This window comes from Lutibacter maritimus (assembly GCF_900116115.1).
In the GTDB taxonomy this organism is placed as follows: Bacteria; Bacteroidota; Bacteroidia; order Flavobacteriales; family Flavobacteriaceae; genus Lutibacter; species Lutibacter maritimus.
On the sequence record NZ_FOZP01000005.1, the window covers coordinates 57,672 to 173,014 of the forward strand.

The 115,343-nt window shown below is 29.4% G+C and carries 99 protein-coding genes and 2 tRNA genes (2 of these 101 cut by a window edge); 53 read left to right on the forward strand and 48 right to left on the reverse strand.

Annotated elements, in window-relative coordinates; genetic code table 11:
- The 3 genes from BM335_RS09055 to BM335_RS09065 form a co-directional block, all read left to right on the forward strand.
- Positions 1–2,353, forward strand: the 3' portion of a protein-coding gene (locus tag BM335_RS09055) for a DUF5686 family protein (protein ID WP_090225739.1). Its footprint begins 143 nt before the window's first position; the window shows 2,353 of its 2,496 coding nt (coding positions 144–2,496); its start codon lies off the left edge, out of view; it ends in the stop codon at positions 2,351–2,353.
- Between the two features lie 67 nt (positions 2,354–2,420).
- Positions 2,421–2,957, forward strand: coding sequence for an inorganic diphosphatase (locus BM335_RS09060; protein WP_090225742.1), 537 nt, complete (start codon positions 2,421–2,423; stop codon positions 2,955–2,957).
- A gap of 130 nt (positions 2,958–3,087) precedes the next feature.
- Entirely contained in the window at positions 3,088–5,514 is a 2,427-nt protein-coding gene (locus BM335_RS09065; protein ID WP_090225745.1) for a sodium-translocating pyrophosphatase, read from the forward strand.
- A gap of 57 nt (positions 5,515–5,571) precedes the next feature.
- On the opposite strand, the gene BM335_RS09070 is transcribed toward BM335_RS09065, so the two are convergent.
- From BM335_RS09070 to BM335_RS09080, 3 genes are all read right to left on the reverse strand, one after another.
- On the reverse strand, positions 5,572–6,186 hold the full coding sequence (locus BM335_RS09070) for a deoxynucleoside kinase (RefSeq protein ID WP_090225747.1): 615 nt from the start codon (positions 6,184–6,186) through the stop codon (positions 5,572–5,574).
- A 75-nt stretch (positions 6,187–6,261) separates the two neighbouring features.
- The gene (locus BM335_RS09075) at positions 6,262–6,942 is read right to left on the reverse strand and encodes a response regulator transcription factor (RefSeq protein WP_090225750.1); all 681 of its coding nucleotides are present in this window, start codon (positions 6,940–6,942) and stop codon (positions 6,262–6,264) included.
- Positions 6,935–8,407: a sensor histidine kinase gene (locus BM335_RS09080; protein WP_090225755.1), complete on the reverse strand. Its 1,473-nt coding sequence runs from the start codon at positions 8,405–8,407 to the stop codon at positions 6,935–6,937. The genes BM335_RS09075 and BM335_RS09080 overlap by 8 nt, the downstream gene beginning before the upstream one ends.
- 123 nt (positions 8,408–8,530) lie before the next feature.
- Between BM335_RS09080 and BM335_RS09085 the strand changes: the two genes are divergently transcribed.
- The 6 genes from BM335_RS09085 to BM335_RS09110 all read left to right on the forward strand — a co-directional run bounded on the left by BM335_RS09085 (position 8,531) and on the right by BM335_RS09110 (position 16,124).
- Entirely contained in the window at positions 8,531–9,394 is an 864-nt protein-coding gene (locus BM335_RS09085; protein WP_090225759.1) for a GLPGLI family protein, read from the forward strand.
- Positions 9,395–9,421: 27 nt separating this feature from the next.
- Positions 9,422–12,097, forward strand: a complete 2,676-nt coding sequence (locus BM335_RS09090) for a TonB-dependent receptor (protein WP_090225764.1) — start codon at positions 9,422–9,424, stop codon at positions 12,095–12,097.
- Between the two features lie 19 nt (positions 12,098–12,116).
- Positions 12,117–12,632: a PepSY domain-containing protein gene (locus BM335_RS09095; protein ID WP_090225767.1), complete on the forward strand. Its 516-nt coding sequence runs from the start codon at positions 12,117–12,119 to the stop codon at positions 12,630–12,632.
- Between the two features lie 126 nt (positions 12,633–12,758).
- Positions 12,759–13,229, forward strand: a complete 471-nt coding sequence (locus tag BM335_RS09100; protein ID WP_090225770.1) for a hypothetical protein — start codon at positions 12,759–12,761, stop codon at positions 13,227–13,229.
- 96 nt (positions 13,230–13,325) lie between these two features.
- Entirely contained in the window at positions 13,326–14,456 is a 1,131-nt protein-coding gene (gene galK, locus BM335_RS09105) for a galactokinase (RefSeq protein ID WP_090225773.1), read from the forward strand.
- Between the two features lie 15 nt (positions 14,457–14,471).
- Entirely contained in the window at positions 14,472–16,124 is a 1,653-nt protein-coding gene (locus BM335_RS09110; RefSeq protein ID WP_090225776.1) for a sodium/sugar symporter, read from the forward strand.
- A gap of 48 nt (positions 16,125–16,172) precedes the next feature.
- On the opposite strand, the gene BM335_RS09115 is transcribed toward BM335_RS09110, so the two are convergent.
- From BM335_RS09115 to BM335_RS09140, 6 genes are all read right to left on the reverse strand, one after another.
- On the reverse strand, positions 16,173–16,979 hold the full coding sequence (locus BM335_RS09115; RefSeq protein WP_090225778.1) for a DNA/RNA non-specific endonuclease: 807 nt from the start codon (positions 16,977–16,979) through the stop codon (positions 16,173–16,175).
- Positions 16,969–17,418, reverse strand: coding sequence for an acyl-CoA thioesterase (locus BM335_RS09120; protein WP_090225780.1), 450 nt, complete (start codon positions 17,416–17,418; stop codon positions 16,969–16,971). The genes BM335_RS09115 and BM335_RS09120 overlap by 11 nt, the downstream gene beginning before the upstream one ends.
- A 98-nt stretch (positions 17,419–17,516) precedes the next feature.
- Positions 17,517–21,038 (reverse strand): DUF11 domain-containing protein, encoded by a 3,522-nt coding sequence (locus BM335_RS09125; protein ID WP_090225783.1) that lies wholly within the window; start codon positions 21,036–21,038, stop codon positions 17,517–17,519.
- Entirely contained in the window at positions 20,977–23,103 is a 2,127-nt protein-coding gene (locus BM335_RS09130) for a hypothetical protein (RefSeq protein ID WP_090225791.1), read from the reverse strand. Before BM335_RS09130 ends, BM335_RS09125 begins: the two co-directional genes overlap by 62 nt.
- Before the next feature lie 235 nt (positions 23,104–23,338).
- A complete protein-coding gene (locus BM335_RS09135) occupies positions 23,339–24,433 on the reverse strand; it encodes an ABC transporter permease (RefSeq protein ID WP_090225794.1) in 1,095 nt (364 codons plus the stop codon).
- A 23-nt stretch (positions 24,434–24,456) separates the two neighbouring features.
- Complete coding sequence (locus tag BM335_RS09140; RefSeq protein ID WP_245780651.1) at positions 24,457–26,574, reverse strand: carboxy terminal-processing peptidase; 2,118 nt, start codon at positions 26,572–26,574, stop codon at positions 24,457–24,459.
- 325 nt (positions 26,575–26,899) lie between these two features.
- On the opposite strand from BM335_RS09140, the gene surE reads away from it, so the two are divergent.
- From surE to lpxB, 3 genes are read left to right on the forward strand one after another with little or no spacing between them, the layout of a single operon-like run.
- Positions 26,900–27,664 carry a 5'/3'-nucleotidase SurE gene (gene surE, locus BM335_RS09145; RefSeq protein WP_090225804.1) on the forward strand — a complete coding sequence of 255 codons (765 nt, stop codon included), beginning with the start codon at positions 26,900–26,902 and terminating at the stop codon, positions 27,662–27,664.
- A 3-nt stretch (positions 27,665–27,667) separates the two neighbouring features.
- Positions 27,668–27,952: a hypothetical protein gene (locus BM335_RS09150; RefSeq protein WP_090225807.1), complete on the forward strand. Its 285-nt coding sequence runs from the start codon at positions 27,668–27,670 to the stop codon at positions 27,950–27,952.
- Positions 27,953–27,960: 8 nt separating this feature from the next.
- A complete protein-coding gene (gene lpxB / locus BM335_RS09155; protein WP_090225811.1) occupies positions 27,961–29,064 on the forward strand; it encodes a lipid-A-disaccharide synthase in 1,104 nt (367 codons plus the stop codon).
- Between the two features lie 62 nt (positions 29,065–29,126).
- Here lpxB and BM335_RS09160 read toward each other — a convergent pair whose 3' ends face one another.
- Entirely contained in the window at positions 29,127–30,014 is an 888-nt protein-coding gene (locus BM335_RS09160) for a hypothetical protein (protein WP_090225815.1), read from the reverse strand.
- A 241-nt stretch (positions 30,015–30,255) separates the two neighbouring features.
- Here BM335_RS09160 and BM335_RS09165 point away from each other — a divergent pair, with 241 nt between their 5' ends.
- Entirely contained in the window at positions 30,256–32,283 is a 2,028-nt protein-coding gene (locus tag BM335_RS09165) for a ComEC/Rec2 family competence protein (RefSeq protein ID WP_090225818.1), read from the forward strand.
- Positions 32,284–32,290: 7 nt separating this feature from the next.
- On the opposite strand, the gene BM335_RS09170 is transcribed toward BM335_RS09165, so the two are convergent.
- The 5 genes from BM335_RS09170 to BM335_RS09190 all read right to left on the reverse strand — a co-directional run bounded on the left by BM335_RS09170 (position 32,291) and on the right by BM335_RS09190 (position 40,219).
- A complete protein-coding gene (locus BM335_RS09170; protein WP_090225822.1) occupies positions 32,291–32,830 on the reverse strand; it encodes a thioredoxin family protein in 540 nt (179 codons plus the stop codon).
- 69 nt (positions 32,831–32,899) lie between these two features.
- Entirely contained in the window at positions 32,900–34,912 is a 2,013-nt protein-coding gene (locus tag BM335_RS09175; RefSeq protein WP_090225825.1) for a peptide MFS transporter, read from the reverse strand.
- Positions 34,913–34,927: 15 nt separating this feature from the next.
- Complete coding sequence (locus tag BM335_RS09180; protein ID WP_090225829.1) at positions 34,928–36,412, reverse strand: MFS transporter; 1,485 nt, start codon at positions 36,410–36,412, stop codon at positions 34,928–34,930.
- A gap of 94 nt (positions 36,413–36,506) precedes the next feature.
- Positions 36,507–37,997, reverse strand: coding sequence for a peptide MFS transporter (locus BM335_RS09185; protein ID WP_245780652.1), 1,491 nt, complete (start codon positions 37,995–37,997; stop codon positions 36,507–36,509).
- Between the two features lie 62 nt (positions 37,998–38,059).
- A complete protein-coding gene (locus BM335_RS09190; protein WP_090226698.1) occupies positions 38,060–40,219 on the reverse strand; it encodes a S9 family peptidase in 2,160 nt (719 codons plus the stop codon).
- Between the two features lie 149 nt (positions 40,220–40,368).
- Here BM335_RS09190 and BM335_RS09195 point away from each other — a divergent pair, with 149 nt between their 5' ends.
- Together BM335_RS09195 and BM335_RS09200 are read left to right on the forward strand one after the other, a co-directional pair.
- The gene (locus tag BM335_RS09195; RefSeq protein WP_090225834.1) at positions 40,369–41,646 is read left to right on the forward strand and encodes a hydroxymethylglutaryl-CoA reductase, degradative; all 1,278 of its coding nucleotides are present in this window, start codon (positions 40,369–40,371) and stop codon (positions 41,644–41,646) included.
- The gene (locus tag BM335_RS09200; RefSeq protein ID WP_090225839.1) at positions 41,646–42,575 is read left to right on the forward strand and encodes a GYDIA family GHMP kinase; all 930 of its coding nucleotides are present in this window, start codon (positions 41,646–41,648) and stop codon (positions 42,573–42,575) included. Before BM335_RS09195 ends, BM335_RS09200 begins: the two co-directional genes overlap by 1 nt.
- Here the strand turns inward: BM335_RS09200 and BM335_RS09205 are convergent.
- Both BM335_RS09205 and BM335_RS09210 read right to left on the reverse strand, forming a co-directional pair.
- On the reverse strand, positions 42,570–43,121 hold the full coding sequence (locus BM335_RS09205; protein ID WP_090225843.1) for a PepSY-associated TM helix domain-containing protein: 552 nt from the start codon (positions 43,119–43,121) through the stop codon (positions 42,570–42,572). The two genes, BM335_RS09200 and BM335_RS09205, sit on opposite strands and share 6 nt — an antisense overlap.
- A 20-nt stretch (positions 43,122–43,141) precedes the next feature.
- Positions 43,142–43,606: a DUF4920 domain-containing protein gene (locus BM335_RS09210; protein ID WP_090225846.1), complete on the reverse strand. Its 465-nt coding sequence runs from the start codon at positions 43,604–43,606 to the stop codon at positions 43,142–43,144.
- Positions 43,607–43,749: 143 nt separating this feature from the next.
- On the opposite strand from BM335_RS09210, the gene BM335_RS09215 reads away from it, so the two are divergent.
- A complete protein-coding gene (locus BM335_RS09215; protein ID WP_090225851.1) occupies positions 43,750–44,961 on the forward strand; it encodes a BaiN/RdsA family NAD(P)/FAD-dependent oxidoreductase in 1,212 nt (403 codons plus the stop codon).
- 57 nt (positions 44,962–45,018) lie between these two features.
- Here BM335_RS09215 and BM335_RS09220 read toward each other — a convergent pair whose 3' ends face one another.
- From BM335_RS09220 to BM335_RS09230, 3 genes are read right to left on the reverse strand one after another with little or no spacing between them, the layout of a single operon-like run.
- Positions 45,019–45,255, reverse strand: a complete 237-nt coding sequence (locus BM335_RS09220; protein WP_090225855.1) for a hypothetical protein — start codon at positions 45,253–45,255, stop codon at positions 45,019–45,021.
- 7 nt (positions 45,256–45,262) lie between these two features.
- Positions 45,263–45,871 carry a thiamine diphosphokinase gene (locus BM335_RS09225; RefSeq protein ID WP_090225859.1) on the reverse strand — a complete coding sequence of 203 codons (609 nt, stop codon included), beginning with the start codon at positions 45,869–45,871 and terminating at the stop codon, positions 45,263–45,265.
- Between the two features lie 49 nt (positions 45,872–45,920).
- Complete coding sequence (locus tag BM335_RS09230; protein ID WP_090225863.1) at positions 45,921–46,310, reverse strand: MotA/TolQ/ExbB proton channel family protein; 390 nt, start codon at positions 46,308–46,310, stop codon at positions 45,921–45,923.
- Positions 46,311–46,519: 209 nt separating this feature from the next.
- Between BM335_RS09230 and BM335_RS09235 the strand changes: the two genes are divergently transcribed.
- From BM335_RS09235 to BM335_RS09265, 7 genes are all read left to right on the forward strand, one after another.
- On the forward strand, positions 46,520–47,593 hold the full coding sequence (locus BM335_RS09235) for a sensor histidine kinase (RefSeq protein ID WP_090225867.1): 1,074 nt from the start codon (positions 46,520–46,522) through the stop codon (positions 47,591–47,593).
- Positions 47,586–48,302, forward strand: coding sequence for a LytR/AlgR family response regulator transcription factor (locus BM335_RS09240; RefSeq protein ID WP_090225872.1), 717 nt, complete (start codon positions 47,586–47,588; stop codon positions 48,300–48,302). Before BM335_RS09235 ends, BM335_RS09240 begins: the two co-directional genes overlap by 8 nt.
- A gap of 33 nt (positions 48,303–48,335) precedes the next feature.
- Entirely contained in the window at positions 48,336–49,484 is a 1,149-nt protein-coding gene (locus BM335_RS09245) for a diphosphomevalonate decarboxylase (protein WP_090225875.1), read from the forward strand.
- A gap of 4 nt (positions 49,485–49,488) precedes the next feature.
- A complete protein-coding gene (locus BM335_RS09250; RefSeq protein WP_090226702.1) occupies positions 49,489–50,418 on the forward strand; it encodes a mevalonate kinase family protein in 930 nt (309 codons plus the stop codon).
- Positions 50,419–50,473: 55 nt separating this feature from the next.
- Complete coding sequence (locus BM335_RS09255) at positions 50,474–51,409, forward strand: geranylgeranylglycerol-phosphate geranylgeranyltransferase (RefSeq protein ID WP_090225880.1); 936 nt, start codon at positions 50,474–50,476, stop codon at positions 51,407–51,409.
- Between the two features lie 59 nt (positions 51,410–51,468).
- On the forward strand, positions 51,469–52,434 hold the full coding sequence (locus tag BM335_RS09260) for a pseudouridine synthase (RefSeq protein WP_090225884.1): 966 nt from the start codon (positions 51,469–51,471) through the stop codon (positions 52,432–52,434).
- A 138-nt stretch (positions 52,435–52,572) separates the two neighbouring features.
- The gene (locus BM335_RS09265) at positions 52,573–52,956 is read left to right on the forward strand and encodes a DNA primase (RefSeq protein WP_090225886.1); all 384 of its coding nucleotides are present in this window, start codon (positions 52,573–52,575) and stop codon (positions 52,954–52,956) included.
- Between the two features lie 101 nt (positions 52,957–53,057).
- On the opposite strand, the gene BM335_RS09270 is transcribed toward BM335_RS09265, so the two are convergent.
- Positions 53,058–53,133 (reverse strand) — tRNA-Phe (locus tag BM335_RS09270).
- 97 nt (positions 53,134–53,230) lie between these two features.
- Here BM335_RS09270 and BM335_RS09275 point away from each other — a divergent pair.
- The 7 genes from BM335_RS09275 to BM335_RS09305 all read left to right on the forward strand — a co-directional run bounded on the left by BM335_RS09275 (position 53,231) and on the right by BM335_RS09305 (position 60,951).
- Positions 53,231–53,956 carry a type III pantothenate kinase gene (locus BM335_RS09275; RefSeq protein ID WP_090225891.1) on the forward strand — a complete coding sequence of 242 codons (726 nt, stop codon included), beginning with the start codon at positions 53,231–53,233 and terminating at the stop codon, positions 53,954–53,956.
- On the forward strand, positions 53,957–55,243 hold the full coding sequence (locus tag BM335_RS09280; protein ID WP_090225894.1) for a BamG family beta-barrel-assembly machinery protein: 1,287 nt from the start codon (positions 53,957–53,959) through the stop codon (positions 55,241–55,243).
- 24 nt (positions 55,244–55,267) lie between these two features.
- Positions 55,268–56,611 (forward strand): hypothetical protein, encoded by a 1,344-nt coding sequence (locus tag BM335_RS09285; protein WP_177219186.1) that lies wholly within the window; start codon positions 55,268–55,270, stop codon positions 56,609–56,611.
- 40 nt (positions 56,612–56,651) lie between these two features.
- Positions 56,652–57,212: an LPS export ABC transporter periplasmic protein LptC gene (gene lptC, locus BM335_RS09290; RefSeq protein ID WP_245780653.1), complete on the forward strand. Its 561-nt coding sequence runs from the start codon at positions 56,652–56,654 to the stop codon at positions 57,210–57,212.
- 3 nt (positions 57,213–57,215) lie between these two features.
- Positions 57,216–57,407: a hypothetical protein gene (locus BM335_RS09295; RefSeq protein WP_090225904.1), complete on the forward strand. Its 192-nt coding sequence runs from the start codon at positions 57,216–57,218 to the stop codon at positions 57,405–57,407.
- A 3-nt stretch (positions 57,408–57,410) separates the two neighbouring features.
- Complete coding sequence (locus tag BM335_RS09300) at positions 57,411–58,676, forward strand: hemolysin family protein (protein ID WP_090225908.1); 1,266 nt, start codon at positions 57,411–57,413, stop codon at positions 58,674–58,676.
- 112 nt (positions 58,677–58,788) lie between these two features.
- On the forward strand, positions 58,789–60,951 hold the full coding sequence (locus tag BM335_RS09305; protein ID WP_090225912.1) for a peptidylprolyl isomerase: 2,163 nt from the start codon (positions 58,789–58,791) through the stop codon (positions 60,949–60,951).
- A gap of 74 nt (positions 60,952–61,025) precedes the next feature.
- Here the strand turns inward: BM335_RS09305 and rho are convergent, their stop codons facing one another.
- On the reverse strand, positions 61,026–62,795 hold the full coding sequence (rho, locus tag BM335_RS09310) for a transcription termination factor Rho (RefSeq protein WP_090225916.1): 1,770 nt from the start codon (positions 62,793–62,795) through the stop codon (positions 61,026–61,028).
- A 218-nt stretch (positions 62,796–63,013) separates the two neighbouring features.
- Between rho and BM335_RS09315 the strand changes: the two genes are divergently transcribed.
- The 3 genes from BM335_RS09315 to BM335_RS09325 all read left to right on the forward strand — a co-directional run bounded on the left by BM335_RS09315 (position 63,014) and on the right by BM335_RS09325 (position 66,007).
- The gene (locus BM335_RS09315; RefSeq protein ID WP_090225921.1) at positions 63,014–63,448 is read left to right on the forward strand and encodes a DUF4293 domain-containing protein; all 435 of its coding nucleotides are present in this window, start codon (positions 63,014–63,016) and stop codon (positions 63,446–63,448) included.
- A gap of 154 nt (positions 63,449–63,602) precedes the next feature.
- Complete coding sequence (locus tag BM335_RS09320) at positions 63,603–64,265, forward strand: response regulator transcription factor (protein WP_317041030.1); 663 nt, start codon at positions 63,603–63,605, stop codon at positions 64,263–64,265.
- 23 nt (positions 64,266–64,288) lie between these two features.
- On the forward strand, positions 64,289–66,007 hold the full coding sequence (locus BM335_RS09325; RefSeq protein WP_090225924.1) for a tetratricopeptide repeat-containing sensor histidine kinase: 1,719 nt from the start codon (positions 64,289–64,291) through the stop codon (positions 66,005–66,007).
- On the opposite strand, the gene BM335_RS09330 is transcribed toward BM335_RS09325, so the two are convergent.
- A complete protein-coding gene (locus BM335_RS09330; protein ID WP_090225929.1) occupies positions 66,004–66,498 on the reverse strand; it encodes a metallophosphoesterase family protein in 495 nt (164 codons plus the stop codon). The genes BM335_RS09325 and BM335_RS09330 overlap by 4 nt on opposite strands.
- A 67-nt stretch (positions 66,499–66,565) precedes the next feature.
- On the opposite strand from BM335_RS09330, the gene truA reads away from it, so the two are divergent.
- Together truA and BM335_RS09340 are read left to right on the forward strand one after the other, a co-directional pair.
- The gene (gene truA, locus BM335_RS09335) at positions 66,566–67,318 is read left to right on the forward strand and encodes a tRNA pseudouridine(38-40) synthase TruA (protein ID WP_090226712.1); all 753 of its coding nucleotides are present in this window, start codon (positions 66,566–66,568) and stop codon (positions 67,316–67,318) included.
- Entirely contained in the window at positions 67,311–69,074 is a 1,764-nt protein-coding gene (locus BM335_RS09340; RefSeq protein ID WP_090225934.1) for an ABC transporter ATP-binding protein, read from the forward strand. Before truA ends, BM335_RS09340 begins: the two co-directional genes overlap by 8 nt.
- Before the next feature lie 24 nt (positions 69,075–69,098).
- Here the strand turns inward: BM335_RS09340 and cdaA are convergent, their stop codons facing one another.
- From cdaA to BM335_RS09360, 4 genes are read right to left on the reverse strand one after another with little or no spacing between them, the layout of a single operon-like run.
- On the reverse strand, positions 69,099–69,872 hold the full coding sequence (gene cdaA / locus BM335_RS09345) for a diadenylate cyclase CdaA (RefSeq protein ID WP_090225938.1): 774 nt from the start codon (positions 69,870–69,872) through the stop codon (positions 69,099–69,101).
- A gap of 40 nt (positions 69,873–69,912) precedes the next feature.
- Entirely contained in the window at positions 69,913–70,632 is a 720-nt protein-coding gene (locus tag BM335_RS09350; RefSeq protein WP_090225943.1) for a hypothetical protein, read from the reverse strand.
- Positions 70,633–71,463: a dihydropteroate synthase gene (folP, locus tag BM335_RS09355; protein WP_245780654.1), complete on the reverse strand. Its 831-nt coding sequence runs from the start codon at positions 71,461–71,463 to the stop codon at positions 70,633–70,635. It abuts the gene before it with no gap.
- Entirely contained in the window at positions 71,463–72,044 is a 582-nt protein-coding gene (locus tag BM335_RS09360; RefSeq protein WP_090225947.1) for an LOG family protein, read from the reverse strand. The genes folP and BM335_RS09360 overlap by 1 nt, the downstream gene beginning before the upstream one ends.
- Before the next feature lie 65 nt (positions 72,045–72,109).
- Between BM335_RS09360 and BM335_RS09365 the strand changes: the two genes are divergently transcribed.
- From BM335_RS09365 to BM335_RS09400, 8 genes are all read left to right on the forward strand, one after another.
- Positions 72,110–72,649: a DUF1599 domain-containing protein gene (locus BM335_RS09365; protein WP_090225953.1), complete on the forward strand. Its 540-nt coding sequence runs from the start codon at positions 72,110–72,112 to the stop codon at positions 72,647–72,649.
- Between the two features lie 3 nt (positions 72,650–72,652).
- Positions 72,653–73,618: a BT_3928 family protein gene (locus BM335_RS09370; RefSeq protein ID WP_090225956.1), complete on the forward strand. Its 966-nt coding sequence runs from the start codon at positions 72,653–72,655 to the stop codon at positions 73,616–73,618.
- A 14-nt stretch (positions 73,619–73,632) separates the two neighbouring features.
- Positions 73,633–74,004, forward strand: coding sequence for a fluoride efflux transporter CrcB (gene crcB, locus BM335_RS09375; protein WP_090225960.1), 372 nt, complete (start codon positions 73,633–73,635; stop codon positions 74,002–74,004).
- Positions 74,005–74,214: 210 nt separating this feature from the next.
- Positions 74,215–74,553, forward strand: coding sequence for a P-II family nitrogen regulator (locus BM335_RS09380; RefSeq protein ID WP_090225963.1), 339 nt, complete (start codon positions 74,215–74,217; stop codon positions 74,551–74,553).
- Positions 74,554–74,589: 36 nt separating this feature from the next.
- The gene (locus BM335_RS09385; protein ID WP_090225967.1) at positions 74,590–75,789 is read left to right on the forward strand and encodes an ammonium transporter; all 1,200 of its coding nucleotides are present in this window, start codon (positions 74,590–74,592) and stop codon (positions 75,787–75,789) included.
- Positions 75,790–75,847: 58 nt separating this feature from the next.
- The gene (locus BM335_RS09390) at positions 75,848–76,558 is read left to right on the forward strand and encodes a TorF family putative porin (protein WP_090225972.1); all 711 of its coding nucleotides are present in this window, start codon (positions 75,848–75,850) and stop codon (positions 76,556–76,558) included.
- Between the two features lie 223 nt (positions 76,559–76,781).
- Positions 76,782–77,120: a P-II family nitrogen regulator gene (locus BM335_RS09395; RefSeq protein ID WP_090225976.1), complete on the forward strand. Its 339-nt coding sequence runs from the start codon at positions 76,782–76,784 to the stop codon at positions 77,118–77,120.
- Between the two features lie 18 nt (positions 77,121–77,138).
- Complete coding sequence (locus tag BM335_RS09400; protein ID WP_090225979.1) at positions 77,139–78,380, forward strand: ammonium transporter; 1,242 nt, start codon at positions 77,139–77,141, stop codon at positions 78,378–78,380.
- 151 nt (positions 78,381–78,531) lie between these two features.
- Here BM335_RS09400 and BM335_RS09405 read toward each other — a convergent pair whose 3' ends face one another.
- Complete coding sequence (locus BM335_RS09405) at positions 78,532–79,146, reverse strand: DUF1684 domain-containing protein (protein WP_090225983.1); 615 nt, start codon at positions 79,144–79,146, stop codon at positions 78,532–78,534.
- Positions 79,147–79,582: 436 nt separating this feature from the next.
- On the opposite strand from BM335_RS09405, the gene BM335_RS09410 reads away from it, so the two are divergent.
- Complete coding sequence (locus BM335_RS09410) at positions 79,583–80,794, forward strand: MDR family MFS transporter (protein WP_090225987.1); 1,212 nt, start codon at positions 79,583–79,585, stop codon at positions 80,792–80,794.
- Positions 80,795–80,997: 203 nt separating this feature from the next.
- Here BM335_RS09410 and BM335_RS09415 read toward each other — a convergent pair whose 3' ends face one another.
- From BM335_RS09415 to BM335_RS09425, 3 genes are all read right to left on the reverse strand, one after another.
- On the reverse strand, positions 80,998–81,558 hold the full coding sequence (locus BM335_RS09415) for a peroxiredoxin (protein WP_090225990.1): 561 nt from the start codon (positions 81,556–81,558) through the stop codon (positions 80,998–81,000).
- Between the two features lie 51 nt (positions 81,559–81,609).
- Positions 81,610–81,894 (reverse strand): hypothetical protein, encoded by a 285-nt coding sequence (locus BM335_RS09420; protein ID WP_090225995.1) that lies wholly within the window; start codon positions 81,892–81,894, stop codon positions 81,610–81,612.
- A 117-nt stretch (positions 81,895–82,011) separates the two neighbouring features.
- The gene (locus BM335_RS09425) at positions 82,012–85,263 is read right to left on the reverse strand and encodes a type ISP restriction/modification enzyme (RefSeq protein ID WP_090225998.1); all 3,252 of its coding nucleotides are present in this window, start codon (positions 85,261–85,263) and stop codon (positions 82,012–82,014) included.
- Between the two features lie 601 nt (positions 85,264–85,864).
- On the opposite strand from BM335_RS09425, the gene BM335_RS09430 reads away from it, so the two are divergent.
- Positions 85,865–86,269 (forward strand): HU family DNA-binding protein, encoded by a 405-nt coding sequence (locus BM335_RS09430; protein ID WP_090226001.1) that lies wholly within the window; start codon positions 85,865–85,867, stop codon positions 86,267–86,269.
- Between the two features lie 226 nt (positions 86,270–86,495).
- Here the strand turns inward: BM335_RS09430 and BM335_RS09435 are convergent, their stop codons facing one another.
- Positions 86,496–87,263, reverse strand: coding sequence for a DeoR/GlpR family DNA-binding transcription regulator (locus BM335_RS09435; protein WP_090226005.1), 768 nt, complete (start codon positions 87,261–87,263; stop codon positions 86,496–86,498).
- A gap of 297 nt (positions 87,264–87,560) precedes the next feature.
- On the opposite strand from BM335_RS09435, the gene BM335_RS09440 reads away from it, so the two are divergent.
- Genes BM335_RS09440 through BM335_RS09455 form a run of 4 tightly spaced genes read left to right on the forward strand, consistent with a single transcriptional unit; the run spans position 87,561 to position 92,219 of the window.
- Positions 87,561–89,117 carry a glycerol-3-phosphate dehydrogenase/oxidase gene (locus BM335_RS09440; protein WP_090226010.1) on the forward strand — a complete coding sequence of 519 codons (1,557 nt, stop codon included), beginning with the start codon at positions 87,561–87,563 and terminating at the stop codon, positions 89,115–89,117.
- Between the two features lie 27 nt (positions 89,118–89,144).
- Positions 89,145–90,641 carry a glycerol kinase GlpK gene (glpK, locus tag BM335_RS09445; RefSeq protein ID WP_090226014.1) on the forward strand — a complete coding sequence of 499 codons (1,497 nt, stop codon included), beginning with the start codon at positions 89,145–89,147 and terminating at the stop codon, positions 90,639–90,641.
- 32 nt (positions 90,642–90,673) lie between these two features.
- The gene (locus tag BM335_RS09450; RefSeq protein ID WP_090226017.1) at positions 90,674–91,414 is read left to right on the forward strand and encodes an MIP/aquaporin family protein; all 741 of its coding nucleotides are present in this window, start codon (positions 90,674–90,676) and stop codon (positions 91,412–91,414) included.
- A 34-nt stretch (positions 91,415–91,448) separates the two neighbouring features.
- Positions 91,449–92,219, forward strand: a complete 771-nt coding sequence (locus tag BM335_RS09455; RefSeq protein ID WP_090226019.1) for a hypothetical protein — start codon at positions 91,449–91,451, stop codon at positions 92,217–92,219.
- An 83-nt stretch (positions 92,220–92,302) separates the two neighbouring features.
- On the opposite strand, the gene BM335_RS09460 is transcribed toward BM335_RS09455, so the two are convergent.
- The 5 genes from BM335_RS09460 to BM335_RS09480 form a co-directional block, all read right to left on the reverse strand.
- A complete protein-coding gene (locus tag BM335_RS09460; protein WP_090226022.1) occupies positions 92,303–93,451 on the reverse strand; it encodes a methylmalonyl-CoA mutase family protein in 1,149 nt (382 codons plus the stop codon).
- Between the two features lie 8 nt (positions 93,452–93,459).
- Positions 93,460–94,764, reverse strand: a complete 1,305-nt coding sequence (locus BM335_RS09465) for a methylmalonyl-CoA mutase family protein (protein ID WP_090226028.1) — start codon at positions 94,762–94,764, stop codon at positions 93,460–93,462.
- Positions 94,765–94,801: 37 nt separating this feature from the next.
- Positions 94,802–95,122, reverse strand: a complete 321-nt coding sequence (locus tag BM335_RS09470; protein WP_090226033.1) for an FtsB family cell division protein — start codon at positions 95,120–95,122, stop codon at positions 94,802–94,804.
- 3 nt (positions 95,123–95,125) lie between these two features.
- Positions 95,126–95,731, reverse strand: coding sequence for a uridine kinase (gene udk, locus BM335_RS09475; RefSeq protein WP_090226038.1), 606 nt, complete (start codon positions 95,729–95,731; stop codon positions 95,126–95,128).
- Between the two features lie 105 nt (positions 95,732–95,836).
- Positions 95,837–95,910, reverse strand: a tRNA-Thr gene (locus BM335_RS09480).
- A gap of 185 nt (positions 95,911–96,095) precedes the next feature.
- Between BM335_RS09480 and BM335_RS09485 the strand changes: the two genes are divergently transcribed.
- Entirely contained in the window at positions 96,096–96,920 is an 825-nt protein-coding gene (locus tag BM335_RS09485) for a GIN domain-containing protein (protein ID WP_090226043.1), read from the forward strand.
- Between the two features lie 306 nt (positions 96,921–97,226).
- On the forward strand, positions 97,227–99,842 hold the full coding sequence (locus tag BM335_RS09490) for an AsmA-like C-terminal region-containing protein (protein ID WP_090226046.1): 2,616 nt from the start codon (positions 97,227–97,229) through the stop codon (positions 99,840–99,842).
- Positions 99,843–99,897: 55 nt separating this feature from the next.
- Here the strand turns inward: BM335_RS09490 and BM335_RS09495 are convergent, their stop codons facing one another.
- The 3 genes from BM335_RS09495 to BM335_RS09505 form a co-directional block, all read right to left on the reverse strand.
- Entirely contained in the window at positions 99,898–101,544 is a 1,647-nt protein-coding gene (locus tag BM335_RS09495; RefSeq protein ID WP_090226050.1) for a dipeptidyl-peptidase 3 family protein, read from the reverse strand.
- Positions 101,545–101,552: 8 nt separating this feature from the next.
- Positions 101,553–103,145: a mechanosensitive ion channel family protein gene (locus BM335_RS09500; RefSeq protein ID WP_090226053.1), complete on the reverse strand. Its 1,593-nt coding sequence runs from the start codon at positions 103,143–103,145 to the stop codon at positions 101,553–101,555.
- A gap of 75 nt (positions 103,146–103,220) precedes the next feature.
- A complete protein-coding gene (locus BM335_RS09505) occupies positions 103,221–105,158 on the reverse strand; it encodes a YgiQ family radical SAM protein (protein ID WP_090226056.1) in 1,938 nt (645 codons plus the stop codon).
- 152 nt (positions 105,159–105,310) lie between these two features.
- On the opposite strand from BM335_RS09505, the gene BM335_RS09510 reads away from it, so the two are divergent.
- A complete protein-coding gene (locus BM335_RS09510; RefSeq protein ID WP_090226060.1) occupies positions 105,311–105,766 on the forward strand; it encodes a hypothetical protein in 456 nt (151 codons plus the stop codon).
- 70 nt (positions 105,767–105,836) lie between these two features.
- Here BM335_RS09510 and BM335_RS09515 read toward each other — a convergent pair whose 3' ends face one another.
- The 3 genes from BM335_RS09515 to BM335_RS09525 are packed head-to-tail and all read right to left on the reverse strand — an operon-like array spanning position 105,837 to position 109,687.
- Positions 105,837–106,841, reverse strand: coding sequence for a glucosaminidase domain-containing protein (locus tag BM335_RS09515; protein WP_090226065.1), 1,005 nt, complete (start codon positions 106,839–106,841; stop codon positions 105,837–105,839).
- Between the two features lie 3 nt (positions 106,842–106,844).
- Positions 106,845–107,771, reverse strand: coding sequence for a 1-aminocyclopropane-1-carboxylate deaminase/D-cysteine desulfhydrase (locus tag BM335_RS09520; RefSeq protein WP_245780658.1), 927 nt, complete (start codon positions 107,769–107,771; stop codon positions 106,845–106,847).
- A complete protein-coding gene (locus BM335_RS09525; RefSeq protein WP_090226069.1) occupies positions 107,768–109,687 on the reverse strand; it encodes an ABC-F family ATP-binding cassette domain-containing protein in 1,920 nt (639 codons plus the stop codon). The genes BM335_RS09520 and BM335_RS09525 overlap by 4 nt, the downstream gene beginning before the upstream one ends.
- Positions 109,688–109,796: 109 nt before the next feature.
- Between BM335_RS09525 and BM335_RS09530 the strand changes: the two genes are divergently transcribed.
- Positions 109,797–110,195, forward strand: coding sequence for a DUF983 domain-containing protein (locus BM335_RS09530; RefSeq protein ID WP_090226073.1), 399 nt, complete (start codon positions 109,797–109,799; stop codon positions 110,193–110,195).
- Here the strand turns inward: BM335_RS09530 and BM335_RS09535 are convergent.
- The 5 genes from BM335_RS09535 to porK form a co-directional block, all read right to left on the reverse strand.
- A complete protein-coding gene (locus BM335_RS09535; RefSeq protein ID WP_090226076.1) occupies positions 110,179–111,216 on the reverse strand; it encodes an NAD(P)/FAD-dependent oxidoreductase in 1,038 nt (345 codons plus the stop codon). The genes BM335_RS09530 and BM335_RS09535 overlap by 17 nt on opposite strands.
- A 72-nt stretch (positions 111,217–111,288) precedes the next feature.
- Positions 111,289–112,191, reverse strand: a complete 903-nt coding sequence (gene porN / locus BM335_RS09540) for a type IX secretion system ring subunit PorN/GldN (protein ID WP_317041031.1) — start codon at positions 112,189–112,191, stop codon at positions 111,289–111,291.
- Positions 112,192–112,202: 11 nt separating this feature from the next.
- The gene (gene porM / locus BM335_RS09545) at positions 112,203–113,738 is read right to left on the reverse strand and encodes a type IX secretion system motor protein PorM/GldM (RefSeq protein ID WP_090226086.1); all 1,536 of its coding nucleotides are present in this window, start codon (positions 113,736–113,738) and stop codon (positions 112,203–112,205) included.
- Between the two features lie 46 nt (positions 113,739–113,784).
- Positions 113,785–114,432 carry a type IX secretion system motor protein PorL/GldL gene (gene porL, locus BM335_RS09550; protein WP_090226089.1) on the reverse strand — a complete coding sequence of 216 codons (648 nt, stop codon included), beginning with the start codon at positions 114,430–114,432 and terminating at the stop codon, positions 113,785–113,787.
- Positions 114,433–114,463: 31 nt separating this feature from the next.
- Positions 114,464–115,343: the 3' portion of a T9SS ring complex lipoprotein PorK/GldK gene (gene porK / locus BM335_RS09555; protein WP_090226093.1), read on the reverse strand. It continues 488 nt past the right edge of the window; 880 of the gene's 1,368 nt are visible here — the last part of the coding sequence; the start codon falls outside the window, past its right edge; the stop codon is at positions 114,464–114,466.

Below are 115,343 nucleotides of genomic sequence, written 5' to 3' on the forward strand. Positions count from 1 at the left end.
TATAGGAACAGTTTCTGATGAGAACGGAAAATTTTATTTAGAATCTGATAATAATTATACTCAAATAGAAGTTTCTTTTTTAGGGTTTCAAAACAAAAAACTACCAATAAAAAGCAGAGATTTTAACTTAACAATAGTATTAGTTGAAGAAGCGGCTCAACTTGGTGAAGTTTTTATTTATGCCGGAAAGGTTAAGAAAAAAGGAAATCCTGCAATTGCCATTTTAGAAAAAGTTTGGGCAAGAAAACGTCAAAATGGAATTTATTTATTCGACCAATATCAATATGAAAAGTATGAAAAACTTGAATTTGATATGAATAATGTAGATAGCACCTTTATGAAGAAAAAGCTTTTTAAAGGAATGGAATTCATTTTTGAAGAAATTGATACTTCTAATATTACTGGAAAAGCCTTTTTACCAATATTTATAAACGAATCTGTTTACAATTCTTATGGAAGAAATAAAGGTGGGAAAAAACTTCGTGAAGATTTAATTGCCAATAAAAACTCTGGCTTTAACTCAAACCAAAACGTAATTGCATTTATTAAAGATTTATATGTAGAATACAATGTGTATGATAGTTATATTAAAATTTTTGATAAAAGCTTTGTAAGCCCAATTTCAAAAACTGCAGGAGTTTCAACCTATAATTATGTGTTGTCAGACAGTGCTTTTATTGATAATAAATGGTGTTATAATATAATTTATTACCCAAGAAGAAAAGGAGAATTAACTTTTAAAGGAGATTTTTGGGTAAATGATACCACTTTTGCTATTAAAGATATTAATATGAAAGTGAATAAAAGTGCCAATATTAACTGGGTAAAAGATATTTATATTGAACAAGAATTTGATGTTTTAAATGACTCTATATTTTTATTGAAACGAGATTATATGATGTCCGATTTCAGTATCAATAAAAAAGAAAAATCAAAAGGTTTGTACGGAAAACGTACAACTATGTATAAAAATTATGAGTTTAATAAACCAAAAGAAGATAATTTTTATGCCAAAGAAAGCAATATTTACGAAGAAAGTATTTATAATAAAACCAATGATTATTGGAGTTTAAACAGGCAAGAGAAATTAAACGAAAATGAATTAGGCATTTATAAAATGCTAGATACTTTAACAACCGTTCCAAAATTTAAACGATTGTATAATTTGGTTTCCATTTTAGGTTCGGGTTATATTGAATTTAATAATTTTGATTACGGACCAATTTTTTCAACGTTCGGAAAAAATGATGTTGAAGGTTGGCGAATTAGAGTAGGAGGAAGAACCTTTTTAGGAGGGAATGAACCTTGGCGATTGCAAGCATATACAGCCTATGGTTTAAAAGATAATCAATTTAAATATGGTGTTTCAGGAAAATGGATGTTAGAGCCAAAAAGCAGATTAACTATTGGAGCAGGAAACCGTAGAGATATTGAACAAATTGGTGTTAGTTTAACTACAACTAATGATGTTTTAGGAAGAAGTTTTGCATCATCCTCATTATTTTCTTCAGGAGATAATAGTAAATTAACTTCCATAAATTTATCCAATGTATTTATGTCTGTGGAACCTAAACAAAATTTAGAATTAAGGTTAGGTGCATCATATAGAACTTTAAAATCTGCATCACCAGATACATTTAATTTAGATTATTGGGTTGATGAAGCGCAGACTATTAAAAAGTCTGATGTAGTTCAAAGTGAAATTGATTTTTCAATAAAATATACGCCCAACAGAAAAACAATTGGGTATGGCGTTGAAAGAAATGAAGTTTCAAGCACATATTCAACATTGTTTTTAAACTATTCTCGCGGAATTAAAGGCGTTATTGATAGTGATTTTAATTATGAAAAAATTCAGTTTTATTACAAACAACCTATTTTAATTGGTGGTTTTGGTAGAATGTTTACAACTTTTGAAGTTGGTAAAACGTTTGGTGAAGCACCATTAGGATTGTTAAATGTTGTGCCTGGAAATCAATCATATTTTACCATTGATAACACGTATTCTTTATTAGATTATTATGAATTTGTTACAGATACTTACGCATCTATCCATGTAGAACATAGTTTTAATGGTCGGTTTTTATCAAGAATTCCATTATTAAGAAAATTAAATTTACGAGAAATTGTAGGTGTAAAAAGTGTTTGGGGAGAAATTTCCGATAAAAACAGGGCTTTAAACGCATCAAATATTAATTACCTAGCCCCAAATAAACCATACATAGAATATAATGTTGGTATTGGAAATATTTTTAAAGTTTTTAGATTAGATTTTAGCTGGAGAGGAAATTATAGAGATGTTCCTAATGCAAATAACTTTGCTATAAAAGGCGCGTTTGGATTCCATTTTTAAAAATCAACCAAAATTACAATAATTACATAATGAATTTTGTATTTTTGCTAAAATTAAAAACAAGAAAATGAGTACGAAAACTAAAAAAAACAATGTAACTTTTGATGTATTAATTGAAATACCAAAAGGTAGTAGAAATAAATATGAGTACGATTTTGTTTTACACAAAATCCGTTTCGATAGAATGTTGTTTTCATCCATGATGTATCCTGGAGATTATGGTTTTATTCCTGAAACTCTTGCATTAGATAAAGATCCATTAGATGTTTTGGTTTTAGGTAGTGAACCAACATTTCCAATGTGTGTTATGGAAGTTAAGCCAATAGGTGTTTTCCATATGACAGATGAAAAAGGGCCAGATGAAAAAATTATTTGTGTACCAATATCAGATCCTGTTTGGAATCAATTAAATGATATTGCAGATATGAATCCACATCAAGTAAAGGAAATTGAACATTTCTTTCAAGTATATAAAGATTTAGAAGAAAAGAAAGTAGATGTTGGCGGTTGGGGAAATGTCAATGAAGCTATTGAATTGGTTAAAACAGCAGTAGAACGTTACGATTTAAGCGAACATAAAAAGAAAAGAACTTTTACTATATAGTATTAGTAATATATTATAGAATTTATTAAACCATCTTTAAAAATTAAAGGTGGTTTTTTTTATCACCCTTTTTTTTCTACATTTAGCCAACCAAAAAAATTATAATTAAAACAATCTTAACAATTTTCAAATGGAATTATTAGTGAATTATTTACCCTTATTTGGGGTTTTAGCGCTCATATTTGTTTTTTTAAAAAACAACTGGGTTTCTAAACAAGATGTAGGGAATGAAAAAATGGCGCGTATTGCAAAAAATATTGCAGATGGTGCTATGTCTTTTTTAAAAGCTGAATACAAAATTTTAGCAATTTTCGTTGTAGCTGTTTCAATATTACTATATTTAAAAGGAACGTATGATGTAGGTTCTCACGGTATGGTTGCCGTTTCATTTATAGTTGGAGCAATTTGTTCAGCTTTGGCTGGTTTTATAGGAATGCGCGTAGCAACTAAAGCCAATGTTAGAACCACACAAGCTGCAAGAACTTCATTAGGAAAAGCACTAGAAGTTGCTTTTGCAGGAGGCTCTGTTATGGGACTAGGAGTTGTCGGTCTAGGTGTTTTAGGATTGAGTAGTTTATTTATGCTTTATCAATATCTATGGCCAGGAGCTGAAAATATTCCAACAGTACTAAACGTACTTTCTGGTTTTTCGTTAGGCGCATCATCAATTGCATTGTTTGCACGTGTTGGTGGTGGTATTTATACAAAAGCTGCCGATGTTGGTGCCGATTTAGTTGGTAAAGTTGAAGCGGGTATACCTGAAGATCATCCTTTAAATCCTGCAACTATTGCAGATAATGTTGGAGATAATGTTGGAGATGTTGCTGGTATGGGAGCAGATTTATTTGAATCGTATGTAGGTTCAATTATTGGTACAATGGTATTAGGAGCATTAATTATTACTCCAAATTTTAATGGCTTAGGGGCTGTTTATTTACCTTTAGTACTTGCTGCTGTTGGAATTGTAATGTCTATTATAGGAACTTTATTTGTTAGAGTTAAAGATGGTGGAAGTCCTCATAAAGCATTAAATTTAGGTGAATTTGGTTCAGGTTCATTAATGATAATAGCCTCTTATTTTATAATTACAGCAATGATTCCTGAGACAGTTGAAGGATTACCTTCAGGAGCAATGGGAGTATTTTTTGCAACGCTTGCTGGATTAATTGCAGGTTTTGGAGTTGGAAAAATAACAGAATATTATACAGGAACAGGAACTAAACCAGTAACTTCAATAGTAAAACAATCTGAAACAGGATCAGCTACTAATATTATTGCAGGTTTAGGAGTTGGTATGATGTCAACAGCAATTCCAATAGTAATAATAGCTATAGCAATTATGGTTTCTCATCATTTTGCAGGACTTTATGGAATTGCTATTGCTGCTGTGGGTATGTTAGCAAATACAGGTATTCAATTGGCTGTTGATGCTTATGGGCCAATTTCAGATAATGCTGGAGGTATTGCTGAAATGGCAGAATTACCAAAAGAAGTGCGTGAGCGTACAGATAAATTAGATGCTGTTGGAAATACAACTGCAGCTATTGGAAAAGGATTTGCAATTGCTTCTGCTGCTTTAACAGCATTGGCTTTATTTGCTGCATTTATGAAAACAGCCAATGTAACTTCAATTGATGTTTCAAAGCCCGATATTATGGCTGGTTTATTAATAGGAGGTATGTTACCTTTTGTATTTTCTGCCTTATCTATGAATGCAGTTGGAAGAGCTGCCATGGCAATGATTGAAGAGGTTCGTCGTCAATTTAGAGATATTCCTCAACTAACGGCAGCTTTAAAAGTAATGCGTAAATATGATTCAGATATGTCAAAAGCAACTGATGAAGATAGAAAAATATTTGATGCTGCAGATGGTTATGCTGATTACAGTAAATGTGTTGAAATTTCTACACATGCATCAATTAAAGAAATGATTTTTCCAGGTTTATTAGCTTTAATTGTACCAGTAGTTGTTGGTTTTGGAGGTAAATTTATTGGAATTGGAGGTCCTCAAATGTTAGGTGGTTTATTGGCAGGTGTAACAACATCGGGAGTGTTAATGGCAATTTTTCAATCTAACGCTGGTGGAGCTTGGGATAATGCTAAAAAAATGATTGAAGAGCAAGGTAGAAAAGGTACGGATGCTCATAAAGCGGCTGTAGTTGGAGATACTGTTGGTGATCCGTTTAAAGATACTTCAGGACCATCGTTAAATATTTTATTAAAATTAATGTCGGTTGTAGCTTTAGTAATTGCGCCAAGTATTGCTTTAGAAAAAACGGATATTGATGAATATAGTAAAGAAAAAGTTGCTACAGAAGTTGTTACAAATCAAATTTCAAAAGCAGTAAATGTTGAAATGAAAACAAATGAAGATGGAACTGTAACTGCAACGGTAATTACTGAAACTACTGAAAATGGCGAAACAGTTATTGAAGAGAAAGTTTTTACAGGAACAGAAACTGAAGTAAGAGCACAAATTGATGCTTTAAAAAATGTAGAAGCTAAAACTGATGCTAAAAAAATTATAGTAAAAGAGGTTATTGAAGGAAATCAATAAAAAACCTTTACACATAAAAAAAGCCCACTAATTAGTGGGCTTTTTTATGCTTTTTTGCTAAAATAATCCGTTTATTTGGGCATCTATTTTATCAATAATTTTACCTAAATCCTCTTGATTTTCAACAAAATCTAAATTGTCAACTTCAATAATTAATAAATTACCTTTATCATATTTAGTAATCCAAGCTTCGTAGCGTTCATTTAATCTGCTTAAATAATCAATACTTATAGAGTTTTCATAATCTCTTCCTCTTTTATGAATTTGGCCAACTAAGGTAGAAATTGAGGCTCTTAAATAAATAAGTAAATCTGGTGGTGAAACCAATCGTTCCATTAATTCAAATAAAGATTCGTAATTTGTGTAATCTCTATTTGGCATTAAACCCATTGCATGTAAGTTTGGTGCAAAAATTCGGGCATCTTCATAAATAGTTCTATCTTGAATAATATTTTTACCACTTTCTCTGATTTCTAATATTTGGCGAAAGCGACTATTTAAAAAATATACTTGTAAATTAAATGACCAACGCTCCATTTCACTATAAAAGTCATCTAAATATGGATTACCTTCAACAGATTCATAATGTGGTTCCCATTTGTAATGTTTGGCTAAAAGTTTGGTTAAGGTGGTTTTACCTGCTCCAATATTGCCGGCAATAGCTACGTGCATATTTTAGATTTTAGTGATAATGAAAACGCTAAAATACTTATTTTTTTTGTGAATTAGCAATACAATTTTAACGGATTAATAAATCAGTTTGTATCCGAATCCTCGCACGTTTATAATTTGTATAGCAGGATCGCTTTTTAATTTTTTTCGAAGTTTAGTTATAAACACATCCATACTGCGTGCATTAAAAAAGTCGTCATCACCCCATAATTTTTTTAGTATAAAAGAACGCTCTAATACTTGATTTTTATTTTTTATTAAATAATAAAGTAAGTTAGCTTCTCTGTGCGTTAAATTTTCGGTGGTGTTATGGAAAGTTAATGTTTGTTTTTTTAAATTAAAAACATATTCGCCCAATGGAATAATTTCAGAAGATATTTCATTTTGACCGCGTTTTAACAAGGCATTAATACGTACAATTAACTCTTCCATGCTAAAAGGTTTCTTTAAATAATCATTACCGCCAAGATTAAAACCTTGAACTACATCTTCAGTTTGAGATTTAGCCGTTAAAAATATAATTGGAATAGTTGGATTTTCTTGCCGTATTTCTTTGGCTAATGTAAATCCATCTTTTTTTGGCATCATTACATCTAAAACAAGTAATAATGGATTTTCTTGTTTGTAAACTTTATAGGCTTCTTCACCATTTACACATAACAATACTTCAAAGTTTCGAGTTTCTAAACTTTCTTTAATAATTTGCCCCAATGAAGGTTCATCTTCGGCCAATAATATTTTTACAGTATTACTCATTTGGTAGTGTTATTTTAAATAGCGTATTATTATTTTTATCGTAAACTATTTGTACTTCACCGTTGTGTTTTTCAATTATTTTTTTGGTATAATATAAACCAATTCCAAAACCTTTTACATTGTGGGTATTACCAGTTGATATTCTGTAAAATTGTTCAAAAACTTTATCTTTTTGAGCTTTATGAATACCGTTACCATTATCTTTAATAAAAATGAAACATTTATTTTTTAACGTTTCCAATTCAACGGTAATTGTATTTCCACCATATTTAATTGCGTTATCAATTATATTTCCAATAGCATTTTCAAAATGAAAAACATCTAAATTTAAAACTAAATTTGTAGTGTTATTTACAAATTTGAAAGTTTTTTCATTATTTATTAATTTATATTTTTCAATAGTAGTTTCTATAATTTTAGTAACGTTGGTTGGCTCTTTTGTGAGCGTAAGTGATTCATGATTTAAAGCTGCTGTTTCTAAAATTTTTTCAACCATTAAGTTAAGCTTTCCAACTTGAGAATTTGCCATTCCAATATATTTCTCAGATTTTGTTTTATCATTTAAAGCATTAAAGTTTTTTAAAGCTTCTAATGCTGTTGATATAGTTGCAATTGGCGTTTTAAATTCGTGAGTAATATTGTTAATTAAATCGTTTTTCACTTCTGCCAATTGCTTTTGTTTGTAAATGGTTTTTAACAAATAAATTAGACTGGCGATAATACTTGCTGAAAGTAATAATGAAAGTAGAATGCTTATAAATGAGTTTCTTAGTAAAAGGGTGGTTTCATTTGTAAACAACAATTCTAAATTACTATGATGTGGTAAAAAAGTTGATTTTGAAGCTGTTATAAGGTGCTTTTTCGGAAAATGTTCTAAATTATAACCCGACGTTTTTTCAATTAAACTATCTTCAAAAACACGTTGTTTGTAAGTATACTTTAAAGCATAACTAACCTCAATTTTATTACGGTTAAACTCTTTGCTTATATAAGAATCGAGTTTACTTAAATTTAAAGTGTCTCTTGTGATAGAAATAAATACTTTTGAAATTAGACTGTCAATATTTTTAGGAATTGCACTTCTGTTATAGGTTACAAACGGAAAAGATCCATCATTTGGGCTTTTTATTAAAAGTGGTTTTTTATTTTCTTGTTTCGCAATATTTTGCAATGTGCTATCCACTTTTTTTCTTAAATCCCAACGCGAACTGTTTTTTACAACAATAGTGTCGGTAATTTCTTTTGATTTTCCAGCCTCTGTAGAGGTGTACGTTATAATACCAGACTTTGTTAAATTGGCAAAATAAGCTTCAACAGAATTGTCTAAACTAAGTTGTACTTTACTTATTAAATTTTGTTTATTTATTTCATATTCTCTGTAATTCCAATACACTTGCACCATAATTGTAATAATTATAGTGAGTGCAATAAAAAACACAACCAATTTATAATTTCCCTTATTCATATATCAAAGTTAAGTACATAATTTGTATTATTCTAACTGGTTAACAATAGTTAACACTCTTTAACTGATTGGTGTTGTTTTACATAATATATTTGTATTGAAAATAATTATAATAAATCAAAAATGAAAAATTACATTTTAAAATATTTCAGTGTATTTACAATACTTTTTGTAACAGCTATAAATGCTCAAAACTTTCAGGGAATGGCAGTTTATCAAACTAAAACTAAAATGTCTATGGATTTAGCTGGTTCTGGTATTCCTGCAGATAGAATTAAAATGATTGAAGAACGAATGAAAAGTATGTTAGAAAAAACCTATGTTTTAACTTTTGATAAAACCGCATCAATTTATAAAGAAGAACAAAAACTAGATCAAGCAGGTGGACCAGGAGGCGGAATGCGTTTTATGGTGATGGGTGGTGGAGCTACAGGCGATTATTATAAAAATACACAAACTAAAACATCTACTAAAGAAAATGAATTTAGCGGTAAAAACTTTTTAATTAAAGATAATTTGGTAACGTATGATTGGAAAATGGAACAAGAAACTAAAATGATTGGTCAAAATATGTGTTTTAAAGCTACAACTGTTGTTGAAATGCCAAAAAGAAATACGTCTTTTAATTTTAGAAGACCAGAAGATAGAAAAGAGGAAGAAAAAGAGCCAGAAGAGCCAAAAATGGAAGCAGTAATTGTAACAGCTTGGTATACATTAGATATTCCTGTTAGTCATGGGCCAGGAGAATATTGGGGTTTGCCAGGTTTAATTTTAGAAATTAGTTATGGCGAAACTAATATTTTGTGTACAAAAATAGTAATGAACCCAAAAGAAAAAAGCGAAATTAGTGAACCAACAAAAGGGAAAGTTGTAACGCAAGAAGAATATGATACCATTATAAAAGAAAAAATGCAAGAGATGCGTGAACGTATGCAAAATGAGCGTCAAAAAGGTGGAAACGAAGGTCATTTTAGAGTTAGAGGTTAATTTTTTAAAGAGATAAAGTTTAAATTAATGAAAAATATAGCAATATTATTAATTGCACTGTTACCTTTCTTTGTTATTTCTCAAAATGTAAAACTTGAAGGAATTGTAAAAGATTCAGACGGTAATCCTTTAGAAATGGCCAATGTAATTGCTTTTAAAAAAGGAACAAATTTTTTACAATCGTACTCAATTACAGATTCTAAAGGAAATTATAAATTAGCTCTTGAAGATGGAGAATCGTACACTTTAAAAGTAAGCTATTTGGGATATAACACAAAAAATGTAGAAATTTCAATTAGCCCACAATCTAAAGATAGAATAGAAAATATTACTTTAGAAGAAGCCAATGAATCTTTAAATCAGGTTGAAATAACCTATGAGATGCCTGTAAAAATTGTAGGTGATACCATTGTTTATAATTCCGATTCTTTTACTAACGGAACCGAAAAAAAATTAGAAGATGTGCTTAAAAAATTGCCGGGAGTAGAGATTGACGATAATGGTGAAGTAGAAGTTGAAGGAAAAAAAGTTCAGAAAGTTTTAGTTGAAGGAAAAGAATTTTTTGATGGCGATTCTAAAGTGGCAACACAAAATATTCCTGCAAGTGCTATTGATAAAATTCAGGTACTAAAAAACTATAACGAAGTTTCTGGAATGAAAGGCGTTACTAATAATGAGGATAATATTGCCATAAATATTAAATTAAAAGCTGGTAAAAAACGTTTTTGGTTCGGTGAAATAAATGCAGGTGTTGGCGATAATGAAAAGTATGCTGCAAAACCTAAATTATTCTATTACAGTCCAGAAAAAAGCATTAATATTTTAGCAGATGTTAATAATATTGGTGAAGCTCCTTTTACAATGCGCGACTATTTTAGATTTACAGGAGGTTTGCGTGGTGCAATGCAAGGTAGTGGAACAAGCTTTAATGTATCATCAGGTGGTTTAGGATTTATGACTGCACAAAATAATAAAGCGCAAGAAATAACTTCAAAATTTGGAGCAATTAATTTTGGTTTTGCTCCTAAAAAAACACTCGATTTTAATGGTTTTGCTATTGTAAACGATTCTAAAACAAATATGTTTACAGAATCTAATACTATTTATAATAAACTTAATTTAACAGAAGTGTCTGATAATAAGGGAGTTCAAGGAAGTAAATTAGGAATGCTAAAATTTAGTGCTACATACAAGCCAAACACGAATGTGCATATAGATTATGATATTTTTGGGAAAATTTCTGAACAAACTGAATGGCAAGATGTAACATCAACAAGTAGAAATGCAGATACCTATAAAGAAGAAAAACCATTTTCTTTAAATCAAAATTTTAATTTGTATTATACTATTGATGATAAAAATATTTTCTCGGCAGAAATGCAGCATTTATATCAAAAGGATAAGCCTTTGTACAACTCATTGGCAACAACACAACCTTTTGTTATTATTCCTACTTCAGATGCAGAAAGTATTTTTGATATTCTTCAAAATAAAAAAACAAGCACCAATAAGTTAGATGCTAAATTTGACTATTATTATTTGTTAACACCAAAAAGCAACATTAATATTTCTTTAGGAACCACATTAAGTAAGCAAAATCTAACTTCGCATATTTCTCAAAATTTAGATAATGAAACAGTATTAGATTTTAATGATGTTGCGCTAAATAATGATGTAGATTTTAATTTTTCAGATATATTTTTAGGAGTTCATTACAAAATGGTTTCAGGTATTTTCACTTTTAATCCTGGGGTAAGTATTCATCAATATGCAACAAAAGACACGCAATTAGGAACTGAAAATAAAAATAATTTTACCAAATTATTGCCAGATGTTTATGCCAATTTACAGTTTAAATCATCAGAAAGTTTACGTTTTAATTACGCAATGTCAACACAGTTTTCGGATGTAGATAATATTAATGAAGGTTACATTTTATCTAATTATAAATCGTTAACAAAAGGAAACAGAGAATTAGAAAATGCTTTGTATCATAAATATTCTTTAAGTTATTTTAGCTTTAGTATGTTTTCTTTTACCAATATAAATGCTTCTGTTAATTATACTAAAAAAGAAAATGGCGTAAAAAATAATACACAATTGGTTGGAATTGATAGAATTTCGTATCCAGTAAATTCTAATTTAGCCGATGAAACTATGTCTGCATACTTTAGATATGGAAAAACATACAGTCGATTAAAAACTAATTTAACGGCAAATGTTTCAAACTCTACGTTTAATAATATTGTGAATGATGAAGAAATTAAATCAAAATCAGTTTCACAAAGTTATCAAGGTAGTGTTGCAACAAAATTTAAGAATGCACCTAATTTTGAAATTGGTTACGAAAAATCGTTTAACAATTACACCAACTCTAATAGTGAAACAGACAGACCTTTTGCAAATATTGAAATCTCATTTTTAAAGAGCTTCATTTTTACGTCAGATTATAGTTATTACAATTACAAAAACACGTTTGAAAACTCCAATAGCAAAACCAAAAACACGTATTCGTTTTTAAATGCTAATTTATATTATCAGCAAAAAGATAGTAAATGGGAATTTAAATTATCTGCTAGTAACTTAACAAATAACAAATCAATAAATACCGATAGTTATAACGAAATTTCCGATAGCAACGCAACATCGGTGTATTTTGTACAACCACGTTTATATTTACTTTCGGTAAAATATAATTTATAAAACAGCCATATTATAATTTATGAAAAATAAAAAATCAACCCAATTTTATGTGAGAATTGTGCACAGATATTTGGGTTTTTTCCTTGCAGGAATAATGACAGTTTATGCATTAAGCGGAGTTTTACTCATTTTTAGAACAACAGATTTTTTAAAAACTGAGAATCTTGAAAATAAAAAGTTACAACCATCTTTAACCATAAATGAAGTTGGAAAAGCTTTAAAAATTAAAGATATTGAATTAGTAAAAGCAGAAAATAGTATTTATTATTTTAAAAATGGCAGCTATAATACGCAAACTGGTGCAGCAAAATTTACATCAAAAAAATTACCAGTTGTGTTGGATAAAATGACACGCTTACACAAAGCCACAACAAATGAACCATTGTATTGGTTAAATATTTTCTTTGGAGTTTCGCTGTTGTTTTTTGCAATTTCTTCGTTTTGGATGTTTTTACCAAAAACCAAAACTTTTAAAAAAGGGTTGTATTACACATTAGGCGGTATAATTTTAACACTGATTCTACTTTTCGTTTAAAGAGTAATTTACCCAAAAATAAATATTATTCATAATGTAAATAAATAAGCCAGCAATACTAAAAAAAATGCTGGTTTTTTATTTTTAAAAAGCGAAATCAATTATTTTTGATGGCAAATATTTACAATGCCAAAATTTCTAAAAAAGTTACTTTTATTTTTTTTAATTTTTAATTATATCATTTCATTTGGACAAAATAAAATTATAAAAAGTGATTCAGCAAATTCAGATATCTTTACTGTATTTAATTCTTTTTTCGATAAAGAAATTAAGCATCAAGGCATTAAAGGTGATTGGATTTTTAAATTAAATGAAATTACTGGCTTGCATAAGTTTGATTATAACGCAGATAATTTTATTGATGTTTTAATGGAGTTTAATGCAGTTCCTGTAGAAGGTGGTGGCGTTACATATTATTTTGCTGTGCTTTTTAATAATAACACTAATAATGGATATCAATTTGTAGATTATATTGATACTGATAATTTAACTTTTAAAGAATTCACAGAGCAACAATTTATTTTTAGCAATAAAAAGGCTACTAAAAATGATAAGAAATATAAGTTAGTAAATTTAAAATTTATTAAAACAGACTAAAATATCTTGTTTTACAATATACGTATGTTCAAAATATTTAGTAAGTTAGCTGCTTTAAAAATAAATGTAAAATTAACACTTAATAATTTAAAATAGATGAATTTTGAAAATGAAATTTACGATTTAGAAATTGACTCTCCAGGAAGAATTAATATTATAGGCGAACATACCGATTATAATAATGGATTTGTATTACCAACAGCTATTGATAAAAAAATTAGATTTAAATTCAGAAAAAATGATTCTTCAAATATATGTAATGTTTACAGTGCAAATTTTAAAACAAGTTTTTCGTTTGATTTAAAAAATGTAAAACCAAGCAACCAACAATGGGAAAACTACATTTTAGGAGTTATTTTCGAAATTCAACAACTATCAGATAAGTTAGAAGGCTTTGATTGTATTTTAGATAGCAATATTCCTGTTGGTTCAGGTATTAGTTCTTCTGCAGCGCTTGAATGCGGTTTAGCTTATGGCTTAAATGAACTTTTTAATTTAAAACTTTCAAAAATAACTTTAGTTAAAATTGGTCAACGTGCTGAACATAATTACGTAGGCACTAAATGTGGTATTATGGATCAGTTTGCTTCTGTTATGAGTAAAGCTGAACATGTTATTTTATTAGATTGCCAAAGCTTAGAATATAGTTATGTTCCTATGCAAATAGAGCCCTATAAAATATTGTTGTTAAATACAAATGTTTCGCATAATTTAGCATCTGGAGAATATAATGTTCGAAGAAAACAATGTGAACAAGGCGTTAAAATAATTCAGAAAAAATATCCAGAAGTAAATTCATTAAGAGATGTTTCTCCAGAAATGTTAGCAACGTTTAAAAATGATTTAGATTCAGTAACTTTTAACAGATGTTTGTACGTTGTTGATGAAAAAGATCGTGTTTTAAATACTGTTGAAGCTTTAAAAAACAATGAATTAACAGTTGTAGGAGAAAATATGTATAAAACACACGAAGGCTTATCTAAACTATATGAAGTTAGTTGTCCAGAGTTAGATTTCTTGGTAAACTTTTCTAAAAACTATAATAAAGTTATTGGAGCAAGAGTAATGGGAGGCGGATTTGGTGGTTGTACAATTAATATTGTACACAAAGATTTTATTGAAAAGTTCACAAAAGAAGCTTCAGAAGCTTATTTCAATAAGTTCAATATAAAATTAACAGCTTTCGAGGCAATGCCAAGCGAAGGCACAAGTATTGTAAATAACTAAACTAAATAATAAATTATGACAACACATTTTGAATTCTGGGATTACTTCATATTCATTGCCTATGCAGTGCTTATTTTAGGAGTAGGGTTATGGGTTTCCAGAGATAAAAAAGGACATGAAAAAAATGCAGAAGATTACTTTTTAGCAAGTAAATCTTTACCTTGGTGGGCGATTGGAGCAAGTTTAATAGCCGCAAACATTTCTGCAGAACAATTTATTGGAATGTCAGGATCAGGGTTTGCATTAGGGTTGGCAATTGCATCTTATGAATGGATGGCAGCTATTACCTTAATTATAGTTGGTAAGTACTTTTTACCAATTTTTATTGAAAAAGGATTATACACAATTCCTGAATTTGTTGAAAAACGGTTTTCAACAAATTTAAAAACCATTTTAGCAGTATTTTGGATTGGCTTGTATGTATTTGTAAACTTAGCTTCAGTATTATATTTAGGAAGTTTAGCTTTAGAAACCATTATGGGAATACCAATGATATACGGAATTATTGGTTTAGCATTATTTGCTGCAGCATATTCTTTATATGGAGGTCTTTCAGCAGTAGCTTGGACGGATGTAATTCAAGTAGTATTTTTAGTGCTAGGTGGTTTGGTAACAACGTATATTGCTTTAAATACAGTTTCAGGAGGAGAAGGAGTTGTTGAAGGAATAAAAACGGTTTATAACGCAACTCCAGAAAGATTTGCAATGATTTTTGATGGATCAAATGCTTATTATGATAAATTACCTGGAATAGGAGTTTTAATAGGAGGAATGTGGGTTGCTAACTTATATTATTGGGGATTCAACCAATATATTATTCAAAGAACATTAGCAGCAAAATCTTTAAAAGAATCACAAAAAGGTATTTTATTAGCTGCAGGTTTAAAATTAATCATACCAGTTATTGTTGTTATTCCTGGAATTGCAGCGTATGTAATGGTTAATGATCCTGAAATTATGGCTAGATTAGGCGATGCCGCTTTAAAAAATCTACCTTCATTAGAGCAAGCAGATAAAGCGTACCCTTGGTTGTTACAATTTTTACCTACAGGAATGAAAGGTGTTGCATTTGCAGCTTTAGCAGCAGCCATTGTATCATCTTTAGCTTCTATGTTAAATTCAACTTCTACAATTTTCACTATGGATATTTATAAGCAATATATCAATCCAACGGCTAGTGATAAAACTACAGTAAATGTTGGAAGAATTTCTGCCGGAGTTGCTTTATTAATAGGAAGTATTATGGCGCCATTATTAGGAGGTATTGATCAAGCGTTCCAGTTTATACAAGAATATACAGGAATTGTAAGCCCAGGAATTTTAGCAGTATTTATGTTAGGATTATTTTGGAAGAAAACTACCAATAAAGCTGCAATTGTTGGAGCTTTAACTTCAATTCCAATTGCAATGTATTTCAAAGTTGCACCAAACGGATGGTCAACAAGTGCATTATTTGTAAATATTCCATTTATGGATCAAATGGCGTATACTGTGTTGTTAACAATGATAGTTATAGGTGCAGTTAGTTTATTACAAAATAATGGGAAAGATGATGCAAAAGGAATTCCTATTACCAAACAATTATTTAAAACATCACCAACATTTAATATTGGTGCATTTGCTATTATGTTAATTTTAGTAGCATTGTATGCAATGTTTTGGAATTAATAATAACTATTTGTAAAAAAAGAGTTGATTAAAAATCAACTCTTTTTTTTATTTTAAACTCCAATTAAGGTAATTGCTAGATCTTTCTAATTCATTTTCTAATGTGTCAGGTAATTTTGGGAAAAAATCTATACCAGTTATTTCTTCAATAGTATCAATACTCGTTACAAATTGGTACAATCCTTTTTCCGAAACTTGATGTGGAATTAAAAAAGCAATGGCTTTAATTTCATGGTTTTCATAATCTAAAATTATTTTATAAAAATAATTAGGAACCGCAACTTTTTCATTACCAATAGTTTTTAAATCTTTTGATAAAATACCACCAGTTATTATATATAATTGATTATGCTTTTGTGCCCAGTAGCGTACTTTTTGCTCTAATCTATTCCAAATCCCACTATTAAACTCGTATAATTGAGGTGATATATTTGAAGTTAAAAAAGTTTCATTAAAAGCTTCTTCTGAAAACTTTCTGTCTCCGGCAGGGCATAAATGTCCTTTGTTATATCCAGAATTTTTAAAATTATTATAATGTGCACTTTTTGTAGCTACTTTAGGATCTAATTCAAAATAAGGTCTTTTAAAATTTTTATTTGAAATTTGATTTTTACTTAAAGCATAAGCTACCCATTCAGCTTGTTCATAAGTTTCATTATATGATAACGAATAATAATTGTGGTGTACAATTTGGTTTGTTGTTGAAGTTGGTAAAAAGTCAAAATCTGTTGCTTTTTCAACGCTAACTGGAATGTTGTCAGATGTTTTTAGTTTAGTAGTATAATTATCATAAATATAAAATCCTACTGCAAAAACTAGAGTTATAATTGTGTAAATTATTTTTCTATTTTTCACTTTTTAAAGGTATTTCAACAAAATTACTTGTTTTAGGTAAATCTTCAAAAATAGTTACAAATTGTTGAGGAGGTGAAGTTAATTTGCGTTTCACCAAATCAATCCAAGCACCATAAACTTTAATTTCTGCAGAAAGTATACCGTCTTTATTAAAAATTTGATGATTAAAACGCCAACGCTCAATACCTTTAGAAACACCTTCTAATTCCATTTTAACAGTTATATTTTCACCAATATGTATTTCTTTATAAAAAGAAGTTTCTTCTTTAAACAGAATAGGGCCAATATTTAGCTTGGCAAATTCGTTTATAGATAAACCATGTTCTTGAAAGAAACGGACTCTTACTTCCGCTGCGTAATCATTATATGCTGTGTGACGCATATGTCTGTTTGGGTCAAAATCTGACCATTTAGTTTTAAAGTTTACTTCGAAATTCATTTGAAATTTTTTTTGAAGTTGCAAATTTAAGATAAAACATAAAAAGAGCCGAGCAATTGCTCGACTCTTTTTAAAATTATGAACTTTAGAAGCCTTGGTTATTGATTAAATAACGGATTTTCTCCTTCTTTTATATCTACTTTAAAGAGTGGGTTGTCTTTATCTTTAAAAGTATCATAATTAGGTTCACCTTGGATTGAAGGTATATAAACTCTAAACTCACAAGGTTTACATCTTTTATTTCCACAAATTGGGGTAATTTTAAATGTATAATTTCCATACTGTGTAAAATTATAATTAAAAGTACTGCCAGTTCCATTCACAATAGTTCCGTTTGGCTCTATAACTTCCCAAGTATAATTTACGTCACAATCTTCTGGGTTACATATATAATTTGGCGCTGTAAATACATAATTGTATGTTGGTTTTAATTTAATTGATTTTTTACAACCAACTTTAGATTCCCAATTGCTTTGAAAATTAATTTTCAATTTTGGATCTTGTGGAATCTGTTTTAGATAGGCTTTAATACCTACTGCATTGCCACTCCAATCCCCACAATCACAAGCATCATTTTGTTGTTCACAACATTCAATAATAAATGGGTCACTTCTGTCTGAACATTCTTTTTTAGGATCTTCAACAATTATTACCCATGTTCTAGGTGGTTCACAAGGAAGCGATGCAGGAATTGTAAAAGTATAAGACCCTGTATTTGGAATATTGCTTGCTAAAACTTGATATATCACACTGTTTGTAACATCAAATAAAGAGACGTTTACCAAACCTGTAGGTGTTGTTCCAGACCAATTAACCGTAACAGTTTCTCCTGGGCATAATTTTTGATCTTGGTTAATTGGTTTGATATCAATTTCACAAGGATCTGGCTCCGTTTGTTGATCATCTGATGAGAAACAAATTATTTTTTCACAAACATTACAGTTTACATCTTTAACCTTTACTTTTAAGCAGAAATAGAAATCCACATCACAACAATCTAAGTTTAATACTTCTGGATATAGAATATCTAGATTTACAGACGAATTAATAATAGAAGGATCTCCAAGCAACCAAGATAAACTACTAGTTCCATTGTCACTGCCATTTAAAATTAAATTGCTAAGGTTTGTAGTTGAAGTAGTTAAGGTTCCAAAAATACCTAAATCATCTGGCTTACAATCTCTTTCAGAATATTCAATATGATAATCTACCATTGAAATTTCTACTTCTTGTAACGGAACACTTCCTCCATTAATGGTTACATTAAATGTGCCGTTATTTTCTTGCAGAGTTGCATCAAAATCTTCAATATCACAACATTCTGTTCCTGTAACACAGGCTGCAGGAGCTTCTGGACTACCATAATTTGCACTTAACCCAACACTTGAAGTGGTCATTTCTGCAGTGACCGAAATACTTTCATTACAACAGTTTCCGCCACCCGATTTCACCACAGGAATAGTAATCGTAAAATCATTTCCTGGAAATAGTTCAGTTGTTGTGTTGATATTAATTATCAAGCTTCCAGAAGTTGTAAATGGAATTGAAGTTGACATAGCATCTTCAATAGCTATTTGTCCTTGCACAGTAACACAATCAGGCAACATATCGGTAATTACAATGTTATCTAATGGTACACTTCCGTTATTTGAAACAGTAATTGTATAATTAAACGATTGTCCGTTTTCTACTATTTCTGCATCAGCTTCTTTAAAAATTCCTAATATTCCAACTTCATCAATAGTGTAGTTAACACTACTACTAATAGTTCCAGCCCCATAAGGTATGGTTGCTGTATTGGTTTTAGTACCTGAAAGTTGAGGTAATATTTCTGCTTCAAATTCAATTACTAAGAAATTAGCTCTATTGTAATCGCAAATTCCTGGCATATTTGTAACATTCCATTCAGGATTTTGTAAATCTGAAGTGTCTGCCAATACACTAAATGGCGGTGCTACTGGAGCAGTTGAAAAGCTTGGATTGCAATTATTTATTAAATATTTATTCTGATTTTCATAATATGCATAAGTTATTGAACCAGGATTTATTTGTAAATTTTGAGTAGGCATTCCTAAGGCATCATTAACAATATCGGTTAAATTTCCAGAACCAGAATTACTTACCATAACTCTAAACTTAATAATATCACCAATTTGATAAATAGGAGGTACTAATGGGTTAGGAGGATCTACAATACATTTTTTTATTTGAGGAATAGATTTTGGATTTTCAACAACAAAATCTACACTTGCTGTGGTATTTTGAATACTGTTATCAATTGTAGGACAACTTATACTAGGACAAGGATCAACAGGAGGTCCACCAGGACTTCCTCCTGTACCTGCAGCAACATAACTTAAGTTTGCAGTATTACTTATTGTAGAACCTATAGTTGCTCCAGCATCAATCTCGTAATAAATATATATACTGGTACATTCTCCAGGGTTTAAGATAAAACCTGGTCTAGTAAATGTATACGTAGTTGCTGGGTAAGGTGGTACAGTAGGTGAAACTGTCCATCCGCCTAAACTCATATTTGTAATAGAAATTCCTGGAATATTTAAATTATCTGTAATGCTTAAATCAGTCCAAGGAACATTTCCATTATTACAAATATTTAATCTGTAATACGATTGACAACCAGGTGAATAATTTGTGTAATACGTGCTAGGAATTGATTTAGTAAATGAAATATCGGCATTTGGACTTTGTAACGGGTCTGAAGTTGCTGTTACAGTTCCATACATAGCATCACAAGTTCCATCACCTAAAGTGAAATTATAAGTGGCTGTATTTGTGATGGTAGTTCCTGCATTTCCACAATTTTGTAAGTACACATGTAAATTAGCCGTTGAATTAGAAGACCAAGAGTAATTTACTGGGAATGAAGCGCCACTAACAATTGGTACAGAGGGTGTTTCAGTAATCATACCACTTAGTTTATAAGTTCCTAAACCCGCTCCATTTGGATTGTTATGATTTACTTTTATTCTCCATTTTGAAATTCCACATGTTAAATCACCAGTAACAAATTCTTTGGTTATTGACCAATAATTATCAGCCCTTGCAATTACACTTACTGAAGTTGTACACGTTGTTATAACACCTTCACAGTCTAAAGTTACAGTAACATCAAAAGTACCCACAGCACCATTACAAGTTGTATAACCTGGGAATTTATAGAACACATTAAAGTTTTGTCCGTCGTTGCCATTTAAGGTAGGTGAAGGCGCGTTTTGATAGGTGCCACCTCCCATATTAGTAAAAGGAATGGCTCCAGAACTTTGAAACACTAAATTAGATGAGTTTGTGATGCTCACTGTTTTTACACAATTGGAATCATAACCGCCAGAAAGCGTAATATTTAAAGCTATGTTGTCTCCTGTTAAGGCTTCCGTTGGGACAGAAACGGTAACATTGTCTCCACTTAAATTACAGGGACTCGTATTTGGTGAGGTATTTACTGCAATTTGCGAATATCCTAAGGTAGTTGTGAATAAAAATAGTAGCAACATATATGTTTTTAAATTATAGATTATTTTCTTCATGATAGTAATTTTATTGGTTATTAAAGGTGAAGCAATGCGTAAATACACACGATTTACAATTACTTTCTTCATAAAATACTTTAACTTTTATGCAAACTGTGTACTCAATTTCACAACAACTTGGGTCGAGACCAGAAATAGGTCCTGGTAAACCAATGGTTAGGTTTACTGGAATTGCTCCAGTTAATGCCGAATTACTTGTATATTTTATGTTTTTTGTTGCATTATCATTCGAACTCGGACTGCCAGAAGCAGATTCATTTACTAATTGTAAAGAAGTTGAACCGTTAATAGTAGTACCTGGCATTAAGAACATACCAGATTCTTCAACACTACTAACACCTTCAGAACAAGGTGAAGGATTGGCAGTATAACTATAAGATTGTATTTGAAATTCTATACCGTAAATAGGCATATTTACATTAATATCACCATCAAAATTAAATTGATTGCCACTTGCCCCGTTCAATGAAATATTAAAATCATCGAAAGAGAGTTCCATTTCTTCACAATCATCACAAATACACTCCGGTAATTCATCAAAATTGGCACTAACACCAGGTTGACATAACACAGGACTTGGATCTAAATCGTCACCTTGTAAACCAAACCCAATGGCCGTTACACTTGCAGAAACAGTTACTTCAAAGCAATAACTAACTGTTGAAGTACTCGCGCCAATTTGAGTTAAAAGTGTTGGGTTTGGGCTCACTAATGTATATGTTAAAGCTGCGTACGATTGATCGAAAACCGATAAACCTGAACCCGGATTTCCAAAGGTTAAATCTCCAGAGGTACTTGAATAGGTGGAATCAAAACAAATTTTAAATTTTCTGTTTTCACCTTCATAGCCTAAACATTCAATTTCTTCATTAGAAATAGCAAAGTCAATTTCGCAATTGCTAAATGTAAAAAACATAATATCCGATGAATTTCCTGAAGTAGTTTCAGTAACTTTCCATCGGTATTGACCATCACTGAGCTTATTTTCTTTAAAAATACGAGTAGCAACTAAAGAAGTACTAGTTGTTTTTTCAATAAAAGTACGTTGTGGTTGTTGATTGCTTCCAATTTTAGTAACCTCAAGAATAAATTGAGGGTTTGGAATTTTAGCACCAACAACTTGCCAAGTAAAATTTTTGATTTCATCAGCATTTTTAAACACACTATTGTTTTTAGGCAAAATGCTTATTATTTTTTGTTGTTTATTTTTTTTAGTTACTTTTTCTTTTGCAGGATTTGTGAAATTAACAGAACCTGAGTTCTGGATTGATACCATATTACCTTCCAAACTATTTTCTCGAAAATATGGGTTTGTATGACCTTTAGATGGCTGCTCTTTGGATGTGGTAGTTTTTTTTCCAAAATTATAACTTAATCCAAACCCGTAATTAAATACTTGTGGTTGTATATTTTTGTCGGTGTATTGAAATGCTATTTGTTCTCCATTTTGTCTAACAATATCCGTTTCATCAATAACACCATCTTTGTTAATATCGGTAAATTGTTTTCTACCATCTTGTGCCATAATAGCATCTGAAAAAGCAGATAAATAGTTTGCTGTAATATATAAACCAAATCTTGGATTTAATTTATAACCCAATCTTATTCCAGCATTATAAAAACCTACGTTCGATGTTTTATTTGTACTAAAGTTGTATACAGGAATTGAAGTTGGAGCATCTGCATTTTCAGAAACAAAATTTCCTCCTAAAGAAATAGGTTTTACAGACATTATACCAGCACGACCAAAAATGGTGGCTTCCATATCACCAAAGTTTGTTCTATAACTTGGACCAATACCATAGTAAGAAGTTTTCCATTTTTCTGAATTCAATTCAATGGGATAGGAAGCTTCATTAGCGAAATCTAATAAATTTCCTTCGGTAGGATTTGAAAAACTCCCTAGAGAAACTCCTATACCAATTTTAGAAAAATAATAGGTTGACGATAATTCAAAAAAACTACCATCATTTGCATAAGAATTGTTACTAAAGGTTGAAGTTGCAGAGGAAATACCTGCAGCTACCATTACTTCAACCAAGCTCATTTTTTTTTGGTCTGGCTCGGTTATTTTTTTTTGTGAATACCCAATAGTTGTAAACACAAATAAAATGAGGATGCTTAATTTTTTCATAATTTTATTTGATTTTTGTTAATAGTTACATTATTAGAAAAATAATGCTCTTATTGATACATCAAAAAAATCGATGAAATGTTACCCTATTTGAATTGAAAAAGTATACGTATTAGCTTTTTTTCTTGTTATTTAGTTGATTTTAAATGCTGAAAAATGTTTTTTGATTTTTTTGAATGAACTGAAAATACAAAAAATAATTTAATTTGCAACAATTGTTACTTAATTAAGCTGCTTAGCTTTTTACGTCTAACGCATCACGCAACGCATTTCCAATAAGCATAAATGCCATAACCAAACTCATGATAGCTAAACCAGGAATAATAGCTAAATATGCTTTTCCTAAAATAATGTAACTGTAGTGGTCTTTTATCATAGCTCCCCAAGAAGGTGTAGGTGGTTGTGCGCCAATTCCTAAAAAACTAAGTCCACTTTCAATTAAAATTGCACCTGCAAAATTGGCGGCTGAAATAACTATAACGGGCGCCATAATATTGGGTAAAATATGATTAAAAATTATTCTGAAGTTAGAAAATCCTAATGATTTGGCTGCTTCAACATATTGCATTTCTTTGGTACTCATTACTTGTCCGCGGACTACACGTGCAACTTCAACCCACATTGTTAAACCAACAGCAATAAAAACTTGCCAATAGCCTTTTCCTAAAGCTAAAGTAATTGCAATTACAAGTAATAAAGTTGGAATTGACCATGTAATATTAATTAACCACATTATAAAAGCATCTACTTTACCACCAAAATACCCAGCAATTGCTCCAATAGATATGCCAATTATTAATGATATAAAAACAGCAATAAAACCAATAAAAAATGAAATTCGTGTGCCAATTAACATTCTACTTAATAAATCTCTTCCATATTTGTCGGTTCCTAAATAGAATTTTTTTGTAGTTATGTAGTTGGAAATATCTTTATTTTTAAAGATTGATACTTGATATGTTTTAGGTAAACTTTCTATGTTATTTTCAACGTAGGTATGAATTGTTAATGTTTCATTATAAAGTTCATATTTTGAGATTGGAATTTCTGTTTGTTGATTTTTATTTCCAAAAAGAACTTTATTTAAAAAAGATTGAGATATAACATTTTTAGAAGGGATTGTTAGCATTAAAACTTCAAAACCAGGTTTTTTAGAATGAATTTCTAAATGCATTTGATTGGCGTTACTACTACTGTCTGGCGCTAATAAATAAGCAAAAACTGCAACAAACCCACATATAATAACAAACCAAAAACTAAACACTCCAGTTAAGTTTTTTTTAAACTTCTGGAGTGCAAGTGCTGTTAATGAATTTTGGTTCGATTTCAAATTTTAATCGTTATCAAATAAGATTAATTTTTTACTAAATGATATGCTGGTTTTAATTTTAGTTCACTTAAAACGTTTATTGCTTCTTCAACATAAATATCTTTTTTTAAGCTGGCATGCCAAGCAGTTCTTTTATCTGCTAAATCAACATCAGATTTTACTAAATCTTGTTCGTATAAAGGAGATGCATAGGTTAAATTAGTTGTAAAATCTTTTAAATCTTTAAATTGTAAAGATTGCGTTTTATTAGTTTCTATATCTTTTTTATAGTCTTCTAAATCTAAATGAATTAATGTATCATCTTGTGCAGATTTCAACCATTTTGCATTGTTATCAATTAATTTAAAATATTTATTTGAAGCAACTCTTTTTTTGCTGTTGTTTATTACTTGGTCAAAATTATCATAATTATTCCATAAATTATAAGAAGCTTGCTTTACTTTATCAAATTTTAAAGCGTTAGGTAAATCGCGTTCACCAATTTCCATGTAGCTATATCTGCTTGGTAACATTATATCAGAATGTACGCCTTCCAGTTGAGTTGATCCACCATTAATTCTATAAAATTTTTGAATGGTCATTTTTAAAGCACCTATATCTTCTTTTAAATTATGATATCTGTTAATGTCTAAAACACTTTGTACAGTTCCTTTACCATAAGTTTGTTTTCCGCCAATAATAACTGCACGTTTATAGTCTTGCATTGCTGCTGCAAAAATTTCTGATGCTGATGCAGAAAGTTCATTCACTAAAATTACGAGTGGTCCATCCCATTGTATTTTTGGATCTTCATCTTTTCTAACGTCAGGTTCCCTATCTCTGTATTTTACTTGTACAACAGGTCCTTTATTAATAAATAAACCTGAAATTTCAATAGCAGTTTCTAAAGATCCTCCACCATTATTTCTTAAATCTATCACTAAACCATCAACATTTTCTTTTTTCAATCGTTCAATTTCCCGAGCCATATCAGTAGCTGAATTTCTATAGCTTTCTTCTCCAAAATCTATATAAAATTTAGGTAAGTTTATAACGCCAAAAGTTTTGCCATCTTTTTTTACAACGGATGATTTTACAAATGTTTCTTCAATTTCAACAACATCTCTTATTATAGAAATAACTTTGGTAGTTCCATCAATTTTTTTAACAGTAAGTTTTACTTCAGTACCTTTTTCACCTTTAATGTATTCAATAGCATCATCTAATCGCATACCAACAATATCTAAAGGTTCGTTATTTCCTTGCGCAACTTTTAAAATTAAATCTCCTACTTCTAATTCACCTTGTTTCCAAGCTGGTCCGCCAGAAATTAATTCGCTTACACTTGTGTAATCGTTTTTCTTTTGTAAACGAGCGCCAATTCCCTCTAATTTACCAGCCATAGAAATATCAAATCTCTTTTTAACAGTTGGGTCAAAATAGGATGTATGTGGATCAAATTCTTCTGCAATACAGTTAATGTAAGTTGAAAACCAATCAGAATATGTTAGTTCATCAATTCTTTCGTACAAATCATTCATACTTTCTAAAGTTGATTCTCTTGCTTCTTTTTCAAGTTCATCAAATGATTTTACAACATAATTTTCATCTTCTTTCTTTTTATCATCTTGATCATTTAATTTATCATACAATCTAGAAAGTGTACTAAATTTAAGTTGTTTATACCAAGCATTTAATAACTCGTTTTTGTTTTTTGCAAATGATAATTTATCAATATCAGCATCTAATGTTTCTTTTTTGTTGAAATCGAATTTTGTTGCTAAAATATCTTTATAATAACTTTTAGATTCTTTGGTTCGTTCCATTAAACGCTCATAAACCAAATAAAAGAATGATAAATCTTCATTATTTATTTGATCATCAATTTGATGTTTATATGCAGAAAACTCATCAATATCAGATTGTAAAAAATAACGTTTTGATGGATCTAAATTTTCAATAAATGAATTGAATACATTTTCAGAAAAGGCATCATCAATTTCTTTAGGCTCATAATGGCCTTGTGTTAGTACATATTTTAAAATGGTTATTAAAACCTTGTCTTTTGGATCTGTATCAGTACTAGCATTTGTTTGGTAGCTTGTAAATAAGCTTACAAGAAATAGTAATGGTAAAAATATTTTTAATTTTCTAATCATCATCTGTCTAATCAATAATAGTTGTTAGTATGTAATATTACACTAAAATAGTGCCATTATTTTAGTTTAGCGTGTAATTTAACTTTTTTTTATAAAATCTTAAAAATACTCTTACATATTTTGTCATTTTTTTTTGCAAAAAACATCTCAATGTTAAATGAAAGATTCATACAGAAATTTCAAAATGTATTTAAAGTTATTAAAAAAAACAATAGTATTTTGTGTAAAACTAATAAAATTAAGGTTTGTAGCATATTTAGAAAATGTTAAAGTTTAATTTATAGAAACCCAATAAAATATAGTAGCTTTGTTTTTTAATTTGATAAAAATGAATAATAAACCCTTAATTTTAGTTACCAATGATGATGGTATAACTGCGCCAGGAATTAGAACTTTAATTGCTGTAATGTGTGAAATTGGTGATGTTGTTGTGGTGGCTCCTGATAGTCCACAAAGCGGGATGGGACATGCTGTAACCATAAATGAAACTTTGTATTGTAATGAAATAACTGTTGATGATGGTCCGCAAAGAGAATTTAAATCATCAGGAACGCCCGCTGATTGTGTAAAATTAGCCGTAAGTGAAATTTTAGATAGAAAACCCGACTTGTGTGTTTCTGGAATAAATCACGGATCAAATTCATCTATTAATGTAATTTATTCAGGAACTATGAGTGCAGCTGTTGAAGCAGGTGTTGAAGGAATTCCTGCTATTGGTTTTTCGTTATTAGATTATTCTTGGAATGCAGATTTTGAGCCGTTAAAAGAACATATTAAAAAAATAGCATTAAATGTTTTAGAGCAAGGTTTACCAGATGGTGTTGTGTTAAATGTTAATTTTCCAAAAATCAAACAGTTTAAAGGAATAAAAGTTTGTAGACAAGCTAGAGCAAATTGGGTGGAAGAATTTGATAGACGTACCAATCCGCAAGGGCGTACTTATTATTGGCTAACCGGTAAATTTGTAAATATGGATAAAGGTGAAGATACAGATGAATGGGCATTGGCAAATAATTACATTTCCATTGTTCCAGTTCAGTTTGATTTAACAGCACATCATTTTATTCATACATTAAATAATTGGAATCTTTAATACATGAAAAAAGAAATAGCTATTGGTTTTTTTATTGCATTAATTGCAACAGCATTTGGCTGTTTTATTTTTATTGAATTTTTTTCAAACTTTGATTTTAATCAAAGTTTAGCGCTAATTAAAGAAGGTAATTTAGAAGGGAAAGTATTAGTTTTAGGAGCAATTGCTAATTTTTTTGTGTTTTTTATTTTTTTAAAGAAAAAGCAAATTTATAGAGCGCGTGGCGTATTAATAGAAACTTTTTTAATTGCTTTTTTAGTATTATTATTAACCTTTTTTAATAAGTAATTCATAAAATGAGATACTATATTATTTCAGGAGAAGCATCGGGTGATTTACACGGATCTAATTTAATGAAAGCTTTGTTGGAACAAGATTCAGATGCTGAAATTAGATTTTGGGGAGGCGATTTAATGCAACAAGTTGGTGGAACTTTAGTAAAACATTACCGCGATTTAGCTTTTATGGGCTTTGCAGAAGTAGTGATGAATTTAAAAACTATATTTAAAAACATTAATTTTTGCAAAAACGACATCCTTGAATTTAAACCTGATGCCTTAATTTTAATAGATTATCCTGGTTTTAATTTGCGAATTGCTGAATTTGCTAAAAAACAAGGTATTAAAGTGCATTATTATATTTCTCCACAAATTTGGGCTTGGAAAGAAAATAGAATTCATCAAATAAAACGCGATGTAGATGAAATGTATGTTATTTTGCCTTTTGAAAAAGATTTTTACGAGAAAAAGCATCAATTTCCAGTACATTTTGTTGGTCATCCATTAATTGATGGAATTAGAAATAGAAAACAAATTAGCGAAAAATTATTCAGAGAAACGTATCAATTATCTGAAAAACCAATAATTGCTTTATTACCAGGAAGTAGAAAACAAGAAATTAAAAAATTACTTTCTGTAATGCTTAAAATGGCCGATGTATTTACAGATTATCAGTTTGTAATAGCTGGAGCTCCAAGTCAGGATTTTGAATTTTATCAACCTTTTATTACAAAAGATAATGTTAAATTTATAAGTAATAAAACCTATGATTTATTGTCAGTTTCGTATGCAGCTATTGTAACTTCAGGAACGGCAACATTAGAAACAGCTTTATTTAAAGTGCCAGAAATAGTTTGTTATAAAACAAGCTGGATTTCTTATCAAATAGGAAAACGTTTGGTAGATTTAAAATACATTTCTTTAGTAAATTTAATTATGGATAAAGAAGTTGTAAAAGAGTTAATTCAGGACGATTTTAATGAAAAAAATCTTGAAATTGAATTGCACAAAATTTTAGATGATACAACTAGAAAAAGACTGTTTTTAGATTATTTTGAGTTGGAAAAAAAATTAGGAGGTAAAGGCGCTTCTAAAAAAGTTGCAACATTAATAACAAAATAAAAAACTCTGAAACATTTTAATGGTTCAGAGTTTTTAAGAAAATTGATTGATTACTAATATTTTTATTTGCAAACTGCTTCTAAGGCATCTTCAATATCTCCGGGAGTGCTCATAATTTTCATAAAAGTTCCCATAGTTAAATCTGGCCAATGTAAGGCAAGTCTGTATTTTCCGTGCAACATTGTTGCTTTGTTTCCTTGTAAAATAATTTCATATGGTAACGCCGCAACGTGGGCTTCTCCAATAATTGGTAAAAAATGTGCTTCTCCTTCTTCTTTGTTTTGTAAACCAACACCAAAAACAGCTACTTTTTCACCTGCATACACAAGTTTATATACTTCAACAGTATTTCCTTTTTTAGCTTTTAGGTTGTTTTCAATTACTTTTAAACCGTCTTCAAACGATGAAAATTCATTTAGTTCAACAGGGTCTGTAAAATATGGCATCATAATTTTATAATGATATTTTTTTAAATTTTCAGCTTTCACAGTTCCACCAAAAGGAGAAAAATTATTATCAATACTTGAGAAAGTAGTTTTTAAATCGGAGCTAAATTTTTGAAAAACAGTTTTATAAGTATTATAATTATCTCCTAAATAAGCTCTTAAAATATAATCTGGATTTGTATATGAAATAGTTACTTTTCCATTTTTTTGCTCTAAACCAACTTTAAAAACAGCTGACAAAGCACCTCTGTCTTTCACTTTAATAACGGTGTTTTTTAAATCGGTTCTTGTAAAAGCAATTACTTTTAAACTACTTTTATTAGATGGATTATATGTTCCTAAAACTATATAATCATTACTTTCTAAGGCATTTATTACTTTTTGAGAAACTTGTTGAATGGATTCGTTGGAATCTCCAATTTTAATGTAAGGTGTTAAATCTTGGGCAAAAGAACTAATACTAATCATTAAAATGGCAATACTGCTAAAAATGAGATTTTTCATATATTCAAATATTATAATTGGTCAAAATTACCTTATATTACTACTGTCAATTATGATATTAATCATTCTGTAACCATTGTTACTGAAATTGAATATTTTTGAAAATGAAAAAAAATAGAAGTATATTTTACTAGAAACGTATAAATATTTACGAGGAATTAATAACTTGGTTAAGGTTATTTAGTAAAGTTGCATTTGCAAAATAAGTTTAATTAATTTTTTTTAGTAACTTTATCTTGCTATGATAAAGTTTTTAAAATTTGTTCCAATACAAATTACTTTCTTTTTAATTATTGGAATATTAATAGGTAATTACTTTGCAATTAATGTTGTACAGTTAATGTTTGTTTGTTGTACTGTTATATTATTGTTGGTGGTTTCTAATTTTTTAGCCAATAAATATCTTAAATATTTCAATTCGCTATTTACAAGTTTTGTGTTTTTAACTTCAGTAATTATTGGTATATCTACAATCACTTTTCAGAACGATTTAAATACAACAAAACATTACTCTAATCAAGAAAATTTTAAAATGGATGTACCAGTTAAATCTATTTTAAAACTACGGAAAGAACTTAAATCTAATACAAATTATAACAAATACGAAGCTATTGTTGTTGAAATTGATGAAGTAAATACAGTTGGTAAAATACTGGTAAATATTAAAAAAGATAATTTTAAAAATCTATTATTTGTTGATGATGAGCTATTGGTTAAAACAGAATTTAGAGCAATTCCAAAACAACTAAACCCTTATGGATTTGATTATAAAAAGTATTTAAAAAATCAACAAATTCATCATCAAGTTTATTTAAATAATTCTTCAATTTTAAAGTTACCTAAACAATCAAAAACTATTTATGGAATTGCGGCAAGTATTAGAAAATCAATTAACCAATCCTTAATAAAAAACGGATTTAAAGAAAATGAATTGGCTTTAATTAATGCTTTGTTGTTAGGACAACGCCAAACTATTTCAGAAGATTTGTTAGATAGTTACAAAGATGCCGGAGCAATTCATATTTTGGCAGTTTCAGGTTTGCATATTGGTGTAATTTTATTGCTGTTATTATTTTTATTTAAAGGTTTACATCAATTTAAATATGGAAAATTAATTGCTACCATTTTTATAATTTCACTATTGTGGTTTTATGCATTACTTGCGGGTTTGTCTGCTTCAGTTGTTCGGGCAGTAACAATGTTTTCAGCATTATCTATTGGCTTGCAGTTAAATAAACCTTCAAATATTTATAATAATCTGGTAATTTCAATGTTTTTTTTGTTGTTATTTCATCCGTTTTATTTGTTTGAAGTTGGTTTTCAATTAAGTTATTTGGCAGTTTTTTCAATAGTTTGGATCCAACCAAAATTTTATAATTTATGGATTTCAGAAATTTGGTTTTTCAGAAAGTCTTGGCAACTTTTTACAGTTTCTTTAGCTGCCCAATTTGGAATTTTACCTTTAAGTTTATTTTATTTTCATCAATTTCCAGGTTTATTTTTTGTAGCAAATATGCTTATAATTCCGTTTCTTGGATTTATTTTAATTGCCGGAATTGTTGTTATAATACTATCGCTTAGTAATTTATTACCACAATTTTTAGCAATTTTTTATGAATATGTTTTAAAATTAATGAATGAAATTATTACGTGGGTTTCAGGTTTTGAATCATTTGTTATTAGAAATATTTCGATTTCAGTTTTAGCAATGATCGGAATTTATTTGTGTGTATCATTTGCTTTAAAATGGTTTGAAAAAAGAACTTTCCAAAGACTGATTTTATTCCTTTCAACCATCATCTTTTTACAATCGATTTATTTTTTTGAAAAATATCAGCGACAATCTGAAAAGGAATTTATTGTATTTAATACTAAAGAAAGTATTATTGCCATAAGAAAAGGTGAAGAGGTTGAATTTATAACGTCTAAAGCAGTTAATACAATTAATGATTATGCTATAGGAATTGGCGTAAAGAATTATAAAATATCAGAAACTAATAAAAAATTGTTTCATTTTAAAAATGAAACAATTTTGGTAGTTGATAGTTTGGGTTTTTATAATTTCAACTCTGTAAAGCCAAGTATTATTTTGTTGCAACAATCACCAAAAATAAATTTAAATCGTTTAATTAAAAACGTAAAACCAAAACTTATTATTGCGGATGGAACAAATTATAAAAGTTATTTAAAAAGATGGAAAAATACTTGTATAAAAAATAAAACTCCTTTTTACAGTACATCTCAAAAAGGAGCTTATATTTTAAAATAATAAGTATTTATTCTACAAATTCGTGTTTAAAATTGGTAGTGTATTCTCCAAATTCTTCTTGTGATTTTATGTTTTTATAATCATCTGTTGCAAATATTTTCAAAAATATTTCTAACTGACGTGGTGTTTGGTAACCCGTAATTGGCGTTAAAAAATTAGCAGATTCATCTAAAAATAACATAGTTGGGTAAGCTCTTACACCAAAATAACCTGATAATTCATGTGAAGAATTTCTGCCTGATGTATTTGGATTAAATCCTGGATTTTTATAAGTTTTTCCTTGAAAATTAATGGTTTCATTTCCTTCAGCATTAAACTTAACTGGATAATAATTTTCGTTGATATATTTAGCAACATCTTTATTTCCAAAAGTATTTTTATCTAACATTTTACAAGGTCCGCACCAAACGGTGTAAGCATCTATAAAAATCTTTTTTGGATTGGTTTTTTGAGCTTCTACAGCTTTTTCTAATGTCATCCACTCTATTTTTTGTGCATTTGTTGAAATCCATAATAAAGTAAATGCAACGATAAATAATTTTCTCATTTTTAATCTTTTATATTTTCTGATAGGTTTGACGCAAAAATTTTGCCAAATTTACAATCATATTTTAATTTATTTTACTCCGTGCATTAATTTCTTTAAAACAGGACTTAATAATAAAGCTATAATACCAATTACTATTGGTACAACTGTGAAAATTAAAAAGAAGGTTGAAATATCATATTTTGTTGTAATATCATCAATCATTGCGCCCATTTTTCCAGAAGTTTTGTTTCCGATGGCCAATGCTAAATACCAAACTCCAAACATAAATGCAATCATTCGTGGTGGCACTAATTTACTTACATATGAAAGTCCAACAGGAGATACACATAATTCTCCCAACGTATGAAATAAATAAGCAAAAATTAACCAAACAATACTAACAGATGCAGTTTTTGCACCTTGTGGAATTCCTGATGCTCCGTATGCTAAAAACCCAAATCCAATAGCTAAGAAAAACAATCCAATAGCATATTTTGCTGCTGGTTTAGGATTGTATTTACTTTCCCACCATTTAGAAAATAATGGTGCAAAAGCAATAATAAATAATGAGTTTAAAATTAAAAACCATGTTGCTGGAATTTGAATTTCGTTATCTTTTTTTCTAATAATAGTTGCCGGAATATTATTGTTAATTAAATCGGCCTGTTCAGGTTTTAGATATTTAAAATTGGTTCCTTTTTTATCTAAATCAAGGATAGATATTTTATCATCTTTTAAAAATTCATTTGATGATATTATAACCGTTGTATTTTCAATAATTTCTGCATTTTCTGGAACAATTGTCTCAGCAGTAATTGCTATAGGTTTAGTATCTTCAGCAGTAATTGTATAAGTGTTATAAGAAATTTCGTATGAATAGGTATTAAAGTTGTTATATATTTTCCATATAACAACACCCCAAATTAGTATAAAACTAAAACCTAAAATTAAATTTGAAATAAAATATTTTTTGAAGGTTTGTTTAAACAATAAATATAGTACATAAGTGATAATTCCAATTGGAACTACAGTTATAATTACATCAACAATATTAAAAATAAAGGCTGCATTACCCGATAAAATTCTGCTAGTGTAATCTTTTGCAAAAATACTCATAGATCCTCCAGCTTGTTCAAAAGAAGCCCAAAAGAAAATAATAAAGAATGCAAATATCACAACTGCAATCATTTTATCACGTGTAATTTTGCTGTAACGAAGAATTCTGCTAGTAATTAAGAAAATAAATAACAATAATGTTATTAAAATTGTATGACCAGAATAATCAGTTCCTCCAAATTCTAAAAAGTTTGTTTCACCAATTTTTGATAAGGGGTCGTTAATTACCCAAGTTAAACCTAATACAGAAATAATTGTTATTAAAGCCTTGTCTACAATTGTAAACGGATTTAATTTATCTTCAATTTTTACGTGATTATCGGCTTCAATAGATTTGTCTTCGGTATTTGGTTTTTTTCCAACATCACCAAAAATACCTTGTGCAAACGTAAATTGTAAGAGTCCTAATAGCATAAAAATACCGGCCAAACCAAATCCCCAGCTCCAACCTAAAATTTCGCCTAAATAACCACATAACATAATTCCTAAAAATGCTCCGGCATTAACGCCCATATAAAAAATGGTGTAAGCTCCATCTTTTTTTTCTGGAAAATCTTTGTATAAAATTGAAATAAACGAAGTCATATTTGGTTTAAAAAAACCAGTACCAATCACTAATAAAAGCAATCCTAAGTATAAAAAGAATGGATTAGATTCTATTGCCATACTAGCGTGACCCAACGTCATTACAATTGCGCCAATAATAATGGCTTTTCTATTTCCCAAATATTTATCGGCTAAAGTTCCTCCAATAATTGGTGTTAAATATAGCAATGCTAAATAGGTTCCGTAAAGCGCTAATGCATTTTCACGAGGCCAATCCCAGCCGCCAATTCCTAAAGCACTTACTAAAAATAATACTAATAAGGCACGCATTCCATAAAATGAAAAACGTTCCCACATTTCGGTGAAAAATAGCACAAATAATCCAGATGGATGTCCAAGAACTTGTGTGTCAAAAAATTCGTTTCTTTTTGATGTCATTTATAATTACTTAAATTAATTTGATGCTTTTGCTGCGGCTTCTTTTGGTCTAATAACCAACTTGTCGTATATACTTAAGGCTAAAATAGTAACAATACCAATTCCAACTATAACATACCATATTTTATTTGGCTGGTAGTTATCCCAAATAAGTTGAGTCATTTCTGTTTCAGACATTCCTAACTTTTCTGATGCCATTGAAAAATAGTTATTTTTAGTAAATTCGGCTGAGATTTCAGGCATTTCGATTGCGCGCTTTGCCATTTCACTTTGTAATAAACTTAATTTATCAGACCAAGCTTCATATAAATTTCCTGAAATGAATGTAGTTAGAAAATTACCTAAAAATATTGGTAAAAAATAGGTTCCCATATATAAAGCTTCTTTCCCTTTAGGAGAAATTAAAGCTATAAATGAAGAAAAAGTTGGGTTTGTCATCATTTCACCAATTGCAAAAATTACAATACCTAAAATTGTATACAATCCATTACCAGTATAAAAAGTAATACCAATACCAATGGAAGCAATTATAAACCCAGTTATCATTGCACTTACATGACGCATCCTTAAAACAAAAAATGATACAATTAATTGAAAAACAATAATTGCACCTGCATCAATGTTAATTAACATTTCTGGATTTACAGATGTTCCTCCTCCACTCATAAAACTAGCTAACCATGGAGAAACTTGAGCAATAGAATCATGAAGAGCAGCTGTATCTACCCAATCTTCAATAAAAGTTGGTAGTGTATAAAATAATTGGTTAAACATGGTCCAAAATCCAACCATAATAACTAATAAAACTGATAATCTACTATCTTTTACAGCTTCCCAAATATTTTTTAATGAACTTATAATGGCCTCTCCAATAGTTTCTTCTTTTTTCTCCCTGGCAGTTTCTTTATAAAAAAAGATTAAGATTAAAAGGTTAATAGCAATAACTATTGAGGCTTGTAAGAAAATAATTTTCCATCCATATTGAGTTCTTAAAGTAGAAGACATTGCTGGACCAACAAAACCACCAATATTTACCATCATATAAAAAATACCAAAACCTAAGGTTGAATTAGATTCGTCAGTATTTTTTGTGATTATGGCAGAAGCCACAGGTTTAAACATAGCTGCCCCAACAGCAACCCAAAGGAAAACTAAAAACACAGATGAATAGCTAGAAACTTCACCCATTAAGTAATACCCTGAAATTAACAGTACATAGGCAATAACTAAGGATAGTTTATAACCAATTTTATCGGCTATAACACCAGTAATCATTGGTAAAAGATACAAAATTGCAGTAACAATACCCATAATTTGTCCTTTTTCAGTATGGGTAAATCCAAGTCCACCTTCATCTGTAGAGCCTGTTAAATATAAAGCTAGAACTGCAAAAAGGCCATACCAAGCCCAACGTTCAAATAACTCCATTCCACTAGCAACCCAGAAGTTCTTATTGTAAGACTTCATAACTCCGAAAAACGATTTTTTTTCTGTACTCATTATATTTAATTTTTTAAATAGAAAAGCTCAAGTAAAATCTTACTTGAGCTTTTTAATATATTTTAATTATTTCGTAACATTTAATTCAAAATGATTATACAACACCGTGCATTAGTTTTTTTAGTGGTTTGTTTAAAAGCATAATTAAAATGGATATTCCAATTAAAACAAATCCAATAGTAGAAAATATTGATATATACTTATCTAAACCTTCACTTGCTGTTAAAGCTACTCCAGAATCACTATGTCCACCCGTTAAAGCGGCAATTTTACCACCAACATAGTTCGCTATTGCAAAACTTAAAAACCAAGCTCCCATTGCAGTTCCTGCAATATTTTTAGGAGATAGTTTTGTTACCATAGATAAACCTATAGGAGATAAAAATAACTCACCTGTTGTATGTAATAAATATAGAACAACTAAAGTAATTAAAGGAACTTGGTACGCTTCATTTACAAATTGTAAACCTATATTAGTTACTAAAAAACCTAAAGCCAACTGCAAAATACCAAAGGCAAATTTCATAGGAATACTTGGGTTTTTTCCAATTTTTGCTAATTTGACCCACATTACTGAGAAAATAGAACCAAATACAATAATAAAGAAAGGGTTGAAGAATTGTGTCATTGAAGCTGGCATTTCCCAGCCAAAAATACTTCTGTCTACATTTCTGTCAGCAAATAGTGTTAACGAAGTTCCTGCTTGCTCAAAACAAGCCCAAAATGTAATGTTAATTACCATAAATATTAATAAGGCAATCATTCTATCTCTCCAAATTTTTACTTTTTCTTTGGAATCTGCATCCAATCCAGCTTTAATTAAAACAAAAGATATTAATAAAAATAAACCAAGTAAGATATAATCCAACCAGCTATTTTGTAAAATTAAGAAATATGCTACTGGAATAAGTAATAACGACAGCAAACCAACTAAATGCGCTTTTTTTAATACCCCTAAAACTTTTTGATTTCCTTCTTCCGTAAATCCAAGTCCTTCAGCAGCAGCATAGTTTTTTCTTCCTGTCCAGAATATGATTAAACCAAGAAGCATACCTAAACCAGCCAAACCAAACCCATATTTAAATCCATAAGTTTCACCTACATAAGCAATAACAGTTGTTGCTAGTAAGGCTCCTATGTTAATACCAATATAGAATATTGTAAAACCTGAATCTCTTCGAGGATCACCATCTTCATATAATTTTCCAACAATTGTAGAAATATTTGCTTTAAAATAACCATTTCCAACTATTAAGGCTCCCATACCAATCATTAAAAATTGTTCAGTTCCTCCTAAAATAAGAAACTCTCCAATTGCCATTAAAATAGCTCCTAACATAACTGCATTTCTATATCCAAGAAATTTATCAGCCAATTTACCACCTATAATAGGAGCAGCATAAACCAAACCTGTATAAGCTCCATAAATTATGGCGGCATCAGCATCACCTTTCATAAGAGACTTTACTAAATAAAGTGTTAATAATACTCGCATACCATAGTAACAAACTCTTTCCCACATTTCTGAAAAGAATAGAGTCATTAATCCATTTGGATGTCCTTGCATTGAAGTTTTGTTATTCATAATTATAAAATAGGTTTATGTTTAAAAATGATATTTATTGTTTAGAAATACTTATGTTAATTTCAATTTCCTAAATTTTCCAGGATAAAAGTAGTCATTTTATTGTACAAATGCAGCCTTGTGTTTTTTCCTCTGTAAATTCCGTGTGTTCTATCTGGATAAATAGCTTGTTCAAAAGGTTTGTTTGCTTCAATTAATGCATTTGTCATTCTCATTGAATTTTGAACATGAACGTTATCGTCACCACTTCCGTGAACTAATAAATAGTTTCCAGTTAATAATTTTGCAAAGTTTAAAGGAGAATTTTCATCGTAACCACTTGGATTTTCTTGCGGTGTTTGCATATAACGTTCTGTATAAATAGAGTCATAAAAACGCCAGCTTGTTACCGGAGCAACCGCAATTGCCATTTTAAAAATATCGTTTCCTTTTAATATACAGTTGCTAGACATAAATCCACCATAACTCCAACCCCAAATACCAATTTCATTTTTATTGATGTAAGAAAGTTTTCCTAGTTCTTTTGCTGCATCAATTTGATCTTGAACTTCGTATTTCCCCAATTCTTTATAGGTAACTTTTTTAAAATCTGCACCTTTAAAACCTGTTCCTCTACCATCAACACAAACAATAATGTAACCTTTTTGTGCTAAATGTTGGTACCAATAATCGTTTGCACCATTCCAGCCATTACTAACTGATTGTGAACCTGGACCAGAATATTGTGTCATGAATAAAGGATATTCTTTATTTTCATCAAAATTTAGAGGTTTCAACATCCAAGCATTAAATTCTCCATTTACCGTTTTTATAGTAAAAAATTCTTTTGTGGAAATTTTGTAGTTTTCTAATTGTTTAGATAACTCATTATTATTTAAAACTTCTTTTAATTGTTCACCTTTTGAATTATGTAGCGTATAAATAGGAGGTGTATTTGCATCAGAAAAAGTATTGATAAAGAACCCTAAATTTTTGCTAAATGAAGCATCATTTGTACCAAAAGCTTTCGTAAGTCTTTTTTTGTCTTTTCCGTTTAATTTTATGGAATATACAGTTCTGTTTATTGAACCATCTTCAACTGATTGGTAAAAAACAGTTTTTGTAGCTTCATTTATACCATAAAAATTAGTTACTTCCCAAGGTCCTTTTGTTATTTGGTTTATTAATTTACCGTCTTTAGAATATAGGTAAATATGATTAAAACCATCTTTTTCACTAGTCCAAATAAAACTATTATCCTTTAAAAAAGTTAAATTATCGTGAATATCAATATATGCTTTATCGGTTTCGTTTAAAACTACTTTTGATGAAAAATCTGAAGCATTTATAAAATATAAATTTAAATTATTTTGATGGCGATTTAATGTAATAACGCTTAAAATATTTGCATCATTTGTCCATTTTATTCTTGGAATATACTCATAGTTTCCAACATTAATTTTGTTGGTTTTTGTTGAATTTAGATTGTACAAATGCAAGGTTACAGTTGAGTTTTTTTCGCCAGCTTTTGGATATTTAAAAACCTGTTGTGTTGGGTATAATTCTGTACCAACAATATCCATAGAAAATGTTGGAACATCAGTTTCATCAAAACGTAAAAAAGCAATGTTTTCACTATCGCTACTCCATTCAAAAGCTTTTACAAAAGCAAATTCTTCTTCATAAACCCAATCACAAATACCGTTAATAATGCTATTTTTTAAACCATCAAAAGTTATTTGAGTTATGTTATTAGTTTCTAAATTTTTAATAAATAGGTTATTGTTTTTTGCGTATGCAACTTTTTTACTATCTGGAGAAAAAGTTGGTTCCTGAATTTTTTCGCTATCAATTAATTGTAATGTTTTTGAAGCAATATCATACACGTAAAAAACACCTAAACTAGAATGGCGATAAATTGGTTCGGTATTTACTCCTAAAATTAATTTTGTTTCATTATTGTTAAAGGAGTAACTTTCAAAGTAATTTAATTCTTTTAAATCTTTACTGTTAACAATAGTTTCAACTTTATCAAGTGTGGCGTAACTGTATTTATCAACGGTTGAACTTCTAGTGGCTCTGTCATAATTTTGTAGCGAATAAAAATCCCCGTTCATAGAATTTAACGAATTCATTCGTTCAGTTCTAAAGGTTCCGTTCCAAATTTCATCAATAGCAATCTCTTTTTTTTGTGCTGAGGCTAAGGAAGTTACCGCTATAAAAAGAATAATTAGTTTTTTCATTAAATTATCATTTCTTAAAATAAGTGTCAAGTTTAAGAAAAATTTCGCAAAATGAACCTGAATTAAATCATAAAAATTGAGAATAGATAGATTTATGTTTTTTAATATTTAAAAAATTATCTTTGTCAAAATAAAAAATTAGTTCTAAAATGTCGAAAATTGTAAACGGTTTTTCTAAACTGAATAAACTTGAAAAAATAGATTGGCTAGTTTCAACGTATTTTAATAATGAAACTAAAGTTAAACAGGTTTTATTGCAATATTGGAATTCAAATCCCTTGCTTCAAGATTTACATGATGATTTTATAGAAAACACCATTTCCAATTTTTATTTGCCTTTTGGAATTGCACCAAATTTTGTTATAAATGGTAAAGATTATACCATTCCAATGGCAATTGAAGAAAGTTCGGTTGTGGCGGCAGCTTCATTAGTTGCAAAGTTTTGGAGTACGCGAGGCGGATTTAAAGCCGAAGTAATTTCAACTGTAAAAATTGGACAAATACATTTTATGTATGAAGGTGATAAGGCTGAACTTGAACATTATTTTGCTTCAAAAAAAGAAAATTTATTTAAAGTTACAGAAGCCATTACAGAAAATATGAAAAAACGTGGTGGTGGAATATTGGACATTGAATTGCGCGATAAAACTGCAGCGTTGAAAAATTATTATCAGTTACACGTTACTTTTGAAACGGCTGATAGTATGGGCGCAAATTTTATCAATTCTTGTTTAGAAGCGATTGCTAGTGAGTTTGAAAAAGAAGACATTCAAATAGTAATGAGTATTTTATCTAACTACGTGCCTGAATGTTTGGTACACGCAGAAGTTAGTTGTAAAGTAGAAGAATTGTATGCTGAAAATTCGGAATTGTTTGCTCAAAAATTTGTACAAGCAGTTGCAATTGCAAATGCTGAACCACACAGAGCTGTAACCCACAATAAAGGAATTATGAACGGAATTGATGCCGTTGTAATTGCAACAGGTAACGATTTTAGAGCTATTGAAGCTGGTGCACACGCCTATGCAGCAAAAAGTGGACGTTATAAAAGTTTAACTAATGCAACAATTGAAAATGGAATTTTTAAATTTTGGATTGAAATTCCTTTAGCTTTAGGAACTGTTGGCGGTTTAACAAAATTACATCCGTTATCTAAATTATCTTTAAAAATGTTAGATAATCCATCAGCAAAAGAATTAATGCAAATTATAGCTGTGGCTGGTTTGGCACAAAATTTTGCAGCGCTAAGAGCTTTAACAACTACAGGAATTCAAAAAGGACATATGAAAATGCACTTAACTAATATTATTAAGCAGTTGGGTGCCAGTGATGAAGAAAAAGAATATTTAATTAATTATTTTGAACATAAAACAATTACGCATAATGCAGTTGTTGAGGCGTATAATAAATTGATTGGAGAGAAATAATGAAAGAATTTTACAGCAACGGAAAATTATTACTAACAGGTGAATATTTTATATTAGATGGCGCAAAATCTTTAGCAGTGCCAACAACTTGCGGACAAGATTTAATTGTAGAACCAATTAACCAACACGAATTAATATGGGAAAGTTATACAAATATAGGAGAATGCTGGTTACAAGCTATTTTTGATTTGCCAAAATTAAGATTAACAAATGCAACGTATGATGATAAAAAAGATGGGGGAACTGGTAGTGTTGCTGAAGATTTATTTGAAATATTACTACAAGTAAGAAAACTAAATCCAAGTTTTTTAAATACTAAACAAGGGTTTTTAGTAAAAACAAACCTAACGTTTCCAAAAAATTGGGGATTAGGAACGTCATCAACTTTAATAAATAATTTGGCAAATTGGGCAAAAGCAAATCCGTATCAATTATTAGAAAAAACATTTGGTGGAAGTGGGTACGATATTGCTTGTGCACAAAATGATACGCCCATTTTATATACTAGAAATCAAACTAATCCAATTGTAGAAAAAGTTAATTTTAATCCAAATTTTAAACAACAATTGTATTTTGTATATTTAAATAAAAAACAAAATAGCAGAGAAGGTATAAAAAGATTTAAGCAATTAAGCGGTAATTTAACTTTAGAAACTGAGCAAATTTCTCAATTAACAGAAGCTTTTATAACTTGTGATAATTTAATTGATTTTGAAAAATTATTGATAGAACACGAGCAAATTGTTTCAAAAACTATACAGCTAAAAACTGTTCAGGAAATTTATTTTTCAGATTATTTTGGACAAACAAAAAGTTTGGGCGCTTGGGGAGGTGATTTTATTTTAGCTACCGGAAACCAAGATTCTTTAAAATATTTTAATCAAAAAGGATTTCAAACGGTAATTCCGTATCAAGATTTAATTTTATAAATAATAAAGCCAAAATAACAAAGGAATTCCAAAGCCAATAAGCGTAAGCCACCACCCTCTGCCTTTAATTCCGTTTTTCCCTTTAATCAAAAATAAACCTGAAATTGCTAAAAATAGGAGAGCAACTGCAAATATATCAGCAATATAAGTCCATAATCCTTTCGGTTTGTTTAAATGTAAGTCGTTGGTTTCCTTTAAAAAAAATCTTGAATTAACTTTTTCTTGTTTTACTTCTTTGGTAAGATAATTAACTAAAATGGTATTGCCTTCAACAAAAATTTCCAATTCATTAGGAGAAGATCTGTAGGTGTTTTTTACTTCGCCTTTTTCATTAATAGCTTTTAAAACGTATACTACAATTTCATCTTTTGTGGCGTTTTTTGGCAAAGAATCTAAAATTATAGTTGATTTTTCAATTTTGTAATTAGGATTCCAGTCTTGAATATGGTTTACAGCTATGCCAGAAATTGCATAAATAATGGTTAAGCCTGCGGCAATATAGCCAATATCTCTATGCAATACACGTAGTAATTTTCTCCAGTGCATTAATAAAAAGTTAGGTTCATTTAGTTAACTACGGCTCCAAGTCCTTTTAATCTATATTCAGTTTTACCTTTGGTTATAGTTTTTGGATCAAACTTTGTTCCATATTCTTTTGCCATATGCTCACCTTGTTCAATTAAATCTTCTTTGGTGTATACAAGAGCTTCAAAAACACCTTCAGCTATAATTTTTTTTCCTTTTTCCTCCATTGGAAAAACAATTACACCATCATCAACTTTTAATCTAATTTTTTCAAATTCTTTATCACTAACTATATCAATCCAACAACCTCTTTTTTCACAAACTTTAACTATTAACCCTTCAACTTGTACGGTTTTACCAACATATTTTTTTGGATTTTTAAATAATTCAGAAATTTGAGTTTTTTCTTTTAATACAAGTTTTTTGCCATATTTTACACCTTCTTGAGAATGTGAATTAAAAATGAACACTACCGAAAGCAATAAAAATAAAACGAATCTTTTCATATAAAATAATTTAATTTAAGTTGTTTAAAATTGAAGTGTAAATATACTTAAATTTAAATTATCAATGTTGGTGTTTTTTAAATTTGCTTAAGCACCATAATATTTAAGAATTTACATGATAATATGCTATTTTTGCATTTATTATGGCAAAAAAAATTATAATTATTGGAGGTGGAGCTGCTGGTTATTTTGCAGCTATAAATGCAGCAGAAATAAATTCGGATATAGAAGTTATTATTTTAGAAGGAAGTACTAAAGTGCTGCAAAAAGTAAAAGTAAGCGGTGGTGGACGTTGCAATGTCACGCACGCTTGTTTTACGCCAAATGAGTTGATTGAATTTTATCCGCGCGGAGGAAAAGAATTACGTGGTCCATTTCATCAATTTATGACAGGTGACACTATGGAATGGTTTGAGAACAGAGGTGTTTCGTTAAAAATTGAAGATGATAATCGTATTTTTCCTGAAAGTAATTCGTCTCAAACTATTATAGATTGTTTTTTAGAAAGTGCTAAAAATGCAGGTGTTATTTTAAAAATAAGTGCAAGAGTTGATGGTATTGAAAAAAATGGGGAACAATTTGTGGTTAGAACAAATTCTGAAGAAATTATTGCGGATTATTTGTTAATTGCAAGTGGTAGTAATACTAAAGTTTGGAATATGGTTGAAAAATTAGGGCATACACTTGAAAAGCCTGTGCCATCATTATTTACATTTAATATTGAAGATAATAGATTAAAAGATATACCTGGCATTTCGGTTCCAAAAGCTACTGTAAAAGTGTTGAATTCAAAATTAGCAGAAGAAGGACCTTTATTAATAACGCATTGGGGTTTAAGCGGTCCTGGAATTTTAAAGTTATCGGCTTGGGGAGCATTGGAATTGTTTGAAAAAGGGTACAATTTTGAAATTGAAGTAAATTGGTTGGCTAAAAAACAAGAATCGGTTTTAGAGATTTTAAAGTCAGAAAAACAACAAAACTCAAAAAAGCAAATTATTTTACGATCCGTTTTTGAAGATATTTCTAAACGATTGTGGGAAAAATTTGTGGTTGCAGCTGGAATTTCTGAAACTTTGCAATGGGCACAATTAACCAATAAACAATTAGAAAGTTTAGCAAAACAGCTAACACAATGTGTTTTTAAAGTAAATGGCAAAAGTACTTTTAAAGATGAATTTGTAACTGCTGGAGGTGTAGATTTAAAAGAAATAAATTTTAAACGCTTTGAAAGTAAGCTGCACTCCAATTTATTTTTTGCAGGTGAAGTATTAAATATTGATGCTGTTACAGGTGGTTTTAATTTTCAAAATGCTTGGACAAGCGCATGGATTGTGGCTAATTCGGTTGGGAATTAAAATTTGTTGGTATTGTCATTTTTAACTTGTTTCATAATCTTGGTTTTTATGAAATAATTATTTTGCCAATTGCCCTCTGTGAGGTTTCAAAGCATCTCTATAGGTTTTCATATCAATTTCATCAACAAGAATAAAGGCAATGGTGTGTATTTCAGAAATTATTGTAAAATCAATTTCATAAAAATGTAATTTTTCAATTAAGGCAAATTCTTTTAAATGTATACAATGATGTTCTGCTATTTTTAACGAATCAGGGCCTTTAAAATCCCAAATAAGTTTTAGTTTTCTATTCAAAATATTATTATTTATTGCTTATATAAATTAATAAACTACCGCCTGTATATGAAATTACAACTGTATTTTCACTAACTTTATTTCTTGTGCCAATGCGTTTTCCGAAAACTAAATCTTTATTTTCAAGTGGGTATAATAATCCTTTTGTGTAAATTTTTTTTGCAATAGGAAATGGAATTAAAGAAATATTTCTGCCTAATAAATTGGTAAGCTCTATACTTTCTTCAATAAAAAAATAAGTACCAAAATCATCAAAAAAACAAATGTTTAATGTGTTTATCCATTGTAAAGCTGTACTAATGTTTCCTAAAAAATGATCGTGTTCTTTGCCGCTTCCACCGTAAACATCAATATTTGTATAACCACGTTCGTGTAATATCATTAAAGCTTTATCAAAATCGGTATAATCTTGGTCAGGTGTTTTAATCACTTCTACAGAAGTTGGAATTGCTTGGATAGAATCAAAATCACCAGTAACCAAATCGGGAATAATATTATTTTTTTTAAAATGGTTATAAGCGCCATCAATAGCGCAAATAATATCGTACGATGATAACTCCGGAAATTTGGAAGGTTCAGCGCCGTTTAGTAAAATAAATGCCTTTTTAGCTTTCATATTGTGTAAAAATAACTAAAAAGGCAAACAATTTTATATATTTAAATAATTACTTTTTTAAGATATTTAAAATAATAATTCCAACTCTGGCTATTAAGAAAACGAACATTCCAAATAACGGAGAAAGAATGGCAACTTTTAATCCTCCTGCCAACAATGCTGGAGAAATATCACCCATAGCTTGAATAGCATCAAAAGCTTCAATTAAGCCAATCATTTGACCTAAAAATCCCCAAACTAATGCAAATAAACTTATAGAACTTACTAAAGTAATTATTTTTTCGCGGGTGGTTGGTTTTACAAAACCTGTTATTAATAATGCTAAAATAACAATTAATAAAAATAGAGTTGTGTACATAAAAAGTGGTCCGCCTTCATTTAATCTTGCAATAAAAGGATTTCCAACTAAGGGTTTAATGGTTTGTAGTGCTAATAACATAGTATGATTTTTTAAAATTATATGCCAAAAGTAAGTTGTAAACTAATTTATTAATTTTTAATGCGATAATTGACCAAAAAGTTACGATAATCAACTGATTCATTCAGAATTTTGCATTTTAAAGTTGAAAATTGGTAAAATGAGGTTCATTTTTCTATTTCTATCGATAAAATAAATTTAACTTTAACATTATTTGCATTTTGCACTTTATGAATACCAAGAATATTATTTTTAAATATATTTTTCCAGTAATTAGCCATGTACTATTTTGGGTAGTTGTATATTATTTTTATGCCTATTTTTTAGGTTATGGAAGTTCTAATGTTAAATATGTAAATTTATTTTCGGGGTTTTTAATGCCGGTTACTATTTTAATTAGTTACTTTTTAATTTATTATTTAATTCCAAAATACTTACTAACTAAAAAGTATATATATTTTATTTTATATAGTATTTACACTTTTATACTTTCTGTATATATTATTATTTTATCCATTTTATATGGGTTGGTTTATTCACAAGGTTATAAAGATATGGGAACAGCTGTTCCATTAACCAAAACATTACCGTTTATAATTTTAGGCGTTTATTTTGTGGTATTAATAATAGTTTCATTTAGTTTAATAATGCATAATTATAAATCAATTGTTAATAATGAAAATTTAAAAAACAAGATACTACAAACCCAATTGCAAATAAAAGATCAGGAGCTTCGGTTTTTAAAAATGCAAATCCATCCTCATTTTTTATTTAACTCGTTAAATACCATTTATGGTTTTGCTTTAAAAAAGAAAGATGAAGCGCCAGAAATGATTTTAAAATTATCAAATTTGTTAGATTATATTTTATATCAAATTGAAAAGCCTCAAGTTTTATTAATGGATGAAATCAATCATTTATTAGATTATGTTTCGCTTGAAAAAATGCGATTTCATGATACGTTGGAAGTAGAAACTAAAATTGATGTTGCAAATAATACGATTCAAATAGCTCCAATGCTTTTAATTCCTTTTGTTGAAAATGCTTTTAAGCACGGAGATATTATTAATGGAAGTTTAAAAATTTCAATTCTAATTAAAGCTGTTGAAGATGAGTTATTTTTTGAAATTGAAAACACATCATTTAAAGAAAATAAAATAAGTAATGGAATTGGTTTAGAGAATATTGCCAAGCGATTGGAAATGTTGTATACAAATTCTCATGGTTTAAAAACCAATCAAACAGCTAATTGTTTTAAAGTAAAATTGACAATTAGTAATTTAAAACAATTTAAAAATGCATAAAATAGTAAATTGTATTATAGTTGATGATGAGCCAGTTGCGCGTGAAATTTTAGAAAGTCATTTGCAAAAAGTTGATGCTGTAAATGTAATTGCAACGTGTAAAAATGCAATTGAAGCCTTTAATCAAATTAATTCAAACCAAATAGATTTAATTTTTTTAGACATTAATATGCCAGAAATATCTGGACTTTCATTTGCAAAATCAATCAATAAAAATATTAAAGTAATATTTACAACTGCATACAGAGAATATGCAATTGATGGTTTTAATTTACAAGCTGTAGATTATTTATTAAAACCCATTTCGTTTGAACGATTATTGCAAGCTGTGAATAAATATATAGGTGAAAGCAATGTTGAGGTTGTTAATTCGTCATTAGAAATTCAACAAGAAAAAGTTGATTTTATTTTTGTGCGTGCTGATAGAAAAATGATGAAGATTAATTTTTCGGAAATTAATTATATTGAAAGTTTTAGTGATTATTTAAAGTTTCATTTAGATGATAAAATAATAATAACTCGTGAAACCATTACAAGCATTGAAGCAAAATTACCCAAAACAAATTTTTTAAGAATTCATAGATCATTTATAGTTTGCATTGCAAAAATAAACTCATTTACTAACGAATTTATTGAAGTAAACAAAAAAGCATTGCCAATTAGCCGTAGTTACAAAAAAGATGTACTTGCCAGATTAGAAAATGTTTAAACAAAACAATTATATTTGCTCAAAATTTATATTTTGACTGAAACCGACTTTATTTTATCAAATTTTGAAACATCAAAAGCTTCTAATGGAAGCGTAACTTGGAAAACGCCAAGTAATATTGCGTTGGTTAAATATTGGGGAAAGCAAGAACCTCAATTGCCTGAAAATACTTCTATAAGTTTTACTTTAGATGCTTGCTTTACGTTAACCACTTTGGAGTATAAGTTGAAGAATCGTCAATCTGAACTTGTTTCAGGTTCACATAATGAGATGCTGAAACAAGTTCAGCATGACGTGAATTCATTTAATTTTGAAATTTATTTTGAAGAAGAAAAGAAAGATGATTTTAAACCAAAAATTCAAAAATTCTTTGAAAGAATAGTTCAATATGTTCCTTTTTTAAAAGCGTATGATTTTGTAATAAAATCTAGAAATTCTTTTCCTCATAGCAGTGGAATTGCCTCTTCAGCAAGTGGAATGAGCGCATTGGCTTTGTGTGTAATGAGTTTAGAAAAAGAATTAAATCCAAGTATTTCAGAAGAATATTTTAATAAAAAAGCTTCATTTTTAGCGCGTTTAGGATCTGGAAGTGCTTGTAGAAGTATTGAAGGTGAGTTGATTGTTTGGGGAAATCATCCAAAAATTGAAGGAAGTTCAAACTTATTTGGCGTAAAATTCCCGTATAAAGTTCACGAAAATTTTAAAAATTATCACGATACTATTTTGTTGGTTGATGAAGGCGAAAAACAGGTTTCAAGTACCGTTGGACATCAATTAATGTACAATCATCCTTTTGCGCAACAACGTTTTCAACAAGCCAATGATAATATCTCAAAAATAAGTGAAGTGCTTGAAAATGGTAATTTAAAAAAGTTTGTTGAAATTGTGGAAAGTGAAGCGCTAAGTTTACACGCAATGATGATGACAAGCAATCCATATTTTATTTTAATGAAGCCAAATACCTTAAAAATAATTAATAAAATTTGGGCGTACAGAGCAGTAACAAAAAGCAATATTTGCTTTACCTTAGATGCTGGCGCAAACGTTCATGTATTGTTTCCGGAAGCTGAAAAAGAAAATGTTAATAATTTTATAATAAACGAGTTAATTCAATTTTGTCAAGAAAATCATTATATTTGCGATAGAATTGGACTTGGGGCAAAACGATTATCCAATATTTAAACATATGAAAGGACCGCTTTTTTACGCGAAAATTTTACTTTTTGGAGAATATGGAATCATAAAAGATTCCAAAGGTTTGGCGATTCCGTACAACACGTATCAGGGAGCTTTAAAAAAATCTGAAGAACATTCTGAGGCTTCTCAAAAATCAAATTTCAATCTACAAAGATTTTATAATTACTTAATTAACTTAGAAAATAAGGACTTAATTAATTTTAGATTTGATGAGTTTAAAACCGATATTGATGAAGGTATGTATTTTGATTCTAGTATTCCGCAAGGTTATGGAGTTGGTAGTTCGGGCGCTTTAGTTGCTTCTATTTATGATAAATATGCTAACAATAAAATTACGGTTTTAGAAAATTTAACACGTGATAAATTGTTAACATTAAAAGAAACCTTTTCTTTAATGGAATCCTTTTTTCACGGGAAAAGTTCTGGTTTAGATCCTTTAAATTCATACTTAAGTTTGCCAATTTTAATCAATTCAAAAGATAATTTAGAAGCTACTGGAATTCCTTCACAAAAAAAAGGAAGAGGTGCTGTATTTTTGTTAGATTCTGAAATTGTTGGTGAAACAGAACCGATGATTAACATTTTTATGAATAAAATGAAAAATGAAGGTTTCAGAAAAATGTTAAATGAAGATTTTGCAAAATATACCGATGCTTGTATTGATGATTTTTTGCACGGAAATGTAAAATCGTTATTTGGTAATGTAAAACAACTATCTAAAGTTGCTTTTGATAATTTTAAACCAATGATTCCGCAGCCATTTCATACTATCTGGCAACAAGGAATTGATTCTAATGATTACTACTTGAAATTATGCGGATCAGGTGGTGGAGGTTATATTTTAGGGTTTACCAAAAATTTTAAAAAAACGCAAGAAATTTTAAAAGATTATAAGCTAGAATTAGTTTATAGATTTTAATTTTATACCTAAAATACAAATAAAGTTTAATGGCATTAAATTTTATTGATTGCTCATGGATTTACTAGAAATTGCAAAAAATAATTCTAAAAAGAATGTACCTCTTTATATTAAAATACTGAGTTTATTCTCGGTGGTACGTGGTTACAACATTTTGTTAATTGTTGTTGCACAGTATTTAGCATCGTTGTTTATTTTTTCTCCTGAGAAATCTTTAAGCCATGTTTTGTTAGATTTAGATTTGTACTTTATAGTTTTGGCAACTATGTGCGTAATTGCATCAGGATATATTATCAATAATTTTTACGATTCTGATGCAGATAAAATAAACAAACCCATAAAATCTAAAATTGACGGAATTGTTAGTCAAAAAATAAAATTAAGAATTTACTTTTTATTGAATTTTTTAGGAGTTTGTTTTGGTTTTTTAGTTTCATGGAGAGCGGCTTTGTTTTTTTCAGTATATATTTTTCTAATTTGGCTGTACTCTCATAAATTAAAAAAGTATCCACTAACTGGGCTATTTTCCGCAGCAATTTTAGCCATATTGCCATTTTTTGCCATTTTTGTGTACTATAAAAACTTTTCTGAAATAATATTTACACACGCAGCTTTTTTATTTTTCATTTTATTGATAAGAGAATTAATTAAAGATTTAGAAAAAATTAAAGGAGATTTTACACAGAATTATCAAACCATTCCAGTTAAATATGGTGAAAAGTTTGCAAAAATATTAATTACTTTTTTAAGTTTTTTAACATTGAATCCTATATATTTTTTGTTGAAATATCCTGAAATAGGAGGGATGAAATACTATTTTTATGCAACTGTAATTGTGTTAGTTGGTTTTATAGTATTGCTGTGGTTTGCTAAAAACAAACGTAATTACATATTACTTCATTTATTAATTAAATTTTTAATTGTTGCAGGTGTATGTAGTTTAGCATTAATTGATTACTCTATAATTTTAGAAAGAATTTTATTAAAATAACTGTGTTATTTTTGAAGAAGTAAAATAATTAAATCTACTTTTGCAAAAAATAGAAAATAATGAATTCAAGTAAAAACTCGTCGGGAGGACGACACCAAGGGAAAAAAGGTCCTCAAAAATCTTCAACCAATAAAACTGGAGCTACCAGAAAATATTCAGATAGTTCAAAATCTAAAACATTTAGAAAATCTTCTGAAACAGATGATAAAAGAGGTGCTCAAAATTTCTCAAAAAAGAAATTTGATTCAAAAAGAAAATTCACGGATAGATCAACAGATAAACCTAAAGTTGCATCAACTTCTAAAAGTAATGATAGTGACGGAATTCGTTTAAATAAATACATTGCAAATGCCGGAATTTGTTCAAGAAGAGAAGCAGATGTTTTTATAAACGCTGGTAGCGCAATGGTTAATGGTAAAATTGTAACTGAAATGGGTTATAAAGTGCAACCTACTGATGAAGTAAAATTTGACGGGTCACTTATTAATCCAGAAAAAAAACGTTACGTACTTTTAAACAAGCCTAAAAACTTTATTACAACAATGGATGATGATAGAGGGCGTAAAACTGTTATGGAATTAATTGCAAACGCATCAAAAGAACGTATTTACCCAGTTGGAAGGTTAGACAGAAACACTACAGGATTGTTGTTATTTACAAATGATGGTGAAATGGCAAAAAAATTAACACATCCAAAATCAGGAATTCAAAAATTATACCACGCGTCGTTAGATAAAAAATTAACAATGGCCGACCTTCAAAAAATTGCTGAAGGATTTATGATGGAAGATAGAAGGGTACTTGTTGATGAAATTTCTTATATTCATAATGAGCCAAAAACTGAAATTGGTGTAAAAATACATTCAGGTAGAAATAGAATTGTTCGTAAAATATTTGAGCATTTTAATTATAATGTTGTTAAATTAGATAGAGTTTTGTTTGCAGGTTTAACCAAAAAGGACTTGCCAAGGGGGCACTGGAGGCATTTAACAGAAATGGAAGTTAATACATTAAAAATGCTATAAATAAACAGTAGTAAAAAAAATAATTTGTTATTGTAAATTTTATTTTTCAATTGAAATATTTTTATATATTTGAAAAAATGATGAATGATTTTTTAAAAATAAATTCATTAAATACGTCTAATTTATAAGTAATTTGTTTTGAATAGGATAATAGTAGATTATAAAAAATTAACACCAGAAATTCTTAATTTATTGGTTGAAAAATTTCCTGATGGTTATGGAATTCGTGACGTTATTAAGTTTACGAATCCAAAAGGACAATATGTAGAAGCAGTTGAAGTGCGAACAGATGATACTATTTATCTAGTGAAAATTAGTGATGAATTAGTAGATTCAATGGATAGATATGAAGATGAAGATGAAGAAGATGTGATTATCAGTGATGATTTAGATATTAAAATAGATAATTCTGATTTAGATATTAAAATTGATGACCCAGATTTAGAAATTGATGATGAAGATGATGATATTGATGAAACTGATGATATTGATGAAGATACTGAAGATGATGACGAAGATTAAATAAATTTAAAAGAATAAAAAAAGCTATTGATTTTTCAATAGCTTTTTTTATTTGTAGATTCTTATAAAAGAAAAAACCCAAACAAAAGTTTGGGTTTTTATGGTGGTGCCTCCAGGAATCGAACCAGGGACACAAGGATTTTCAGTCCTTTGCTCTACCAACTGAGCTAAGGCACCATCGCGTTAGCGGTTGCAAATATAAATGTATTTTTTAGACAAATCAAAACAATTTTTAAAAAATCTGTTGTATTTTTGATACTTCTTAAAAAAATATATGAACTTAATTATTGATTGCGGAAATACAAGAATTAAATTAGCTGTTTTTAATAAAAGCAAATTAATTTATAATGAAGCATTTACGGCTGATAATTTTGTAAAAGTAGTTTTAAATTGTATTGACAAGTTTAATTGTAAGCACGCAATTATTTCTTCGGTAGGAGCAATAAAAATTCAAGAAATAAATAAAATAAAAGAAAAAATTACACTTATTGAGCTAAATTCTAGTACTAAAATCCCTTTTTTAAACAAATATAGTACTCCTAAAACACTTGGAGTGGATAGAATTGGTTTAGTAGCAGCAGCTGTATCGCAATTTCCTAAAACAAATGTGTTAGTTATTGATGCAGGAACTTGTATTACTTATGATTTTGTAGATGCAAATGCTAATTATTCCGGAGGTGCAATTTCGCCAGGAATTAAAATAAGATACAAATCATTAAATAAGTTTACAAAGAAATTACCACTTTTAGAACCAGATTTTGATGTGGAATTAATCGGTGATTCTACCGAAAAAAGTATTCATTCCGGAATAGCTTTTGGCATTTTAGGTGAAATTGACTCAATAATTAAAATGTATAAAAATAAAAATGAAGATTTAACAGTAGTTTTAACAGGTGGTGACGTTAAATTCTTGTCAAATAAATTAAAAAATAGCATATTTGCCAATTCTAATTTCTTATTAGAAGGATTGAACTCAATTTTGACCTATAATTTAAAATAAATGGTAAAAAAAATAATAGTAGTATTTACAACTCTATTTATAACAATTGGTAGTTTTGCACAAAAAAATAACACTTCAGCATATTCTTTTTTTGGTATTGGTGATATAAATAGTTCAAGTACTGTAGAACAATTAAGTATGGGGGGTATTGGAGTTTCATTAGATGATAGTTTTCATCTAAACTTATCAAACCCAGCAGCAAATTCATCATTAAACTTTACAACGTATGCACTGGCTCTTGAAAATAAAAATATTTGGGCAGATGATGGCTTAGATAAACAAAGAGCAGCAACAACATATTTGTCATATTTAGCATTAGGAATACCTTTGGGTGAAAAAGGAGGTTTAACCTTTGGGTTGTTACCAAATTCTTCTGTAGGGTATTCATTAACTTCAAATGTTTACTCATCTGGTGATGAATTAGAAGAAATTACATTATACAATGGTGAAGGAGGAACAAATAAAGTATTCTTAGGGTTTGGTTTGGAAGTTTTTAAAGGGTTTAGCATTGGTTTACAAGGAAATTATCTTTTTGGTAAAATAGATAACAGTGTTATTAATCAAATCAAAGATGTAACTCTAGCTACAAAATATCAAACAATTGCAAATGTTAATAGTTTTTCGTTAAATACAGGTTTTCAATATAAGAAAGAATTAAAAAATAAATTAAATTTGCACCTTGGAGGAAATTTCAATTTAGAAAATGAAATTAAATCTGAAGGAAATGAGTATTTGTATTCTGTATCTATTGGTACTTACGAAACACCAAAAGATACAATTTTAAATGCTCAAAGCAAGGGTGTTATGAAATATCCTATAAAAAGTTCATTGGGAGTTGGAATTGGAAAAGAAAATAAATGGTATGCAGGTTTAGATTATAGTTTTCAAAAAGCACTTGAATTAGATGGAGATATTTTTAGTAATTATTCTAAAATAAAATATGATAATTCAAACAAAATTTCATTAGGAGGCTATTTCACTCCAAAGTACAATTCAATTACAAGTTACTGGGAAAGAGTTACATACAGAGGTGGGGTTAAGTTTGAGAAAACCGGACTGCTTGTTGATGGTTCAGGAAATGGTAGTAATTTTACAGCAATTGATGATTTTGGCATATCTTTTGGTATAGGTTTACCAGTAAGTAACCAATTATCAAATTTAAATATAGGTTTAGAGTTTGGAAAAAGAGGAGAAATTTCAAACGGATTAGTTAAAGAAAATTATATAAACTTTAGATTAAGCCTTTCCCTTAATGATAAGTGGTTTAGAAAATTAGAAATATTTTAATAAAAGGACAAGAAGATGAAAAAAATGAAACAAATTTTAACAGTACTATTTTTAGTAGTTTCAGTATCGGTTGTGTTTTCTCAGGAAGATAATAATGATTGTTATATAAAATACAATCTTTTTAAAGGAGATTACAGTTCAAAAAAATATGATGCAGCTTATGAAAACTGGTTATGGTGTATGGACAATTGCCCTACATTATCAGTGAATATTTATAAGATGGGTATTAAAATTGCTGAACACAGATTAGAAAATGCTGCAGAAGCTGATAAGCCAGCGGCAAGAGACTTAGTTATGAGAGTTTATACGCAAAGATTACAACACTACCCTGATGATGTAGCCGATGTTTATAATGATATAGCAAGTTTTAAAGCTGACCAAGGTGCTTCTGATGATGAAGTTTTTGAGTGGATTGAAAAAGCATTTAAAGCAGATGTAACTGCTGTTAATGCAAGAAATATTTATAAATATTTTGATATAATTTTAAATAGACACAAAGATACAGATGCTCAAAAAGTTTTTGATACTTATGATGAAGTTAGTGAAGGTCTTGAGTTAAAAAGAGAAGAATACACTAAAAAAATTGATATCATAAACGCAAAAGACTCTACTAAAATAAGTTCAAAAGATGTGAAGAACAGAGCTGCTTATCAACAAGTTTTAACTAATCTATCTTTAGTAGAAACTGGATTGGATGCTAAATTATCTGAAATTTCAACTTGTGAAAACTTAATACCATTAAATAAAAAGTATTTTGAAGAAAACAAAACAAATGCTGAATGGTTAAAGAGAGCTGTTTCTAGAATGTTTATTAAAGAATGTACATCTGATCCTTTTTATCCAAAGTTAGTTGAAGCGTATGTTCACGCAGATCCATCTCCAACAGCCTCGGTTTTCTACGCTGATATTTTAATGGATAGAGGAGAAACTAATAAAGCAATGGAATACTTTAAAAAAGCCATTGACCAAGAAACAGATTCCTATAAAAAAGCAAACAATTTATATAAAGTTGCAAGAATTTTAAGCAAACAAGGTAGAAAAAGTGAAGCAAGAAGTTACTGTTACAAAGCGTTAGATTATGCGCCAACTATGGGGAAAGCCTATTTATTAATTGCAAATATGTACGCAACAAGTGCAAACTCTTGTGGAGATGATGTGGTTTCTAAAAGAATGGTGTATGTTGCAGCTTTAAATATGGCTTACAAAGCCAAAGCAGTAGATCCAAGTATTGGAGGTTATGCAAATAAATATATTGCAAGTTATTCAGAGAATATTCCTACTACAAAAGATTTATTTGTTGCAGGTGTAAAATCAGGAACATCTTTTAAAATTAACTGTTGGATTAATGAAACTGTAAGAGTTCCTTAATAAATTATCTTCAAATACTATATTTGATTATATTTGTTGAATGACAAAATCAGTTATAAAAAATATTAGAAACATTGCTGTAGTTTTAACTATGGCAATGTTTTTTTCATGTAAAAATGACGCTAAAGAAGTGCGTGATTTTTTGGCAGATAAAAATTTACCTATAGGTGAATCATACAATATTGATCATAAACATACTGATTCTGGTAGAATTGATGTGAAAATGAAAGCGCCTGTAATGTTAGATTTTGATAATAGAAAAGCACACCCATATTCAGAGTTCCCTGAAGGAATTATAATTACTACTATTGATAAAAATAAAGATTCAGTTACAATTGAAGGTGATTATGCAAGAAATTATAGATTAACGCAAGTGTCTGAATTAAGAAATAATGTAGTTATTATAAATCATAAAGAAAAAACAAAGCTTACTACAGAAGAAATTTATTGGGATCAAAAAACACACTACTTTTTTACAGAAAAAAGTTTTGTATTTTACACATTAACGGATACAGTTTATGGTACTGGTTTTGAATCTACAGAAGACCTTAAACAACGTTGGATTAAAAATTTAAGAGGAGTTATTGAAGTTAAAGACTAAAAAATGAATAAAACTTGGAAAATATTTGAGTACGGTTATTTAGTAATTGCTATAGTTTTTATAGTTGAAACTGTTTTGCATTGGAATATAGATAGAGAAAAAGCCTATTTAATGCTTTTATTTGCTGTAGTAGCAATTTTTATGTATTTTTTTAAAAGAAGATTTCGAAAACGAATTCAAAATAGAAATAAATAATAAATGGCATTTGATATTTTAGTAATATTAATTTCAATGTTGCTTTCAGCTTTTTTTTCAGGAATGGAAATAGCCTTTGTCTCGGCAAATAAATTTCAAGTAGAATTAGAAAAAAAGAAAGAAAGTTTTACCTCAAAAATACTAGCTAAACTTACAGCCAAGTCATCAAAATTTATTACAACAATGTTAGTTGGTAATAATATTGCCTTAGTTGTATATAGCTTTTTTATGGGTGATTTTTTAATGCGATTTTTACCCCAAAATTATTTCAATGAAATTTCAACATTAATTTTACAAACATTAATTTCAACGCTAATAATTTTAGTAACTGCTGAATTTTTACCCAAAGCAATTTTCAGAATTTACGCTAATGAAACATTAGTGTTTTTTGCGCCAATCACTTATTTTTTCTACATCATATTTCATTATATATCCAATTTTATTACTGTAATTTCCGACTTTTTTTTAAAAATATTTTTCAATTCGGCAAAAGATATTCAACAAACAGAATTTAGTAAAGAAGAGTTAGGTTTATATATTTCTACACAACTAGAACATGCAAATGATTACGATGATGTAGATTCTGAAATTCAAATATTTCAAAATGCTTTAGAGTTTGATACTGTTAAAGCACGCGAAATAATGATTCCAAGAACTGAAATTGTAGCCGTTGATATTAAAGAAAATATAACAGCTTTAAAAAAGTTATTTATTGAAACGGGTTATTCAAAAATATTGGTATATAATGATTCACTTGATGATATTTTAGGCTACGCACACGCATTTGAATTATTTAAAAAACCAAAAAATATAAAATCAATTCTTTTACCAGTTGAATTTGTGCCAGAAAGCATGATGATTAATAATGTTTTAAACATTTTAATTAAAAAGAAACGGAGCATGTCAGTTGTTTTAGATGAATTTGGAGGAACATCAGGCGTAATTACAGTTGAAGATATTGTAGAAGAATTATTTGGTGAAATAATTGATGAACATGACACGGTTGAGTTGTTAGAAAATCAAATTAATGCACGTGAATTTGAATTTTCTGCCCGATTAGAAGTAGATTATTTAAATGAAAACTACAACCTAAATATAGAAGAAGATGAGGCTTATGAAACTTTAGGAGGCTTTATTGTATATCATAACGAAGACATTCCCAAACAAGATGAAATTATAAAAATTAACAATCTTCATTTCAAAATGTTAAAGGTAGATTCCTCAAAAATTATGGAAGTTTACGTGAAAGTTTTAGATATAGCCGATTAATTAAAAAATTATACAAAAATCTCATCTTTTTACCAGTTAATTATATTCAATTAACTTTCATAATTAAATACTAAATTGTATTTTCGCAAACTGTAATAAAAGAAATAATATAATGGCAATTTTATCAAAAATTAGAGATCGTTCAATGTTTTTAATCCTTATCGTAGGATTAGCGTTATTTGCATTTGTACTTGATCCAAGCTCAATTCAAAATTTTTTCAGTTCAAGCAAAATTAATTCAATAGGTGAAGTTAATGGAAATGAAATTGATAGAGAAGAATTTGCTCAACAAGTTGAAGCATATAGAACACAAAGTGGAGGAAGAGCAACCCAAATGCAAGCTGTAAATGCCGTTTGGAATGCAATGGTAAGTGAAAAAATGTTTGCTGATCAACTTGAAAAAGCTGGTATTGTAGTTGGAGAAAAAGATATTTGGGATGCAATGGTTTCATTACCTGAAGTTCAAAATTCACCAATGTTTAAAAATGAAGCAAATTTATTTGATGAAGAAAAACTGAAAGAATATATTGCTAATTTAAAAGATGAAGCTGAAGCAGGAAATAAAGAAGCTTGGTTAAATTGGTTGGCTACAGAAAAAAGCATCAAACAAAATTTAGAGCGTCAAGCATACACATCATTAGTAAGTGCTGGGTTAGGAGCATCTTTAGCAGAAGGCAAAAGAGATTATTTAACTCAAAACACTAAAATAGATGCACAATATGTATTTGTTCCTTATACAACAATTAGTGATAGTTTAACAGTTGTATCAAAAGAAGAAATAAAAAAGTATTTAGAAGACAATAAGAAAAAATACAAAGCAGAAGCTACAAGATCTGTTGAATATGTAAAGTTTGACATTGTACCTTCTGAAGCTGATGATGCAGAAGTTAAAAAAACTGTTGAAAGTTATATTAATGACAGAGAAGAGTATAGTAATGCTGCTAAAGCTACTGTTAAAATTGACGGATTGAAAGCAGCAACTCATTATGAAACATTCATGAATGATAACAAGTCTGACTTGCCAATGAGTGAAGGTTATAAATATAAAAATCAGCTTCCAGAAACAATTGCAGATGAAATTTTCGCAGCCTCAGTAGGCAATGTTGTTGGTCCATATAAAGAAAATGGTTACTATAAAATTTCAAAAGTAATAGAAACTATTCAAATTGCTGATTCTGTGAAATCTAGTCATATAATTATACCTTTTGTAGGAGCAACACGCTCAACTTCTTTAAAAACAAAAGAAGAAGCTAAAAAAACTGCTGATAGTATATTTTCTATCGTAAAAGGAAACAAAACTAAATTTGCTGAAGTAGCCGATGAAATTAACACAGATGGTACAAAAGGTAAAGGTGGTGATATCGGTTGGATTAGAAAAGATCAAGCTTTTTCTCAATCATTTGATAAAGATTTTGCAAACTTTATTTATAAAAATAATGCAGGAACAATGGGTGTTGTTGAAACAGCCTTTGGTTACCACATAATTAGTGTTGATGAACAAAAGAAAGCAGAAGAAGCTGTTAAATTGGCTACTTTTTCAAGAATAATTGAACCATCTGAAGAAACTGAAAATGCAATTTTTGAAAAAGCAGAAACTTTAGCTTCTAAATTAGCTGATGGTGGTGCAATTGCAGATTTAGCTAAAGAAAATGATTATGAAGTTCTTTCAGCAATGAATTTAAAAGCTTTAGATGAAAATTTACCAGGTTTAATTAACCAACGTCAAATTGTAACTTGGTCTTTTGATTCAACAAGAGAAATTGGAGATTCTAAAAGATTTGATTTTGATGTAAATGGCAAAAGAGGTTATGTAGTAGTTGTGTTAAAAAACAAAACTGACAAAGATGGAACTGTAATAACTTCAGATTTAATTGCACAAATTCGCCCAGAACTTATTAATAAAAAGAAAGCTGAATTAATTAAAAAGAAAATGACTGGAAACACATTAGAAGAAGTTGCAAAAAACTCTAATGTTACTATAAATACAGCAAATTCAATAACAATGGCTAGTCCGTTAATCTCAGGAGTAGGAAACGAACCTGGAGTTGTAGGAGCAATGTCAACGATAGAATTAAATAAGGTTTCAGATTTAATTGAAGGTGATAAAGGTGTGTTTAAATTAAAAGTTACCAACAGAACTGAGCCAGTTGAATTAGAAAATTACGAAAATTTCCGTAAGCAAATAATTTCAAAATTAGCAGGAAGAAGTTACCAATTGTATCAAGTTCTTGAAGATAAAGCTGATATTGTTGATAATAGAGCTAAATTCTTTTAATAGAAATATTATCTATTATATAAAATAAAAAAGCAGCCAATTGGCTGCTTTTTTATTTTATATATTTATTAGTTTTAACCGTTCATAGAGATTAAAAACTCTTCGTTTGAAGTAGTGTATTGAATTTTACCTTTAATGAATTCCATTGCTTCTACAGGGTTCATATCCGCAAGATACTTTCTTAAAACCCACATACGTTGTACGGTTTTAGCATCTAATAATAAATCATCTCTACGTGTACTAGATTTCACTAAATCAATAGCAGGATAAATTCTTCTATTAGCAATGTTGCGTTCTAATTGAAGTTCCATATTACCTGTACCTTTAAACTCTTCAAAAATAACTTCATCCATTTTTGAACCTGTTTCAGTTAATGCTGTTGCAATAATAGATAATGATCCTCCGTTTTCAATATTTCTTGCTGCTCCAAAAAAGCGTTTTGGTTTGTGTAAAGCATTTGCATCAATACCACCTGATAAAATTTTACCAGAAGCTGGTGCAACAGTATTATATGCTCTTGCCAAACGAGTTATTGAATCAAGTAAAATAACAACGTCATGCCCACATTCAACCAATCTCTTTGCTTTTTCTAAAACAATATTTGCAACTCTAACATGTTTTTCTGCAGGTTCATCAAAAGTTGATGCTACAACTTCACCTTTAACGCTACGTTGCATATCTGTAACCTCTTCAGGTCTTTCATCAATTAATAAGATTATTTGATATACTTCAGGGTGGTTAGATGCAATAGAGTTTGCAATATCTTTTAGTAACATTGTTTTACCCGTTTTAGGCTGAGATACTATCATACCTCTTTGCCCTTTTCCAATTGGAGAAAACAAATCGATTATTCTGGTTGAAAGTGTACTATTTCTTCCAGCTAAATTAAATTTTTCTTGAGGAAATAAAGGTGTTAAGTGCTCAAATGATACTCTATCTCTAACAACATTTGGGCTTAATCCGTTAATTTTAGAAACTCTAATTAGCGGAAAATATTTTTCACCTTCTTTTGGTGGTCTTACAACACCTTTTACTGTATCACCAGTTTTTAATCCAAATAATTTTATTTGAGATTGAGATAGATAAATGTCATCAGGTGATGATAAATAATTATAATCGGAAGATCTTAAAAAACCGTAACCATCTGGCATCATTTCTAAAACACCTTCACTTTCTATAATCCCATCAAACTCGTAATCTGGATCTCTATATCTGTTTCCAGATTTTCTAGGACCTTTGTTATCTCTAGGTTGGTTTCCAGCTTGTTGTTGATTGTTGTTTTGCTGATTGTTGTTTTGCTGATTGTTTTGCTGAGGATTTCCTTGACCTTGAGGTTTGTTTTGGTGTTTTGGTTTGTTTTGTTGTGTTGGATGTGATTTTTCCTTTTTAACCTGATTTGGTTTTTCTTCAGATTTTAAATTATTCGATTCTTTCTCTGATAAAGTTGGAGCTGATTTCTCATTAGTTTGATTATCAGTTTTTTTAGACGGTTCTTCAATTGCCTCTTTAGGTTTTTTTTGTGACACTGTCTTTTTAGGTTCTGTTTTAACAGTTTTTGTAATTTCAGGCTGAGACTCTGAAATTATTTCTTGCTTTGCAGGAACTGCGTTAGTAGCATTTTCCTTTGCAGGTTTTGGTTTTTTAACGATTCGTTTTCTTTTAACCTTACCTTCGTTTGCAGATTCGTTTTGAGTAACTTTTGCTGGAGTGGCCGCTTGAATATCTAAAATTGCATAAACTAAATCTAGTTTTTTTAATTGGCTATATTTTTTTGCACCAATTGTTTTGGCAATCTCTTGTAATTCTAAAAGTGTTTTCTCCTTTAGTTGGGAAATTTCAAACATTATTTTTAATATATAATAATTGTTAATGTATTAATTGTAGTTTCTTAATTGTTAAGAATTTAATTATGAGTAAATCAATAGTGGTGATAAAAGTTTTGGTTGTAGTTGTTTAGTACAATTATGTTATACTATTAATGCAAATATATAAATTTATTTATAAACTAAATATTTAATTCTTTAAAAATAAAATGTATTTTTGCAATCTATTAAATAAAACAATGATTCAAAGAATTCAAACCATTTATTTATTAATTGCTACCATAGCCTCTGGAGGACTTATATTTTTTTTAGACCTATGGAAAAATGTTGAAGGAAACGCATTTTATGTGATGGATGCTTTTAGTTCTGGAAATAAATTACTAGTGGTACTTTCGTTATTGTTTTTTATATCTGCCATACTAACGTTTATTGCTATTTTTCTTTATAAAAATAGAAAATTACAATTTGTTATTGGTAGATTTTCAATTTTGATCAATTTTATTTTATTAGGTATTCTTGTATATTTTTCACAAAATTTATCTGGAGAAACAATAGTTTCAGAGAAAGGTATTGGGTTAATTATTCCTATTTTAACCATTGTTTTAGTTGTGTTAGCTAATAGAGCAATAAAAAGGGATGAAGAACTTGTAAAATCTGTGGATAGATTGCGATAATCCTAACATCTTAGTATATTTAGTGCAAAATAAACCATTTCAATAAATTTGAAATGGTTTTTTGTTTCTAACGGTTTTCAGTGATAAATAAATATCACTATTTTTGGGTACATTTAAGTTTTGTTAATTAAATATATTTGAGATGAGGAAAATAATGAAAAAGATTAAAGTTTATATTGCAGATGATCATCAAATTTTAATTGATGGAATAATTGCAGTTTTATCTTCTGAAGAAAATATTGAAGTCGTTGGTTTCTCACTCAATGGCGAAGATGTTTTAAAATGGTTTAAAACTAATACGGCAGATGTTTTAATATTGGATATTAATATGCCTAAAGTTGATGGAATTGCAGTACTGCAAAATTTTTTTAATAACAATTTTCAACAAAAAGTTATCGTTTTATCTAGTTATGATGACGTAAAACTTATTAAAGAAGTTTTGAAAATAGGAGCACTTGGTTTTTTAGCTAAAAAATGCGCCGGCGAAAATATTGTTGAAGCTATTAATAAAGTAAATAATGGCGAGCAATATTTTGAAAAAAGTATTCAACAAAAATTATTGGATACTTTTAACACCCATAAATCTACAAGTAAAGAATTTGTTTCGCAAGATGGCTCATTTTTTAGCTCATTAACTCCTAGAGAACTAGATGTACTTCAATTAATAGCAAAGCAATACAATACTAAAGAAATAAGTGATCAATTACATATTTCAGTAAATACCGTTGAAACTCACAGAAAAAACTTAATTTCTAAGTTAAATGTAAAAAATGTTGTAGGATTAGCTATTTATGCACTTAAAAATAACTTAGTTTAGGTATTTTAGTAATTTTATTTCATATGCGTAAACTAAAATTAATTTTTAATACCATTTTCCTTTTACTATTATTTGTTGGGAATACTCAAAATTTATTTTCTAATAACACATTGTCTGAATTTGAATTTCAAATTTCTTCTGATGATAAAAGAATAGAGGCAATTAAAAAAATACTTCAGCAAGGAAATACAAAAGAGGCGCTTGAAAGTCTGTATGTGCTTTTAAAAGAGGCAACCATTAGAAAAGATAATTCTGTTATTTTTCAAGCAAATTTATTATTAGCAGATATTTATAGAGATAATGGAGATTATAAAAAATCAACTGCTTATTTAGAAAACGCCTTGAAATCTGCTAAAGATGATAAAAATGAAATTCAAATTATTTACTTTAAAAAAGGAGGCAATTTTCAGAATGAAGGCGAAATAGATAGTGCTTTGGTAAATTATGAAAAAGCCATTTTTATTGGTGATAAACTTGAAAATAATCATGATTTTAAAGCAAAATCACATGCTAATCTTTCAGGAATTTATTACTTAAAAGCAAATTACCCAAAAGCTATAGAACATTCTAAAATTGCTATAGAACATCAAAGAATTATAGGGAATAAAGAAATTGAAGCTGGAATTTTAAATAACTTAGGAGGTATTTATTATATGACCGGCAATTATAAAGCGGCTTTAGAAACTTTTAAAAAAGCACTTTCGTTGGTTGGTTTTGGGCAAGATGAACTTCAGAAAAAAACAAGAAGCACTTCATACATAAACTTAGCATATGCATATAGTGGATTAAAAGATTTTGAAAAAGCTTTTGAATATCAGGATAAATATTTTTCTTTAAATGATTCTTTAAATCAAGAATTAAAATACAAAGAAATTGCTGAAATTGAATCTAAATTTAAGGTTGAATCTAAAGCAAAAGAAGCAGAAATTGAACGTGTAAAAAGAAAAGAGGCTGAATATTTAATATATGGTTTAACATTTGCTATTTTAATTTTACTCGCAGGAATTTATGTGCTTTATAAAGTAATTAAACTGAGAAAGAAAAATTACAATCTTAAAATTCAACAAGAAATATTAGTACATCAAAGTAAGCTTGAAAAAATAAAAGGAGATTTACAATTAAAAATTCTTACAGCAACTTTAGATGGCAGACTTGAAGAGCGTAAAAAAATTGCTTCAGTATTGCATGATAATATTAGTGCAATGTTGTCTGCTGCAAATTTACATTTATATGCTTGTAAAAAACAATTACAAGGAACAGTTCCTGTTGAGATTGAAAAATCTCAAAGTATTATAAATGAAGCTTCAGAGCAAATTAGAGATTTGTCGCATAATTTAATTTCTGCAGTTTTATTAAAATTTGGAATTGGTGTTGCTGTGCAGGATTTGTGCGAAAAATCTTCAAATTCTAATTTAGTTATTGCGTGCGAGTACAAAAATATTACTCGTTTTGAGCAAAATTTTGAAATTAAAATATTTAATATAATTAATGAATTAGTAAATAATATTTTAAAACACAGTAAATCTACAAATGGTTTAATTAAAATTGAACAAATTGAAGGTAATTTGCAAATTGTTGTAAGTGATAACGGAATTGGTTTTGATTTGGATAAAATTACTATGCAAGACGGCATTGGTATCAGTCAAGTTGAAGCAAGAATAAATGTATTAAACGGGCTGATTAAAATAACTTCAACAAATGAGGGTACGCGTATATTTATTTCCGTTCCAATTGTATACTAACGTTTTTCTAATTCAATAATTTCTAAATTGGTAATATTTCCAGCGTTAATTTCAAATCGAAGCATTGTTCTAACTTTATGAAAACCGTGTTTGCCAGCGGCTCCAGGATTCATATGTAATAAATTCAATTTTTTATCATAAATTACTTTTAAAATATGAGAATGTCCGCAAATAAATAATTTTGGAGGATTTTTAGTTAATTCTTCTTTTATTCTAACATCATACCTGTTTGGGTAACCTCCAATATGTGTTATCCAAACAGCGACGTCTTCAATAGTAAATTTTAAGTCAAGCGGAAATTCTGATCTAATTACATGGTTATCAATATTACCATAAACAGCTCTTACTGGTTTTAATTTTTTTAAAGTATCAATAACATCTAAACTACCAATGTCTCCCGCGTGCCAAACTTCATCAGCCTGTTTTACAAACTTTAAAATTTGTTCATCAACAAAGCTATGCGTGTCAGAAAGTAGTAAAATTTTTTTCATAACGTTTTAAAATATAGAAATTGTAAATATGCTGTATATTTGCAACGGTGCAAAAATAACATTTCAGTTGAGATATTTTATTGAATTATCATATAAAGGAACTAATTATCATGGTTGGCAATATCAACCAAATGCCGTAAGTGTGCAAGAACTTATAAATAAAGCAATGTCTACTGTTTTTAGAACAACTATTGATATTCTTGGTGCGGGACGAACAGACAGTGGTGTTCACGCAGCTCAAATGTTTGCACATGTAGATATTGAAACGGACTTTAATGTTGAAGAAGTGCTTTATAAGTTAAATTCATTATTGCCTAACGATATTGTTATACATGATATTTTAAAGGTTGAAAATGAGGCGCATGCTCGTTTTGATGCAATTAGTAGAAGTTATGAATATCGTATTTTTAAAGGTAGAAATCCTTTTTTAACAGAAACAACTTGGCAACTTATTAATAAAAAGTTAAATATTGATAAAATGAATGAGGCAGCCGAAATTTTGTTAACTTACACTAATTTTCAATGTTTTTCTCGTTCAAATTCTGATGTAAAAACATACAATTGTGCTATTACAAATGCCCAATGGATTGAGGATGATAATTTTCTTATTTTTCATATTTCAGCAGACAGATTTTTAAGAAATATGGTAAGAGCTGTTGTTGGTACGTTATTAGAAGTAGGAGAAGAAAAAATAACTATTGAAGATTTTAAAAAAATAATTGAAAGTAAAAATAGAAGTAATGCAGGACCTTCAGTGCCAGCAAAAGGACTATTTTTGACCAAGGTAATATACCCAAAAACACTATTTATTCATGAGTAAAAAAGTTACAGGCAAAGCGTTTGACCCAGTTATATTTAAAAGGTTAATGAGTTTTGCAAAAGACTATCGTTTACAATTTTTTATTGGAACTATTTCTGCAATTCTATTGTCGTTAGTTTCCGTTGTAAAACCAATTTTATTACAAAAAGTTGTAAATGTATATCTTGAAAATAAAGACAAAGAAGGGTTAATGTATTACGCTTTGTTGATGGTGGTTTTTTTATTAAGTGAAGTTTTTTTACAGTTTATATTTATTTATAAAGTAAACTGGCTTGGTCAGCATATTATTAAAGATATTAGAATAAAACTGCAAAAACATATGTTGCAGTTTAAAATGACATATTTTGATAATTCTTCCGTAGGAAAATTAGTAACAAGATTGGTTTCAGATACAGAAACTATTGCACAGTTTTTTGGACAAGGATTGTTCATGATTGTAAGTGATATTTTAAAAATGTTTGTAGTGGCAATTGTAATGTTGTGGATGAACTGGAAAATGGCGCTCATTTCATTTATTGTGTTGCCAATTTTAATTTATGCTACAAAATTATTTCAAATTGCAATTAAAGCATCTTTTCAAGAAGTACGTTTGCAAGTGGCAAATTTAAATGGCTTTGTGCAGGAAAGAGTAACAGGAATGAATATTGTGCAACTTTTTAATAGAGAAAAAATTGAGTATGATAATTTTGTAAGTATTAATGACAAACATAAAAAAGCATACATAAAAACCGTTTGGTACTATTCAATTTTCTTTCCAATTGCAGAAATTTTATCATCAATTGCAGTTGGTTTGTCGGTTTGGTATGGTGGTTTAGATGTGGTTTCAAACGGATCTACAAATGCCGGTGAAATAATTGCATTTATTATGATGTCTCAAATGTTATTTAGACCATTACGTCAAATAGCCGATAAATTTAATACGCTTCAAATGGGAATGGTTGCCGGAGATCGTGTTTTTGAAGTGTTAGATACTGATAGTAAAATTGCTAAAACAGGCGATTTACAAGCAACACATTTTAAAGGTAATATTTCATTTAAAGATGTGCATTTTAGTTATATAAAAGGAGAAGAAGTTTTAAAAGGTATTAATTTACAAGTTAATGCGGGTGAAACTATTGCAATTGTAGGTGCAACTGGTGCTGGAAAATCTACTATTATTAATTTGGTAAATCGTTTTTATGAAATTGATAAAGGTGAAATTTGTATTGATGGAAATAATGTTGATGCGTATACTTTACCTTCTTTAAGAAAGCAAATTGCTGTGGTACTGCAAGATGTATTTTTATTTTCTGATACCATTTATAATAATATTGTTTTAAGCAATAATAAAATTTCTCTTGAGCAAGTTAAAGACGCAGCTAAAGAAATTGGTATTCATGATTTTATTATGAGTTTACCAAATGATTATAATTATAATGTAAAAGAACGTGGTGTAATGCTATCGGCAGGACAACGACAATTAATTGCGTTTTTAAGAGCGTACGTTAGTAAACCAAGCGTGTTAATTTTAGATGAAGCAACTTCTTCAATAGATTCGTATTCAGAGAAATTAATTCAACAAGCTACAGATAAAATTACGCAATATCAAACATCTATAATAATTGCGCACAGATTAACAACTGTGAAAAAGGCAGATAGAATTATTGTAATGGATAAAGGTAATATTGTTGAGCAAGGATCTCATGCTGAATTACTTGCAAAAGAAGGTTATTATAAAAATTTATATGATATGCAGTTTGCAAATGAAGTTTTTTAAAACTAAAAATAGGTTTTAAATCATCTAATTTAAATCGTATCTTATAGTTTCAATTAGTTCGTTTGTATTTTTAAATAACACAAATTCTCCATTTTTTATATAGGATATTTTACCTGTTTCTTCTGAAACTACCAAACAAAGTGCGTCTGTTTTTTCAGTTATACCAATAGCAGCTCTGTGTCTTAAACCAAATCGAGAAGGGAGTGTTTTAGTAGATAATGGTAAAATGATACGTGTAGCAATAATATAATTTTCTTTTATAATAATTGCTCCATCGTGCAACGGACTATTTTTGTAAAAAATACTTTCTAAAATAGGAGAACTAATTTCGGCATTCATTTTGTCGCCTGTTGGTTTTACAAAATCTAAATTATGTGTTCTTTCTAAAACAATTAGTGCGCCTGTTTTGGTAAGTGCCATCGATTCGCAAGCAGCAACAATAGCTTCAACATCCATTGAAGTGTGAATTTCAGTATTTAAAAACTTTAATTGTTTTAAAAAATTCTTTTTATTGGTAAAGTTTGTAGATCCAATCATTAATAAAAACTTTCTAACTTCAGGTTGAAATACAATTAATATGGCAATTGCGCCTAAACTAATTAAAGCATTTAATAAGCTACTTAGCATTTTCATTTGCAATGCTTCAGTAATTTTCCAAATTAAAACTACCAGTGCAATTCCAATAAAAATATTAATAGCAACTGTTCCTTTTAGCAATTTATAAATATAATACAATAAAGTAGCGACTAATAAAATGTCTAAAGCATCTAAAAATGTAAAGTCTAAAAAATCGAGCATTTAGTTAGTATTTTTTGTAAAAATAGGAAAAAGATTCTTGTTATTCGTTAATTAAGCAATCACAAAAACCTACTTTTTCTTCATTAAATATAAATTCTATAGTATTGGTTTTTATAGTTGTGTCAGTAATATTATTTATAAGTGTTTTGTAATATAAATAACCCTGATATGAAATATTTTCAGTGAAATTTAAATGAAGCATTTTTTGCTTTTCTGGCGCTGAATTTTTAATAATGTTTAAAAGCGTTGTTTTAAAATCCTTTTTTTCAACAGGCATATCATTAATCCAAACTTTTAATTCAGTAAATATTAAACTTATGTTCGTGTAATTCTCATAGGTTTTAGCATGTTTGCTTAGATAATCTCTTGAAGTTATTGCGTTAGATTTAAAAACAACGCTATCAAATGCTATAAATGATAGTTTTTTTGAAATGGTATCAGAATAACTAAAATAATCATGCATTCCTTCTTCTGAGTGTATTGAGTTTTTGTGTTTATCTTGTAATGTGATAATAGTTGGAATAAATGTTTTTAAAGGCAACCTTTTATCAATGTTATAAATCCAGTGAGTTGTGCTAATAGTGTTTTTTCTATTTAAATTTGCAATGGTATCGTTGTCTTTTACGTCAAAGAAAAACCAAACTTGTGAATGATTAAATACTTCTTGTATACCTTTTTCTGCTAAAGTTGGTATTTTAACTTCTTTTTTACTGCAACCAAATAAAGTAAGTATAAATAGTAGTGGTATTAATTTTTTCATTTAGTTATTTTTTAATAATTCAGTAATTTTTATAGCTTCAACAGCTTCTTTTACATCGTGCACTCTTAAAATATTAGTTCCTTTTGTTAAAGCAATTGTGTTTGCGCTAGTGGTAGCATTTAAGGCTTCTTTTGGCGAAATATCTAACGGTTTAAATAACATTGATTTTCTAGATAAACCAACTAAAGTGGGAATATCTAAATTGTTAAATAACTCTAAGTGCGATAATAATTTGTAATTGTGTTCTAATGTTTTTCCAAAACCAAAGCCAACATCAGCAATAACATCATTTACACCTAAATCACGAAGTGCAGCAATTTTTTTTGAGAAATAATATAGTACATCTTTTACAATAGCATCATATATTGGGTTTTCTTGCATATTTTGCGGTGTGCCTTGCATATGCATAATAATATAAGGTACTTGCAGTTTTGCAATAGTAGAAAACATATTGTTGTCCATACTTCCTGTAGAAATATCATTAATTATACAAGCGCCTTTTTGCACACATTGTTCGGCAACAATACTTCTAAACGTATCAATAGAAATTAAAATGTCTGGAAATTCACTCGTTAATAACTCTACAACAGGGATAATTCTGTTTAATTCTTCTTCTTCTGAAATATGTTTTGCGCCTGGGCGTGAAGAATATGCACCAATATCAATAAAAGTAGCGCCTTCACTTAACATTTTTTCAACTTGTGAAATGATGGAAGTTGTGTTGTTAAATTTTCCACCATCAAAAAAAGAATCTGGTGTAATATTTAAAATTCCCATTACTTTTGGTGAAGTAAGGTCAATAAGCGTTCCTTTACAATTTATACTTTTCATTATCGCACTACTTTATTAATTACTTTGCTCATTTCTGGCGCTTTGTAGTTAAACATTTTTGTAATTAAATCATCAACAGATTCGCTAACAATCAGCATTTCTTTGTTAGACTGTTTTAAATAACCTTCTGTAACCATCACATCTAATTGTTTAATTAAGTGGTTAAAAAATCCGTTAGTATTTAAAATGCCAACTGGTTTTTTTTCAATGCCGAGTTGATTGAGGGTTAACGCTTCAAAAATTTCATCTAAAGTACCAAATCCACCAGGTAATGCAATATACCCATCCACCAATTTGCTGATTCTCACTTTTCGTTTGCTCATGGTTTTAGTAACAATCATTTCTGTAATATTTGTATGAGCAACTTCTTCGTGGCGTAATAAACCAGGAATAACGCCAATAACTTCACCTTTTTTTTCAATAATAGTATCAGCAATAACGCCCATCATTCCAATTTTTCCACCGCCATACACCAATCCAATATTGTTTTTGGCAAAATATAAACCTAATTTTATAGCATCATTCTTATAAATTTCATTAAATCCTAAACTAGAACCACAAAAAACAGCAACTTTCTTCATAATTGGGGAATTGATTTTTTAATTCATTAAATTTGTTCGAAATTTACGGAAATAATTAAAGTTACATGCAACAAACTTCAAAACAATACGATGAGGTTATTGAAAAATGCCGCACCTTATATAGTAACAAGCTAAAAGATTATGGAAGTGCTTGGCGAATATTAAGATTGCCATCATTAACCGATCAAATATTTATTAAAGCGCAACGCATTCGTCAGTTACAAGAAAATTCTACAAGAAAAGTAGATGAAGGTGAAGTTTCTGAATTTATTGGTATAATAAATTATGCTATAATGGCTTTAATTCAACTAGAAAAAGGTGTAGTTGAACAGCCAGATTTAACGATGGATGAAGCTATAAAACTATATGATAAACACGTAAGTATTACCAAAAAATTAATGGAAGATAAAAATCATGATTATGGTGAGGCTTGGCGCGATATGCGTGTGAGTTCGTTAACAGATTTAATTCTTCAAAAATTATTGCGTGTAAAACAGATAGAAGATAATAAAGGAAAAACAATTGTATCAGAAGGAATTGATGCAAATTATCAGGATATGATTAATTATGCTGTTTTTGCGTTAATCCATTTAAAAGAAAATTAGAAAATGAAAGTATTGGTTCAAATTTGTAGGTTTTTTGTTGCGTTCACATTTATTTTTTCAGGATTTGTAAAATTAGTAGATCCTTTAGGCTCTGCTTACAAGTTTCAAGAATATTTTGGTGTTGATGTTTTAAATCTTGAATTTTTGATTCCGTATGCGTTGCCATTTTCAATACTATTAATTTTAGCAGAAATTATGCTAGGTGTTATGTTATTGGTTGGGTATTTACCAAAATTTACAGCATGGAGTTTGTTACTTTTAATTACTGTGTTTTTATTTTTAACGTGGTATTCCGCTTATTATAATAAGGTAACAGATTGTGGTTGTTTTGGTGATGCTGTAAAACTATCAACCTGGGGAACATTTTATAAAAATGTGGTATTAATTGCGCTCATCTTAATTTTAGTATGGAAATCTAAACTTATTTCCCCAATTTTTAGTGTTCCAATTGCTAAATGGTCAACCTTTCTATCGTTTTTTGCATTTTTATATATTACCTATTATGTATTGGTGCATTTACCAATTATAGATTTTAGACCCTATGCAGTAGGAAATAGTATTCCTGAAGGAATGAAATTTGTTGGACAAGAATTACCACCAATACACGACTTTTATTTGGAATCTAATGATGGCGAAAATTTAACTGATAAAGTATTAGCTGATAAAAAAGCACTACTAATTATAATGTATAATATTAGCAAAAGTGACAGAGATGGTTTTACTAATATTAAAAAAGTTACCGATAAAGCTCTTGAAAAAGGGTATACTGTTTATGCATTATCCGCATCTTTAAATGATGAATTTATAGATATTAAAGAAGAGTTTGACTTAAATTTTGACATGTTGTTTTGCGATGAAACAACGTTGAAAACTATTATTAGAGCAAATCCAGGAATTTTAACTTTAGAAGAAGGTGTTGTAAAAGGTAAATGGAATTGGATTGATGCTGATAAAGTTAAACTCAATTAATATTCAAAATACTAATGAAACAAGCTTTTTTGGTTTTTATAGGTGGTGGTTTTGGAAGTGTTGCTAGGTATTTTGTAGGTAAATATTTAAATACGCCTGGAAATCACATTCCTTACGGAACCTTTCTTGCAAATGTGTTCGGGAGTTTGTTAATTGGATTAATATTGGGTTATTTATCAAAAACATCTAATATGTCGCAAAGCCAATCGTTATTATTAGCTTCAGGGTTTTGTGGAGGATTTACAACTTTTTCTACCTTTGCTTATGAAAATCAACTATTTATTAAAAATGGTGATTACTTAAATTTTTTATTTTACACATTTATTTCTCTCCTAGTCGGTTTTTCTGCTGTTTTTGCAGGAATTTATCTTTCAAAACTAGTGTAGTACCTCATTTTATCCTTTAAAACTAATTTATAGTTCTATTTTATTCGATTATATTCGATAAAATAGAACTATTATTTTTTTATACCTATAAAAAAATAGGGGTAAAAATAAATAAAATATAAAAATAACATTGATACCCCTAAAAAATTAGGGGGTAAAAAAAATATAATATACTTTTGCTTCGAAATCAATTATAAAAATCACTTTATTATGAAGAAAATTGAAGCAATTATTAGAAAATCAAAATTTGATGAAGTTAAAGAGGCTTTGCATCAAATTGAGGTTAATTTTTTTAGTTACTGGGATGTAACTGGTGTTGGTAATGAAAAGCAAGGTCATGTGTATAGAGGTGTTAGTTATAGCACATCAGATATTCAGCGAAGGTTTTTATCAATTGTAGTTTCTGATCCATTTTTAGATAGAACAATAGATGTCTTGTTAAGAACGGCGTGTACGGGAATGGTTGGGGACGGAAAAATATTTGTATCAGATATTGAAGAAACCTATAGGATAAGAACCAAAGAAAAAGGATCTGACGCCTTAAAATAATAAAAATCAATTTTAAACTTATAAAAAATAAATATTATGGATACTAATGCTGTATTAGACTTAATGTGGATAGTGGTTTGTGGAATTTTAGTGTTTTTTATGCAAGCGGGTTTTACGCTTGTGGAAACTGGATTTACAAGAGCTAAAAATGCTGGAAATATAATCATGAAAAACTTAATGGATTTGTGTATAGGTAGTCTTGGTTTTTGGGCTATTGGTTATACAATTATGTATGGAGATTCTATAAGTGCTTTTATAGGAAGCCCTTCATTGTTTTTCTCTGATGCTGAAAATATGCACAACTTATTCTTTCAAACTGTTTTTGCAGCAACGGCTGCAACTATAGTTTCTGGAGCAATTGCTGAAAGAACAAAGTTTACAACATACCTTATTTTCTCTTTAATAATGACTGTTTTTATTTATCCTATATCTGGTCATTGGGTTTGGCAAGGTTCAGGTTGGTTAACTAATTTAGGGTTTATTGATTTTGCAGGTTCTACGGTTGTTCACTCTGTTGGTGGTTGGGCTGCTTTAATTGCTGCATTTTTGGTGGGACCAAGAATTGGAAAATACACTAATGGAAAGTCAAACGCAATTCAAGGACATAACTTACTAATTGGAGCGTTGGGTATTTTTATCTTATGGCTAGGTTGGTTTGGATTTAATGCAGGTTCTCAGTTAGCAATCTCTGGAGATAATGCAAATGCTGTTGCTGGAATTGTAATAACAACAAATTTGGCGGCTGCAGCAGGAGCTTTAGTGGCAATGTTTGTTTCTTGGGGATTGTACGGAAAACCAGATATTTCAATGACGCTAAATGGTGCGTTGGCAGGTTTAGTTGCAATTACAGCTGGTTGTGCTGCAGTTAGTCCGGTTGGGGCAACTATAATAGGTATTATTGCTGGTGTAGTTATTGTTTTTTCAATTGAATTTATAGATAAGAAATTAAAAATAGATGATCCTGTTGGGGCTATTTCTGTGCACGGTGTGTGTGGTGCTATAGGTACTTTATTGGTTGGTGTATTTGCAATTGATGGAGGTTTGTTATATGGTGGTGGATTTCATCAGTTAGGTGTGCAAGCAGTTGGTGTATTTGCAATCGGTCTTTGGGCAATAGCTACGTCATTTATTGTGTTGTTTGTATTAAAGAAAACAATTGGATTAAGAGTTTCTAAAGAAGAAGAGGTAGATGGTTTAGATATTCATGAACATAAGGCAAATGTTTATAATGATTAGTCTAATCGCGTAAATTAAATAACAATCAATCAATTATTAATAATTAAATTTAAAAAGAATGAAAACAATTAAAACAATAGTAGTAGTTTTTGTAGCATTATTATCAATAACGGCAATGAATGCTCAGGAAGAATCTGGTGCTTCAGTAGATTTAGGATTAGATGTGCAATCAAGATATATTTGGAGAGGTCTACAATTAGGTGGTGCTAGTCCAAGTTTACAACCTTATGTAGAATTATCTACCGGAAAATTTGCTTTTGGTGCATGGGGAGCATACTCAACAGGTGGAGTTTCTGCTGGTCAAGAAGCAGATTTGTATGCTACTTTTAATGCAACTGATAATTTTTCAATCACATTAACAGATTATTTCTTTCCAGTAGAAGGTGGTGCTATGGATTATTTAAAATATAACGGACATGTTTTGGAATTAATGTTAGGGTATACTGCAGGAGATTTTGGTTTTACACTTGCCACAAATATTGCAGGAAATGCTGATATGGATGCAAACGGAGATCAGGCGTATTCAACCTATGCTGAAATCAGTTACGGAACTACCATAGGTTCTGCAGATTTTGGAATATTTGCTGGTGCTGTTTTTATGGATGATGCAGGTTATTACTTAACGTCTGGTTCTGGTTTTATTAATTTAGGGGTGAGTGCGTCAAAAGAAATTAAAATTTCAGATTCTTTTAGTTTACCTGTAAATGCGGCTTTAACGGTTAATCCAGATGCTGAAAATGTTTACTTAACATTCGGGTTCTCGCTATAATATTATAATTGAGGTTTAGTTAAAAATCACCTTAAGGATGTATTCCTTAGGGTGATTTTGTTTTATTATATTTTTAATAATATTTAAGTATTAGTAATTAACTATAAAATAAATAGGGTTAAAATTAATAATACACTAAAAATTAAATTTACACCCTATAAAAATTAGGGGTTAATAAAAAAATAATATATTTTTGGCCGAATCAATCATTAAAAGTACAATTATGAAGAAAATTGAAGCAATAATCAGAAAGTCAAAATTTACGGAAGTTAAAGAAGCTTTACATCAAATTGAGGTGAATTTTTTTAGCTACTGGGATGTAACTGGAGTTGGAAACGAAAAGGAAGGTCATGTGTATAGAGGTGTTAGTTATAGTACATCTGACATTCAAAGAAGGTATTTATCCATAGTGGTATCCGATCCATTTTTAGACAGAACTATAGATGTATTGTTGAAAACAGCCTACACTGGCGCTGTTGGTGATGGAAAAATATTTGTTTCTGATGTAATTGAAACTTATAGAATAAGAACAAAAGAAACTGGTTCAGCGTCTTTAAAATAAAAATTAAGAATTAATATTATGGAAGAAACAATATTTACTGTTAACAATGTGTGGATGATGATTTGTACGGCATTAGTTTTTTTAATGCATTTAGGATTTTCATTGTTAGAAATTGGTTTAACTCGACAAAAAAATACAATTAATATTTTATTTAAAAATGTTTTTATCATCTCTATAGGGTTGGTTTTATATGCTTTAGTTGGTTTTAATTTAATGTATCCTGGTTCATTTATTGGTGGGGTAATTCCAGATTACTTTTTTAATTTGTTTGGATTAAATCAACCAGAAAATGGTTTAACGTTAGCATATGCCGATGGGCATTATACATATTGGACAGATTTCTTATTTCAAGGAATGTTTGCGGCAACTGCAGCAACCATAGTTTCAGGTGCAGTAGCTGAAAGAGTGAAATTGGGAGCATTTATGATTTTTACCATCATATATGTTGGAGTTGTGTATCCAATTGCAGGATCTTGGAAATGGGGAGCAGGTTGGTTAGATGAATTAGGTTTTTATGATTTTGCTGGTTCAACCTTAGTACACTCCGTTGGTGGATGGGCTGCTTTAGTCGCTGTCTATTTATTAGGTGCTAGAATTGGAAAGTTTAAAAAAGATGGATCAATAGGTGTAATACCAGGGCATAATGTACCTTTTGCTACGGCTGGGGTGTTAATTTTGTGGTTAGGTTGGTTTGGTTTTAACGGAGGTTCAGTACTTTCTGCAGATCCAGGAGCAACATCTAAAGTGTTGGTTACAACGTGTATGGCAGCAGCAGCTGGTGGGTTGTCTGCATTTTTAGTTTCATTGTTTAAGTACAAACAATACGATTTATCTATGTTTTTAAACGGAATTTTAGGTGGATTGGTTGGTATAACTGCAGGAGCTGATGTAATGAGTGTAACGGATTCTATTGTAATAGGATTTATTGCTGGGGCATTAATAGTTTTGGGTGTGGCTTTGGTTGATAAAATGAGATTGGATGATCCGGTTGGTGCTATTGCAGTACATTTAATTAACGGAATTTGGGGAACGTTAGCTGTTGGAATTTTTGGCGATTTAGCCGGTTGGTCGCAATTTGGGGTTCAGTTATTAGGTGTAGTTGCTATTGGTGCATTTTGTGTACTAACATCTTTTGGAATCATTTACACATTAAAGAAAACAGTAGGAATTAGAGTTTCGGTTGAAGAAGAACAGGAAGGTTTAGATATTCATGAACATGGTATGGATGCGTATCCAGATTTTCGTTTAAATCAACATTAATTTTATAAAATTTAGAAAGAGTTATCTAAAAAGTATTTGGCAACGTCATTCTGAACTTGTTTCAGAATCTCATTATATGGTTATCAATCCATAAAAAATCCTGAATCAAGTTTAGGTTGACGGTTTTTCCACTTTTTAGGCAGCTCTTTTTTTAATGTTTTTTATAAGCTTTTACGCCAGCTTCAATTGCAATATTTAATGTGTTTTCTTTGGGTGGAATTGGACACGAATATGTGTGATTATAAGCGCAATAAGGATTGTAAGCTTTATTAAAATCTATAATTATGGTGTTGCTTTCTGTTGATGGTATTTCTAAATCCATAAACCGTCCGCCACCATAAGTACTTTTTCCATTAGTGGTATCATTAAATGGTAAAAATAAATAGTTTTTATATTCAAGAGAATTCATTAAATCTTGACTTTGGTAAATGTTTAGTTGGTGTTCTTTTCCATCTAAAACAAAAGTTGCAATCGCATATTTTCTATACAAAGGCAATCTATCGGTAGTTGTTTTTAATTCAAAAACGGGTGAATTTGGTGTGTATTCCAATTGGGCAGTTACTTTGTATTTTTCATTTATTTCAAAAAACTCTAATGCTTTAAAAGTTTTTAAATCTTCTTTTGTTAATGGAGATTTTGATGCATCAGCATATTCAGTATTTAATTCATATTGAAATAGTTTAATTTCATCTTTATATGTTGTGTTTTGAGATGTACAGTACGTAAGTGTTATAGAAATTAAAAGTAGGCTAAGTAATTTTTTCATCATAAAATATTTAAATTCAAAAATAGTAATTAATAATAACTCGTTGAAAATAATTAATTTTTAATGAGAATTTTTCGTCAGTTCGAGTGATTTTAGACAGAAAATCGTATCGAGAACGGATAGACGATTATTAAAAACTATTTCTCAATACATTTTTGTTCCGTTATACTTCACAAAAATACTCGAACTGACGTTTTTAATAATTACATCCAACTGTTTAATAATAATAATATTATAAGAAGTTAATGATTGAAAATTATTTTGTATGTTTGAACTTTAAAACACAAAAAATGAATTATTGTACACAAAATACGGTGGTAAATAAGTGGTTATTAAATAACTATTTTGCTGTGTGTGTATTGTAATTATTAAAAAATAAATAATAGCAATTCAATTTAAGCCCAGCAAATAGCTGGGTTTTTTTAGTTTTAATACCATGGTAAAAAGAACAATTAGAGGGTATCATAATTCTTTTAAGGGCTTGTCAAAAGAAGTTTGGTTTTTAGCGCTAATTACATTTATTAATAGAGCGGGTACTATGGTGCTGCCATTTCTGTCGTTATATTTAACACAAGATTTAAATTTAACCTTAAGTCAGGTAGGTTGGATTATGACTAGTTTTGGAGTTGGATCATTTGTTGGAACTTGGATTGGTGGAAAATTGTCTGATTCTATAGGTTTTTATAAAGTAATGGTTAGAAGTTTGTTAACCACTGGTTTTTTATTTATTGCACTCCAGTTTATTCATACTTTTGAAGGTTTTTTAGTAGGGATATTTTTAACTATGATGGTAGCAGATATGTTTAGGCCAGCAATGTTTGTGTCGTTAAAAGCATACAGTAAGCCAGAAAACAGAACAAGATCATTAACCTTAATTAGATTGGCGATTAATTTAGGATTTTCATTTGGTCCTTTTTTAGGAGGAATAATTATTGCATCTATTGGCTATCCTGGATTGTTTTGGGTAGATGGTTTAACGTGTATTGCCGCTATTTTTATTATGAAATTAGTGTTGAAAGAACGAAAAGTTGCAAATAATAACAATACACTTGATGAAGATATTGTTACGCAAGTAAAATCGGTTTATAAAGATAAACCATTCTGGATATTTTTAGCTGTGGTGTTTTTAATGGGCTTTGTATTTTTGCAATTGTTTACAACTATGCCGCTGTATTATAAAGAAATTTTTTCATTATCTGAAGTTCAAATTGGATTGTTAATGGCTTTAAATGGATTTTTAATCTTTTTGTTTGAAATGCCTTTAATTCATTATATCGAAAAAAAACTGCTTGATAAATTAAAGATTATTACCTGGAGTTTGTTGATTTTTGCTTTAAGTTTCCTGGTTTTAAATACGGTAATGTGGGTAGGCGTTTTAATTTTAGGAATGTTACTAATTACCGTTGGTGAAATGTTGGCATTTCCGTTTACAAATAATTTTGCAATGAGCAGAGCACCAATAGGAAAGGAAGGGCGTTATTTAGCACTATATTCTATGGCGTTTTCTTTGGCACATATTTTTAGTGCCAAAACAGGTATGGAAGTTATTGATAGGTTTGGTTTTGCAGCAAACTGGTATTTAATGGGTGGTTTAGGTTTGTTGGCTATGGTATTAATGATTTGGCTTAGAAAATCTTTAAAGGCATAGTTTACAAAGTATTCGAATATCTGTTTATTCAAGCGTAGTCGAGAAGTACCAAGTTAGGCTGTTGCCTCTAGCGCAGTTGGGTGTTTGTCAGGTCGAGCGCAGTCGAGACCTAGTTTATTTTATCATAAATTAACCTCTCAACTGCGCTAGAGGTTACAATAAAATAGTTGAATTACTCATCCATCATCTCTCATCACTGAACACTATTTCAAATATTTTTCAATCACTTCTTTTACAATTTTACTATCATCAGCAGCATTTACATCGGCGTTTTTATAAATTATTTTTCGCTCTTTGTTTAAAATAAACGTCCAACGTGGTGTTGTAACCCCTCTAACCAATAAAAAGCTTTCACCATCAAATTCTTTGTTAATTGTTCCGCCTTCGGTAGTTGGTACCCCAAATACTTTAGAAATAGTGCCCTTAGCATCTGATAATAGTGGAAAATTTAATTGGTACGATTCTTTAAAATGCTGTAAGCCCTCAACTTCATCACCGCTAACACCTATAACTGACACATTCAATTTATCAAAAGAAGCTTTGTTATCTCTATAGGCACATGCTTGTTTAGTGCAACCACCTGTCATAGCTGCTGGGTAAAAATAAACCACCAAAAAATCGGAGGTTACCTTTGCTGATTCCCACGTTTTTCCGGAAGCATCTGTTCCTGAAAATGGTGCAATGTGGTCGCCAATAGTTAATTCTTGTGAAAAACCAGTAATTGTTAAAGTTATTAGTAATAGGGATGTAAATAGTGTTTTCATTAGTAGTAGTTTATGTTGGTAATAATACCATTTTTTTGTTAGTTATTTAATTTAGTTTCCGCTAAATGGAGATCCAAAAATTCCTATAGCAAGTTCTAACCATATAATTATAAGGGTTGCAAGAATTGCAAGAATAATTGCAATTCGATACTTTATTTTCTTTATTTTTCTCCATGCAAACTCACACATTAAGCCAGTTCCAATCAGCAGAATTCCAGCTATTACAAAATCAAAAAGACTCCAATTTACATCATCTGTGTACTGCATTGCAATTAATGGTATAAACAATAGCGCTAATGCTGTGCTTATGATAATAACAAGCCTTTTGTACTGCATAATTATAAATGTTTTAAGTTTTGTACACAAATCTAATTATTTTATAATACATTAAAACGCAATGCTAAATTTTTGATTAGAAATCCGCTATTAATTAAAAAGTAGTATAAAATATTTTTATTCTATCGCTATGTTGTCAATCTCTTTCATCAATCTATCGGTTTCGGTTAAAGCAACTATTATTTTTTGATAATGAAATATATCCTCCATTTCTAGAATTCTGTCTTTTCTATCTTTTAACCATTTTTGTGCTGGTTGATAACCACCAATGTAAAATTCCCAAGCTACTAACGGAATAGTATCGAAATATTGTTCTTCGTTTATCCAAATTCTGCCTAATTGCTTTTCGGTATCAAATAACTCCCAATCTTTTGTGCCTACTTTGGTGGTAATAGTATTGTCTCCACCTTTTGGATAGCTTGTTATGAAATTTTCAACTGTTGGGCTTTCTAATAAATGCAGTTGGCGAAGCTCGCCACCCAAATTAACCAATTGCCAAAATGTTTCAGCATTTTTTGGATAAGGCACGCGTGGAAAATCTATTTTTAAAAACTCTTTGTATTTCTCACGGTAGGTGGGCGAATGCAATACCGCATAAATATAATCTAAGATATCTATAGGCGCAAAGGTTGTTTTAAAATTGTTGGTAACCTCGCTACTATTGGCAAAACATACATTGCTTTCCGTTTCTTTTTCAGGGGTAAATGTTAACCCTAAGGTTTTGGCTAGTTGGTTTACTATTTCGTGGTTTAAATTGGGTACTCTTTCTGTTTTTGTGGTGGTTAGTTGTTGGTTGTTGGTTTCTGGGTAGAGGTAGAGTGGGAATAAACTTGTTATTTCACTTGTTTTATTTGAAACATAAGAACTTTCAATAATTTTATTTGTTATAAAAATATGTTGATATGAATCACCTGATTTAAACTGTTTACAAAGCGACAAACCCAAATTATCATTGCTAATAAAATGTTGCATAACTTCTAAACGGCTTCTTTCAATGAAATCATTATTATAATACAAGTTCCTATTATCAAAAGGTCTGTATGTAACAGTTGTAATATCATTCAAATTAAATTGTTTAGAGTTTAATTTAACTTCATCAATCTTCCAACTTTTATTTTCCCGTAAATTATATTTATTAAGTAATTCTTCTTTTTCTAAAGTGAAAAATGATTTTATCCTATTTTCAAGAACTTGTTTATTTTCATCAATGACAAAACCATCACGAGAAGTAACTATCCCAACATTATTAACAGGAAATAAATTTGTTAAAGAAAAACCTTTATTATATTCATCTTCAACTTCAAAATCTTTTTGCACCATAAAATAATTGGGTGCTTTATTTGGCAACTCTTTGTAATTAATTGTTTTTAAGGAGTTTTTAGTTAGGAAGTCATATTTAAATTCACGTTTTCCAAATAAATCATAATGAAATACTTTTCCTAATTCATTGGTTTTTTTGTTGCCTGTTTTTACAAAAATGTTAATGGAAACCCCTTGCATAATATCAAATACATTTTGGTCTGTTGAGCCATCAGGGCACGTTTCTTTCTTTTTACTATTGCCATGTAAATCTATGGTATAAATTTTATCGTAGGTTTTTAGCAAGTTCCAACGCATTCCTCTAAAAGTTGGGTTATCTAAAAAACCATGAGGATTGATAAATGCCAACACACCACTTCCGTTTTTTTCAATATAATATTGTCCGTAACGTAAAAACTTCACGTAATCATCATTTATCCATTTTGGGTTACGTTCGTTTAATTTTTCCTTTCCCCCAGGTTCTTTTTTATAATCTTCCATAAGGCTCATAATCCAATCGCCTTTATTAGCACTTTCGCCACTATAAGGCGGATTTCCAATAATACACATTACAGGGGTATCGCGTTTTATATGGTTGGCTTCATTGGCTTCACTACTTAACCAATTGGCAAATAATGTACCTGTATCTGGGTGAAATTCTTCTAAACTGTTGGTTAAATACACACGTGTACGTTGGTTAGAAGCTGGTTTAAAACCAGTTTCTTTTAGCAATAAATCGAGTTGTAAATGTGCCATTGCGTAACTTGCCATTAACAACTCAAAACCATTTAAGCGCGGTAACAAACTGTTTTCAACATAACTACTCCAAATGCCTTCTTGCCCTTTAAACTTTTTGTGTACGTGTTTAATTACTTCAGCTAAAAACGTACCAGTACCCGTTGCAGGATCAAGTATTTGTACTTTGTGTACTTCTTGGTCAACCTCTTTATAACCGCTACTATAGTTTTTATTTGCAATGTCAGTTTTTACTTTAATAGTGGTTTTAGAAGTATCTGCTAACCCTTGTGGTAAATTAAATTCGGTTTTTAAAATATCATCTACCGCACGTACAATAAAATTTACTACAGGTGCAGGTGTGTACCAAACACCACGTGCTTTACGTAATTTAGGGTCGTACTCACTTAAAAAGGTTTCGTAAAAATGGATAATTGGATCTTCCATTTTTGTTGATTTTCCGTAGTTTTTTAAGATTTCTTCAACATTACAAGCTAAAAATATTTCTGTTAAATTGTCTACTATCCATTTAATGCGGTCGTCAATATCAGGTCCGGCTATATAGCCAAACAGTTTACGTAAAAACGGATTTGATTTAGGAATGAGTTCTGCAGCTTCTTGCCGTGTAAAACTTTCTAACGTTGGGTCGTGCAAACGCGCTGCAAACAAACCGTAGGCAATGGTTTGCGCGTATACATCTGCAAAGCCTTTGGGTGTAATATCGTGTATTAAAATATTTTTAAAAGCAAGCATTTGCTCTTTAAGTGTACTGTCTTCATTGTGGGTTTCATCGCTTGTTAAAGCCTTTTCAATAACATCAGACAGTAAGCGTGCTTTACCTGCCATCATTTCTGCCAGTTTTTTAGAACTTTTGATGGTTTGGCTAACGTGTGTGCAAAAGTCTTTTAGTAAATTTTCAAATGTTATAAAGTTTTCAGGCAGTGGCTGTATTCCTTTTTCGCTAATGGTTGCAATAGCCACTTTTGTAATAAATGCGCCATCTTGGTAAATGTGAAAATCTAAATAATCTGTAAAAATAAGGTTATTTAAAGACGCTTTGTAACGGTCAAATTGTTCTTTGTTTCCAGTTTTCTTTTTACCTTCTAAATCTTTATCGCCAATATCTTTAGCCTCAATAAACCCAACGGGAATTTCTTTTTTAGCTAAAATATAATCGGGCGCACCACAACTTTGTCGTTTCGGTTCGTTGGTTGCTCTAACATCTTTTACTAAACTTTCAATAAGTAGTTGTAAATCTCCTCTAAAAGTGTGTTCGGTTGCGTTCCCTAGTTGGTAACGTTGGTTGATGTTAGTAAGGTATTGTTCAATAGTCATCGTTTCTTTTTCAATTTTTTTATGCGCTTACTAAAATAGTATTTTTGTAGCAAGCATTTCATACTAATCAATAAAAAAAACGTGTTGGGTGCAATTTTTAAAAACGTCCGTTCTAGTTTTTTTGTGATGTAAAACGGAACACTAAATGTATTGAGCCCCGTTTTAATGACATTTTTAGTATTCTCGACTGTATTTTCTAACGAAAATCACTTGAACTGCTATAAAAATAGCATCAAAAACTAATGATACCCAAAAGGATTAAAAAAGTAGTCTTTTTTTTGAATATAGGTTTGTTTAAAACGTTGCCTATTAAATGTTGTTATTGATACGTATAAATTTTGTAAAACTCCTTATTAAATCTTAACAAAGCTTGGTATGGTTTGTGTTGCTAAAGTACAAAAGAGTGTTAAATAATGTAGATAAATTGGGTAAGTAATGTACATAAAATAGTTGAAAAATGTACTATATTTACAAAATGACTTAAATTGCTTATAAATAGCTACTTATAAAGGTAGGTGTAAATTACAAAAAACAATTAATAAATTACTTAATAATAACAATTTATTTATACACATTTTTAAATTTTAAAACCCATTTGTTTATGGCCATACGATATAGAATTACCAAACGAACCAATACCATAGCAGCAACCAAAAAAGAACAATATATTATGCAAGCTGTTAATACTGGTACTGTTAATATTAGAAAAATAGCTGAGGAAATTAGCACCGAGAGTTCTTTAAGTGTACCAGATGTTATTGGTGTAATAACGGCATTGGGCTTAAAAATGACACAGCATTTAGAAGTTGGTAAAATTGTGGATTTAGGTGATGTTGGGAAGTTTAAAATTGGATTTCAGAGTACGGCTGCTGACTTGGCTTCAGAATTAACGCCGAAACGAAATATTAAGAAGTTTCATTTAAATTATCAACCAGCTTTAGAAATGAAACATTTGTTAAAGAAAGGAATAACTGTTTATAAAGAAGGAAGCAGAAGTACCGATTAATTAGAATGACTATTATTTGCAGTTAGCAACAATTATAATTTACCTAAATTAGGTTTAAATAATCTAGTTATAATGGGTTTAAATGTGTTTTAAACTTTAATTAAATACTGTTAGGTTGTTTACTATCAAAAAGACTACATAGACTTAAATCAATTAATGTTAGAAATAATTTTCTTTTATTTTAAATAGATTAATAGAGTATAGGTATTAGGAATGTTTAAATAGGTTATGCAATGGTAACATCAATGCCTAGCTCAAAAAGTCTGTTTTTTGTTTTTTCATCAATACCACTGTCGGTAATTATTTGGTCAACTTCATGAAGTCCGCAAATTCTCCCAAATCCTTTTCTCCCAAATTTAGAAGAATCGGCCAACACAATTATTTTATGAGCGGCTTTAATCATTTCTTTGTTTAATGATGCTTCCATAGAGTTTGTTGTGGTAAGTCCATAATCTAAATCTATACCGTCTACACCTAAAAACAACTTGGTAAAGGTAAATTCGGCCAGCATTTTTTCACTAATAGGGCCTATAACAGATGAAGAACTGCGTCTAACAATTCCACCTAATTGAATAACATCAATATTCGGATTTTCTGATAAAATTAATGCGGTATTTAATGATGCGGTTAATACAGTAAGTCCTTCAACAGGTTTTAAATGTCTGGCAAATTCTATAACAGACGTTCCGGAAGCAATAATAATACTATCATTAGGTTCTAAAATTAATCCGGCAGCCGAAGCTATTCTTATTTTTTCTTTTGTTTGAAGCTTTTCTTTAACATTTACATGGTTTTCTGTAGTGTATGGATTAGAAGGGATTGCTCTTCCGTGCGAGCGAAACAATAATTTTTTTTCTTCTAATGCTTTTAAATCTTTTCTAATGGTAACTAATGAAACATCAAACTCTTTACTTAAATCAGTTACTTCAACAAAACCGTTTTCTTCCAATTTTTTTAAAATTAATTTATGACGTTCTGCGATATTTAAAACCATTGTATTGTTTTTTTATATAACAAATATAGTGTAATGTTAATTTAATTCGAAATATTTCGAAATAAATTTCATGTAATATGTGGCTTTATATAAAAGTATTTCTTTGTTTTAAAATTCATTGTTTAAGTTTTGAGGAATCAGTTGCTTACGTTCTTTTTATAAAATAGAAATATTTAGAAAGTCTGATAAAAGTCATATAATCTTAAAAAAAATATAAAAAAACTTTCGTATACTTTCGAAATGTTTTACATTTACGTTGTGATAAGAAAAAAAATATTGATTTAAATTATTTGAGATATGAAAAGAAGTGAGATGATTGATAAAATCAGCGGTACTACAAAAGAATTTGATTTTATTATTATAGGTGGTGGAGCTACTGGAATTGGAATAGCCTTAGAAGCTTCAGCAAGAGGTTATTCGGTTGTGTTGTTAGAGAAATCTGATTTTACAAAATCAACTTCTAGTAAAAGTACAAAACTTGTGCACGGAGGAGTTCGTTATTTGGCACAAGGAGATGTTGGGTTGGTTAGAGAAGCAGTTGTTGAAAGAGGATTGTTAACGCAAAATGCACCGCACTTAGTGAAAAATCAATCATTTATTATACCTACTCATGGGTTATTTGATGAATTACAATACACTGTAGGATTAACAATGTATGATTTGTTGGCAGGGAAATTAAGTTTAGGAAGATCAAAAAGAATATCAAAAGCTAAAACATTAAAACGTATTTCAACAATAAATCCTGATAAAATATCAGCAGGAGTTGTGTATCATGATGGTCAGTTTGATGATACGCGTTTGGCTATAAATACATTACAAAGCGCTACGGAATTAGGGGCTATTGTTATTAATTATTGCTCTGTAAATGGTTTGTTGAAAGATGATAAAGGAGTGATTACCGGAGTGAAATGTTTTGATGAAGAAGGTGGAAAACAATACGAAATAAAAGGAAAGCAAGTTGTAAATGCAACAGGCGTATTTGCTGATGCTATTTTAATGATGGATTCTCCAAATGCTAAAAAAACGATTGCACCAAGTCAAGGAGTTCATTTAGTGTTAGATAAATCATTTTTACCAGACAATGACGCAATTATGATTCCTAAAACGGATGATGGAAGGGTATTATTTTTAGTGCCTTGGCACGGTAGAGTGGTTGTTGGAACAACAGATACACCTATAAAAGAGGAGTCTTTAGAGCCAATTGCTTTAGAAGAAGAGATAGAATTTATTTTAAAAACAGCTGCAAGATATTTAACAAAAGCACCAAAACGAAGTGATGTATTAAGTGTTTTTGCAGGTTTAAGACCTTTAGCTGCTACTGAAGAAGGTAAGAAAACGAAAGAGATATCTAGAAGTCATAAAATATTTACATCAGCTTCAGGAATGTTAACAATGGTTGGTGGAAAATGGACAACTTTTAGAAAAATGGGAGAAGATTTAGTTGATAAAACCGAAATTAAAAACGGTTGGCCTAAACTACCAACAAAAACAAAACATTTAAAAATACACGGATATAAAGAAAATCCGGATCATAATAATCCTTTATACTACTATGGATCTGATGAAGCTGCAATTTTAGAAATGGCTTCAAAAATTGGCAATGGTACGTTAATAAGCAAAAGCTTACATGTAATTGAAGCACAAGTAAAATGGGCTGTAGAACACGAAATGTGTCGTACTGTTGAAGATTTTCTTGCGCGTAGAACACGTTGTCAATTATTAGATGCTCGTGAAAGTATTAAAATGGCTCCTAGGGTTGCTAAAATAATGGCAAAAGAATTAGGAAAAGATGAAGCTTGGCAAACCAAACAAGTTGAAGATTATTTAAATGTAACAATGAACTACATTTTATAAAAGATTAACCATAAAACCCAATATATAATGAAAAACAAATTAATTTTAGCCTTAGATCAAGGTACTACTTCCTCCAGAGCGATTTTGTTTAATCACAACGGAGAAATTGTGAGAGTTTCTCAAAAACCATTTGAACAAATTTTTCCAAAACCAGGATGGGTAGAACACAACCCAAACGAAATTTGGTCATCACAAATATCTGTTGCTGCTGAAGTAGTTGCACAGCAAGGTATATCAGGTGAGGGAATTGCTGCAATTGGTATTACAAATCAAAGAGAAACTACCATTGTGTGGGATCGTGAAACTAGTGAGCCAATTTACAATGCAATTGTTTGGCAAGATAGAAGAACGGCTAAATATTGTGATGAGCTAAAAGCTGCAGGTCATATTGATATGATTAAAAAGAAAACAGGTTTAGTATTAGATGCCTATTTTTCTGCAACTAAATTAAAATGGATTCTTGATAATGTTGAAGGAGCAAGAGAAAAAGCTGAAGCAGGTAAATTATGTTTTGGTACTGTTGATACTTGGTTGGTTTGGAAATTAACAAGAGGTAATATGTTTATTACCGATGTTTCTAACGCAAGTAGAACAATGTTGTTAAATATTCATACACTAGAATGGGATGAAGAATTATTAAAATTATTTAACATTCCAAAAGCAATTTTACCTACAGTAAAACAAAGTAGTGAAATTTATGGAACAACAGCAACAACATTATTTTCAACAAAAATTCCTATTGCAGGTATCGCAGGTGATCAACAAGCTGCATTATTTGGGCAAATGTGTACAAAACCTGGAATGGTAAAAAATACGTATGGTACAGGATGTTTCTTATTGATGAACACAGGTGAAAAGGCTGTATATTCTAATAATAATTTATTAACAACTGTTGGATGGAAAATTAATGGAAAAACAACTTACGCTTTAGAAGGAAGTGTATTTGTTGGTGGTGCAGCTGTACAATGGTTACGCGATGGAGCAAGGGTAATTAAAACAGCACCGGGAGTTAATTCATTAGCGGAAACAGTAGAAGATAATGGAGGTGTATATTTTGTACCTGCATTAACTGGTTTAGGAGCTCCTTATTGGGATCAATATGCGCGTGGCGTAATTATGGGTATTACTCGAGGCACAACAGATAATCATATTGCTCGTGCAACATTAGAAGGTATTGCATTTCAAGTTTATGATATAGTAAAAGCGATGGAAGCTGATGCAGGAGAAAAAAGTATTGAATTAAGAGTTGATGGTGGTGCAGCTGCTAGTAATTTGTTAATGCAAATTCAGTCAGATTTATTCCAATTTAAAATTATTCGTCCAAAAACTTTAGAAACTACAGCATTAGGAGCTGCTTATTTAGCAGGTTTAGCTGTGGGTTACTGGGATAGTGTTGATGATATTCAAGCACAATGGATCGTTGATAAGGAATTTTTTCCAAAACTAGAAAAAGAGAAAGTAGAAAACATGTTGCATTACTGGCATAAAGCTGTAAAATGTGCACAAAACTGGATCGAAGATTAATAAATTATTCAAAAATTATAAAAAATTAGATTATGTCAATTCTAGTAGCAGAAATATTAGGGACAATGTTGCTTATTTTATTAGGTAACGGAGTTGTAGCAAACGTAGTTTTAAAAGATACAAAAGGAAACAATTCTGGATGGATTGTAATTACCACTGCTTGGGCTTTAGCAGTTTTTGTAGGAGTAGTAGTTGCAGGGCCTTATAGTGGTGCGCATTTAAATCCAGCAGTAACTATTGCGTTAGCAACAGCTGGAAAATTATCTTGGAGTTTAGTGCCTGAATACATTGCAGGAGAAATGATTGGAGCAATGTTAGGAGCATTTTTAGTATGGTTGTTTTATAGAGATCATTTTAATGCAACCGATGATGAAGGTGGAAAATTAGCTTGCTTTAGTACAGGACCAGCTATTAAAAACACGTTTTCAAATTTAATGAGTGAAATTATTGGAACCTTTGTTTTAGTATTTGTAATATTTTATTTGGCAGGACCAAGCTTAGATATTATTGGTGATGGTATTAACGGAAAAGCGATTATTGGGTTAGGTTCATTAGGCGCATTGCCAGTAGCATTCTTAGTTTGGGTAATTGGTTTGTCATTAGGTGGAACAACAGGTTATGCTATTAATCCAGCAAGAGATTTAGGACCAAGAATTATGCACGCTATTTTACCAATAAAAGGTAAAAGTGACTGGGGATACGCTTGGATTCCTGTTGTAGGTCCAATTATTGGGTGTGTAATTGCAGCGCTTTTATATGTTGCTTTAGTTTAACAAGTTAAATAATTAAAATTTTAAAAATATAATAATGAAAAAAATATTATTAATACTATTAGTAGCCGTTTTATCAGTTCAAATGAGTGTAGCTCAAGAAACTGAATTGAAAGATGGTCCTGTTGATTTTTCTGTGAATCTACAATCAAACCACTTATGGAGAGGTTTGGTAATTACAGACAAGCCAGTAGTTATGGTACTTACAACTTTTAAATTAAACGAGTCAGGGAATTTTACTGCAGGTTTTTGGGGTGGAATGGCTATGTCTAATGATAGCGATGGAACGCATTACAAGGAAATAAACTATTATATGCAATATGCTGCAAATGGTTTTTCTATTGGATTATGGGATTTATTTAATACAAGAGGTGTTGCAAGTCCAGATGTTTGGGATTATAAAAAAGAAACTTCCGGACATTTATTAGATTTAAGAACATCGTATAATTTTGGTGAAAGTTTTCCTTTAACTTTAGAAGCAGACTTTTTATTGTTTGGTAGCGGAGATTCACAAATTGCTACTAACGGAGATTTTGAACAACGTACTTCAACTTATGTGCAAGTTTCTTATCCTTTAGTTAATAATTCTAAAGTGAATTTAAGTGGTTACGTAGGAGCAGGTTTCTCATTGAATGGAGATACGCATTTATATGGTGACGGACAGGAAAATTTTGATGTTGTAAATGTTGGTTTAACAGCTTCAAAAACATTAAAATTTTCTGATTTAAGTATTCCGGTTTCTGCAACAACAATGTGGAATCCTTCTACTAAAATAGCAAGAGTTCAATTAGCGGTTACTTTATTTTAATTAGAAAATATTTACACAGAGTTCTTTATATTTACACTACCCATAATTATAATGTAAAAATTATAATTATGGGTTTTATTTTTTTAAAAAACAATTGAATTCAGTTCTTCAATTGTTGCGTTATTTTTGGCAGCTTCAATAATTAATTGAAATGAATTATCCTTTACTTTTTCAATTTTTAAATTTTCTTGAGCTGTTATTTGCGAGAATCCACCTTTTGATAGTATTTTTTCAAAAAGAGTCCATGCCTTTATTGAAATTTCTTCTGTTGTTTTTTCAATAAATGTTGAACCTGCCCAAGGATCTATTGTTTTTGTAATATGAGTTTCATTTTCAAATATTAGAAAGGTATTTTTATTAGAAATAATACGTTGTGCACCTCCTAAAATGGCCGAAAACACTTTGTGATAATTACTAAAATTTTCAGTTGAATGTATTTGTAAGGCAAATGAATATTGTTGTTTAGGTTTTAATAAATGTATCATTTTTGCCCAAAGTAATCTTGCAGCTCTCATTTTTGAAATTTCCAATAAATGATCTCCACTTATATTGTAGTTAAACGAAATTTTTGAAGCAACAGCATCCACTAAAACGCCATGTAAAATACAATTATTTAAATTTTCATAAGTTTCAGCTAAAAAAAAAGCTAATTCATTTTCAATACTTGATTTAAGATTTGGTTGAATTGCTGAAATTGAAAGTGTTTTAAATTTTGGTAAATTTTTAGTTGAATAAGTTAAAATAGTTTCAATGGTATTAAAGTAAAAATTACTGTTAATAAGCGCATTTTTATAATTGTAATTAACCGATAAATTTAAAGTTTCTTCCTTAAAACCTAATTGTTTGCTTGCGGCTATAAATAATCCCAAAACTATTAAAATGGAGTTTTTAGTGCTTAATGTTATTGATAATTTATGTAGTGGAAGTTCATTTAATAATAATTTCATATCTTCAATTGAAGATATATAAATACCAGAATTTATTGTTGGTAACGTGTTTATTTCAAGAATAATGGATTTATAATCGGTATTTTCTTTTATAAATGTATTACTTTTTACTGGCGATGAGAAATTGACTAATAATTGTATAGTTAGCTGTTTTTTAAGAACTGTAGTAGCATTAAGCCCTCTAGTATATGGAGGAACTCCAGCAATAAAATCTTCATGTTCAAAATAAGAAATTTTCTCATGTTGAGCTTGAATAGAAAGGTCTGAAAAATCTTTACGTTTCATTTTTATTGTTATTTTTGCTCTAATTTTTCTGCTAATCTTTTCGCTTTAATTGGTATAATAACTGTTTTTCTATACGTTTTAGTTGTTGAGGTTTTATTAAAATAATCCAATTTTTCTGTGTCATTTTTTGATGTGTATGTATTGCTTTCTACCAAAACAAGTGCTCCAGTATTAAATTGATGTTGTTCTTTTTGAGCACTTTCATTAATTTTTCTTTGAATAGTACCTTCTTTTAGGAGTTGTAAAAATCCACCACCTTTTTCAATTTCTTTAAAAACTATAAGTGCTTTTTCAGCAATTTGTTTGGTTAAAGATTCTATGTAATAATTCCCCTCTGTAATTTCTGATCTATTTTTAGTAGAAAATTCCTCTTTTAAATTGATTAAATTTTGTAAACAAGATTTATTGGTCACATTGTTAGAAATTGTATGAGCACCGCCAATGATGCCGCTCATAAACTCTGTTGAAGCTCTTTGTACAAAGCAATTATAACAATGTGAACTTTTGTTTCTAAAACTCGGTTCAGCAAAAATTGGAACATCAACTGTTGTTTGGTATGCTGTTAAAACTAAATTTAATAAATAACGGAAAGCTCTAATTTTGGCAATTTCAAAAAAATAATTGTTTCCTATAGCAAAATTAAACTGGATGTTATTTGCAATGTTGCCGCCAAATTTGTTGAAGTATTCATTTGCATGGGCAAGGGCATAAGCAACTTGTTGTATAATATTAGCGCCTGCATTTTGGTACAAACCCACATTTACACTTAAAATATTGGCAGCAGGGTTTGTTTGAATGAGCTGCTCAATACTTTTAAAATCATTGTTAAAATTAGAAAACCAATTACCCGTTTGTGCAAAATTTCCTATAATATCAATGTTTAAATAAAGAGTTTCAGCATTTAAAAATGCACAAAGTTCTTGTATAAAGCTTTCAGATAACAATCCGAAGCTAAAATGGAATTCAATATTTTTATGTAATAAATTTTGAAATAATGTATTAAAATCAAACGGTTTTAATGCGTCAAATTTAAGAGCGTTTACACCTTTTTCAATAACAGATAATGCTTCTAAATTTGCAGTTTCTTCTGTTGTAATTTTTATTGTTTGGCAACTGTTAAAATTATTTTTGGTTGCAGGAACCATTATTTTTTCAAAATTATCGGAATGATAAAATGGTTTTATAGTAATTCCTTCGTTTGTTTGTGTGAGTAGTGTTTTGTTGTAGTCAGCGCCATTTAATTCGAACTGAATCTTTTGTTTCCAAGCTGTTGAGGAACTTGGTTGAAAATCATTTGTTAAAAGATTAGACATAGCTTTAGTGTTGAAAAAAGATGCGCTTAAAAATACGTTATTTTTTTTCTAAAGTATCGTATTCAATAATGTAAATATCTTCATTTTCTTTTTTCATATGGTATTCTTCACGGGCAAATTTTTCTAATTCTTCCTTGTTTTCAAGCTTATTAATTAATTCTTTGTCGTGATTTATTTGCGTGTTATAATATTCTTTTTCGCTATTTAGTTTGTCAATTTCCTTATCAAATTCCCGATGTGTTAAGTACGAATTTTCATCAAAAAAAAGCATCCAAACAATAAATATTGCTAAAATAACAACATATTTATTTGTTATAAATTTTATGAATGGCTTATTTCTGAATTGTTTAAAAGTCATTTTTTATAGTTTGTTACTTATCACAGTTCTAACAATATCAATTGCTACAGTATTATACCGGTCATTTGGAATAATAATATCTGCATAATTTTTAGTAGGTTCTATAAATTGTTGATGCATAGGTTTTAGCGTATTTTGGTAACGTGTTAAAACTTCATTTACATCTCTGCCACGTTCTTCAATGTCTCTGCGAACTCTTCTAATTAAACGTTCATCAGTATCCGCATGTACAAATATTTTTATATCAAATAAATCTCTTAATTCTTTATTGTTAAAAATTAAAATTCCTTCAACAATTACTACTTTTCTTGGATGTGTTATTAGTGTATCTACAGTTCTGTCGTGTGTAACAAAAGAATATACAGGTTGTTCAATAACTTCTCCTTTTCTTAATTGTTTTAAATGTGCAACTAATAAATCAAAGTCAATAGCTTTTGGATGATCAAAATTTATTTTGGTACGTTCTTGGTACGATAAATCGTGGGTAGCGTTATAATATGAATCCTGAGAAATTACACATACTTCATCGGCAGGAAGTTCATGTAAAATTTGATTTACTACGGTTGTCTTTCCACTTCCAGTGCCTCCGGCAATTCCTATTACTAGCATACTTTAATACGTTTGTTTATAATTGCGAATTTAATAAATTTAAATAGCATTCATTTATTTTAAATAAAATAAAAAAGCCTCTTCAAATTTGAAGAGGCTTTTTTGAGCCGATAGAGGGACTCGAACCCACGACCTGCTGATTACAAATCAGCTGCTCTAGCCAGCTGAGCTACATCGGCTTATTAACGGGTGCAAATTAAATTACTTTCTAACTAATTACCAAATATTTTTTCATATTTTTTTAATTATTTTTTATCCATTTTAGTTAAACCAATTATTTACATTTGATTACATTATTTTAATGCTTAAAAAGTGACTTAAATTAGTGTTTAGTGTCTAATAAGTTATAATGTAAATTTTAAAGATGAAAAAAATAGTTTTATTGCTAATTTTAGCTGTTTGTGTAACCAATGTTTTTGCACAAAAAAAAGAAAAATTAAAAGGAAATAAAATAGTAACTGATGTATTTAATACTTTAGAAGGGTTTAATGCCATTGATATTGGTGATAATTTAAAAGTCACAATTTCTCAAGCTGCTAATAATGGTTATCATTTAATGGCAGATGAAAATCTAGTAAGTGATATTAATTTTCAGGTGATAGATAGTGTTTTAAAAATTTATACTACTTCAAATATTGTATCAAAGAAAAAACTTGAAATTGATTTAACCGTAAAAAATATTTCAAATGTAACTTTAAGAAATGACGCTGAGTTACTTTGTTCAAGTAAAATTTATGCAAAAAATTTAACGTTTGCAGCATTTGATGATGCATCTTTTAAATTAGATTTAAAAGCAGATAACTCTTATTTTAGATTGGCAAAAAGTGTTTCGGGTGAAATTAATTTAACGGGCGAAAAAGCCATTGTAATGTTGGATGAAAATGCATTTATGAAAGGCAATGTTGTTTTAGATGAATTAGAATTAAAAATGGTAGATAGGTCGGATTTAAATTTATCGGGAGAAGTAACTGAATTAAAATTTACAGGAACTAATTCTGGTACTTTAAAAGGTAAAGATTTAAAAACAACCAATTCAAACGTTACTATTTCTGAATCTTCTAACATTTATATTTACACCAGTAAGTTATTAAACATTTATGCAAAAGACAAAAGTAAAATTTATGTTTATGGTGAACCTGAAATTAAAGTAGAGGGTTTAAATGATAAAGCTGAAATAATAAAAAGGTAATACTGCCTAAAATTTAATTACATAATGAAGCCTTCAATTTTTTTTGAAGGTTTTTTATTTCTAAATTTTAGAATTTATAGATGTTAAATTCCTTTTTTTGAAAAGGCGCTATTTTTTAGTAAATTAAACAGTCATATTATTTGTACCAGTGTTTTTAATTTCAATAAAAAAAGATTTACTAATACAGTTTGCTAATATTGTTATGTTTTTTTTATGAAATAAACATTCAATTTAACAAAATATTATGCGTTTAATAAATACATAAATTTAATACTTTTACATACAGATACTATAAAAATAAAAACGATGAATTATAAAAAAATAGCCAAAATAACAGCAGTAGTTTTAGTGCTTTTTGTTGCATTATTGGCTGCTGCACCATTTTTACTAAAAGGAAAAATTAAAAATGCAGTTTTAACTGCTATTAATGATAATGTAAATGCTAATGTTGATTTTAATGATGTTGATTTAAGCTTGTTTAAAAGTTTTCCTAGTGCTGCACTTACCATATCAGATTTTAAAATAACAACCAATGCTCCATTTGAAAAAGATACATTGACTTTTATAAAAGAATTACATTTAAATATGCCTATTACTGCGCTTTTTAAAAGTAATAGCGAATCTATTCAAATCACTGATATAAAGTTTGGTGATGCTTATGTAAATCTAATTTCAAATAAAGAAGGCAAAACAAATTACGATATCATGAAACCTTCTGATGCAAAAGATAAAAATAAAAAGGATGCGATTAATTTTGCCGTAAAAAGTTATGAAATTACCAATAGTCATATAAAATATAAAGATGAAGCAGCAAATATATCGTTGGAATTAAAGGAATTTAATCATTCTGGTTCTGGCGATTTATCTACAGAAAAATCGAAGTTAGACACAAAATCATCTGCAAAATTGTCTTTTCAATTTGACAAGATAAAATATTTTGAAGATAATGAATTGTCTTTAGATGCCATCATTGGAATTGATTTAAAAACAAACACCTATTCATTTCTTGAAAATGAAGCAAACATTAGTGGTTTACCTTTAATTTTTGATGGAAATGTAATTATGTTAGATGAAGGTCAACAAATAGATATTAACTTTAAAACTCCAACATCTTCATTTAAAAACTTTTTAGCAGTAATGCCAAAAGAGTATGCTAAAAATTTAGATAATGTTAAAACGGAAGGTGATTTTACTGTAATTGGTGTTATTAAGGGAATGAATAATGATGATAGAATTCCTAATTTTGATATAAATATTGCGTCAAATAACGCTTCTTTTAAATATCCAGATTTACCAAAAAGTGTTGAAAACATAATAATAAAAGCACTTATTAAAAACGAAACTGGAATTATTGCTGACACCTATGTTAACTTAGATGCTTTAAATTTTAGAATTGACCAAGATAAGTTTGAATCTAACGGAACTATTAAAAATTTAACAACAAATCCGTTAGTAAATGCAAAATTAAAAGGAACAATTAACCTTGCAAATATCTCGCAAGCGTATCCGTTTAAATTGGAACAACAATTAGCTGGAATTTTAAAAATGGACATTGCTACCAACTTTGATATGGAAGCTGTTGAAAAAAATAACTATGCGCGTATTAAAAGTAGCGGTTCAATGGCTTTGTCTAATTTTGTGTATAAAGGTGAAGAATTTAAAAATGAGTTTAACATAAAATCTACCGCTGTTAATTTTACGCCTCAAGCCATTGTATTAAAAGAATTTATTGCATCTACAGGAAAAACAGATATGAATGCTACTGGAACCATACAAGATGTTATTGGTTTTGTTGTATCAAATAAACCATTAAAAGGTAATTTTAATTTGACATCTAATACTTTTTCTGTAAACGATTTTATGAGTGATGCTAGTGCAATAAATACAGAAACAACATCAACATCAAAAGCAGCATTAAAAATACCAGCTTTTTTAGATTGTACAATATCGGCATCAGCAAAAACAGTTTTGTATGATAATTTAGAACTTCAAAACCTTAAAGGTAAAATGTATATTAATGATGAAAAAGTTACGTTAGAAAACGTAACATCATCAATTTTTGGAGGAAATATAGCTTTAAGCGGAAATGTTTCAACGAAAGAGAATACACCAACCTTTGCAATGGATATTGGTATGAATACATTTAATATAGCGCAATCATTTAATAAAATGGAAGTGTTAAATGCTTTAGCGCCAATTGCTAAAATTATTGGAGGTACTTTAAATTCAACATTAAAATTTTCGGGAAATTTAAATGAAGATTTAATTCCAAATTTGGGTACAATTTCAGGAAATGCACTTGCTGAAATTCAAACAGAAAATATAGATGCTAAAACGTCACCATTATTAAACACTTTGGCAAGTCAGCTTAAATTTATAGATCTTTCAAAATTAGATTTAAATAATATTAAAGCGTTTGTTTCTTTTGAAAATGGAAAAGTAAATGTGAAACCGTTTACTATTAAATATAAGGATATTGAAATAAATATTTCTGGTAGTCACGGTTTTGATAAAACAATGGATTATAAAGCAACTTTTATGGTTCCGGCAAAATATTTGGGCGCTGAAATAACATCATTAATGGCAAAAATGAGTAGTGAAGATGTTTCTAAACTAATTGTACCTGTTACAGCAAATATTGGAGGTAATTTTACAAATCCGAGTATTACAACGGATTATAAATCGTCTGTTACTAATTTGACAAAACAATTGGTGGATGTAAATAAGTTAAAAGGAAAAGGTACAGATATTTTGTCAGGCTTATTAAAAGTTCCATCTACAAATGAAACGGATACTGTAAAAAATACAACAACTCCAAAAGTTGATGTTACAAAGCCAAAAGTAGTTGTTGATAGTTTGGTTAAGAATAAACTAAAAGACTTTCTTTCTGGTAACAAGAAGAAAAAAGATACCGTTAATTAAAGATGTTTTTCATTAAAAAATGATACAATAACAGATGAAATTTTAATTTCATCTGTTATTGTATCATATCAATTCCTTGTTCAAAAATAACATCAACAGGAATATTAGAGTTGCTTAGTTTATTTAAATCGGATTGTAATTCTGGGGATATAATACCTTTTTCTTTTACCAATTTAGCTACGCCGTTATAATCACCGTTTCCTTGTAACTTTAAAATAAGTTCAGATAATTCGGTCATTGCAATTTCCATTTTATTGTAATTCACCGTATATGTTCCAAATTTATTTTTAGTAAAAGCACCTTTTTCTTTAAAAAAGTTAAAACGAATCATATTTGCTTTACCGTGCGCACTAGATGCTCCAAAACGAACAGACCTAAATATTCCAGCCATAAAAGTGGTCATATAATCTTTAATATCACCATCTAATTCTCCTTTTTTATGAAGTTGTAACACCATATACAACCCTAAAATATCTGCCTTTCCTTCTTCTAAAGCTGATGCTAATTCTTTTAAAGAATTTCTAACAGTGCCTTTATCGTTAATGGTATTTTTTATTCCTAAACCGTGCGCAACTTCATGAAACATGGTATTTGCAAAAAAAGCATCAAACGTAACATATTTTTGTTGTGTGCTATCAATTAAAACTTTTGAAATTGGCAACATAATGTTATCAAATTTCGCTTTCATAGCATTTTTTAATTGTAATCTTCTCGTTCCTTTTTGCAATTGCACTTCTTCATCATTTGGTAAATTAATTGCAATGGTTTTGCTCCCGGCATTACAATCTCCAGCATAATACACAACATCATACGCATTTAAATCTGAATCTGTTCCAGGAATTTCAGCTTTATAAATAGAATCTACGGGTAAACCTTTTTGAAGTTCTGGTAAAAAAGTTGCAAAACGCGCTAATTTAGCACTCCATTTTTGATCTTTTATTAAAACATACGCTTCGTGTGAAGCTTTAATTCCGAACAACTGATCTTCATAGGTTTCAATAGGGCCAATTACAATATCCAACGTATTGGTTTTCATATCCATCCAAGCTAAATCACTCGCTTGGTAATTATCATCTAAAAATGCTAATGAACGTAATTCTAAATATTTTTTTAGCCCAAGATCTTCTGCTAACATTGATGCTTCCATTAAAAGCATAGAAACTTTAGCAACCTTTTCTTTAAATTGTTTGTGATAAGGAATTGTTGTTAATTTTCCTAAACTATCTCTTCTAATAAATGTGTACTGACTTAATTTTGTTTCATCTGAAAATGCTTCAAATTCTACTTTGGTCATGTTTTTGGGATAGTAATTTGCGCCCAAAGGTTTTTCGTTAATTCCATCAACAAAAGCTTTATTTCCATCTAATCTGTCCCAAGGACCATAGTTAATTTCAATATACTTTTTAGTAGCTTCATCAGTAACGCTATCTAATAATTGCTTGCAGTCTCCATAAGCTTCGTACCAAAATAAATCATTCATTATTTTAGCTGCATTTATTAAAATAGGCAACATTTTTCTTTCATTTTCAGTTAAATTATTAGTGTTTGATGTTAATTTAAATGAAATATAATTATTTAGCTTTAACTCCATTTCAGTAATTTTATCTTCAACAGTAACTTGTTTAATTGGTTTACGAGCTACTTTATTATTTTCACACGAAAAAAGAACAATAGCAATTAGAAGTAATATTAATTTTTTCATTTATAAAATTATTTAATACTATCTATTATTTTTTGAGTTTTTTCTTTATCGATATCATAAGGCATTGTAATTGCTTTTTTGTCAGGAAATTGCTCAATCATTAAGGTTGTTGATGGAAATGCAAATTCTACACCTAATTCTTTAGCTAATTTTAAAATTTCCATGTGTAGTTTATGTTTTGAAGCTTGTTCTGAATCCCAATCTAATTTGGTAAAATACACGTTTAATAAAATTAATAAAGAAAAATCTCCAAAGCCAATAAATTCTACATTAAAAGCATCGTTTCTTGTGCCAGAGTCTAATTCAATAATTTTTCTGATTCCAATAATAAAAGCATCAATCAATTCTGGTGGCGTATCGTACCGAATTCCTAAATTTGTTTGATAACGTCTGTAAGCGCGTAATCCCTTATTGTTAACCACCATTTCTGATAAACCGCTGTTTGGAATTTGAAAAATTGATGTATCGGCAGCTCTAAGTCTTGTAGATCTAAATCCAACTTTTTCAACAGTTCCTGCAAAACTTCCAGCTTCAATCCAATCGCCAATATGAAAAGGTTTATCAATAAAAATCATAATGGTACCAATAAAGTTTTTTACAGTGTCTTGTGACGCTAACGCAATTGCTATACCACCAATAGAAGCTCCTGCAATTACAGTAACTGGATCTACGCCAAAAAGCGTTAAAAGCTTTAAAAAACCACCAATTATTACTACTCCAGTTAAAAAGTTGTCTACAATTGGTACTAATTGATCGTCTAATTTTCCGTGTGTTGACTCGGCATAATCACCATAAATAATCATAATAACCTGTACTAGTTTTAAGAAAACATAAATCCAGAAAACAGTTGTCATGATGTTTAGCGCTAAAAAGATAAAAGTATTTACCTCTAAATGAAGCATTAATGATGGGAGTAAAGATTTTATAAACCAAATTAACAGCAGTAAAACAACGGGTCTTGTTAATTTTCTGATAGATAAATTTATTTTATCGTTGGTTTTATGAACTAACAAGTATTGAATTCTTCGAAGAATTAAATACACAATCTTTCGTAAAATATAAAAAAGGACTAAACTTAATAGGCCTAGTATTAAAATTCCAAAAAATTGCCATAGTTCAATTTTCAAAAAACTGCGATGTCCAAATTCAGGAATAATTTGCTGCAATTTCTCGGTGTACCAAGGGAAAACACTTATATAAATATCATTAATTTTACTAGTGGTTTCAGGAGAGTAATACCAGTTTCCACCAATTTTTTCAACATAAATATCTGGCATTTGCGAAGGAAATAATACATATTTATACCCAATTTTAAAGCCAGATGTATCTGCATACATTTTGTCTGTTGGTACTTTTGAAAAATCAATTTTTAACCCTTTACCATCCAATATTTTTTTTAATTTAATAGCTATTTCTTCGGCTTCTTTACCGCTATAACCATAAATAGTTTGGGCAGATTTACTAGGTTGATATGAATCATCTTGTAAAAAATAAAGATGTGTGTATATTGTAGCGTTTGGATTACTTAAATCAACTTTAACTTTTTTTTGGGCAAATAATGTTGAAGAAAGTAATAAAAAAAATAATAGTATTTTTTTCATTATTTAAGTTTTTTTAAAGAGTTATCAAATTTAAATACAAAATTTGAAAGCCTATATTTAATTCTGTAGAATTCTTTATCTTTTTTTTGATTTGTTGAATTTCTTCTTTTTTCTTGAAGAAAAAGGAACAGTTTCATCAAATGTATCTTTTGCTTTATTTCCTTTGTTTTTTCTCCAATTGTTTGAGTCTGGCAATAATTTTTGAAGTAAATCGTTTCTTCCAACTTTGGTAAGCGTATTTCTAATCCACTGTTGGTTTTCCTTTTTGTACCAAAAAAAGAAACGATGTTGTTCTTCTCGTTCCGTTTTTGTGCGTGGCGTTTTCATTGGTTTTAATGTGTAAGGATGATAACCACTATAATAAATTACAGTTGCAACAGTCATTGGAGTAGGTGTAAAACCTTGTACTTGCTCTAACTGAAATCCCATATCTTTGGTTTCTGCAGCTAAATTTGCCATATCTTCTAACTCACAAGCAGGATGACTAGAAATGAAATATGGAATTAATTGAAGATTTAATCTTTTTCTGATATTAATTTTATCAAATCGTTCTTTAAATTTATGAAAATAGGTAAACGAAGGTTTACGCATTAATTTCAATACATTGTCAGATGTATGCTCTGGAGCAACTTTCAATCGGCCAGAAACGTGATTGGTCATTACTTCTTCTGTATAGGCGTCTAACTCTTTTGGATCGGCTAATTTATTAAATTCCGGCACTAGTAAATCGTGACGAATACCACTTCCTATAAACGATTTTTTAATTTTTGGATGACTGTCAACTGCTTTGTAAAGTTCCGTTAATGGTTTATGCGATGTGTCTAAATTATGACAAATTACTGGTGAAATACAAGAAGGTGAAACGCATCTGTCGCAAATCTCTTGCACTTTTCCTTTCATCTTATACATATTTGCAGAAGGACCGCCAATATCAGATAAATAACCTTTAAAATCTGGCATGTTTGCAACCTTATCAACTTCTTTTAAAATAGATTCTTGACTTCTGCTTGCAATAAATTTTCCTTGATGCGCAGAAATTGTACAAAAACTACAACCACCGAAACATCCTCTGTGAATATTTATAGAAAATTTAATCATTTCAAATGCAGGAATTGGTCCTCTACTATTGTATTTTGGATGTGGTAAACGTGTAAAAGGCAAATCAAAGGAAGCATCAATTTCAGCTTCAGTCATTGTTTCATAGGGTGGATTTATTACTAATTTAGTATTTCCAACATCCTGAAAAACTCTATCTGCAAATAATTTATTTGATTCTTGTTCAATTACTTTAAAATTGGAAGCGTATGCTTTTTTATCTTTTAAGCAAACCTCATGAGAATTGATTGTTACATCTTTCCAATTTTTATTTTTAGGAATTTCTTCATCTTTATTTAATAAAAATGCGGTTTGTTTTACGGTTCGTAAACTTGAAAACGGCACTCCTTTTTGTAATAAATTTACAATTTCTCTAAGCGGTTGTTCTCCCATTCCGTAAACTAACAAATCTGCTTTAGAGTCTTTTAAAATTGTAGGTTTTAAAGTGTCGCTCCAATAATCGTAATGTGTTACTCTTCGTAATGATGCTTCAATTCCTCCAATTAATACAGGTACTTCAGGAAATTTATCCTTTAAAATATTGGTATAAACTGTAGTTGCATAATCGGGTCTAAATCCTTTATCTCCATTTGGTGTATACGCATCATGATCTCTTTTTCTTTTGCTTGCTGTATAATTACTCACCATTGGGTCCATACATCCGCCAGTAACGGCAAAAAATAATTTTGGGATTCCCATTTTGGTAAAATCTTGTAAATTATCATGTACGCTTGGTTGTGGTACAATAGCAACTTTTAAACCATAACTTTCTAAAATTCTACCAATAACTGCAGGACCAAAAGCTGGATGATCTACATAGGCATCTCCACTAAAAAGAATTACATCTAATTCTTCCCATCCTCTAAGCTTTACTTCTTTGTTAGTAGTTGGTAACCAGTCTGAAAGTTTATGCATCATAGGTTGCAAAAGTACATTATTTTTAATAATTCTAAATTAAAATGTTTTAGTTGAATTTTAAAATCAATGTTAAGTTGTGTTAATGATTGTTAATAGATTAAACCTTTGTTATTTTAAGTAGTCTTAAGAGTATACATTAAATAACATACATTATGAAAAAATTATTAGGCTTAACAGCAATCGTACTATTGTTTTCAATTACTATTAGCGCTCAAGGAAAACAAAGTGGAGGAGCAAATAGAGGTTCAGATTTAACCATAGAGCAAAGAGTAACTTTGCAAACCAAAAGAATGGCATTAAATTTAGATTTAGATGCTAAACAACAAAAAGAGGTAGAACAAATGTTGTTGAAATCTGCCAATGAAAATGATAAGATGAGAGATGAATTTAGACAAAAGAGACAAAGCGGCGAATTAACTGCTGATGAAAAATTTGCTTTTGAGAATAGTCGTATTGAAAGACAAGCAGCTCATAAAGCTGAAATGAAAAGAATCTTGAACAAAGATCAATATGCAAAGTGGGAAAAAACTTTGATGAATAATAGGGGTAAGAGTGGTATGAGATCGAACAGCAATAATCCTCAAAAACAATTTAAAAACAGAGGTTAAGTTTGGTTTATAGTTTAAGTTAAAAAAAAGTGTTGTAGTCTACAGCACTTTTTTTGTTTATATACTTGAATTATTTTTCAATGTTTAATACTTGACCAATACTAATTTTGTTTGAATTTAAATTGTTTATTTTTTTTAATTCATTAACACTAATTCCGTAATGTTTTGAAATAGAGTACAATGTATCTCCTTTGGTTACATTGTGAGTTTTGTTTTTTGTGGTTTTTATGTTTTCTTTTAACTTTATTTCTTGTCCAACATAAATATTTGAAGAAGTTAACTCGTTTAACTTTTGCAATTCATCCAAAGAAATTCCATAGCGTTTAGAAATTGAAAAAAGCGTTTCTCCAGTATCAACAATGTGAATTTCAGAATTATTTTGTGTTACTCTTGTGTTAGTTAAAATTAAATTTTTTTCTTGCGTTTTTGTGTTTACATCAAAAGATTTTCCTAAAACTTGCGTATCATATTTATGCAATTCAAATTTTTCTATTAAACCAATTAATTTGGCCGGATATCTTCTGTCAGTTGCGTAACCGGCTTCACTTAAACCTTTTGCCCAACCAATGTAATCGCCAGGCTCTAATGAAAATAAATTTGAATAACGACTTCTAGAAGTTAAAAATAAAGAATGATCTCTGTACGATGTAGTTGGGTCTTTATAAACTCTAAAACATTCTCCTTTTTCATCATCATCATGTAAAGTATGATCTCCTTCCCATCCTTTGTGGCACTTTATTCCAAAATGGTTATTAGATCTTTTAGTTAATTCGCTGTTGCCGCTTGAAGATTCTAAAATTCCTTGAGCTAAGGTAATACTTGCTGGTATTTTAAATAATTTCATTTCCTCAATTGCTGCATCTTTAAAAAATGCAATATAATCTTCAGTAGAGTTAAATATTGTTGATTTTACATCTTTTTTATCTATATTTTTTACAACTACCTCTTCTTTATTTTTATGTACAACTTTTGGATATATTTTTTTTGTTTGTGATTGAGCAACTTGTTTTTTTGATTTACAATTTGAAAAAAATACAGCTAGAAGTATTACTATTATTAAATATTTAAATTTCATATTTTATTTAATTTGGGGTAAGTTTTTATTTTTTAAATAGATATTCATTCCACCAATTCCTTGTAAACCACCTGTATGAATTGCCAAAATTTTAGTTCCTTTTTTAAAATAATTATTTTTAATTAAATCTACAATTCCAAATAACATTTTTCCTGTATAAATTGGGTCTAACGGAATTGCAGTTTCATTTTTAAATTTATTTATAAAAGTAATTAATTCTTCAGATATTTTTGCATAACCACCAAAATGATAGTTAGTATTTAAACACCAATTATCTTTTTTTAGTATATATTTCTGTATTTCATTTTGTAAAAAATCTCCTTTTAAAGCAGGAAAACCAATTACTTTTTGATGTTTTTTAGTGGCATTTATAATTCCAGAAATAGTTCCGCCAGTTCCAACTGCACAACAAATAACATCAAATTTTTCATCTTCATCGGTAAGTATTTCTTCACATCCTTTTACTGCAAAATTGTTGGTTCCGCCTTCTGGTACTAAATAAAAATCACCAAATTCAGCTTTTAATTTATTGGTAAATTGTGTGGAAGATTTTGTTTTGTATTCACTTCTTGATACAAAATAAAATTCCATTCCGTGTGCTGAAGCAAACTTTAAAGTTGGATTATTTTTTACAACTTCCTCTAAGTTTACAGCCAATTCATCACCTCTAATTACACCAATAGTTTTAAAATTAAACTCAAAACCAGCTGCTGCTGTTGCTGCAATATGGTTAGAATACGCACCTCCAAAAGTGACCAATTTAGAAAAACCTTGTTTTTTAGCTTCTAGTAAATTGTATTTTAATTTTCTAAATTTGTTTCCAGAAATAAACGGATGCAATGCATCTTCTCGTTTAATAAATAATGAAACTTCTTTAGTTGCAATTTCCGACAAATGAATTTGCTGAATGCTACTATGTTTATTCTCTATGAACAATTTGCTACTTTTTCTTCAATTTCTGTCCATTCTTCCATCAACTCCTCAATTTTTTTCTTTTTAGATTCGTATTTTTCAAAGAAATTAATTTCTGAAGCTGTTTTTTCGTAGTCATCAGCCAGTTTCGTATCCATTTCTAAAATTTCTTTTTCCAAATTATCAATTTGCGATTCAATTTTAGATAATTGATTTTTTAATTTTTTAAGTTCTTTTTCTTCTTCTTTTGATAGTTGAAATTGCCCTTTTTTTGATGGTTTAGCGGTTGTTTCTACTACAGTTCTTTTTTCAGCTTCTCTTAAATTTTCAATTTGATGTTGTTCTAAGAAAAAATCGATATCTCCTAAATATTCCTTAATAACTTTATCTTTAAAGCCATAAACAGTAGTTGCCAATCCTTGTAAAAAATCTCTATCATGCGAAACTAAAATAAGTGTACCATTAAAGTTTTTAAGCGCTTGTTTTAATACATTTTTTGATGCAATATCTAAATGGTTTGTTGGCTCATCCATTATTAACACGTTAAAAGGTGATAATAATAACTTACAAAGCGCCAATCTGTTTCTTTCACCTCCCGACAGCATTTTAGCTTTTTTATCAACAGCTTCACCACCAAATAGAAAAGCACCAAGCATATCTCTTACCTTTGCTCTATTGCTATCAGTTGCGGCATCTTCCATAATTTCTAAAACTGTTTTTTCAGGATCTAAATATTCCGATTGGTTTTGGGCAAAATACCCAATTTCTACATTATGTCCCAGTTTTAAATGACCGCCATGGGCAATTTCACCAACCATAATTTTTGCTAATGTAGATTTTCCTTGACCGTTTTGTCCAACAAACGCTATTTTACTATTGCGTTCAATTAATAAATTAACATTTTCTAATACATGTTTGTCTCCATAACTTTTTGATAAATTTTCAGCTTCAAAAACCACTTTTCCAGGATCTTTTGATACTTGAAAACGGATATTCATTACAGCGTTATCATCATTGTCAACTTCAATCAATTCAACCTTGTCCAACTTTTTAATTAATGATTGTGCCATTGAAGCTTTATTAGCTTTTGCTCTAAATTTGTCAATTAATTGTTGTGTTGCTTTAATTTCTTTTTCCTGATTTTTTTGCGCTTGTAATTGTTTTTCTTTTATTTCATCACGCAATAATAAAAATTGAGAATATGGTTTTTTATAATCGTAAATCTTTCCTAATGAAATTTCAATGGTTCTGTTAGTTACATTATCTAAAAACATTTTATCATGCGATACCAACACAATTGCGCCTGCATACGATTTTAAAAAGTTTTCTAACCAAATAATAGATTCAATATCTAAATGGTTGGTTGGCTCATCTAGCAATAAAATATCATTATCTTGTAGTAATAATTTTGCAAGTTCTATACGCATTCTCCAACCACCAGAAAATGTTTCGGTGAGTTTATCAAAATCTTCGCGTTGAAAACCTAAACCTTGTAGAATTCTTTCGGTATTTCCTTGATAGTTGTAGCCGCCTAGCAATTCATATCTATGTGAAAAATTATTTAAATTTACCATTAAATCGTGGTAATATTCACTTTCATAATCCGTTCTTTCGGCTAACTCTACATTTATTTGATCAATTTTTGTTTCTAACTGTTTTATTTCTTCAAAAGCTTGGTAGGCTTCTTCAAGAATTGTTCTTCCTTCAACAAAATCAATATCTTGACGCAAAAACCCAATGCGTACATCTTTATCAAAAGCCATTGTTCCACCAGAACTTTCTATATCTTTTGAAATTACTTTTAGTAATGTTGATTTTCCTGCACCATTTTTTCCTATTAATCCTATTCTATCTCCTTTATTCAACTTAAAAGTTACTCCAGAAAACAAATCGGAACCAGCAAAAGAAACCGATAAATTATGTACGTTAAGCATTTATTTTTATTATTTAATGTAATTTTGTGTTTGTTTTTAAAAACGTACAAATTTAGTATAAAAAAAATTGGCACTCAATTAAAGTTTTAAGTATAAAAAAGTTACACAAATGTTTAAAAAAGGTACAAAGCTATATAGTATTTTGCATAATAAATGTCCAAAATGTCATGAAGGAGATTTTATGAAAGAGAAAAATATATTTAAACTACAAAATGCCTTTAAAATGCATGAGTCTTGTTCTAATTGTGGTTTAAAATATATGATGGAGCCTTCTTTTTTTTATGGCGCAATGTATGTTAATTATGGGCTTACAGTAGGTTTAGCCATTGCAACATTTGCTATTTCTGTCCTTTTTTTTAATTTAACTTTATTAGAAAGTTTTATTCCAATTGTAATTGTTTTATTGTTAACTACACCAATTACAATTCGATTATCGCGTATTATTTGGATTAATATTTTTGTGCATTTTGATAAAAATGCAACTAAACGTTCTAAAAGCGAAGAATAGAATATTCTTTATCTATTTCAATTTTATTCTCTAAGTAATTATAAAGTTGTTTTGCAGCAGTAGGTGCAATCATCACTCCACGCGTACCTAAGCCATTTAGAACTGCTAAATTACTATGGGTAGGATGTTTGCCTAATAAAGGTCTTCTATCATTAACTGTAGGTCTAATTCCAGCTAAATGTTCTACAATTTTATAAGAAGTATTTATAAATGTATTTAATTTTTCAACAAGTTCATTTTTACCTGCTTCAGTAGGTTCTAGTGTTTTATCTTTCCAATTAAAAGTTGCTCCAACTTTATAATAATTATTACCTAATGGAAGTACAAAAACAGCAGCTTTTATTAATGCTTCTACATTTAAATTTGGCGCATAAATAATTAACAATTCGCCTTTAGCTTCTTGCATTGGTACATAATTAAAAAATGGATTTTTTTTAATACCAAAACCTTCACAAAAAACTACTTTGGAACTTTTGATGGTTTTATAATTCACCGAATTTTTATCGATTTTTAAATCTGAATAATTGAAATCTTCTTTTAATAATTGCTTTTTGTTGAATAAATAATTTCGATAATCATTTAAAAGACTTTTGGTATCAATCCAACCAGTGTTAATTAATTTGCCAAATCCAAAATTTGAAACAATACCTTCTATTTTAGTATGTTCAATTTTCGGAATCATATAGTTTGATAATTGTTGATTATCAGCAGCCACAAACCAATTATTTTGTTCTTCAATTGATTTAAATATTCTATAAATATCAAGTGAATGGTTGTATTTTTTATTGAATTTTTTTTCTAATTCGGTATAAAAAGGTAACGCAATTTTAAGTTGATTAGCAGCTTCCCATACAGGAGTAAATCTTTTTAAAATTACAGGATTATAAACTCCACCTGCAACCATTGATGAGTTTTGAGAATCGTTTTCAAAAACAATAAATGTTTTATTGTTTTTTTCTAATTCTTTTGTAAAGGCTAAACCCGCCAATCCTAAACCAACAATAATATAATCTACTTTCATGAGCAGCAAAGATATATTAAAACAAAAAACTCTTACAATTTGTAAGAGTTTTTTGTTTTAATAAGTGAAATATTAATAGTTCCACATATCTAATTCTTTATTTCTAATATATTCTTTTATTTTGTTAGATTCAATAACTTGGAATAATGAGTTTCCTTTAACATATTGATCTACATCTCTATCGCCATAAATATTTTCTTCTCTATAAATTATAGAGCTAAATCTACGCGCATTTAATAAATGGTCAAATGAAATAGGATATGCTGAATTTTTTTGATTAAATACTTTCATTTGGTGCAATACATTTCGTGCATCAGGAAACCAAACCCAAAATAAAGGTAATTGTTCATCAATATTTAAATCTTCTCTTCCCATTGTTTGAACATCTGGTGCAACAGGTGCTAAGGCAAGCATTCTGTATTTTAATTCGCCTTGACGTTTATCAAAATACCATAAACCTTTAATTTTAAAACCTTCAATATCTTGTGATGTTAAATTAATTTTATCAATATATTCACTAATATCGGTGCTTCCTGCATTTAATTCATCAAATCCTGCATCGGTAGTGTCAACTCTAAATAATTTGTTGCTAATTTCAGATTTGGTCATTTTTGCAGTGAAATATGAATCATCGTAGATTTCAGTAATTTCACCATTTCTAATACCTCTTAAAAGCGTATCAAATAATGATCTTCTATCTTTAGAAACATTTGTTGTATCAACAGGATAGTAAAGTGGTAAATTAATTTTTTCATTTAAATCTACATATTCCCATACTACTTTTGACCATAAAATATCTCTATCATCAACATAACCATATTCTAAAGGTTTGTCATTATCAACAGCCATTTGTTCGGCAGTTTTAACACCAATATCAGAAGGTCTTTTGGCATTCAACAAATTTGATTGTGAATACAATGTATTTATTAGCGTAAAAGCCAAAATAAAAATCCCAATATTTCTTTTATTCATCATTACAAACTTTATTATTGTATTTCTATACTTACAGCAGAAGCATCTTTTATTCTATAAGAGCTATTACCTGATAACGTAGATTTTATATCAAATATTACAATTACATCGCCTCTTTTTGATTTTGCAATTGCTTTTTGTGCTGCACTATCCATTCTATCTCCTCTAACAACTACGGCTCCTTGTCCAGGAACTTTTATTGTAAATCCAGTGGTATTTAAAGATAAATCAAAGTCAAAATCTGGTAATTCGGCTCCTACTGTAGAGTTTTCTAAACTGCTGCTTGGCATTTTTACATAGCCAGATTGTTTTCTTATTGTTCCATTAGGTGATGGAATATCTTTAATCCTAAATGTTTGATAATTACTAACACTTGATCCGTCAGGTAATTTTCCCGTAACACTAATTTTAACTTCTGAACCTGAACCAGGAGTCATAATATATTTTCCAGTTCCACTTGCTTTTGATAAACCAGTACCTGTAGCTGAAACTAAGTTGTCTGGTACACCAGGTATAGAGATTGTCATTGGATTTGCAACACCTCTATATACCACATTCATTTTATCTGCTGAAATAACTGCACTATTTGGTTTTGGTATTACAGCATAGCTACTTTTTATTGGAATTGGTATATCCACACCTTTTTCAGTAAAAATAAATTCCCCTACAATATCTCTTTCACCAACTGCTCCAGCAGGAAAGTTAAGTAAAACTTGACCAGCTTGAATACTTGACTCAGGTAGTTGAGAACCGTTAACCTTAACACTTTTTGGTTTTAATGTTGGGTCAACTTTTCCTAAAACAATTTTACCTTTAAAAGCTTCTCCTTGAAAAAATGCAGTTTTTTCAGGAATAACAATTGCTTCATACTTTGTCATAGAAACGTCACTTTCTAACTGTCCACCTAATAAAAGACTATAGATTTCTGTTTCAGTAGTTTTAATATCCGTTTTCATAGACGTCATGTTGGTAATCGTAGAAATTAAAGGAAATCCTTCATATCGATTTTTTAACCAAGCTTGTTTTCCACCTTCAACTTTTTGATCAGAAGTATCAAATCTATTAGCAATTGTACCAGCTAATGGATTGTTTTCTCCTAACAATTCAATAATTCCATTTCTGTAACCATTAATTTGATCTAAAAATTCTTGTCCTTCTTTAGTATATGCATCACCATTAAAAAAATGTTGATCAACTAAATCAGTTTTGTCCATAGATTCATATGCTTTTGGATCTTCTTGATCTTTCAAGAAAAAGGCAATTTTGGAATCTAAATAATTACTAAAATTTTCAGACATTTCATTCACTTTTGTTGCGGTGGCATAAAGTGATTGATATTTTTCTGGTTGTTCAGATGCTTTTGTTGCTAAATTTTCTAAGGTAGCATTATTTCTTGCATCAGCAGTTATATTGTTTGCGGAAAATTTTTCATTCATATAGCCAAACGCAGAAAGTACCTCTTTAGACATTTGCATTGCTAACATAGCAATGAATACTAAGTACATAAGGTTAATCATTTTCTGCCTTGGTGATAATTTACCTGAAGCCATTTTAATTAGTTTTTTTGGTTAATAAATAATTATGATACACAACTAATTATTTTTTATTTGACATTGCAGATAACATTCCTCCATAAACTCCATTTAAAGAAGATAAGTTAGTAGCTAATGATTCCATTTGCTCTTTTAGTTTACCAGCATTTACGGCAACTTGTTCATTAATATCAGCTTGTCTGCTTGAGCTTTCTAATTGTATTTTATATAAACTGTTTAATGATTCCATTTGAGCTGCAGCTAATGATAATTGTTCACTATATTTTGTGGTTGCAGCAATAGAGTTTACAGCTGGAGCAATATTATCGGCTGCTCCTTTAAAGTTTTGGATACTTTCACCTAAACTTTGCATTAATGTAGCATCTAATTTAGCTTCTTTAAGCATAGTATCTAATTTTTGAGATAATAAACCTTGAGCTTCTTTTGCTTGTGCAACATCTTTATCTCTTTTGTTTCCACCTGCTAATTCAGGGTAAACTTGAGACCAATCAAGATCATCTTCTACAGGTTCAAATGCTGAGATGGCAAAGACTAAAGCTTCAACGGCCATACCAATGGTTAGCATTACACCACCCGTTAATGGTCCAATTTTAAAATGCATAATTTTAAATAAAGCACCAATAATTACAATTGATGCACCTAGGCCGTAGGCCATATTAAATAATTTTTTAGTTGATTTTGATTGTGACATGATAAAATAGGTATTGGTTTTTTTTATAAAATTATTTTCCACTTAAATTGGTTCCAAGAAAGTCTTGTACTGTTCTGAATCCAATATAACTTCTTGCTGTATCAGCATATTCATAATCGCGTGTACTAACTTCTAAAAAGTAAGCTACATCTTTCCATGAGCCACCGCGAATTATTTTTCTATGATTTTTAGACATTTCAACATTTGGATTCATAGTTGACCCAATGTAGTATGATGCTTCACTGTACGCAGTATTTGTCCATTCTGATACATTTCCTGCCATATTATATAATCCATAATCGTTTGGGAAGTAGGATTTTGCTTCAACCGTATATAAAGCCCCATCAACAGAGTAATTACCTCTGGTTGGTTTAAAGTTTGCTAAAAAACAGCCTCTATCACTTGTTGCGTAAGGACCACCCCAAGGATAAGTTGCATTTTCAAGACCACCTCTCGCTGCGTATTCCCATTCGGCTTCTGTAGCTAATCTAAATTGCGGTACTTGGTTTGATTTTCTTTTTGTATTTAAGTAATCATTTTTCTTTTTAGTTCTCCATCTGCAGAAGGCTTTTGCTTGCATCCAAGTAACACCAACAACAGGATAATCATTGTATGCTTGATGATAAAAATAATCTTGGTGCATTGGGTCATTGTAAGAGTAGTTATAATCTCTAACCCAAACTGTGGTATCAGGATATACTTTTACAACTTCTTGTTTAATAAAGTTTCTTCTTTCACCTTTGTTTCTAGCAGCTGATTCTTGATCTAACCAATAATATTTGAATTGAAGTTTATCAACATTAATCATTCTTCTTCCTTCAAAACTATCTTCAATAGGCATAAAAATAGAATCAATCATAACTTCAGTATATTCTTCACTTGGAAATTCATTTACATTCCAAATAATATCA

Excerpts from the sequence above, each read along its gene's own strand:
- lpxB (WP_090225811.1), top strand. The coding sequence starts at position 27,961 with ATGAGATACTATATTATTTCAGGAGAAGCATCGGGTGATTTACACGGA.
- BM335_RS09370 (WP_090225956.1), top strand. The coding sequence starts at position 72,653 with ATGAAAGTATTGGTTCAAATTTGTAGGTTTTTTGTTGCGTTCACATTT.
- BM335_RS09275 (WP_090225891.1), top strand. The coding sequence starts at position 53,231 with ATGAACTTAATTATTGATTGCGGAAATACAAGAATTAAATTAGCTGTT.
- BM335_RS09505 (WP_090226056.1), bottom strand. The coding sequence starts at position 105,158 with ATGATGCATAAACTTTCAGACTGGTTACCAACTACTAACAAAGAAGTA.
- BM335_RS09415 (WP_090225990.1), bottom strand. The coding sequence starts at position 81,558 with ATGAAAACACTATTTACATCCCTATTACTAATAACTTTAACAATTACT.
- BM335_RS09305 (WP_090225912.1), top strand. The coding sequence starts at position 58,789 with ATGGCAATTTTATCAAAAATTAGAGATCGTTCAATGTTTTTAATCCTT.
- BM335_RS09460 (WP_090226022.1), bottom strand. The coding sequence starts at position 93,451 with ATGAAACGTAAAGATTTTTCAGACCTTTCTATTCAAGCTCAACATGAG.
- BM335_RS09085 (WP_090225759.1), top strand. The coding sequence starts at position 8,531 with ATGAAAAATTACATTTTAAAATATTTCAGTGTATTTACAATACTTTTT.
- galK (WP_090225773.1), top strand. The coding sequence starts at position 13,326 with ATGAATTTTGAAAATGAAATTTACGATTTAGAAATTGACTCTCCAGGA.
- BM335_RS09200 (WP_090225839.1), top strand. The coding sequence starts at position 41,646 with ATGAAAGAATTTTACAGCAACGGAAAATTATTACTAACAGGTGAATAT.
- BM335_RS09095 (WP_090225767.1), top strand. The coding sequence starts at position 12,117 with ATGAAAAATAAAAAATCAACCCAATTTTATGTGAGAATTGTGCACAGA.
- BM335_RS09160 (WP_090225815.1), bottom strand. The coding sequence starts at position 30,014 with ATGAAAAATCTCATTTTTAGCAGTATTGCCATTTTAATGATTAGTATT.
- BM335_RS09175 (WP_090225825.1), bottom strand. The coding sequence starts at position 34,912 with ATGACATCAAAAAGAAACGAATTTTTTGACACACAAGTTCTTGGACAT.
- BM335_RS09535 (WP_090226076.1), bottom strand. The coding sequence starts at position 111,216 with ATGAAAGTAGATTATATTATTGTTGGTTTAGGATTGGCGGGTTTAGCC.
- BM335_RS09400 (WP_090225979.1), top strand. The coding sequence starts at position 77,139 with ATGGAAGAAACAATATTTACTGTTAACAATGTGTGGATGATGATTTGT.
- BM335_RS09075 (WP_090225750.1), bottom strand. The coding sequence starts at position 6,942 with ATGAGTAATACTGTAAAAATATTATTGGCCGAAGATGAACCTTCATTG.
- BM335_RS09440 (WP_090226010.1), top strand. The coding sequence starts at position 87,561 with ATGAAAAGAAGTGAGATGATTGATAAAATCAGCGGTACTACAAAAGAA.
- BM335_RS09215 (WP_090225851.1), top strand. The coding sequence starts at position 43,750 with ATGGCAAAAAAAATTATAATTATTGGAGGTGGAGCTGCTGGTTATTTT.
- BM335_RS09255 (WP_090225880.1), top strand. The coding sequence starts at position 50,474 with ATGGATTTACTAGAAATTGCAAAAAATAATTCTAAAAAGAATGTACCT.
- BM335_RS09230 (WP_090225863.1), bottom strand. The coding sequence starts at position 46,310 with ATGTTATTAGCACTACAAACCATTAAACCCTTAGTTGGAAATCCTTTT.
- BM335_RS09195 (WP_090225834.1), top strand. The coding sequence starts at position 40,369 with ATGTCGAAAATTGTAAACGGTTTTTCTAAACTGAATAAACTTGAAAAA.
- BM335_RS09495 (WP_090226050.1), bottom strand. The coding sequence starts at position 101,544 with ATGAAAAAATTAATATTACTTCTAATTGCTATTGTTCTTTTTTCGTGT.
- BM335_RS09130 (WP_090225791.1), bottom strand. The coding sequence starts at position 23,103 with ATGAAAAAATTAAGCATCCTCATTTTATTTGTGTTTACAACTATTGGG.
- BM335_RS09125 (WP_090225783.1), bottom strand. The coding sequence starts at position 21,038 with ATGAAGAAAGTAATTGTAAATCGTGTGTATTTACGCATTGCTTCACCT.
- BM335_RS09225 (WP_090225859.1), bottom strand. The coding sequence starts at position 45,871 with ATGAAAGCTAAAAAGGCATTTATTTTACTAAACGGCGCTGAACCTTCC.
- BM335_RS09430 (WP_090226001.1), top strand. The coding sequence starts at position 85,865 with ATGGCCATACGATATAGAATTACCAAACGAACCAATACCATAGCAGCA.
- BM335_RS09090 (WP_090225764.1), top strand. The coding sequence starts at position 9,422 with ATGAAAAATATAGCAATATTATTAATTGCACTGTTACCTTTCTTTGTT.
- BM335_RS09170 (WP_090225822.1), bottom strand. The coding sequence starts at position 32,830 with ATGAGAAAATTATTTATCGTTGCATTTACTTTATTATGGATTTCAACA.
- BM335_RS09340 (WP_090225934.1), top strand. The coding sequence starts at position 67,311 with ATGAGTAAAAAAGTTACAGGCAAAGCGTTTGACCCAGTTATATTTAAA.
- BM335_RS09065 (WP_090225745.1), top strand. The coding sequence starts at position 3,088 with ATGGAATTATTAGTGAATTATTTACCCTTATTTGGGGTTTTAGCGCTC.
- BM335_RS09060 (WP_090225742.1), top strand. The coding sequence starts at position 2,421 with ATGAGTACGAAAACTAAAAAAAACAATGTAACTTTTGATGTATTAATT.
- BM335_RS09320 (WP_317041030.1), top strand. The coding sequence starts at position 63,603 with ATGAAAAAGATTAAAGTTTATATTGCAGATGATCATCAAATTTTAATT.
- BM335_RS09515 (WP_090226065.1), bottom strand. The coding sequence starts at position 106,841 with ATGAAATTTAAATATTTAATAATAGTAATACTTCTAGCTGTATTTTTT.
- BM335_RS09165 (WP_090225818.1), top strand. The coding sequence starts at position 30,256 with ATGATAAAGTTTTTAAAATTTGTTCCAATACAAATTACTTTCTTTTTA.
- BM335_RS09250 (WP_090226702.1), top strand. The coding sequence starts at position 49,489 with ATGAAAGGACCGCTTTTTTACGCGAAAATTTTACTTTTTGGAGAATAT.
- BM335_RS09500 (WP_090226053.1), bottom strand. The coding sequence starts at position 103,145 with ATGAAAAAAATACTATTATTTTTTTTATTACTTTCTTCAACATTATTT.
- porN (WP_317041031.1), bottom strand. The coding sequence starts at position 112,191 with ATGATGAATAAAAGAAATATTGGGATTTTTATTTTGGCTTTTACGCTA.
- BM335_RS09260 (WP_090225884.1), top strand. The coding sequence starts at position 51,469 with ATGAATTCAAGTAAAAACTCGTCGGGAGGACGACACCAAGGGAAAAAA.
- BM335_RS09150 (WP_090225807.1), top strand. The coding sequence starts at position 27,668 with ATGAAAAAAGAAATAGCTATTGGTTTTTTTATTGCATTAATTGCAACA.
- BM335_RS09235 (WP_090225867.1), top strand. The coding sequence starts at position 46,520 with ATGAATACCAAGAATATTATTTTTAAATATATTTTTCCAGTAATTAGC.
- BM335_RS09465 (WP_090226028.1), bottom strand. The coding sequence starts at position 94,764 with ATGTCTAATCTTTTAACAAATGATTTTCAACCAAGTTCCTCAACAGCT.
- BM335_RS09185 (WP_245780652.1), bottom strand. The coding sequence starts at position 37,997 with ATGAATAACAAAACTTCAATGCAAGGACATCCAAATGGATTAATGACT.
- surE (WP_090225804.1), top strand. The coding sequence starts at position 26,900 with ATGAATAATAAACCCTTAATTTTAGTTACCAATGATGATGGTATAACT.
- BM335_RS09435 (WP_090226005.1), bottom strand. The coding sequence starts at position 87,263 with ATGGTTTTAAATATCGCAGAACGTCATAAATTAATTTTAAAAAAATTG.
- BM335_RS09385 (WP_090225967.1), top strand. The coding sequence starts at position 74,590 with ATGGATACTAATGCTGTATTAGACTTAATGTGGATAGTGGTTTGTGGA.
- BM335_RS09470 (WP_090226033.1), bottom strand. The coding sequence starts at position 95,122 with ATGACTTTTAAACAATTCAGAAATAAGCCATTCATAAAATTTATAACA.
- BM335_RS09180 (WP_090225829.1), bottom strand. The coding sequence starts at position 36,412 with ATGAGTACAGAAAAAAAATCGTTTTTCGGAGTTATGAAGTCTTACAAT.
- BM335_RS09390 (WP_090225972.1), top strand. The coding sequence starts at position 75,848 with ATGAAAACAATTAAAACAATAGTAGTAGTTTTTGTAGCATTATTATCA.
- rho (WP_090225916.1), bottom strand. The coding sequence starts at position 62,795 with ATGTTTGAAATTTCCCAACTAAAGGAGAAAACACTTTTAGAATTACAA.
- BM335_RS09350 (WP_090225943.1), bottom strand. The coding sequence starts at position 70,632 with ATGAAAAAATTAATACCACTACTATTTATACTTACTTTATTTGGTTGC.
- BM335_RS09410 (WP_090225987.1), top strand. The coding sequence starts at position 79,583 with ATGGTAAAAAGAACAATTAGAGGGTATCATAATTCTTTTAAGGGCTTG.
- BM335_RS09325 (WP_090225924.1), top strand. The coding sequence starts at position 64,289 with ATGCGTAAACTAAAATTAATTTTTAATACCATTTTCCTTTTACTATTA.
- porM (WP_090226086.1), bottom strand. The coding sequence starts at position 113,738 with ATGGCTTCAGGTAAATTATCACCAAGGCAGAAAATGATTAACCTTATG.
- BM335_RS09405 (WP_090225983.1), bottom strand. The coding sequence starts at position 79,146 with ATGAAAAAATTACTTAGCCTACTTTTAATTTCTATAACACTTACGTAC.
- BM335_RS09210 (WP_090225846.1), bottom strand. The coding sequence starts at position 43,606 with ATGAAAAGATTCGTTTTATTTTTATTGCTTTCGGTAGTGTTCATTTTT.
- BM335_RS09240 (WP_090225872.1), top strand. The coding sequence starts at position 47,586 with ATGCATAAAATAGTAAATTGTATTATAGTTGATGATGAGCCAGTTGCG.
- folP (WP_245780654.1), bottom strand. The coding sequence starts at position 71,463 with ATGAAAAGTATAAATTGTAAAGGAACGCTTATTGACCTTACTTCACCA.
- BM335_RS09420 (WP_090225995.1), bottom strand. The coding sequence starts at position 81,894 with ATGCAGTACAAAAGGCTTGTTATTATCATAAGCACAGCATTAGCGCTA.
- BM335_RS09485 (WP_090226043.1), top strand. The coding sequence starts at position 96,096 with ATGAAAAAAATAGTTTTATTGCTAATTTTAGCTGTTTGTGTAACCAAT.
- BM335_RS09450 (WP_090226017.1), top strand. The coding sequence starts at position 90,674 with ATGTCAATTCTAGTAGCAGAAATATTAGGGACAATGTTGCTTATTTTA.
- BM335_RS09425 (WP_090225998.1), bottom strand. The coding sequence starts at position 85,263 with ATGACTATTGAACAATACCTTACTAACATCAACCAACGTTACCAACTA.
- BM335_RS09525 (WP_090226069.1), bottom strand. The coding sequence starts at position 109,687 with ATGCTTAACGTACATAATTTATCGGTTTCTTTTGCTGGTTCCGATTTG.
- BM335_RS09380 (WP_090225963.1), top strand. The coding sequence starts at position 74,215 with ATGAAGAAAATTGAAGCAATTATTAGAAAATCAAAATTTGATGAAGTT.
- BM335_RS09395 (WP_090225976.1), top strand. The coding sequence starts at position 76,782 with ATGAAGAAAATTGAAGCAATAATCAGAAAGTCAAAATTTACGGAAGTT.
- BM335_RS09315 (WP_090225921.1), top strand. The coding sequence starts at position 63,014 with ATGATTCAAAGAATTCAAACCATTTATTTATTAATTGCTACCATAGCC.
- BM335_RS09300 (WP_090225908.1), top strand. The coding sequence starts at position 57,411 with ATGGCATTTGATATTTTAGTAATATTAATTTCAATGTTGCTTTCAGCT.
- udk (WP_090226038.1), bottom strand. The coding sequence starts at position 95,731 with ATGCTAGTAATAGGAATTGCCGGAGGCACTGGAAGTGGAAAGACAACC.
- BM335_RS09285 (WP_177219186.1), top strand. The coding sequence starts at position 55,268 with ATGAAACAAATTTTAACAGTACTATTTTTAGTAGTTTCAGTATCGGTT.
- lptC (WP_245780653.1), top strand. The coding sequence starts at position 56,652 with ATGACAAAATCAGTTATAAAAAATATTAGAAACATTGCTGTAGTTTTA.
- BM335_RS09360 (WP_090225947.1), bottom strand. The coding sequence starts at position 72,044 with ATGAAGAAAGTTGCTGTTTTTTGTGGTTCTAGTTTAGGATTTAATGAA.
- BM335_RS09280 (WP_090225894.1), top strand. The coding sequence starts at position 53,957 with ATGGTAAAAAAAATAATAGTAGTATTTACAACTCTATTTATAACAATT.
- BM335_RS09455 (WP_090226019.1), top strand. The coding sequence starts at position 91,449 with ATGAAAAAAATATTATTAATACTATTAGTAGCCGTTTTATCAGTTCAA.
- BM335_RS09190 (WP_090226698.1), bottom strand. The coding sequence starts at position 40,219 with ATGAAAAAACTAATTATTCTTTTTATAGCGGTAACTTCCTTAGCCTCA.
- porL (WP_090226089.1), bottom strand. The coding sequence starts at position 114,432 with ATGTCACAATCAAAATCAACTAAAAAATTATTTAATATGGCCTACGGC.
- BM335_RS09120 (WP_090225780.1), bottom strand. The coding sequence starts at position 17,418 with ATGAATTTCGAAGTAAACTTTAAAACTAAATGGTCAGATTTTGACCCA.
- BM335_RS09330 (WP_090225929.1), bottom strand. The coding sequence starts at position 66,498 with ATGAAAAAAATTTTACTACTTTCTGACACGCATAGCTTTGTTGATGAA.
- cdaA (WP_090225938.1), bottom strand. The coding sequence starts at position 69,872 with ATGCTCGATTTTTTAGACTTTACATTTTTAGATGCTTTAGACATTTTA.
- BM335_RS09070 (WP_090225747.1), bottom strand. The coding sequence starts at position 6,186 with ATGCACGTAGCTATTGCCGGCAATATTGGAGCAGGTAAAACCACCTTA.
- BM335_RS09080 (WP_090225755.1), bottom strand. The coding sequence starts at position 8,407 with ATGAATAAGGGAAATTATAAATTGGTTGTGTTTTTTATTGCACTCACT.
- BM335_RS09295 (WP_090225904.1), top strand. The coding sequence starts at position 57,216 with ATGAATAAAACTTGGAAAATATTTGAGTACGGTTATTTAGTAATTGCT.
- BM335_RS09530 (WP_090226073.1), top strand. The coding sequence starts at position 109,797 with ATGTTTAAAAAAGGTACAAAGCTATATAGTATTTTGCATAATAAATGT.
- BM335_RS09110 (WP_090225776.1), top strand. The coding sequence starts at position 14,472 with ATGACAACACATTTTGAATTCTGGGATTACTTCATATTCATTGCCTAT.
- BM335_RS09510 (WP_090226060.1), top strand. The coding sequence starts at position 105,311 with ATGAAAAAATTATTAGGCTTAACAGCAATCGTACTATTGTTTTCAATT.
- BM335_RS09490 (WP_090226046.1), top strand. The coding sequence starts at position 97,227 with ATGAATTATAAAAAAATAGCCAAAATAACAGCAGTAGTTTTAGTGCTT.
- BM335_RS09140 (WP_245780651.1), bottom strand. The coding sequence starts at position 26,574 with ATGATGATTAGAAAATTAAAAATATTTTTACCATTACTATTTCTTGTA.
- crcB (WP_090225960.1), top strand. The coding sequence starts at position 73,633 with ATGAAACAAGCTTTTTTGGTTTTTATAGGTGGTGGTTTTGGAAGTGTT.
- BM335_RS09100 (WP_090225770.1), top strand. The coding sequence starts at position 12,759 with ATGCCAAAATTTCTAAAAAAGTTACTTTTATTTTTTTTAATTTTTAAT.
- BM335_RS09365 (WP_090225953.1), top strand. The coding sequence starts at position 72,110 with ATGCAACAAACTTCAAAACAATACGATGAGGTTATTGAAAAATGCCGC.
- BM335_RS09205 (WP_090225843.1), bottom strand. The coding sequence starts at position 43,121 with ATGCACTGGAGAAAATTACTACGTGTATTGCATAGAGATATTGGCTAT.
- glpK (WP_090226014.1), top strand. The coding sequence starts at position 89,145 with ATGAAAAACAAATTAATTTTAGCCTTAGATCAAGGTACTACTTCCTCC.